Raw genomic sequence first — 99,059 nt, 5'->3', positions numbered from 1 at the left:
GGGGTAGGGGGGGAGGAGGGGGTCAGGAGGAGACGCGGGCGCCCTCGCGCAGGCCCTCCTCCTTGGCCTGCTGGACCAGGGCGGCGACGCGGCGGCGCGAGCGCGAGCGGCCGGCGAGCAGCGCCGCCAGGATCAGGGCCACGCCCAGCAGCACGAGCAGCTGCGGTACCGGCACGGCCGCGACGGTGATCGACTGGGTCACGGGAGCGGCGGACACCGGCTCCTGATCGGCCGCGGCGACGGTCGGCGCGATGGTCAGATCGGCGCCGACTCCGAAGAGGGGCCAGATGCCGTCGAGCTGCACCGAGACGCTGCGCCGGTCGCCGGGCAGCAGCTCCTGCTGGGGAGCATCGGCCGCGACGACGGGGGCGGTGGCGCCCTGAGCGCTCGCCGTGCCGTCGAGCAGGAGGCGCACGTTGCCCGTGTTCACCACGTCGGCGACGAGCGAGAGGGAGCCGGGCTGGAACGGGTTCCAGGAGAGGCGGTAGTCGCTGGCCAGGTCCTCGACGGAGAAGGAGGGGGTCACCTCGCCGGTCACGCGGGTCATCACGCGGAAGCCGATGCGGCTCTCCACTCCGACGTTCGCGCCTCCCGCCTCGGTGCCCTGCGAGAGGACGGAGGCGGCGATGCCGGCGGCGTGGTCGCCGGGGGTGGCGTTGTCGGGGACCGTCACGGTGAACGGCACCACGCCGCTGCCGCCCGGATCGACGGTCACGGTCTCGGGGGCGGAGATCCACAGTCCGGCGTCGACCGACTCCTGGTCGGAGTTGAGCATGTTGAAGCGGCCGGTATCGGTGAAGTAGCCGTCGGCGCTGGTGATGCTGAAGGTCACGGGCTGGTCGCTGAGGTTCCGCACGACCGCCTCGTCCGAGGCGCTGGCGCCGGGGGCGAGCTCGAGTTCGACCCACGCGCGCTTGTCGGGCACGCCGTCGGTGGAGGGGCTGACCGCCCAGGTGATCGCGCCGTCGGCCGCGACGGCCAGCGGGGCGGCGCCCACGCCGAGGAGGGCGACGACGAGCGCGAGCAGCGCGGGGAGGAGCGGGCGGCGGGGAGCGGCGGAGCGGCGCGGAGCAGTCATCAGAACCTCATGGTCGCACGGGGGAAGCACGACGCGGCCGGGCGGGCGGGCCCGGCCGCGTCGGCCGTGATGGGATCGCGGCCGAGGGAGTGCGTCCCCGGCCGCGACGGGTCACTCGAAGAGCGACAGGGTGATGGTGGACGAGTACGCGCCGGCGTCCACGTTCACGGGGGTGCGGAGGAAGAGGTCGGCGTCGGCGCTCCAGGAGCCCTCGGGGTTGACCTGCTGGGAGTTGCTGGCGACGATCGCGAGCAGCTCCTTGCCCTTCAGGCCGACGCCGTTGACGCCGCCGTCGATGACGGTGCCGACCTCGTCGCCCGCGGCGACCTCGCCGAGGTCTCCACCGTCGACCAGGTCCGGGGTCCAGCCCAGGTTCTCGGCGCCGATGGTCGAGCCGTCGGCCGACGTGAAGTCGCTCGCCGTGCCGATGACGTACCACGCGGAGTCGGGGGAGACGTCCGCGGCGTCACGGGTGTCGGTGACCGTGACGGTGGGCAGGGTGCCGGTGAACTGGCGGCGGACGTTGTCCGAGCCGGCCTCGGTGAGCGTCGTCGAGTCCGCGGCGACGGTCATCGAGAGGGCACCGGTCCCGGGCAGGTCGGCGATGTTGACGTTGACGTCGACGTCGTCGTTGCCGTAGTTGGCCTCGGCGGCGAAAGCCGTTCCGGCGACTCCGAGCAGGAGGACGCCTCCGGCCAGTCCGGCGGCTCCGCGGATCAGAAGGGATCGGGTGTTCATGTCGGGTGTTCTCCGTTCTTCGGCCGGCGTCGTCGCCGGCTCGATCTCAGTGGGGGTGGGTCGATGCCCGCGGGTCAGCTGCAGCTTGCCGCGGAGTAGGGGGCGGTCGTGGAGGCCGTGGCCGGCTTCCCGGCGACGAACGCGGTCGCCGTGGCGGTCGCGGATCCGTCGGTCACGCTGGTCGCCCGGGTGGTGAAGGCGGCCGAGACGGTGGCGCCGGGAGCGACGTCCGCGAAGCTCTTGGAGCCCCACGTCGTGCCGATCACGATCTTCGCGGCGAAGGCGTTCGGGTTCGTGGCCGTCGCGGTGACGACGATCTTCCCGGCGACGCAGCGCGTCGTGGAGGTCGCGGTCACGGCGAGGGCGGGAGCCGTGTCGGTCACGGGGCCGACGGAGGCGGAGGCCGTCGCCGGCGTCCACTGCGGCTTCGCGGCGGTCACGGCCACCGAGATCGTCGCTCCGCGGTCGGCGGCGGTGAGCGTGTAGCTCGACGCCGTCGCGCCGCTGATCGCGGTGCCGCCGCGCTTCCACTGGAAGCCGGTCGCGGTCCACGGGGAGGAGGCGGAGGCGGTCAGCGTGCTGCCCACGGTCGCCTTCCCCGAGATCGAGGCCGCGAGCGGTGCGGTGTCGACGACCGTCTGCGGCGCCACGCTCGTGAGGGTCGGCACGACCTTCTTCATCAGGCCGGTGGCCGGGTCGAAGAATACCCTGTCGATGGTGGTCTCGCGGTGCTGGCCGTCTCCGCCGGGGATGGCGAAGCGGTGGTACGCGATGTACCAGTCGTCCGTGCCGGGCACGTTGACGATCGAGTTGTGGCCCGTGGCGAGGATGCCCTGCGACGGGTCCTTCTCGAGGATCACACCGCGGTACGTCCACGGTCCGTCGACGCTCGTCGCGGTGGCGTAGCCGACCCTGTAGTTCTCGGAGCCGGTGTCGTCGATCGAGTAGGTCATGTGGTACAGACCGTCGCGGTAGTTCAGGAACGCGCCCTCGCGGAAGTCGGTCAGACCGCTGATCTTCTTGATGGTCCCGGGCTTGATCGAGACCATGTCGTCGGACAGCTCGCCGTAGAGCGGGTCGCCGTTGCCCCAGAAGAGGTAGCTCTTCCCGGTCTTCGGATCGGTGAACGCGGCCGGGTCGATCGCCTGACCGGACCGCACGGACTCGCCGTTGGTGATCATCGCGGTCGGCTGCGCCGTGAACGGGCCCATCGGGCTGTCCGCGACCGCGACTCCGATCGTCTTGCGGTTCAGCGAGGAGTTCTCTCCGGAGAAGTAGAAGTAGTACTTCCCGTTCTTCTCGGTGATCGTCGGCGCCCAGGCGTTGCCGGTCGCCCACGGCACGTTGCCGTTCGCGCCGTCGAGGGTGAGGAAGGGCTGCTCCGAGCGGGTCCAGTCGACGAGGTTCTTCGAGGACCAGGCGTAGAAGGTCTTCCCGCCCCAGCCGGCGAAGCCGTCCGAGGTGGCGTACAGGTAGTAGGTGTCGCCGAAGACCGCGATGTTCGGGTCCGCGTTCAGGCCGGCCAGGACGGGGGACTTCACGACGACGGCCTTCAGGGTCCAGGTGGTCGCGGTGCCGCCGGTGGCGGGCGTGAGCACGACCGTCTGCGGGGTGGAGAGGTCGCGGACGGTGCCGGAGGCGGGGCTCGCCGTGACTCCCGCCGCGGTGGAGAAGGTCGGGGTCAGCTTCGTCAGATCGGTCCCCGGCTTCACCGGGAAGGTCACCGTCCGGCTCGCCGAGTCGACGATCGGGGCCGTCTTCAGGACGTCTCCGCTGAGCGACAGGTCGACCAGGGCCGACGTGTTGCCGGAGGCGGCGAGCACCTCGGAGGCGCTGAGCGCCCGGTTGTAGACCGAGAACTCGCGGATCTGTCCGCGGAAGCGGTTGTCCGCGTCGTAGTTCGAGCGTCCGATGTAGTTCGCCGAGGTGGAGCCTCCGCCGATGTCCTTCGGGTCGGTCGTGACGGTGCCGCTGGCGACCTTCACTCCGTCGAGGTAGATCGTGCCGGTGGTGCCGGAGAGCGTGTACGTCAGGTGCGCCCAGGTGCCGCGGGGGAGGGCCGAGCCGCCGGCGACGGTCTGCTCGGTGGTGTAGTTCCCGGTCGCGATGCTGGTGCGGTAGTTGTTGCCCGAGGTGAAGAGGTAGCCGTCGCCGGCGCCGTTCGTGGTGTTGCCCAGGCCGTAGAGGAAGTAGTTGCCGCCCTGCGCGGGGTCGATCCAGACGTCGGACTGGATGGTGAGGTCGGTCACTCCGGCGAGCAGGTCGTTCGGCAGCTTGACGTAGTCGTCGGTGCCGTCGAGCTGCAGGGCGCCGTCCTTCCAGGTGCCGCCCGAGGGCAGCGTGCCGTTCTGGTTGTTGCCCGAGCTGTCGCGCACCGTGGTGCCCGAGCCGCCGTCGAAGGTGTAGCGGAGGATCTCGCCGGCCGCGTTGACCGGCTTCGCGGCGGGGCCGGTGCTGCTGGTGCCGTAGGCGGCCGTCAGGCGCGCCTCCTCGGCGCTCGAGAGGCGGAGCACCGAGCCGTGGCGGAAGGGCTTCGAGAACGAGTACGTGTTCGCGCCGGTGGTGCCGACGGGAAGCGCCGTGAACCGCATGTCCGCGAGGGTGTCGGTGACGTAGGCGGAGTAGCCGAACGAGTCGCCCATCACGACCCAGCGGCCGTCGGGCAGCTGGTAGACGGTGAGGCCCTCGAGGTGGTCGGAGAGGCCGCGGGACTTCTCCTCGCCGAAGCCGATCACGCGGGTCCACGGGCCGGCGAGGCTCGGGGCCTTGTCGACGACCGTGCGCCAGTCGGCGGTGGAGAAGCGGTAGTACGTGTCCCCCTCCTTCGCGATGGTCGTGTCGATGATGCTGCCGCGGCTCCCGCCGCCGGCGGCGGGGTTCTCGTCCAGCCAGACCTTCGGGGTGGAGAAGCTGACGAAGTCGCGCGTGGTCGAGACGTAGACGCGCTGGGCGGAGGCCCCGCCGGTCAGCGTCTTGTCGCGGGCGGCCCAGTAGACGTAGTACTGGCCGGTCGCGTCGTCCCAGATCGCCTCGGGAGCCCAGACGTTGCCCGCGTCGGGGAAACCGGCGAAGACGATGCTCTGATCGCTCCAGTTCACGAGGTCCGTCGAGCGCCAGACGACGAGGTTCTTGCTCGCGTTGGTCTGGTCCCAGGTGCCGCCGGGAGCGGTGCCCTCGGCGTGCAGGTCGGTGCCGATGATCCAGTACTCGTCGCCGGTGGGGGAGCGCACGAGGTGCGGGTCGCGGACGCCGAGCGTGCCGCCGAGGTTGGCGAGCACGGCCTTGTCGTTGTTGAGCTTCGACCAGTGCAGGCCGTCGGTGCTGGAGCCGAAGTAGATCTTCTCGTAGTCGGTCGAGGCGAAGTGGGTCCAGAGGTAGCCCGCGTCGTACTCGGTGTCGAGGTTCGCGGGAGCCGCGCTCACCGTGACGGGCAGCTGCCGGGTCGCGGTCGTGCCGGCGATCGTGGCGGTGAGCGTGACGGGCGTGGCAGCGGACTGGCGCTTCACGACGCCGGTCGTGCTGAGCACGGCCGTGTTCGAGGAGGACCAGGCGACGTCGTAGGAGCCGGCCTTCGCGGGCAGCGTGACGTTGCCGCGGACGTCGCCGGCGTTGACGATCGAGAGGGCGTCGAGCGCCTTCTGGGCGTCGGCGTTCACGTCCTTCGCGGGCACGGTGACGGTGAAGGTGCGGGTGGTCGAGGCCGAGCCGCGGGTGCTCGTGGCGGTCAGGGTGACCGAGGAGACGCCGGTCGCCGGCGGCGTGACGACTCCGCTCGTCGAGACGACCGCGGGGTTGCTGGAGCTCCACGTGATCGCGGAGCCGTTCGGGCCGCTGGTGGGCAGCGCGAGGTTCGCCTGCACCGAGGAGAGGTCGCCGAGGTTCAGGGCGGCGGAGTCGCGGGAGACGCGGGTGCTGTCCGTGGCCTGGAGGGTCGCGACGTCGGCCGCGCTGAGCGCGGTGCTGTAGACGCGGAAGTCGCGGACCGAACCGGCGAGGGTCTTGTCGGCGGTGTAGACGGAGCGGCCGATCGCGTTCGCGGTGGTGGTGCCGTTGCCGATCGCGGCGGGAGTGATGGTCACTCCGGTCTGCTGTGCGACCTGGGTGCCGTCGAGGTAGAGGCGGGCGGTGTCGCTCGCGTCGTCGAGCGTGTAGGTGAGGGTCTTCCAGACGCTGCGCGCGAGGTCCGCGTTGGAGTTGACGGTCTGCTCGGTGGTCCAGTTGCCGGTGGCGATCGAGGCCTTGTAGCCGTTGCCCGTCGTGTAGAGGTAGCCGTTCCCGGCGCCGTTCGTCGTGTTGCCGAGGCCCCAGATGAAGTAGGGCGTGCCCTGGTTCGCGTTGACCAGGACCTCGGTGCTGACCGTGATCGAGTTCAGGCCCGCGAGCAGATTGTCGGGCAGCTTGACGTAGTCGTCGGTCCCGTCGAGCACGACGCCCGCGGCTCCACGAGGAGCGGCTCCGTTGACGAGCGTGCCGGTGCGGCCCTTGCCCGAGCTGTCGGCGACGGTCGTGCCGCTCGTCTCGTCGAGCGCATAGCGCAGGACGAGACTGTCGGACGGAGCGGCGCTCGCCGACTGGGCCGTCAGAAGAGGGACGGTGAGGGCCACGGCCGTCACGAGGACGAGTGGTCGCAGGAAAGGCTTCATCGCGCTTTGCTCCAGGGTCGGCACCATTGCTGAGGGGAGGGAGTGTGCCGGCTTCGTACGCGGCAATGTTCACGGTAACACTATGGTGACGTCAACGTGAAGAGCCTAACCGGATCAATTCTGCGACACTCCCGGCGAAGGGTAGAACCGGTTCGACGCGCGCGCGTCCGCAGAGCGGTACCGGCCGCGTCCTTCGGGAGGGTCAGTCGCGGGGCAGAACGCGCGCGCGGCCCAGGGTGCGGTCCATGGACCGCAGGGTCGGGAAGCCCGCCTGCCTCGCGACGGCGGCTCGGGCCGCGGGTGAGGAGGAGGGGTGGGCGGCCAGCAGCGACGTGGCGAGGAACACGCGCCGGTCGCGGAGGGAGGCGGCCACGGTGGTCCCGCTCCGGCGGAACGCGCGGTCGAGGGTCGCCCGGGAGACCCCGAGCCTCGTCGCCAGTTCGACAGCCGTGAAGCCCGAGTCGCCCGCCTCGGCGTCGATGAGAGCGGTCGCCCGCAGGAACAGGGCGGCGAGTCCGCCCTGCGGATGCTCTGTGCGCAGACTCTGCTTCACGAGGGCGGCGGCCGTCGCCTCGAGTGCGCGGCGCAGCTCGGGGAGTCCGGGGTCCTCCGGCGAGAAGGCCGCGTTCAGGGTGGCGTTGACCAGTGAGACGAAGGCTCCGCTGTAGCCGTCGGCGGCGGGATGCTCGTGGGGCTCCTCCCCGGCGGGGGCGCCGGTGAGCCCGAGGCGCTGCCAGGGCGTCCGCAGGGCCAGCCAGGCCGAGTCCTCGTCCGCGCCGATCCGCATGCCGTCGTCGCTGCGGAGCAGTGCGAACCCGCCGGGCCTCACGCGCACGGCGGCGCGGTGGCCCTCGATCCGGACCTCTCCGGCGACCGGCACGACGAGGTCGACGGCGGCCCGGTCCTCGGGGCGGGCGGGTCGGTCCGTCAGGAGGGTCCCGGGCGTGTGCCAGAGGCGGCTCAGCCGGAAGCCGTCGATCGCGAGCACGTCGCCCGCGACCTGCAGGGGAGGCGCGCTCTGCTCGGACGCCCAGCCGACGCTCCTCAGCCAGGCGTGGGCTCGGGGACCGCTCAGGTGCAGCGACTCGACGAGGCCGCTCGTGGCGGCCGGCTGCTCGGAGGCGGTCACCGGGCTCCTTCACAGCGGGGACGGGGTGCGCGGGCGGGGTCCACGCTAAGTCGGGAGGAGAAGGCGCGGGCAGGGGACGGCGCGTTCCTCCGAGGAGGTGGCGCTCGGACCCGGGCGGGAGGAGCAGTGACGGCCCTCCTCGACCGATGCCCGCTAGGACTCGGGCGTGGAGGGCCGTCGGGAGCCGGTCAGGCGCAGGCGGTCGTCGTCTTGATCCAGTGGGCGGCGAGAGTGCCGTCGGCCTTCCGGGTGACCCCGGCGGTATTGGGCTCGGTGCTGGCACCGGTGCCGACCTTGGTCCACACGCGCGTCGCCAGGACGTAGTGCCAGACGTCGCCGTTGGACTTCACCGCGACGGCCCCATCGGCCACGAAGCCGTACGTGTGGACGAACCCGGAGTTCTCCTCTACGCTCGCGAGCCCGCTGCTGTACCGCAGGACGCCGTTCTTGATCCAGTGGAGGAAGGAGTCGCCGTTCTGCTGCTGCGTCAGCCCGACCGTGCTCGGTCCGGTGTCGGCGCCCGTCCCGACCTGGTTCCACGCATTCTTTCCGGGGTCGTACTGCCAGAGCTCGCCGTTCGACTTCACGGCGGCGGCGCCTCGCGAACCCAGACCGTAGACCCGGAGGAACTGGGAGTTGTTCGGCAGGGTGGCTGCTGCACCCTTGCCGAGCTGGACGACCCCGTTCTTGATCCAGACCACATCGACGACACCTGCCGCAGTCTTGCTGAGGCCCGCCGCGCTCGGCTCGGTGCTGGCGCCGGTGCCGATCATGGCCCACGCCTTCTTGCCGTTTCCGTTGACGAGGGTGAAGCTGTAGATGTCACCGTTCGACTTCACGGAGACGTTCCCGTCGGCGCCCTGGCCGTACGTGCGGACGAAGCCGGAGTTGTTCATGACCGAGGCCAGACCGGTGGAGTACTGCAGGACTCCGCCCTTGATCCAGTGGGCGTAGTACTTCCCGTCCGCCGACTGGCTCGCCAGGCCCGCGGCGCTCGGCTCGGTGGACGCACCCGTCCCGAGCTTCTTCCAGCCGTCGGCCCTGGTGTACTGCCAGACGTCGCCGTTCGCCTTGATGGAGACGTTGCCGTCCTCGCCCTGCGAATAGGTGTGCACCCAGCCCGAGTTGTCCTGGATCGGGTCGGGTACCCTTCCGTACTCCAGCACGCCGGTCTGCCGGACCGGGAGCGAGGTGCTGGCCTGCGCCGAGCCGGCGGCAGCGGAGGCGGTGCCGGCCGAGGGGCCGACGATGACGTCGCCGGCCGGGATGGTGGCGACTCCGCTCCCGTCGGTCACGTACGTGCCGGTCGCGCCCGACCGGAACCGGAAGCCGGCCGGGAGCGAGACCCGCACGGGGACGCCGGAGACGATGCCGCCGGTGAGCGTCATCGTGATCGGCGCCGTCGTCGCCGTGCAGGCGATGCTGTTCGCCGGCACCGGGCCGAAGGCGAGGGTCTGAGTGGTCGAGGCCGCTGCGGCGGGGGTGGCCGTCGCTGCGGCGATCACGGGCAGGGACCAGGTGGCGCCGGCGACGACGGTGCGTCGGCTCAGCGGACCCTGTCCAGCAGGGGTGGTGTCGGAAGTCACGGTGAAGCTCCTCGGGATCTCTTCTCGCCTGCGGGCCGAGCGGGAGACGGTCGTCCCTCGCTCGGCCCGCCGGCGGACACGGCGGTCGTCGTGCCGCTGGGGAGTCTTCCGTCGGCTCCTCGACCCGGCCAAGTGACGGAGGACAGGTGAGGAGGAAGTGGCGCCGGCCTGAGGCGGAAGTGACGCCGCGCCGGGTCGTCGAGTGAGGGCACGAAGAAGGGATCGGCGATCTGATCAGGGAAATCGTCGACACCTCGTCGTCGTCGGGGAGTCTCCGGAGCGGCCGGTGGCGCCGGGGGAGCGTGATGTCATCGATCCCGTGACAATCGGCGTCCCGCGGAGCTGCGAATGCTCCTGCGAAGAGGCCGATCCACGCGACGAGTGCTCGCGGATCGGACGCCTACAGGGGGAGGGAGAGCCGGATGGCATCGACGGCGGCGATGTACGAGTACATGCACGAGCGGTGGAACAACGCGGGAGCAGGTGCTCCCGGCGTGCGGATCGAGGGAGCGGGCGCGCCCGGGAACGGAGTCTCGAGGGTCTGGGCGCCGCTCGGGTGCCGCCTCGACCCGGCGGCCGCGCCGGAGTCCCGTCCGGCGTCCGGCGTCCACCTGATGCTGATCGTCGAGGGCGGCGGCGTCGTCCGGCAGGAGGGACGGGTGCTCGAGCCCTCCGGGAACCAGATGGTGATCCTCGAGGCCGAGCCGCAGACGCAGTTCCTCTTCCCCGGGCCCAGCGTGACCTACAGCTGGGCGTTCGACGACCGGGTCCTCGGGAGCCGGTGGATCAGGGAGCGGCTCGGCGAGGTGCTGCCGGTCGAGCCCGCGCTCTGGGCGCCCGCACGCGCTCTGACGAACGGCGTCGTCGACGGCGACCCGGCCCTCTCCGAGCGGCCGGCGGTCGCCCGGGCGGGCGAGATCCTTCTGCGATCAGTCGTCGAGAACGCGGCGCCGCGGACCCGTCGCGGCGGTGGCCACGTCTACGGAGAGGCGATGGCGCTGATCGAGGACCGGTACGGCGACCCCGCCTTCACCGCTCGGATCCTGGCCCGCGAGATGCTCGTGTCCGAGCGGTCCCTCGCGCGGGCGTTCTCGTTCCTGGGGCGCACGGTCCGCGAGGAGCTCGACCGGCGCCGAGCCGGAGAGCTGCGCCATCGGATCGGAGGCCGACCGCGGAACCCGGCCGAGTTCGTGCGCGAGGCGGAGGAGTCGGGCTTCGCCTCGATCGAGTCCGCGCAGCAGGCGCTGTGCGGGCTGGACAGCAGGCCGTGAGGACCGGGCGTGCGCCGGGCGTGTGCCCCGTCGTGTCCCCGTCGCCGGGACACCGTCCGGCCGCTGGGCGAACCGCCGGCCGAGCGCTCCTGTGAGAAGGCTCATATCCACGGCGGGTGGGCGTCCGTCGGAGAGGATTCCGGTCTGGACCACGGGGAGGGTGATGACGGGCCGGTCGGGAACAGAGGGAGAGCGGGTCGTCGCGGCCTGGAACGAGCTGGCCGCGGGTGCGTCGGGGCTGCGGGTCGATGTCGCGGGGGAGGCTCGACGTCGCCTGATGCGCGTGTGGGCGCCTCAGGGGGTCCGCCTCGAGCCGACGGGTGCCGAGCTCCACGACAGCACGCTGGGTCCGCGCGCGGTCCTCGTCACCGAGGGCGGAGCGTCGCTGGAGTACCAGGGGCGACGGCTCGAGGTCGGCTCGGACAGTGTCGTCCTCCTCGACGCGCGGGCGTCCGGACGGGTCGACTTCACCGCATCGACGCTCGCCTACGTGTGGCGTCTGGACGCGTCGGCGCGGCGCGGACCGTGGGTGCGCGACCGCCTCGGCGAGGTCGTGCCGGTGCCGGCACCGGTCTGGACGCCGCTGCGTGCCCTCGCCAACAGCCTCCTGGAGCCCGGCACTCCGCCCGGCGCGCTGCGGGCGGGCGAGCTGATGCTCGAAGCGGTGGTCGAGCGCAGCGCTCCGCTTCATCCGCGCCGCGATGCCGCCCGGGTCTACGCGGACGCGGTGGCGGTGATCGAGGTGCGCCATCGCGACCACCGCTTCACCGCGGGCGAGCTGGCCCGGGCGCTGGGGGTGTCCGACCGGGCGCTGGAGTCGGCCTTCGCCATCCTGGGCCGGACGCCCGCCGCCGAGATCGATCTGCGACGGACCGGGGCTCTGCGCCGACGGATCGGCTCCCGGCTGCGGGCCCGCGCCGACCTCGCGCAGCTGGCCGAGGAGTCGGGCTTCGCGTCGGCCGATCGCGCCGCGGAGGCCCTGGACGGTCTCGCGCGAGGCAGGTGAGCCTCCTCCGCGCCCGCGGGCGCACGACGGCGCCCCCTCGTCCGCGGGGACGAGGGGGCGCCGGTGGTGATCGGGCGTGAGCCCGGTCAGGTCTTGCTGCGGGCCATCACGGCGCGCTGGAGGAGGACGAAGACCAGGAGGATGCCTCCGGTGATGATCGTGGTCGCCTCCGGCGGGATGCCGCCGTCTCGGGTGATCAGGACGTTCATCAGGCCGAGGACCAGGGCGCCGACCACCGAGCCGAGCACGAAGCCGACGCCGCCGGTGAGCAGCGTGCCGCCGATGACGGTCGCCGCGATGGCGTCGAGCTCCCATCCGGTGCCGGTGATGTTCTGCGCGCTGCCGAGGCGCGCCGTGTAGACCACGCCGGCCAGACCGGCCAGGGTGCCGCTGATGATGTAGATGAACAGCTTGGTCCGCACGACCGGCAGGCCCATCAGGGCCGCCGACTGCTCGGAGCCGCCCATCGCGTAGACCGTGCGGCCCAGGCGGGTGCGGTGCAGCACGAAGAACGCGCCGGCCACGACGAGGATCGCGATGATCACGCCGGGGCTGATGACGAAGTCGTTGACCTTCGGGCCGTCGATCAGCTTGATCGGGGCGGCGAGGCTCAGCACAGGCGAGTCCTCGGGGAGGCGCTCCGGGACGGTGCTCAGCATCGAGGCGAGACCGCGGGCCAGGAACATCATCGCCAGCGTCGCGATGAACGGCTGGACGTTGAAGTACTGGATCAGCACTCCCGAGATCACGCCGAAGAGCCCGCCGATCACGACCATCAGGACCATCACGAGCCAGGGGTTCCAGCCGGCGTTGATCAGGAGCACGCCGCTGACGCTGCTGAACGCGATCACCGCACCGACCGAGAGGTCGATGCCGCCGGTGAGGATCACGAAGGTGAGGCCCACGGCGAGGATGATCAGGTGCGCGTTGTTGACCAGCAGGTTCGAGATCGTGCTCGCCTGCAGGATGCGGCCGTACGCCGCCTCGCCGTAGACGATCATCCCGAAGAAGATGATCAGTGCTGCCAGGGTGGGCAGCTTGTCCAGGTGCTGGCTCAGCCAGCCGCGCGCCCCGGAGGTGCGCTTCGTGCTCGCCGGAGGGGCGGAGCGGGTCATCACGGCACTCATGCGGGGATCGCCTCTTTCTGCGGGACGCTGCGGCGCGCCTCGCGACGGGACTTGAAGGCGGAGCGGACGCGCTCGGACTGCAGGAGGCAGAGCGCGACGATGACGATCGCCTTGAAGGCGGGCGTCGCGGAGGACGAGACTCCGAGGAACACGACGGTCTTGTCGAGGGTGGCGATCAGGATCGCGCCCACGGCGGCTCCGGTGATGTTGAACTTGCCGCCGGCGAGCGAGGTGCCGCCGATGACGACCGCGAGGATCGCGTCGAGCTCGAGCTGGTAGCCGGTGCGCGAGACGTCGACCGTCATCACGCTCGCGGTGGCGAAGACGCCCGCGACTCCGGCGAGGATGCCGCTGCCGATGTAGGCGGTCATCAGCAGGCCCCGGCGGTTGATGCCCGCCAGGCGGGCCGCCTTCGGGTCCATGCCGATGGCCTCGATCATCAGGCCGAGCGCGCTGCGGCGCACCAGGACTCCGACGACCACGACGATGGCGATGGCGAGGAGGAACACGACCGGGAGCCCGAAGACGTACCCGTTCGCGAGCCAGCGGAAGGGCTCGTTGGTGGCGGCGGTGTTCTGACCGCCCGTGATGACCTTCGCCAGGCCTCGGCCCGCGAGCATCACGACCAGAGTGCTGATGAAGGGCTGGAGGCCCACCACCGAGACGAGGATGCCGTTCACGGCTCCGAGCACCGCGGCCACCAGGAGGGCGATCGCGAAGGCTCCCGCTGCGGCGCCGAGCGACTCGGGCGCTCCCGCGGAGTTGAGGAACTCCATCGAGACGGCGCCGGCGACGACCATGATCGAGCCGACCGAGAGGTCGATGCCCCCGGTCGCGACGACCAGGCACATGCCGACGGCGATCATCAGGATCGGGGCGGAGGCGCGGGCGATGTCGATGACGTTGCCCACGAGGTAGCCGGTGGTCGGGCTGACCGAGACGGCCAGGTAGCCCGGGTCCTTGACGACGTTGATGAGGAGGAGCAGGGCGATCGCCACGACTCCCCAGAAGTACTGGCGGCGGATGATCCCGCCGAGGACGGAGCCCCGGGCGGGTCGGGTGTCGCTGCTCATGATGCGGCCTCCTGCGTGGCGCTCTCGAGGACGACGACGTCCTCGTCGACGACTCCCTCTGCGGCGATGGTAGTGACGATCGACTCCGCGGTGACAGAGGGACCGTTGAGGATCTCCGCGATCACGCGGTGGTCCTTCAGGACGATGATGCGGTCGCTGAGGCGGACGACCTCGTCGAGCTCGGACGAGATGAAGACCACGGCGACGCCTTCGCCGGCGAGGGCGACGACCTTCTCCTGGATCTCGGCCTTCGCTCCGACGTCGATGCCGCGGGTCGGCTCGTCGAGGATGAGGATCTCGGGGGCGGTGGCGAGCCAGCGGCCGAGGAGGACCTTCTGCTGGTTGCCGCCGGAGAGCTTGCTGATCGGGCGGTCGGGATCGGCGGGGCGCACGTTGAGCTCGACGAGGTACTTGCCGACGATCTCGTCCTTCTCCTTCTTGGAGAGGGGGCGGGCCCAGCCGCGCTTGGCCTGGACGCCGAGAATGAGGTTCTCGCGGACCGAGAGGTCGCGGATGATGCCCTCGTCGCGGCGGTTCTCGCTCGAGAACGCGATCTTGTGGGCGAGGCCGGCGGTCGGCGTCGGGACGTCGATCTTCTTGCCGTGCATCGTGATCTCGCCGGTGTCGGGCTTGTCGACGCCGTAGATCAGGCGCGCGAGCTCGGTGCGGCCGGAGCCGAGGAGTCCGGCGAAGCCGACGACCTCGCCGCGGTGCAGCGTCAGGTCGGTGCTCTCGATGGAGCCCTTCTTGCCGATGCCCTTCGCGGTGTAGAGCGGGGCGTCGCGGTAGAGGTGGTCCTGGCTCTCGCGCTCGGAGTCGAGGGAGCGCAGCGCTGCGATGTCCTTGCCGATCATCTTCGAGATCAGCGAGGTGCGGTCGAGCTCGTGGGTCAGGTACTCGCCGACGAAGGTGCCGTTGCGCAGCACCGTCAGGCGGTCGCTGATCGCGTAGACCTGGTCGAGGAAGTGCGAGACGAAGAGGATCGCGACGCCCTCCGCGCGGAGGCGGCGGATGACGACGAAGAGGTTCTCGACCTCGTTCGCGTCCAGGCTCGAGGTCGGCTCGTCGAGGATGAGCACCTTCGAGTCGCTCACCGTCGAGCGGCTGATGGCGACCAGCTGCTGCATCGCGATCGAGAGCGAGGCGAGCGACTGGCGCGTATTGAGGTGGCCGAGGCCGAGCTTCTCGAGCGCGACCTTCGCGGCCTGGTGGGTGGCCTTCCAGTTGATGCCGAAGGGTCCGCGGACCTCGTAGCCGAGCATCACGTTCTCTCCGATGGAGAGGTTCGTGACCAGGTTGACCTCCTGGTACACGGTGGAGATGCCTGCGGCCTGCGAGTCGGCGGTGCCGGTCAGGCGACGGGTCTCCCCGTCGATCACGATGTCTCCGCTGTCGATGCGGTAGACGCCGGTGAGGGCCTTGATGAGCGTGGACTTGCCGGCGCCGTTCTCACCCATGAGGGTGTGGACCTCGCCCGGGAACAGGCGGAAGTCGACGCCGTCGAGGGCTTTCACGCCGGGGAAGCTGATCGAGATGTTCTTCATCTCGACGATCGGAGGCGAACCTGTCATGTCGCGTCGTTCCGTTCTCGAGCGGGGCGCAGCCGAACAGGTGCGCCGAAGGATCGGAGCGACCGGGGCCGGCGGGAGGGCCGGCCCCGGTCGCTCCGGGTGGGTGGAGCCGCGTCGGGCGCGGCTACCGGTGGTGCTGAGCGACTAGAACTTGCGGTCGGGCAGCGCGGTGGTGGCGGCCTCGGGCGAGTCGAAGGTCTCGCTCGGGACGACGATCGAGGACTCGACCTTCTCGCCGGCCAGGGTCTTCTCGACCGCGTCGAGGGCGGTCTCGCCGAAGAGCGGGTTGTACTCGGCGACGAAGCTCAGCTCGCCGTCGGCCAGCGCCTGCAGGGCGTTCTTGGTGCCGTCGATCGTGGCGATCTTGACGTCGGTGCCGGGGGTGAGGCCGGCCTCCTGGACGGCCTGGACGGCGCCGAGGCCCATCTCGTCGTTCTGGGCGAAGACGAGCTGGACGTCGTTGTTGTTCGACTTCAGGACCGTCTCGAAGACGCTCTTGGCCTCTTCCGTGGACCAGTTCGCGGTCTGCGCGCCGATCTTGGTGAACTTCGAGTCGGCGCCGATGACCTCGTCCCAGCCCTCGTTGCGCTCGTTGACGACCGAGACGCCCGCGGGGCCCTCGAGCGTGAAGTACTTCGCGCCGTCGGGGAAGGTGGACTTGGCCCAGTCGGCGACCGAGGTGCTGACCGCGATGTTGTCGGGCGCGATGCGGGTCACGTAGAGGTCGGTGTTGTCCGGCTCGATGCCGCGGTCGATCAGGATGACCGGGATCTCGGCCTCCTGGGCGCGCTTGAGCGAGTCCTCCCAGCCCGAGCCCTCCGTGGCGGAGAGCAGGATGATGTCGACGCCCTCGTCCACGAAGGAGGTGAAGGAGTCGATCTGCGACTTCTGGTCTCCGTTGGTGGCGGGTGCGTACTTCAGGTCGAAGCCGGCGTCCTTGGTGAACGTGTCCTCGATGTTGGTCTCGTTCGCCTGGCGCCACGCGCCCTCGGGGCCGACGGCCACGAAGCCGACGGTGGTGAGGTCACCGCTCGAGCCGGAGCCCGAATCGGTGCCGGAACCGCCCGAGCAGCCCGCGAGACCGAGCGCGAGTGCGCCTGCTGCTGCGAAACCCAGGAACTGGCCGATACGCCTCGTCTTGGACATAGATCTCCTCCTTGAGATCGCGGGCGCGAAGAGAGCGCCCGAGATGATGGACCCCGAAGGGCCTCGAATGCGGGCCTAGCGGCCCGAGGTGCGGTGAGTGCAGGATGTGCAGTGGACGCCGGCCGAAGCAGCGCCGCGTCGAAATGTTACCGTGAACAATTCTTGTGACGCAACAGCGCGTCGGTGCGCTTCGGTAACGATCCGGTCGCGGGGTCCCGCAGGGCCCGATGGCAACCCTCTCCCCGGGGCTCAGGGCCGGGAGTAGCTTCCCTGGCCATGAAGCTCCCTCGATCGCGCTCCGTCCCCGCGACGGCCGCGGCGGCGGCCCTGGTGCTCGCGCTCTGCGGATGCTCCGCGGACGGCACGGCGGCCCGCCACGCGGCCGACGCCTTCCTCTCCGCGGTCGCCGACGGCGACGGCCGGGCGGCGTGCGCGCTGCTCACCGACTCCGCCCGCGAGGCCGTGCAGGACCGGGAGGGCGACTGCCCCGCCGGCGTGCTGGAGCTCGGGATCGCGGGAGACGGAGCCGGGGACGCCGAGGTCGACGGCCGGGCGGCGATCGTGCGCTCCGGCAGCACCGCGGTGTTCCTCACTCCGGGCGACGACGGCTGGCTGGTGAGGGCGGCCGGCTGCACGCCGGTGGCGGACGCGCCCTTCGAGTGCGTCCTGGACGGGAGCTGACGTGCGCACCGCCTCCGCCCTCTACTACGCCGTGATCGTGCTCGGCCTGATCGGGTTCTTCGCCGTCGGGATCCTGGGGAGATGAGCCGGATGCGCCGCTTCCTGCGCGAGAACGGGCTCTCGCTGTTCTTCCTCGCGATCTTCCTGCTCGCTCTCGCCGGGCAGTCGTTCGCCGGGCTCGCCGCCTACAACGACACCCAGACAGCGGAGGGGCTGCGGGAGGTCGGCTACTGGCGCTTCGTCACCTCCTCCGACTTCGCGATCGACGTCGCCGAGAACTGGCAGTCGGAGTACCTGCAGTTCTTCCTCTACATCGGAGCGACCGTCTGGCTCCTGCAGCGCGGCTCGCCCGAGTCGAAGCGGGTGGGCGAGGAGGGGCTGGAGACCGACGAGCAGCAGAAGGCGGGCGCGTCCGCGGAGGACGACTCGCCTCCCTCGGCCTCCGCCGGCGGCCTGAGGCAGGCGCTGTTCTCGCACTCGCTGCTGCTGGTGATGGGGGCGGTGTTCCTGCTGTCGTGGGCTGCGCAGTCGGTGACGGGCGTCGTGGCCTACAACGAGGAGCAGCTGACGAGCCTGGAGGCGCCCGTCGACTGGCTCGGCTACGTCTCCTCCGCCGACTTCTGGAACCGGACGCTCCAGAACTGGCAGTCGGAGTTCCTCGCGGTGGGCAGCATGGCGGCGCTCGCCGTGTTCCTGCGCGAGCGCGGGTCGAGCGAGTCGAAGAAGGTGGGGGACCCGCACGGGCGGACGGGTGTCTGAGCGCGGGTGCGCCTCCGGCCGGGCGGGAGCGGAGCGGGCGCGAGGCGAGCGGTCGGGATGTGAGCGGTCAGCGGGCGTCGGATCGGACCCGGATCTCGTCGCCCTCGAGGGCGAACCGCAGGGATGTGCCGATCGGGAACCGCTCGCGCAGGGCCTCCGGCGCTGCCGAGGTCACGGTGAACTGCGCGACCGCGGGGAACGCTCCGGCCGTGCAGCCCTGGAAGAACAGGCCGTCCTGCGGATCGGCGGTCCGCACGATGGAGAGGCACGAGCCGGCGCTCGCGGAGCGGCGCTGCCGGACGACGGTGAGCCCCGTGTCGGCGGGCAGGCTCTGCCGCACGACGGTGAGACCGCCGAAGTCCTCGGTGGTGACGGATCCGTCGAACCCCAGTCCCTCCCAGCCGGGGAGGTCGGTGCCGTTCGACAGGGGCAGCACGGCGACCTCGCGGCCGGGCTGCCCGTCCCCGGCGGTGGCGAGGAGGCTGGCCCCCACGGCGACGGCCGCCGTCGCGGCCAGCGCGGCGAGGAGGAGGAGGCTGCGCCGACGGGAGCGGCGGGGCGGGGCGTGGCCGAGGGGCTCGGACGCCTCGTCGGCGGAGGCGTCCGCGGGAGGTGCCGCGTCGTCGGGAGCGGCGTCCTCGGTGATCCCGTTCCCGGGAGCCGCCGCGTCCGGCCGTGCGGTGCCGGGGGCGGGACGGACGCGGGCCTCGAGCGCGGAGAGCCGTGCGAGCGCACCGGGGTCCCGCTCGATGTCGGAGCCGCGGCCGTACGCGCGCCGCTGCAGCTCCGCGAGCTCGTCCGGTCGCTGATCGTCCACCCCCGGATCCTCGCAGGCCCGGCGCCCGAGCGGGACCCGCGCGGCCCTCGAGGTCCTGGTGGTCGAGCGGTGTGCGGGGGTCCGGATACGCCGCGGTGCGGCAGCGCGACCAGCAGGGCTCGGCCCGCGATGCGGCCGGGGGAGGGTCAGTCGTCGTCGTCGAGGTCGTCGTCGCGGTCGGCGGCGATCATCTCGACGATGGTGTCGACGGTGAGCCAGGGGCCGTTGCTGACCTCGCCGATCTTCTCGCGGTCCTTGAAGACGACGATGCGGTCGCTGAGGCGCACCACCTCCTCCAGCTCGGACGAGATGTAGACGACGGTCACCCCCTCCTTCGCGAGCTGCGCGATGTGCGCCTGGATCTCGACCTTCGACGCCACGTCGATCCCGCGCGCCGGCTCGTCGAGCACGAGCAGCCGCGGACGGGTCGCGAGCCACCGCGCGAGGACCACCTTCTGCTGGTTGCCCCCGGAGAGGTACTTCACCGGGATGTCCGGGTCGGCCGGTGAGATGTTGAGCGCCTCGACGTAGGTGCGCACCAGCGTGTCCGTCTCGGCGGCCGAGAGCGGGTGCGCCCAGCCGCGCAGCGCCTGCAGGCCGAGCACGATGTTCTCGCGAAGGGAGAGGTCGCCGATGATCCCGTCCTCGCGCCGGTTCTCGCTCGAGTGGGCGATGCGGTGGCGCAGGCCCGACACCGGATCGGAGATGTGGGCGGGCTCGCCGTCGATCAGCACCTCGCCGGTGTCCGGCTTCTCCACTCCGCTCACCAGCGACGCCAGCTCGGTGCGCCCGGAGCCGCGCAGGCCCGCGAAGCCCACGATCTCGCCGCGGTGCAGCTCCAGATCCGTCGGGCCCACGGCGCCGCGGCGGCCGATACCGTGCGCGCGGTAGATCGCCGGGCCGACGGGCTGGCGCCGGTGCTCGCGGCGGTCGGAGCCGATCTGCCTCAGCGCGTCGATGTCCTTCCCGATCATCTTCGCGATCAGCTCGGCGCGGTCCATGGTGTGGGCCGGATACTCGCCCACGGTGCCGCCGTCGCGCAGAACGGTCAGCCGGTCGCTGAGGGTGAGGACCTGCTCGAGGAAGTGCGAGACGAACAGGATCGCCACACCCTGGTCGCGGAGCCTCCGCAGCACGGTGAAGAGGCGGGCCACGTCGCTGAGGTCGAGGCTCGAGGTGGGCTCGTCGAGCACCAGCACGCGCGGCCGGTCCACCATCGCCCGGCTGATCGCGACCAGCTGGCGGATCGCCGGGGAGAGCGAGCGCAGCGGCAGGTGGGAGTCGAGGTCCTCCAGGCCCAGCTCGGCGAGCATCTCGGCCGCCCGGTCGTGGGTGCGCGACCAGGAGATGCCGAAGCGGCCGCGGACCTCGTGGCCGAGCATCACGTTCTCGCCGATGCTGAGGTTGTCGGTGAGGCGCTCGTCCTGGAACACGGCCGTGATGCCGGCGGCCTTCGCCTCCGCGGGGCCGTTGAAGCGGCGGGCGACGCCGTCGACGAGGATCTCGCCCGCGTCGGGCTGGTGGATGCCGGTGAGGGTCTTGATCAGCGTGGACTTGCCCGCGCCGTTCTCGCCCATCAGCCCGTGGATCTCGCCCGGCACCAGCCGGAGGTTCCCGTCCTTCAGAGCGGGTCCGGAGGCGAAGGAGACGCGGATGCCGGTCATCTCGACGACGGGTGCCGCGGAGCTCCGGGTCGTCCTCGATGAGATCGCCACGTGCCGTCCTCGGTTCGTGTGCGGCGCGCCGTCAGGGTCCGGCGTGCCAGGGGCTGCCGCCGATGATACGCGAGCGCGTGCGGCGGGACGGGAACAGGAGGGTCACGATCGGGGAGCGGCCGTGGAGGAGCGGATCACCAGCTCCGTGGAGATCCGGGTGCGCTGCGGGATCTCCTGGCCGCGGATCCGCGCGTGGATCACCTCCGCGACCGTGGTCCCGAGCTTGTCGAAGTCCTGGCGGACCGTCGTCAGCGGCGGGAGGAAGTGGCGCGCGGTGGGCAGGTCGTCGAAGCCGACGATGCTCACGTCCTCGGGCACGCGGATCCCCTGCTCGACGAGGCCGTGGATCACTCCGAGCGCCATCTCGTCGTTCGCGACGACCATCGCGGTGAAGTCGGGGACCGACTGCAGGCTCGCGGCGAAGTCGTACCCGGAATCCGGGGTCCAGTCGCCGATGACGATCGGGCGCTCGTGCATCCCCCACGACTTCGCGCGGCTGTGGAACGCGCGCTCGCGGGCCCGTGCGTCGAGCCAGTCGAGGGGGCCGGAGAGATGCAGCACGTCGCGGTGGCCGAGGTTGCCCAGGTGGTCGACGGCCTGGAACATGCCGGCCTGCTGATCGACCGAGACGGTGAGGAAGCTCGGGTCCTTGTCGCTCTTCACCACGAGCGTCGGCACGCCGATCTCGACGGTGCGGAGGGTCGCCACCGAGGAGGAGCGCGGCGCGATCACGCAGAGCGCGTCGATCCCGAGGCCCATCAGGTGGCCGATCGCGTCGGTGGGGGTCATCTCGAGGTCCGGTCGCAGCGCGACGGAGGTGATCGAGTACCCCTTCTCGCGGGCGGCGCGCTCGATCGCGCGGAGGGTGCTCGACGGTCCGTACTCGGCGCCGCTCTCGATCATCACGCCGATGCGGTCGGTGCGCTGCGTGACGAGGGAGCGGGCGGCGATGTTCGGCCGGTAGTTGAGCTCGTCGACCGCCTCGAGGACCTTCTGGCGGGTCGACTCCTTGATGTTGGGGTGCCCGCTGAGCACACGCGACACGGTCATGTGCGAGACGCCCGCGACCGCCGCGACATGACGGAGGTTCGGCCGATCGGCCATGAGAGGACCTCCTCCGCTCCCCGGGCGGGTGAGCCGCGCCACCCCGGCACGGACGAGGCTCAGAGGGCTCGGCTGCCGGGGGTGGCACCAGCATAGTCAGGCGGGGCCGACCGCCCGGTGGGCGCCCCTGCGCGGGCGGGCATCGGGCGATCCGCTCCGGGATCCGCCGTGGTGCGGGGAGGGCGGGTACTCTCGGGAGCCTCATGGCACGCGACAACGAACCGACCGTCACCCTCACCGATCCGCTCGAGGAGCGCCTGCGGGCGCAGGTCGCCCGCGAGGGGGAGCGCACCGTCGCCCTGCGATCCGCGGCCCTGCTCACCGGCGGCTACGAGGGCGAGTCCTTCCTCCTCACCGTGGGCGGCGAGCACGCCGACGGGATCCTCAAGGGAGCGCCCTCCCTCTACTGGCCCGAGCTCTGGGGCGCCCGCGCGCTCCTCTACGTCTGGGACGACGACGCCGCCGACGCGGTGACCGCCGGACTCGCGAACCCCTCCTGGCGCGTCCGCGAGATGTGCGCCCGCGTCTGCGCCGAGCGCGTGCTGGGCGGGCAGAAGAAGCTGTCGCGGCTCACCACCGACGAGCACCCCCGCGTCCGCTCGGCCGGCGCGCGCGCTCTCGTCGCGGCCGCTCTGGCGGGGATCTCCTCCGGTCGCGACGCGAAGGGCGAGTTCGCGGCGAGCGTCGAGGCCGTCCTGACGGGCATGCTCCGCGACCCGGACCGCGACGTCCGCCGCGCCGCGCAGCAGTCGGCCGACGCGCTGCGGGACGCCCGCTCGGCCTGAGCGGACCGCCCGCGGTCGATGCGTCGCGAAGGGCTGCCTGCCGGCTCCGATGACGACCGTTCGTGACGCCTCGTGGCCCCGGGGGCTCAGCCGACCAGGTGCGTCGCGCGCTCGAAGGCGCGCTTGAGCTCGTCGCGCTTGCGGGGCTGGCTCATCGCCCGCTGACCGGGGCTCCACGAGTCGATGACGGTGGGGCCGTCGACCAGGTACGGCTCGATGTTCTTCTTCCAGCCGCTGGTCGGCGCGGTCCCGGCGTTGACGACGACCCGCAGGTCGGGGAGCAGCGGGAGGAGCCGACGCAGCTCCATCGCGCCCTGCCGCACCTCGTCCGCGTCGGCGACGCCGTCGAGCCGCCACGGCACGATGTTCCAGACCAGCGTGCGGGCGTGCAGTCCGACCTCGTCGCGGAGGGCCCAGGTCGCCGCGGCCGTCGCGTCGTCGTTGTCGACGGAGACGAAACCGGAGCCGCCGGGGCCCGCCGACATCGGTCCCGGGGCCTCCAGCACGAGGAGCGCGCGCGCCTCGACGCCCGCCTCGGCCGGGTCGAAGTCGGGCACGACGGCGTCGGGATGCCTGCGGGTACGCCGGGCGAGGAGCTCCTCGCGGAACGCCCGGAGGGGCTGCACCGAGGGCTCGTCCTCGAGCAGGGCCCGGCGCTCATCGAGGGCGGAGCGGTCGCGGAAGCCGTACGGCTCGGTCAGGAACACCCTCCGAGGTTAGTCGCGATCCGCGTCGCGGCGGTGTGCGGATGCGATCGACGAGGGCGCTCGTCGTCGTCGTCCCAGCGATCGCAGCACGACTGACAGGAGGCGCACGCCGGCCGACGGCCGGCGTGGAGGAGCGGACCTCGGCCGTGCTGCCGCGTGCACCGTGACGATCCCGTTCCGGCCGCCCGCCGCGTCCTCGCCGAGGATCCGCCGCGACAAGGACGGAAACCAGTTGACCGGTACCGCGTACAGCGCTTCCGTCGCCGAGGCGGCCGCCCGCGCCTCCGCCTACAACAGCGCCCTCCTCTCGGCCTGTGACGCCGCAGCGAACGACTGCATCTGGGACGGTGGAGCGATCACTCGGATGAGCGTTCCCCTGAGCACCATCGCGACCGACGTCGACTACTTCCATCCCAACGTGAGCGGACAGGCGAAGATCGCAGCGACCACCTGGAACGCCTGGGGTCTGCCGCTGGGCGGCACCACGCCGACCCCGACGCCGACCTCGACGCCGACCTCGACGCCCGCCGTCGACACGATCGCGCCCTCCGTCCGGATCACCTCGCCCGCGACGGGAACGACCGTCGGCTCCAGCGTGACCTTCGTCGCCTCCGCCACCGACAACGTCGGCACGACCCGCGTCAGCTTCTGGAGCGGCTCGACCAGGCTCGGCGACGCTACCAGGGCCACCGACGGATCCTGGCGCCTGACCGTCTCCACCTCCGCCTATCCCGCGGGCAGGTACAGCATCACCGCGCGTGCCCTCGACGCCGCCGGGAACGAGGGACGCAGCGCCGCCGTCTCCATCACGCGCTGATCCCGGAGTGAGGCACCGGGCTCCGCCGACCGGTTCGCGGAGCCCCGTCCACGCGCGAGCAGGGCCCAGGTGCCCGCCCTCCTGCGTGACCCCGGCAGGGCCTGGCTAGCGCCGATCCGGGCTCCTACCGTCGGGACTGCAGTCAGGAGCAGGCAACCGGAGGGGGTCATCGTGTCGGACGAGCCGTCAGTGAGCATCGACGTCGCGTACGTCGACGGGGGTTCCCCGCATCAGGTGCTGGACGTGTACAGCAGGGCGGTTTCCCCGGCCGAGGACGCCGCTCGGCCGGCCGTCGTGCTGATCCACGGGGGCGGGTGGTTCCGGGGGGACAAGAGCAAGGAGCGGGCGCTCGCGACGATGCTGGTCGACGCCGGCTACCTCGTGTTCGCGGCCGACTACCGCGAGGCTCCGGACTCGGTCTTCCCGGCCAGCAGGGACGACGTGCTCGCCGCGGAGCGGTGGGCGGTCGCGTCCGAGTGGGCGTTCGACCGCAGCAGGCTCGCGTTCTTCGGCGGATCGGCGGGCGGGAACCTGGTCGTGGAGGCCGCGATCGCCACCGGCCGGCCCGCCGTCAGCTGGTCGGGGATGTTCGATCTCCTCGGCATCGTCGAGGCGACCGACGACCTCCCGGCCACGCCGACCACGCAGGACCTCGACGCGATGAAGAGCGCCGACATCAACCAGACCGGCCGGAACGACGCCTTCCTGCGCTGGACGATCCTCAACGAGGTCGGAGGCGACCGCGGGCTGCTCACCGCCGCCTCCACAACGCGACACGCCTCCCCGGACGGCGGACCGGTGTTCCTGGCCAACTCGCTGGGCGAGTTCGTGCCTGTGAGCGACGCGCAGGCCATGCAGGCGGCGCTCTCCGCGGTCGGAGTCGCCAGCACGCTGCAGCTGATCCCGGGCACGCGTCACGCCGAGGGGTACACGGAGGCGGCCATCGGACCCTCGCTCGCCTTCCTCCGCGACGCCCTCCCTCCGGCCCGAGCATGACGACGACGGTGTTCGCCGGAGTCGGTGACGTCTTCTACTTCGTCGACGACCTCGACGCCGCGGTCGCCTGGTACTCGGCGCGGCTCGGGCGCGAGCCCGTCGTCCGCGGCGGTGCGCTCGTCGCCTTCGACCTGGACGGCACCCGCCTGACGCTTCACGAGCGGGACGAGCTGAACCGGCCCGGACCCGACGGCACGAGCCCGTACTGGACGGTGCCCGACGTCGACGCCGTCGTCGCCGACTGGACGGCGAACGGCGCCGTCGCCCACCGCGGCCCGAAGACGGTGTTCACGGGGGAGCGGCTGTGCCAGCTGCTGGACCCCTTCGGCAACCTCTTCTCGGTGCGGCAGGCCGTGCCCCGTGACTGAGGACGTCGCTCCCGCTCCCGCTCCCGCTCCCGCCCCTCCGGCGACACCGTCCGCACCGGCGCAGCCGTCCGCCTGGGCGCCCATGGCGATCACCGCCTTCCGGGTCCTGTGGTTCGCCCAGCTGGGCAGCAACATCGGCACCTGGATGCAGACCGTCGGAGCCCAGTGGTACCTGGTCGAGGCGGCCGCGGGCGCTGCGGTCGTCGCGCTCGTGCAGACGGCGAGTCTGGCGCCCTCGATCCTGGTCGCCCTCCCCGCGGGCGTGCTGGCCGACTCGCTCGACCGCCGGCGGCTGCTCATCTGGGGGTCGTCGGCGAGTGCGCTGCTGGCGGCCGCTCTGACGGTCGTGGCGGCGGTGGGCGCGCTGACGCCATGGACGATCCTGGCCTTCACCTTCCTCCTCGGCATCACCTCCACCCTGACCTCGCCCGCCTGGCAGGCGATCCAGCCGGAGCTCGTGCCCCGGAACCTGATCGCGGCGTCGTCGGCCCTCGGCGGCGTGACGGTGAACGGCGCCCGCGCGGTCGGCCCTGCCCTGGCGGGGGTCGTCCTCTCGGCGTTCGGCGCTCCGGTGGTCTTCGGCATCAACGCCCTGAGCTTCATCGGCGCCGTGCTCGCCCTGCTCTGGTGGAAGCGTCCGGCGCAGACCGGCCTCGACGACCGCGAGCAGTTCGGCGCGGCCCTGAGGGGAGGGATCCGGTACGTCGCCTCCGCGCACCTCGTCCGCCGGATCCTCCTCCGCTCCGCGCTCTTCGCCCTGCCGGCCAGCGCGCTCTGGGCGCTGCTGCCGCTCACCGCGAAGCGGCTCCAGCTCGACTCGAGCGGCTACGGCTTCCTCCTCGGGGCGCTGGGGGCCGGCGCCGTGCTCGGCGTCTTCGCCCTGCCGCTCGCCCGTCGGAAGCTCTCGGACGACGTCGTCATCGGGGCGAGCGCCGTGCTGTTCGCGGCGGGGACGCTCGCGGTGGCCTTCCTGCCTCTCGTCCCGGCGCTGGTTCTGCTGGTCCTCGCGGGGCTGGCGTGGATCGGGACCCTCACCGTGCTGAACGCGGCGCTCCAGCTCACGCTGCCGCAGTGGGTGCGGTCCCGGGGAGCCTCGATCTACATCCTGGTCTTCATGGGGACGATGGCGGTCGGCTCGATCGGCTGGGGCCTGGCGGCGCAGGTGCTCGGCACCGCGCCCGCGTACACCGCGGCGGCCGCTCTGCTCCTCCTCGTGGCGGCCAGCGTGCGGGTGCTGCCCCTCCTGCCGGGGACGGGGACCGTCGACCGCAGCATCTCGATGTCGTGGCCCACGCCCACGCTGGTGTTCGAGCCGGAGCCGACGGACGGGCCGGTGATGGTGCAGATCTCGTGGACGGTCCGCCCCGACTCCCTCGCCGACTTCCGGTCGGCCGTGCGGCTGCTGGAGAGCTCCCGCCGCCGGACCGGCGCCTCGCGGTGGGCGCTCTACCGGAGCGGGGAGGAGGCCGACGTGCAGCTGGAGACGTTCATGGTGCCCTCGTGGGGCGAGTTCCGACGGCAGGAGACCCAGCGGCTCACCGGCCGCGACCGCGAGATCCGCGCGGCGGCGCTGGCCCACGCCGACGGCGACCCCGTCGAGCGGCACTTCTTCCCGAGCGCGCCGCCCTCCTCCTGAGGGAGGGCGGCGGCGAGCCGTCCCCGTGACCGCCGGAGCGCCGCACGGCGAGCGGTGTCTCGGCGGCAGGCGGAGGCCTCGGAGCGACTCCAGCGCGGAAGGGGAGGAGCGCCGCGGTCAGCCGCCGACGGTGGACCCGAAGCCGGACTTGCCGGAGGAGCCGAAGCCGCCGGAGAGGGTGGCCTTCGAGCCGACGGTCGAGCCGGCCGGGGCGCGCTGCACGACGTCGGGCTGGGTCGCTCCGCGGGCCGCGAAGCCGCCCGACGCGACGGGCGCCCAGCTGGTCGCCCGCGTCGAGTTCCAGCGCGAGGACGCGAAGATCAGCGGGCCGAGCCAGAAGCCGCCGGCGTAGTGCCCGCGGTACTCGTCGGTCGCCTCGCACAGCTGCTCGGGGTCGTCGCCGACCTCCTCGCCCTGCGCCTGGAGCTGGGCGATCTGCTCCCGCACGTCGGCGAGGCAGTCCTCGCGGCTCGCGTAGACGGGGCGCTCGGCGTTCTCGGGGATGACGTAGTCCTGGCCGTCGGCTCCCGTCGCGACGACGCCGTCGGTCGAGGGGCCGCCGTTGGCGAGGGCGACGGCCAGGCCGACCGCGCCGACCGCGACCGCGCCGCCGATGAGCAGGCCGCGGCGGTTCTTCGCGATGCCGCTGATGCCGACGCTCCGGGAGCGGTGGGGAGCGGTGCGGGTGGGGCCGCCGCCGTCGCCGGAGCCGCGGCCCGCGCCGCCGGTCGGCGTGCCGGGGCCGGCCCCGGGCTCGCGGCTGCCCCAGTCGTTCCCGGAGCTCGGCGTCCCGGGATCGCCGGGGGTGCGGTCGTCGTCCGTCATCGGGTCTCCTCGTCCTGGGGGCGGGCCGCGCGGGTGTCCTGCGGCCGGTCGTGCTCGGGGGCGCCGTACGCGGGCGCGGGGGTGCCGGGCGCGGGAGCGCCGTAGGCGGGGGCGGCGCGGTGCTCGGGGCGGGAGGAGACCGACGCGGCGTCCGCGGCCGTCGCGGCCCCGTCGCTCCGTCCGCCCTCGATGTAGTGGGGGACGAACTCCGCCAGGTCGCCGGTGATCAGGCCGCTCGTCTCGCGCACGTCGATGCCGGCCGGGGTCTCGCCGACGATCCAGCTGCCGATGACGACGGTCCTCCCGTCGACCCGGGCCAGCTCGGCGCGCTCCTGGTGGATGAAGCCCTCCGCGCCGTAGCTGCCGCCGTTCTCGGCGACGACCGAGCCGTCGGCGTCGAGGACCGTCACGTTCGCACCCTCCCGGCCCAGGCGCGGCTTGCGCACCTGCGCGGTGCCGGGCAGCGGATGCACGGAGGCGGGCAGCAGGTTCGGGTGGCCGCGGAACATCTCCCACAGCACCACCAGCAGCTGCTTGTTGCTGAGCAGGAGCTTCCACGCCGGCTCGACCCAGCGGGTGCGCTCGCGCCGGTCGAGGAGCAGGCCGCCGAACTGCTCGCCGAGCATCCACTCCCACGGGTACAGCTTGAAGACGTGGCGGAGCGGCTCGCCGTCGCCGTCGAGGAAGCCGGCGCCGTCGAGCTCGTAGCGGATGTCCTCGACGAAGATCAGCTTGGGGTCGAAGCCGGCCTGCGCCGCGGTCTCGGCCATGTAGGCGACGGTGTCGGCGTCCTCGACGATCAGCTCGCCGTCTCCGGAGTCGTGCAGCGACGCGAGGTGCAGGCGCGCGCCCTCGTCGAGCGACCAGCGCTCGAGGCGGAGGTGGCGCCACTGCTCGACGAGCTGCTCGTGCAGGCTGTTGAACTGGTCGGCGTCGGGCCCCTTCGTCTCGACGAGCCACTGCCACTGGGCCGCGGCCGTCTCGACCAGCGAGGTCGGGGTGTCGGCGTTGAACTCGAGCAGCTTCACTGCGCCCGCGCCGTCGTAGGCGAGGTCGAAGCGGCCGTAGACCGTGGGGTCGTCCTCGTCCCACGAGGTGCGCACCAGGTCGTGGAAGCGGGGCGGGATGCCGAACTCGGCGAAGCGGCCCTTCCGCACGACGAGCTCGCACGCCTCCATGCAGAGGTCGAAGAGCTCCGAGGTCGTGCGCTCGAGCAGGTCGATCTCGGCGGGCTCGAAGGAGTAGGCCGCGGACTCGTTCCAGTAGGGGCGGCCGCCCTCGGAGGGGAGGTCGTAGAAGCTGAAGCCGATCTCGTCGCAGCGGGTTCGCCAGTCCGGTCGCGGAGTGAGGGTGTGTCTGCGCATGGTGTCCGGCAAGTGTAGGTCGGGTGTCCGCACGAGGGCAGGGGGTGGCGCCGTCCTCCGCGCTAGCCTCGACGGGAGCGAAAGGCCGTGCCATGACCGCACCCCTCCCGCTCGCGGGCGTCCGCGTCCTCGAGCTCGGCAACTTCATCGCGGCGCCCACGGCGGGCCGGCTCCTCGCCGACTTCGGCGCCGAGGTGATCAAGGTGGAGCGGCCCGGCACGGGGGACGAGCTGCGCCGCTGGCGGCTGCACGAGGGGTCCGAGACCTCGCTCCTCTTCCACACGATCAACCGCAACAAGCGCTCGATCGCGCTCGACCTGCGCACGGACGAGGGGCGCGACGCCGTCCGCCGCCTGGTCGCCGAGTGCGACGTGGTGCTCGAGAACTTCCGGCCCGGCACGCTCGAGCGCTGGGGGATCGGGCCGGACGTGCTCGACGAGGCCCGGCCCGGCATCGTGATCGGCCGGATCTCCGCGTTCGGGCAGACCGGCCCGCTGTCGGCCCGCCCCGGGTTCGCGGCCGTCGCGGAGGCGATGGGCGGGTTCCGCGAGCTCGTCGGCGACCCGGACCGGCCGCCTGTGCGCGTCGGCGTCTCGATCGGCGACTCGATCGCCGGGCTCTACGCGGGCTACGGAGTGATGATGGCGCTGTTCCAGCGCGAGACCCGCCGCTCCGCGGGGCTGGATCCGGCACCGCTGGCGGAGCGGGTCGTCGACGTCGCGCTGCACGAGGCGATGTTCTCGATGACGGAGTCGCTGATCCCCGACTACCAGGCGCACGGCATCGTCCGGGAGCGCGTCGGCGGGCGGATGGAGGGCATCGCCCCGACCAACGCCTACACGTGCGGCGACGGGGCGAGCATCGTGATCGCGGGGAACGCGGACGCGATCTTCCAGCGGCTGATGGCGGTGATCGGCCGCGCCGACCTGGGCGAGGATCCCGCGCTCGCCTCGAACGAGCAGCGCTGGGCCCGGCGCGACGAGCTGGACGCGGCGATCGGCGCGTGGACGGCGGGCCGCACCTCCGCAGAGGCGCTCGCGGTCCTCGACGACGAGGGCGTCCCCTCCGGGCCGATCTACACGGCGGCCGACATCAGCGCGAGCGAGCAGTACGCGGCGCGCGACATGATCCAGCCCTTCGACGTCGAGGACGCCGGCGGCACTCTGCGCGGCGTGGGCTTCCCGGGGATCGTGCCGGTGCTCGGCGGACGCTCCCTCCCCATCCGCTCGCTCGCGCCCGATCTGGGCCAGGACACCGAGGAGGTGCTGGGGATGCTCCGGCGCACCGATCCCGCTGCTGCTCCAGCCGCCGCTGCCGCTGCCGAGGAGGCCGGCCGGTGACCGCGCTCGCCTCCGCGCGCCTGCGCGACGTCACCCTCCGCGACGGCCTGCAGCTCACCGGCAAGCTCCTGACCACCGAGCGCAAGGTCGACCTCGCGCGCACGCTGCTCGCCGCGGGGGTGCCCGAGCTCGAGATCGGCTCGCTCGCGCGCGGCGACCTCGTCCCTCCGATGGCCGACACCCTCGACGTCATCGCCGCGCTCACCCCTGAGGAGCTGGAGCGGTGCTGGGTGTGGGTCGCGACTCCGCGCCACGTGGAGCGCGCGGCCGCTGCGGGGGCGCGCCGCTTCCAGTACTGCTTCTCCGCGTCGGACTCGCACAACCTCGCCAACGTCGGCCGACCGACCGAGGCGAGCCTGGCCGCGATGCCGGAGGCGGTCGCGCTCGCAGAGAGCGTCGGCGGGCGGATCCAGCTGTGCATCGCCACCTCGTTCACCTGCCCGTTCGAGGGTCCGGTCGCCCCGGAGCGCGTGCTCGCGATCGCGCGCGATCCGCGGGCGGAGGGAGCGGCGGACGTGGTCGTCTGCGACACGCTCGGGCAGGCGCACGCCGGCCAGGTGGCGTCGCTCGTCTCGCGCGTGGCCGCGGAGACCCCGCCCCGCGAGATCGTGTTCCACGGGCACGACACCTGGGGCTCGGGAGTCGCGAACGCGATCGCGGCCGTGCAGGCCGGAGCCGCGGTGGTCGACGGCGCGCTCGGCGGCCTCGGCGGCTGCCCCTTCGCGCCGGGCGCCAGCGGGAACACCGCCACCGAGGACCTCCTGTTCGCCCTGCGCCCGGAGTGGTTCACGCCCGGCGCGCTCGCGGTCCTCGTCGGCGAGTCGGAGTCGCTGCTCGCGGAGCTCGGCGAGCCCGGCCGCTCGAAGGCCTCGCAGGGCGCCCGCTCGAACGCGCCGGCCTTCCCCTGGGCGCTGCCCGCCTGAGCAGTGCCCTTTCGAGGCCGCCGGTCCGACGCGTCACGAACGGTCGCTCCGGGGCTCGGATGACGACCGTTCGCGACGCATCGCCCGAGCGCGGGGCGGAGGAGCGCGGCGGAGCGGCGCGTCAGCGCGCGAGCAGTGCGGTGAGGCGGGCGCGCTCGCCGCGGAGGACGTCGGCCAGGAGGACGGAGCCGGGGGCGGCGAGCCAGCGCTCGAGGGAGACGTCGAAGAGGGCGGAGGCGGTGAGCGCGGCGAGCGCGGCGTCCTCGGGCGAGACTCCGGCGTCGACGAGGGCGGAGCGCATGCTGTCGGCGAGGGCGGCCGACTTGAGGAGCTCGCGCTCGCGCAGCTGCGGCTCGGAGCGCACGACGGCGCGGCGCGCGGCGATCCCGGCGCGCCAGGTCTGGAGCTCGTCGGCGGCGGCCTCGAGGCCGTGCATCAGGAGCGCCATCGTGTCCAGGCCCGCGGGGGCGTCGGCGAGCAGGCGGCCGACGATCTCGGGGAACTCGCGCTCGCGGAGGAAGAGGACGTCGCGCTTGTCCGCGAAGTGGCGGAAGAAGGTGCGCGTGGTGAGTCCGGCGCGCTCCGCGATCGCGGGGACGGTGGTGCCCGCGTAGCCGTGCTCGGCGAAGAGCTCCATCGCCGCCTGCTCTAGGCGGAGGGCGGCGTCGGGGGCCCAGCGTGACATCCGCCCAGAATAGCTGACGACATGATGTGTCATCAGGAGTAGGGTGACGACACGTCCTGCCATCACTTCCGACTGGAGCCGCCCGTGCCCGAGAACACCGCCGCCCTGCTGACCGCCCCGCGGGCCGACCTCGTCGTCCGCCCCACTCCGATGCCCGTCGCCGGACCGGGGGAGGTCCTGCTGCGCAACCGCGCCCTGGCCGTGAACCCGGTCGACGAGATGAAGCAGTGGACGGGCGACCTGATGTTCCGGTGGGTGCCCTACCCGGCGGTGCTGGGGGAGGACGTGGCCGGAGTGGTCGAGGCGGTCGGTTCCGGAGTGACGCGCTTCGCCGTCGGCGACCGGGTCGTCGCGTACGCGGTCGGGATGGAGCGCGGGCGCCGGAACCGCGACGAGGGCGCCTTCCAGGAGTACACGGTCGTGCGCGAGGACCTGGCGGCGCCGATCCCCGACCGGATGGGCTTCGAGGAGGCGGCGGTGCTGCCGCTCGCGGTCTCGACGGCGGCGACGGCGCTGTTCCAGCGGGACCACCTCGCCCTGCCGCACCCGAGCGTCCCGGTCCGCCCGACGGGCAGGACGGTCGTGGTCTGGGGCGGGACGACGAGCGTGGGGAGTAACGCGATCCAGCTCGCCGTCGCCTCCGGGCACCGGGTGGCGACGACCGCGTCACCCCGCAACCACGAGCGGATGCGCGAGCTGGGCGCCGAGATCGTGCTCGACTACCGCAGCCCCACCGTCGTCGCCGACCTGGTCGCGGCGCTCGCGGGCCACGAGGTCGCGGGGGTGCTCGCGATCGGCACGGGCTCCGGTGCCCCGTCGGTCGCGGTCGCCGCGGCCACCGGAGCGCGACGCGTCGCCCTGGCCAGCCCCTCCGTCTCGTTCGGCTCGCTCCCGCGGCGGCGCGGTCTCAGCGCCGCGTTCGTGCGGACGATGCTGCGCGTGGTCGGCGGCACCGCGGCGCTGCAGATCGCGGCCCGGCGCCACGGCATCCGCGCCCGCTTCGTCTGGGGCGGCTCGCTGATGACGAACGAGGTGGGGCCGATGCTGTGGCGCGACCACCTGCCGACGGCGCTCGCCGAGGGCCGCCACGTCTGCGCCCCCGCACCCGAGGTGGTGGGCGAGGGGCTCGCCGCGCTGCAGCCCGCCCTCGACCGGCTGCACCGGGGCGTGTCGGCGGTGAAGCTGGTCGTCCGGCTCTGAGGTGGCGCTGTCGCCGCCCGCCCGAGCCGTGCCGCGGAGTGGCCGCTGCGCCGGGGCCTCGGTATCGTGGCGCGCTCCGACGCGACCCGAGGAGACCCCGTGATCCGCCGCACCGCCCCCGGAGCCGCCGCGCTCCTCCTGCTCGCCCTGACCGGCTGCTCCGCCGGGTCGTCGCCTGCGGCGTCTCCGGCCGCCACCCCGGAACCGGTCGGCGGCCTCGGGGTCGCCGTCTCCGCGCTCTGCGAGGCCGGCTCCGATCCTCAGTGCGTCCCGGTCGGCGGGCAGGACGTCCTCGTCGATCCCGAGGACTTCACCCGCGCGGGCGTCGCGGCGGTCGAGGCCGATCCGGGCGCAGGAGTCGTCGACGTCCGGTTCGACGAGGCGGGCGCCGCCCTCCTGCGCCGCGGCTCGCAGGCGGCGATCGGCGAGGGGGCCGACGCCCGGCTCCTCCTCCGCGCAGGCGACCGGGTCGAGTCGGCGCTCTCCGTGATGCAGCCGATCGAGGGAGACACCGTGCAGATCGTGCCGGCGGAGGGCGACGCGCAGGGGCTCGTCGACCGCATCCTCGCCGGCTGACGCGCCCCCTAGGATCGCCGCATGGCGAAGGGGATCCGCACGCAGCGCACGCAGGCGCTCCTCCTCGCCCAGCCCTGGGCCCTCTCGCTGGTGAGCGCCGTCTTCGTGGCGGGGATGCTCTGGCTGGCGGCGGATGCGGGCTGGGATCTCGGCGCCGTCGTCGGCGGCGGACGCCGGCACGCGCCGCTGTGGCTGGTGCTCCTGCTCGGCCTGCCGCTGTTCGGCGCCGGAGTGGTGCTCGGCGCGGTCCGGCAGGTGCGGCTCCTGCGGCGGCCGGCGGAGCCGCCGATCCCGAGTCCGGAGGCGGAGCGGCTGCGGCGCGAGGCCGCCGGCTGGCTCAGCCGGCGCGATGGCGAGCGGGCGGCGCCGGACGGGACCGGCGGCGCTGGGGGAGGCGCCGGCAGCACTCCGGACGGCATCCGCGGCGCTCCCGGTGGCACGGACGACCCGCGGGACGAGGACCGCTGACCGCGCCTCAGAGGTGCAGCATCCCCCAGTCGATGATCACGGCCAGCGCCGTGTAGGCCGCGGCCACTGCTCCGACCGCCTTGCCCGCGCGGTCCAGGTCGGCCTGCGGATCCGGTCCGGCGTCGGCGACGACCCGGAGCAGTGCTCCGACCAGCGCGATCAGCGTGATCGCCAGGATCCAGACCTTGAGCGACGCGTGCGGATCGACGTGCGCGAGCGTCAGCGCGACGACCGGCACCGCCACCACGAGCGCCGACGCCAGCACCAGGAGGCAGCCGCGCCGGGTGAGGCCGGTCGGTCCGAAGGAGCCGCCGCGCATCCAGGCGCGCACGCGCTGCCTCCGCGAGGGGGGCGGACCGCCGGCGGAGTCCGCGTCGGTCGAGGGACCCCAGTCCTGCGCCGTCGTCATCGCGCGGTGCCGGAGCGGTCGGGAGTCGGGCTGGGCCGCATCGGGTCCTCCAGGAGACGAGGGGGCGCGTCGGACGGCAGTGCCGACCCCTCAGTCTCGGGAGTGCATCCGGCAGCGGCAAGCGCCTCTTCCGGACATGTCCGGAAGAGGACGCTCAGGCCCGTCCCTGCAGGATCAGGTTCCAGTACACCCACGGGAGGACGCGGCGGTCGGCGAAGTAGGTGAGGCGACGCTCCTTCGCCAGGCCCGTCCAGAAGGGGACGGTCGGCTTCGGTCGGTAGCGGTCGTCGAACTCGGCGAACACCACGCTCGAGCGCGAGACCACGAAGGGGCAGACGGAGTAGCCGTTGTAGACGCGGGGGAGCGGGCGCCCCTTCTGCGCGGCGACGAGGTTCTTCGCGAGCGTGGTGGTCTGCTGGCGCAGCGCTCCTCCGGACTTCGAGTTGACCGTGGCCGCCGCGTCGCCGAGCGCCCAGACGTCGGGGAACCGCGGGTGCCGCAGGGTCAGCGGGTCGACCTCGACGAACCCGCCCTCGTCGCCCTCGGCGGCCAGTCCGGTGCCGGCCAGCCAGTCGGGGGCCGACTGCGGAGGCACGGCGTGCAGCACGTCGTAGGACAGCGTCTCGCGCGGGCCGTCGGTCGAGCGCCGTGCGCGGTCGGGGCCGGGGAGCGCGGTCGCGCGCTCGTCGACGGCGAGGACGACCCGCCGCTCGGCCGCGTCGACCTCGACCAGCTCGCGGCCGTAGCGGACCTCGATCCCGTACTCCGCCACCTTCCGCTCGAGCTCGGAGTCGATCAGCGGCATCCCGAACAGGGTGGGGGTGGGCACGACGAGCACGACGCGGATGCGGTCGAGGACGCCGGTCGCGCGCCAGTAGTCGCAGGCGAGGTACATCGGCTTCTGGGAGGCGCCGGAGCAGGTGCCCGGGCCGCCGGGCTGCGTGAAGACGACGGTGCCGGAGCGGACCTCGCGGAGCACCTGCGACGCCTTGCGGGCGTACTCGTACTCGTAGTTGGACACTCCGAACGGCGAGTCCATCGCCTCCTGGAGCCCGGGGACCGCCGCCCAGTCCTTCTGGATGCCGGGGCAGACGACGAGCTGCCCGTAGCCGACGCGGCGGCCGGAGAGGAGGGCGACCGTGTGCGCGACCGGGTCGATCGTCTCGACGCGGTCCTGGATCCAGACGACCCCCTTCGGCGTCACAGAGCCCTGGGGCCGGGTCGCCGCGGAGGCGGGTGCCGTGCCTCCCGCGACGTGGGAGAGCATCGGCTGGTAGACGTGGGTCGACCGGGGCTCGATCACCGCGACGTCGTGCACTCCGGAGCGCCGCAGCCGCCCCGCGGTCGAGAGCCCGGCGTTGCCGCCGCCGATGATGAGGACGTCGTGGCGGGCCGCGCCGGGATCGGTCATGGCCTCACCCTAGGGGCGCGCCGGGGTGCACGGACGGTCTTGCGCGGACCCGCGGAAGGGGGGTGCGCTCGGAGCGCCCCGGGACGGCGATCCCGCACGGCCGCCCGGCCGGCGTCAGGCCGCCTCGAGCGCCTGGATCGCGGTCCTCGCGGTCGCGCAGGGGTAGGAGTCGTACCCGTCGTGGGCGTCGAAGGCGCGGCACTCGGCGCAGCGCAGGCGCACTCCGGCGCCGCCCTCGAGGACGCGCTCGGGGCGGTGCCCGTGCAGGATGACGGCGAGGCTCGCGACGAGGGGGTCACTGCTCACCAGTGCGCTCCGCAGCGCCTCCGACCGGCGGCGGAGGTAGTCGTCCGCCACGGCGTCGATCGACTGCTCGGGGAGGTCCGGCTCGGGCCAGGAGGCCGGCCGCTCGACGGGCAGGTCGAGCTCGTCGAAGCCCATCGACCAGTCCGGGAAGCGGCGCTGCTCGTGCACGCTGGTCCAGACGGTGACCACGCCCTCGTGCCGCGGGTCGGCGAGGATCCGCGCGTAGAGCGAGCGCACGTCCGACTCCTCGCCCTCGAGCAGCTGCATCACGCGGCGGCCGCGGAAGACGAGCATCCCCGAGACGCCGTGCTCGACGTTGTTGCGGCGGCTCGTCTCGAGCAGCCGGCGGATCTCGCCGGAGCCCAGGTCGCGGTCGAGCGTGCTGACGTAGACGACGGTGAAGACGAGGGAGTCGCGCCGCGACGGGCGCTCGACGAGGTGGAGGGTCGCGGGGGAGTGGGCGCCGGTCTCGGGTTCCATCAGGGCCGCGACCTCCGGGAACTCGAGCCAGATCAGGTCCTCCGGGGCGCTCGGCTCCACGGCGGTGACCGCCGGGACGGCGTCCAGCCACTGCGTCCGCTGGCGGAGGTCGGCGGCGACGGCCTTCTCGTCGAGCCCGGGGAGGAGGCCGGCGGCGCCGGAGACGACGAGGCTGGTCGCGGAGTTGAGCAGCAGCGTCACGACCGTCGCGTGGCCGTCGCCGGCGAGGACGGGGAGCTCGACGCTGTCGGTGCGGCCGTGCGCGGCGAGCCCGGAGGCGTAGGAGACGAGTGCGTCGGCGACCGCGTCCCCCACCTGGAAGGTCGCGCCGGCGTACTGGATCTGCTTCATTCCTCCACGATGCGCCTGCGGCGGATCCACGGGTAGGGGTATCGGTGCCGGAGGGAGCGTGCAGGGGTCGCGGCTGCTCCGGCCGACGAGAACACGCGCATCCGCGGCCCGGATCGCGCATCCTCCCTGAATCGTGGACGGGACCGGCCGTCTCCCGGGCCCGGAAGGTACCGTTGAGCCGTGCCCCTGACCCTTCCTCCGCTGAGCCGCGCTCGCGCGCGCGCCGCCGCGGCGTACCCGACCCGGCTGCTGCTGACCAAGCGCGCCTCGGGGACGAACGGATGGCTCAGCTCGTGGGGGACGAACGCGCACGGCGAGATCGCCGGCTGCCCGCCGCCGCGCGGCTGACCCGCGACCGCCCCTCCTCCGGAGCCCGCGGCCGCGTCCCCGCGCTCACCCACTCCTCCGGACGGAACCCCTCATGCCGCACCAGCCCCTGCCCGCCGATCAGGCCCCCCACTCGATCTGGCGGGGTCTCCGCCAGACCCTCCAGAAGGACACGGTCGGCGGAGCGTTCCTGCTCACCGCGACCCTCCTGGCCCTGATCGTCGCCAACAGCCCCGCGTCCGCGCTCTACAGCGCGGTCCGCGACTTCCGCTTCGGCCCCGAGGCCCTGCACCTCGAGCTGAGCGTCGGGTCGTGGGCGGCCGACGGCCTGCTCGCGATCTTCTTCTTCGTCGTCGGACTGGAGCTCAAGGAGGAGTTCGTCGCCGGCAAGCTCCGCGACCCGAAGACCGCGCTGGTGCCGATCGTCGCAGCCGTCGGCGGCGTGGCCGTCCCCGCCCTGATCTTCACCGCGGTGAACCTGCCCCGCGGAGGAGCCGCGCTGGACGGCTGGGCGATCCCCGCCGCCACCGACATCGCCTTCGCGGTCGCGGTGATCGCCGTGGTCGGCCGCTTCCTCCCGTCGGCGCTGCGGACGTTCCTCCTCACGCTCGCCGTGGTGGACGACCTCATCGCGATCACGATCATCGCCGTGTTCTACACCGCCGGCATCGACGTGCTGATGCTCCTTCTCGCCCTCGTGCCGCTGACGGTCTTCGCGGTCTGCGTGCAGCGCGGCGTGCGCGCCTGGTGGGTGCTGATCCCGCTCGGAGTGGCGACCTGGGCGCTCGTGCACGCCTCGGGCATCCATGCCACCGTCGCGGGCGTGCTGCTCGGTTTCACCGTGCCGGTCGTCGCGTCGAGGCGCGCCCGGGTGCAGGTGGGGTCGGATGCGGAGGGGCGCCCCGTCTACGACGGCCTCGCCGCGCACTTCGCCGACCGCTGGAGCGTCCTCTCGACCGCGGTCGCGGTGCCGGTCTTCGCGTTCTTCTCGGCCGGAGTGACGGTCGGCGGAGTCGCGGGCCTGGTCGACTCGTTCCAGGACTCGATCGCCGTGGGCATCATCGCGGGCCTCGTGCTCGGCAAGCCGCTCGGCATCGCCGGGAGCACCTTCCTCCTGACCCGGTTCCGCGGCATCGGCCTGGATCCGTCGCTGCGCTGGGTGGACGTCATCGGCATGGCGTTCGTGGCCGGCATCGGATTCACGGTGTCGCTGCTCGTCGGCGAGCTGTCCTTCGGCGCGGGCAGCGAGTCCGACGACCACGTGAAGGTCGGCGTCCTGGCCGGGTCGTTCCTCGCGGCGGTCATCGGAGGCGCGATCCTCTCGGTCCGCAACCGCCACTACCGCCGCCTGCAGGGCTGACGGCCGCGGGATCTCGAGACGCCCGCTGCTCGATCGGCGTGCGCCTCCTGCTGGTCGAGCAGCCGCCGCAGGCGGCGTACCGAGACCCGCGCGGCTCAGCCGTGCATGCTGTGGACGACCGCGTGGCCTCGGCCGCGGGCGATGAGCAGGCGGTTCACCGGGGTCGTGACGACGAAGGCCAGGGCGAGGGCGCCGGCGAGCGAGCCCCAGAAGAGGCCGGACGAGAGGCCCGCGTCCATCGCTCCGGGGATCGCGAGCACCACCGTGTTGTCGACGACCTCCATCACGGCGATCGAGACGGTGTCGGCCGCCAGCGCGATGCCGACGGCAGCGCGCCACGTCACTCCGGAGCGGAGCACGCCCCGCAGCGTGAGCGCGTAGCCGAACACGAATGCGAGGACGATCGAGAGGGCGACCGTCGCCAGGGCGGGCAGCCCCAGGGCGGAGCCGATCACCATGCCGAGCACCTCGCCGATCGCGCAGCCGGTCAGGCAGTGCAGGGTCGCGAGGGCGGCGGCGCGCCAGGTGGTCGGGTGGTGGTGGGCGTGGTCGGTCATGGTGTCTCCTCCGGTTCGGTCCAGGGGAGTGCAACATACCCCCGGGGGGTATATTCCCGACCCGTTCGTCGGAGTCTCCTCCGGCTCCGCGGGCCCGCGGGCCGTTCGCCCGGGTCCGCTACCCTCGCCCCGTGCTCCTCCGAGCACCGCCCCCTCGACACCAGGAGCCCCGATGGCCGCCCCCACCGTCCTCTTCGTCTGCATCCACAACGCCGGCCGCTCGCAGATGGCCGCCGGCTACCTCCGCGCGCTCTCCGGCGGCGCCGTCGAGGTCCGCTCCGGCGGCTCCGAGCCCGGCGACAGCATCAATCCGATCGCGATCGAGGCGATGGCGGAGGAGGGCATCGACATCTCGCAGGCCGTCCCGCAGCTGATGACCACCGAGCAGGTCCAGGCCTCCGACGTCGTGATCACGATGGGCTGCGGCGACGTCTGCCCCGTCTTCCCCGGCAAGCGCTACGAGGACTGGGACCTCGCCGACCCGAAGGGCCGACCCCTCGAGGAGGTCCGCTCGATCCGCGACGACATCAGGGCCCGCGTGCAGGCGCTCGTCGCGGAGCTGCTGCCCGCCTGACCCGACCCGACGCGGTCCGGTCGCGTCAGCGTTCGGCGGGAGGCGGGAACGCCCGCCCGACCGGAGGAGGGCTCGCCGGGAGCGCCGCTCGCGCCCGGTGCAGGAAGACGGCGGTCATGACGACCCGGGCGCGGGCCGGCGACGAGTCGAGCGGGCCGATCAGCTCCTCGATCCGCGCGAGGCGGTCGTAGAGGGTCTGCCGGCCGATGCCGAGCGCGGCCGCCGTCGCCGTCTTGCTCCCCCACAGCGACGCGTAGGCCTCGAGAGTGGTGAGCAGCTCGCCGCGCTGGGCGCGCAGGGGCCCGAGCACCTCCTCGACGAGGTCGTCCGCCTCCCGATCGTCCTGCAGGGAGCTCGCGAACCGCTCCAGCCGGTACTGGCGCGAGTCGACGACTCCGCCCGCGGGCGCCCACTCGCGCGCGCCGCGCACCTCCGCCAGCTCCCGAGGCACCCGCTCCTGCCCGCCGAGCCCGCTGCCGACGCAGAGCAGCGCGTCCGAGTCGAGCGCCGCGCCGAGGCGCAGGAGCTCCGCGCGGCCGGCCTCCATCGCGGCGGCGGTGGCGAACGGCAGTAGCGCCAGCAACTCGGAGCCGACCACGCAGAGCACCGGGCCGGGATCCGCTCCCGCGCCCGTCAGGAGGCGGAGGAGAGCGCGGAGCCGCCGGTCGTCGTGACCGGTGTCGGCCCGGACGCCGAGGTAGCGCTCCCGGGATCCGGCGCCGAGGCGGCCGAGGAAGGCGTCGATCTGGAGGTCGGCCGCCGGGTCCGCGCGCGACCGATCGGCGGTGGCGATCGCGAAGAGCTGAGCGGTCAGCCGCTCGGTGACCGACGGCGGACGGTGCCGGAGCACGGCGATCGCGAGGACGTCCGGCGCCCGGTCGAGCGCGACGGCGACGGCGTGGAGGTCGGCGTCGGCGTGGGCCCGCAGGTGCAGGGTCCCCAGGAGGGACTCGCCCGCGTGCAGCACGTTCGAGAAGGTCCCGGCCGTCGGCTCCGTGTCGGCCTCCGGCCCGGGCGAGGCGCGGGCGATCTCCTCGCCCGTGAGCGAGACGAGCGAGGCGGAGGCGCCCGTCGCGGTGGCCACGACCTGCAGGAGCTCGTCGACGCCGGCGTCCCCGGAGGCGGCGTCGGCCAGCAGGCCGGACACTCTGTCCGCCAGCCGGATGCTCCGGAACTTCTGCTCGGTGAGGTGGGTGTTGATGCTCTCGCAGACCTGCACGAAGGGGACGCGCCGGGGCAGGGCGAGCACGGGCAGGCCGAGCTCGTCGGCCGCCGCGACGATCGGCGGCGGCACCGCGGGCAGGCGCGGCGAGAGCTCGAGAGCGAGGGCGCCGACTCCCGCGTCGACCAGCGACCGCACGTACTCGCGGCACTCCGCCGGGTCCTGGTCGGTCGAGAGGAGCGCGCCCTCCATCAGGAGCAGCTCGCCCCCGAGGAGGAGGGGCGCGATGTCGAGCTGCTCGCTCGTGTGCGCCCAGCGGATCACGGCGCGCTCGGCGGCCGCATGCCCCGCGGCCACCACCGGGAGCATGGCGGCGAGGCGCGGATCCCGCATCGCGTCCGACAGCAGGTAGGCCATACAGAACGTCCTCTCACGTCACGGCGAATTTACACGCGGACGCGCCGCCCGAAACGGGTCCGCACGAGAGTGGAGCCTCACCGGGCGCCCCGCCCTCCCCTTCATCCCCCTCCCCGAGAGGATCCGCCATGAGCACCGACACCCTGCACGGCACCGCCGACGCCGAGGACGCGCTGAGTCCCCTGCCCGACTCCCGACGCACCGCCCGGCTCGACGGGCAGTTCTGGATCTGGGCCGGCGCCAACATCGCCCCCATCAACTGGGTGCTCGGCGCCCTCGGCGTGAACATGGGCCTCGGCCTGGCGGACACCGTCACCGTCCTCGTGCTCGGCAACGTCGTCGGGATGGCGGTGTTCGGCTTCTTCGTCCTCCTCGGCCAGCGGACGGGGGCGACCGGGATGCTCGTGGGACGGGCGGTCTTCGGCCGGCGCGGCAACTACGTCCCGGCCGCGATCCAGGCCGTGGTCGTGATCGGCTGGTGCGCCATCAACACCTGGATCGTCCTCGACCTGGTCATCGCGCTCCTCGGCTCCGTCGGCGTCGTCGATCCGGAGCAGGCGAACGTCGGCTGGAAGATCGCGGTGGCGGCGGTGATCATGGCGGTGCAGGTCGCGATCTCCTTCCTCGGCTACCGCGCGATCGCCGCCTTCGAGCGCTGGACCGTCCCGCCGACCCTCCTGGTGCTGGCGATCATGTCGGTCGTCGCCTGGTTCTTCCTCGACATCGACTGGTCCTACGCCGGCCCCGCGGAGGGCGCGCTCACCGGAGGCGACCGCATCGCGGCCATGTCCATCGTGATGACCGCCATCGGCATCGGCTGGGGCCTCACCTGGCTCGCCTACGCCGGCGACTACTCCCGCTTCGTCGGGCCCCGCTCCTCGAAGCGCAGGCTCTACCTCGCCAGCGTCCTCGGCCAGTTCATCCCGGTGGTCTGGCTCGGCGTCCTCGGCGCGACCCTCGCGACGAAGAACGGCTCCGTGGACCCCGGGGAGCTGATCGTCGAGAACTTCGGCGCCCTCGCGATCCCCGTGCTGCTCCTGGTGGTGCACGGTCCGATCGCGACCAACGTCCTGAACATCTACTCGTTCGGCATGGCGACCCAGGCCCTCGACATCCGGCTCGGGCGCCGTGCGCTCAGCCTCATCGTCGGCGTGCTGGCCTTCGCGGCCGCGGTGTTCTTCGTCTTCCAGGACGACCTCGCCACCACGCTCGACGCGTGGCTGGTCGGCCTCGTCGGCTGGGTCGCCCCGTGGGGCGCGATCGTGCTGGTGCACTACACGGTGTTCGAGTCGCGCGTCCGCTCCTTCGGGCACCTGTTCGCGCCGGTCGGCTCGCCTCTGCTGCCGGACGTCCGCTGGCGGGCGCTGCTCTCCTTCGCGATCGGCGCGACCCTGACCTGGCTGTTCATGAACGGCTCGGTGCCCGCCCTGCAGGGTCCGGCCGCGACCGCCCTCGGCGGCGTCGACGTCTCGTGGCTCGCGGGCGGAGTCTCGGCCGGCATCGCCTATCTCCTGCTCGGCCGGGACGCTCCCGCCTGGGTCGAGCGCCGGGAGTCGGCCGCGCCGGTCGCCGCGCAGCCCGAGCCCGTCCGCGGCTGAGCCCGAGTCCCTCCGCGGGCCGGCCCCCGTCCGCGAGCCGGCCCGCCCCGTCCCACCCCGCACCACGAACGGAACCGCCATGCCCCTCTTCCTCTCCGACGCCGCCGTGATCACCATGGACCCGGTCTCGGGCGCCGTCCCGATCACGGCGAGCATCCGCATCGTCGACGAGCTGATCGTCGCGATCGGCCCGGGCCTCGTCCCCGAGCCGGGCGACGAGGTGATCGACGGGCGCGACCGCCTGGTCGTCCCCGGCTTCGTCAACGCCCACACCCACTCGTGGGAGTACCTCTACAAGGGCCGCTACGACAACCTGCCGCTCGAGCTGTGGATGCTGCTGTCGTATCCGATCCTCGGGAACAGCCGCGTCGCTCCGGATCTGGTGCGGCTGCGCTCGTCGCTCTTCGCCCTCGAATCGCTGAAGGCCGGGGTCACGACCCTGGTCGACGACGTGCTCGAGAACCCGGACCAGGACGCGGAGCAGCTCGCCGCCGTCTTCGACGCGTACGACGAGATCGGCGTCCGTGCCAACATCTCGGGCCACGTGATCAGCAGGCCCTTCCACGAGACCATGCCGTTCCTCGAGGAGTACGTGCCCGCGGAGATTCTCGACCAGGCGCGGTCGGCGTCGCGCCCGACGACGGAGGGCTACCTCGCCTTCAGCCGCGAGGCCTTCGCGACCCAGCACGGGAGGGGAGGCGGGCGGCTGCGCTACATGGTCGCCCCGTCCGCTCCTCAGCGCTGCGGGCCCGAGCTGCTGGTCGGTGCGACCGAGCTGGCGCTCGAGCACGGGGCGGAGTGCCACATCCACGTCCTCGAGACGAAGACGCAGCTGGTGACCGGCGAGCTGGCCTACGGCTCGACCCTGGTCGAGTACATGGAGCGGATCGGCGCGCTCTCCCCGAACACGACCTTCGCCCACGGGATCTGGCTCACCGACTCCGACATGGAGCGGATCGCGGCCGCGGGCACGTCCGTCTCCCACAACCCGATCTCGAACCTCAAGCTCGGCTCGGGCATCGCCCCGTGGCGCGCGCTGCACGACGCGGGCGTGAACCTCGGCCTCGGGACCGACGGCTGCTCGAGCAGCGACTCGCCGCGCATGCTCGACGTCGTGAAGGCCGCGGCGCTCCTGCACAAGGTCACGGATCCGGACATCGCCACCTGGCCGACCGTGTCCGAGGTCCTCACGGCCGGCACGATCGGAGGCGCGCGCAGCGCCGTGCTCGACGACGTCACCGGCAGCATCGAGGTCGGCAAGCAGGCCGACCTCGTCGTCTACGACCTGGAGACGCTGAACTTCACTCCGCGTCAGCGGCTCGAGAACCAGCTCGTCTACTCCGAGAACGGCTCGTCGATCGACACCGTGATCGTCGCGGGCCGGGTCGTCGTCTCGAAGGGTGTCTCGACGACCGTCGACGAGGCGGCCCTCCGCGCGGATCTCGCCGCGCAGCTGGGGGAGATCGTGGCGTGGCAGGACTCGCTGGACCGCACGAACGGCGTGCTCACGGCGCCGTTCCGGCGGATGTACGAGCGGGCGATGCGGCACGACGCCCCCGTCGACCGCTTCAGCGGCCGCCGACTGGCCTGAGGGCGCGCCGGCTCCCGGCGGACTCCCGGCTCGGCACGCGGACGGGCGGGGGCGCGGCTCCAGTAGGTTGCGCACATGAGGTGGCGAGCGGGAGCGGTGGCGGTGCTCGTCCTCGCGATCGCGGGGTGCACGCCGCAGCCCGGTCCCGGGCCGACCAGGGGGCCCTCGACCGCTCCTGTCTCCGGCCCGGTCGTCGGCGGCTACGGCGATCTGCACGTCGCGCCCGACGGCACGATGATGTTCTGCTACTCCGACCCCGACCCCGGATTCACGGGCATCTGGCGCGAGTGCCAGGACGGGATCCGCACCGAGGGCGTCGACCCGGCCGCGATCGACGCGACCCTCGGCGAGACGGCGACCGCCGATCCGGGCGGGCACCGGTGGGTCGGCGCCGCGGGCGGGAAGCGCACGACCGAGGACGGCACGGCTATCTACACCGTCTTCCTCGCGGGGACGCGCACCGACGACGCCTTCACCGTGGCCGCGGTCGGCGAGGGCTCCTCCCGCGTGCCGTCCGAGTACCAGGAGCTGCAGCCGGGCGTGCCGGGCGGGTTCCTGGTGCGGCTCGAGCCGATCGCGGCACCGGACGGCAGCGGTCCCGACGGCGGGTCGGAGGCGCCTGCCGCGTCGGAGTCGCCCGTTGCGTCGGAGTCGCCCGGCGCGTCCGATCCGGCGAAGGCGCCCGCCGCGCCCGGCACCACCGATCCGTCCGAGCCCGCCGGCTAGAGCGGTCGCGGCCGGTACCGCTCGATCAGCGCGTCGAAGAGGCCGTTCATCCGCTCGTCGACCACGCGGCGCGACTCGTCGGCGTCGTACCACTCCACGATCTCGCGGGCGCCGTCGCTGAAGCGCACCGAGGGGGAGTAGGCCGGGACGAGGCGGCGGATCTTCGCGTTGTCGAACACCATCGAGTGCGCCTTGTCGCCGATGATCCCGGCACCGAGCTCGGGGTCGGCCGCGGCGATCGCGTCGGAGGCGACGTGCACGAGGCGCGGCTCGACTCCGGCCGCCGCGGCGAGGCAGCGGTGGATCTCGTCCCAGGTCGGCGTCTCGTCGCCGGTGATGTGGAAGGCCTCGCCGATCGCGGCGGAGGCGCCGAGGAGCCCGACCAGGCCGACGGCGACGTCGTCGGCGTGCGTGAGCGTCCACAGCGAGGTGCCGTCGCCGAGGACGACCACCTCCTGGCCGCGGCGCATCCGGTCGACGACGGTCCAGCCTCCGTCGACGGGCAGCGCGGTGCGGTCGTAGGTGTGCGAGGGGCGGACGATCGTGACCGGGAAGCCGCTGCGGCGGTACTCGGCGACGAGGAGGTCCTCGCAGGCGATCTTGTCCTGCGAGTAGCCCCAGAAGGGATTCCGCAGCGGCGTCGACTCGGTGACGGGCAGGCTCCGCGGCGGCTTCTGGTAGGCCGAGGCCGAGCTGATGAAGACGTACTGGCCGGTGCGGCCGGTGAAGAGGTCGACGTCCTGCTGGACGTGGTCGGGGGTGAAGGCGACGAAGTCGATCACCGCGTCGAAGCTCCGGTCGCCGAGCGCGGTGGTGACGGAGTCGGGGTCGCGGCCGTCGGCCTGCACCTCGCGGACGCCCTCGGGCAGCGGGCGGAGCGACGTCCGCCCCCGGTTCAGCACGGTCACGTCGTGGCCGAGCCGCAGCGCCTCGCGGACGCAGGCGGCGCTGATGATGCCCGTCCCGCCGATGAACAGCACGCTGAGCGACATGGATCCTCCTCCGGCGGCGCCCGCGGCGGACGCCTCCCGACCCGATTCCCGCACATCGGGGCGCCGCGCGCGAGTCCCTTGACCCGGCTACCGCTCGACGGGACGGGGCCGCCCGTCCTCCGGCGTCCGCCCGAGGGGCGCCTGCCCGTCCTCCGGCGCCCGCACGAGGAGTGCTTCCGGGGCGGCGGCGACCGGCACCTCGGAGGCCGCCGCGGCCGACGTCCGCTGCTCGATCGAGCGGCCCCAGGCCGTGCCCGCCAGGATCAGCGCGATGCCGAGGAAGCCGATCGGCGCGATCGGGTCGCGGGCGAGCGCGACTCCGACGACCGCCGCCCACACGGGCTCGGTGCCCAGCAGCAGGCTGACCCGGGAGGGGGAGGTGCGGCGGACCGCCCAGGTCTGCACGAGGAAGCCGAACACGGTGCAGACCAGGACGAGGTAGAGGAACAGCCCGGCGCCCACGGGGTCGAGCCCCGCGACGTACTCGGGCATCGGCACGCCGACGACGAGCGACGCGGCGCTGAACACGACGGCGCAGGTGCCGAGCTGCACCGTGGTCAGGCGGAGGGAGTCCATCGGCGCCCGGGCCGAGAGGCGGTGCATCGACGTGACGTGCACGGCCCGCACGACGGCGGCGCCGAGGATCAGCAGATCGCCGGGGGAGAGCGGGCGGAGGGCGCCGTTGCCCGCGAGCAGCGCGACTCCGACGACCGCGACGAGGCACGCGAGCAGGAAGCGGCCCGGGAGCCGGCGCTTCGAGACGGCGGAGTCGAGGATCGGCGTGATCACGATCGTCAGGCTGATGATGAGGCCCGCGTTGGTGGCGGAGGTGCCGGCGATGCCGTAGGTCTCGAGCGCGAAGATCGTCGCGAGCAGGGCGCCGATGGTGACGCCGACCCGCCACTCCGCCGCGGTGATCCGGTGCCGCCGTGCCGCGACGATCACGGCCAGGCAGAGAGCGGCGAGGGTCATCCGGGAGCCGAGCAGCGCCATCACGCTCGATTCGGTGACGAGCTCTTTCGCCGCGAAGTACGTCGAGCCCCAGGAGGCGGCGACCACGAGCAGGAGGAGGTCGACCCGGAAGTGGGAGAGGAGAGCGCGCACGGCTCATGGTGGCGGCAGGGAGACCCGCAGGACAAGACGGCGTCTTCTTCGCCGACGCGTAAGTTGGAACTCATGGAACTCGGACAGCTCAGAGCGCTTCGGGAGCTCGGAGAGCGCGGGAGCATCGCCGCCGTGGCCGCCGCGATGAGAGTGTCGCCCTCCTCCGTCTCGCAGCAGATCAGCGCGCTGCAGCGCCGCACGCCGGCGGCGCTGACCTTCCGCGACGGGCGCCGGACCGCGCTGACCCCCGCCGGTCGCGCTCTCGCCGCGGCGGTGGTCGAGGTCGAGGTGGCGCTCGAGCGGGCGGCCCGCGCGGTCGCGGACTTCGAGGGGGAGCCGAGCGGGACGGTCTCGGTCGCCGCCTTCCACAGCGCGGGGCTGGCGATGTTCGGCCCGCTGCTGGAGGCGCTGCGAGCACCGGGCCGGCCGGGCGTCGCGCTCGCCGACTTCGACGTGGCGCAGAGCGCCTTCGCCGGGCTGACCGCGGACCACGACCTGGTGATCGCGCACCGGCTCGCCGGCAGCGCCGAGTGGCCAGGGACCGTGCGGTCGACGCCCCTCCTCTTCGAGCCGCTCGATCTCGCTCTCCGCCGCGACCATCCGCTCGCCGCGGCGGACGTCGTCCGCCCCGCCGATCTCCGCGACGAGGAGTGGGTGGCGGTGCACGAGGGCTTCCCCCTGGAGCGGGCCATCGACGCCATCGCGGTCCTCGCGGGCGGCGACGCGCGCATCCCGCACCGGATCAACGACTTCCTGGTCGCGGCCGCGGTGGTCGCGGCGAGCGACGGCGTCGCGCTGCTGCCGCGGTACACGACCGACCTGCGGCGCACGCCGGAGGTGGTCCTCCGGCCGCTCGGGATCCCGGGGCTCGGCCGCCACATCGACTGCCTCGCCCGGCCCGAGACGCTGGAGCGCTCGGCCGTGCGGGTCGTGCTGGAGCAGCTGACCGGGATCGGCGCGGGGCTCGCCGCCGCGCCGTAGCATCGTGCCGTGCACCGCCTGATCGAGACCACGGCCGGAGACCCGGCCGCCACGGCCCTCTTCGCCCTGCAGGAGGCCGACCTCCTCGCCCGCTACGGCGGCGACGACACCGGTCCGCGTCCTCCGGCGGACGCCCCGACCCTGCTGCTCGAGATCGACGGCGGGCTCGTCGGCTGCGTGGCGCTCGCGGTCGAGGACGGCATCGGCGAGATCAAGCGGATGTTCGTGGTGAGCCCCGCGCGGGGCCGCGGGCTCAGCCGGGTGCTGCTCGCCGGCGTCGAGCGGCTGGCGGCGCGCGAGCGCGTGGAGCTGCTCCGCCTGGTCACCGGCACGGAGCAGCCGGAGGCGATGGCCCTCTACGCGAGCGCCGGCTACGAGCCGATCGCGGGCTACGGCTACTGGGGCGACGAGCCGAACTCGCGCTGCTACGCGAAGACGCTCGGGACGCTGCCGGCCGACCCGGGCTGAGGTCGGCGGACGCCTCCAGCGGGCGTCGTCGTCCGCTGATGCGGGGTCCGCGTTGCGCGATCACGGGAGCCCGTCGTCGTCTGCTGCACGCCCTGCCCGTCCTCCTGATGTCCCTGCGCCATAGCAGTGAGACAGCACCGGAGCTGGAGCTCACGCCTCCTGCGGCTCCGCGCCGTCGTGCTGGAGGCGCACCAGGACGCGGCGGAGGTGCATCGCCGCGAGGACGCCGGGCCCGAGGGTCCGGGAGGTCGCGGCGGTCCGCTCGTCGACGACCTGCACGAGGTGCCGGATCGCGCGGGCCGCGCCTCCGATCGCCCGGTGCGCGGCGGGGGAGCCGGCGTCGTCGCGGTCGATCGCGTCGGCGACCGCTCGGCAGGCCTCGCTCAGCGGTGGGCCGAGCGCCGGATCGAACGGGAGCGCGCCCGGGCGCTCCCAGATGGTGTCCGCGAGGGCGCCGCTGAGGTCGCGGACGTGGAAGAGGATCGCGTCGAGCGTCGCGAGGCGGAGGTGGTCGGGCCGGGAGTCGCGGCGGTGCAGCAGCGCGCGCGGGTTGCCCTTGCGGCTCTCGTCCGCGTCCGCGAGGGCCGCGCGGACCTCCTCCGCCGTCCGGGCCAGCTCCTCGCCGTTGCGCGCCCACGCCTCGTGCTCGGGCGGCCACGTCTCCTCGAGCGCGGCGGCCAGTTGGCGCAGGTGCTCCGCGAGCTCGCGCTGGAACGCGTCGATCCGGGCGGACGCCGCCTCGACGGTGAGCCCGGGGGCGACGACCACGTTCACCAGCAGCCCCACCACCACGCCCACGGCCATCTGCACGAGGTAGCCGAGGGAGTAGTCCTCGGCGTCGGCTCCGCCGATGATCAGGACGAACAGCGCCGCCATCGGCACGTACTCGCGGCCCGCGCCGAACCAGCCCGTCCCCGAGAGGACCACGCCGATCCCGACCACGAGTGGGATCGTCCACCAGGTCGGGCCGACGGTGACGATCACGAGAGCCGCGAGGCCGATGCCGGCCGCGAGTCCGAGCAGGGTCTGCAGCCCGGTGCGGACCGAGCCCATCAGCGTCGGGTACATGCTGACGAGGGCGCCGAGCGGCGCGTAGTACGGGTACTGCTCCGCGACTCCGGGAGCGAGCGGCGCGACGGCCCAGGCGATGCCGACCGCCAGCGCCGTCTTGAGCGCGAGCATCAGGCGCGAGCCGGTGACCGCCTCCCGCCAGGCGAGGGCGGCGCGGGGCGTCCGGGTGCGGGGCATCCCGGCACCTTAGGCGAGCGGTGCGGTTCGTCTCTCCCCTCTTGACACCGGCGGCGGGGGTGCGGGGCGGCGGCTCGAGGCGGCGGTGCTGTTCATGAAGGAGGAAGAACGTCCGATCCGGCTCTCCCAGCCCGCGCCGTTCCGCGGGGCGCCGCGAATCGTTCCTGAGTTGTGAACGCGACCGGGGGTCCGCGGGCGGCGTGAGGCGATGTCACCCCCGCTCACGGGGACCGTTGAGTTTGCACAAACGCCCTGTTACCGTGAACAAATCGTGTAGCGGGCGGCGTCGGAGATCTCGAAGTGGAGGTCGCGCCGGATCCTGCGAGGCACGGCCAGTCCTTCTCCGAGGTCCACCGGGCTTCTCTCCGTGGCGTCCTCCGGCGCCTCTCCGGAGCCCCTTCGCCCCCGGGGGCGCGCCGCTCACGGTGCGCCTCCGGGCCCCACGCCGCCCCCTGACGATGGAGTCACGATGACGACCGCACCGACGCTCGCCGACGTAGAGCGCCCCCGACCCGCGGGGCTCCGGCGCCGGCTCACGGCCGGACTGCTGATCCTGCTCGCCGCGGTCGTGGCCCTGCCCTTCACCGCTGCCTCGCCGGCCGTCGCCCTCGGCGAGCCGACCTTCACGAACCCGATCGCGCCGGACACCGCCGACCCGACGATCGAGTTCCACGACGGCAACTACTACATGGTCGCGACGACCTGGGACAACCGCGTCGTGATGCGGAAGGCGCCCACTCTCGCGGGGCTCGGCACCACTGCCCCGACCACCGTGTACACCGACACGAACCCCGGCCGGAACGCCAACATGTGGGCGCCCGAGCTGCAGCGGCTCCAGGGTCCGAACGGCTGGCGCTGGTACCTCATGTACACGATGGGGACCGCGGGGAACTTCGACGGCCAGCACCTGCAGGTGATCGAGAGTGCCGGGGACGACCCGATGGGCCCGTACACCTACAAGGGGCGCCCGGTGCCGACCGACCGGTGGAACATCGACGGCGCGTACCTGGAGCTGAACGGCGAGCTCTTCATGACCTGGTCGGAGTTCCAGCCCGGGAACGGCCTCCAGAGCAACTACATCGCCCGGATGTCGGACCCGTGGACCGCGACCAGCACCGGCAACGTCCTCTCGGAGCCGGTCGAGCCGTGGGAGACCATCGGCATGCCCGTCAACGAGGGCCCGATCCCGCTGCAGAAGGACGGCCGCACCTGGATCGTCTACTCGGCGAGCTTCTGCGGCACCGAGGACTACCAGCTGGGCACCCTCGAGTACGACGGCACCGGCGACCCGGTGCTCGCCTCCTCCTGGACCAAGAGCGACGGACCCGTCTTCTCGAAGGCGAACGGCGAGTACGGCACCGGCCACAACGACTTCTTCGACTCGCCCGACGGCACCGAGATCTGGAACCTGTACCACGCGAACCCCGGCCCGAACGACGGCTGCGGCCGTCAGCGCTCGGCCCGCGCGCACCTCGTCGAGTGGACCGCGACCGGCGAGCCCGACTTCGGCGCTCCGCTCGGCACCGCGGCCCGCATCCCCGTCCCCAGCGGCGAGAACGCCCCGATCACCGCTCGCGTCGAGGGCGCCCCGTGGCAGCTCGTCAGCCGCAGCACCGGCCTCTGCGCCACCGTCTCCTCCGCGCAGAGCGGCGACGGCGCGGGCGTCGTGCAGGGCTCCTGCTCGACTCCGCGCGCGAACTGGATGCTCGACGCGACCGGCGAGGGCACCCTCCGCGTGATGAACGCGTCGAGCGGCAAGGCGCTCGGACCGGTCGGCTGCGCCACCGGCACCGCCGGTCTCCAGCAGTCCGCGTGGCTCACCACGAGCTGCCAGCAGTGGACGGTCGCCCCGGCCACCGGCGGCTACTCGACCCTGACGAACCGCACCAGCGGCAAGCTGCTGGAGGCGTCCGGCTCGACCGTCCGCCAGGCGGCCGCCACCTCCGCCGCGGCTCAGGAGTGGGTGCTGCGTCCCGCCGGGCCTGTCGCCGTCACGTCCTTTGTGACCGGCAAGTCCTTCGACCTGCCGAACTGCTCCACGGCCGACGGCGCCCTGCTCCAGCAGCAGGACTGGCTCGGCTCGCCCTGCCAGCGCGTCACCTTCGGCTCCGCCGCCGACGGAGCGCTCGAGATGCACCCCGTCTCGGCCGCCGCCGAGTGCCTCGCGGTCACCGGAGGCTCCACCGCCGACGGCGCGACCGTCGCCCAGGGCGCGTGCGGCGTCACGGGCAGCAGCTGGCGCCTCCGCCCGGGCAACGACGGCACCGTCGAACTGCGGGCCGCGCACAGCGGCAAGGCGCTCGACCTCTCGAACTGCTCGGCGCAGAACGGCACGCGGATCGGGCAGTGGAGCGTCCTGAACAACGACTGCCAGCGCTTCCGCCTCTCGCTCGGCGCCCCGGCGTCGACGGTTCCGCTGCAGCCGGTGGCGACCTCGGCCGCGCGCTGCGTCGCCGGCAAGGTCGTCGTCACCACGGTCGTGAGGAACGCGGACGACCTGCCCGTCGACGTCACGGTCGGCACCGGCACGACGGCGAAGCGGGCGACCGCGGTCGCCGGCGGAGCGAGCACCTCGAGCGCCGTGACGATCCGTCGGACGAGCGTGCCGGCCGGATCCACGACGGTCGCCGTCGCGGGCACCGACGACGCCGGCCGCACCGCGACCGTCACCGCGACCCACCCCGCCCTCACCTGTGACTGACCCCCTCCATGCCGGTCGAGCAGCCGCGCAGCGGCGTATCGAGACCCCTGCGTTCCGCGCACAGGTCTCGACCCGCCCCTGACGGCGCTGCTCGACCAGCACGGCACCGCACCCCGAGCCCCTCCCCCCGAACCGCACCACTCCACTGAAGGAGCACCATGCCCCCCACCACCACACCCGCGCGGCGAGCGCCGCTGCGCGCAGCGCTCGCCGCGCTCGGCCTCGGAGCAGTGCTGCTCTCGGGCCTCGTCGCACCGGCTCCGGCCGCGCAGGCGGCCGACGCCGTCATCCCGCAGCAGGGCCTCCTCGCCGACTACCGGTTCACGCAGACCACCGGCAGCACGGTCCCGAACACCGTGAGCGGAGGCGTGGGAGCCGCCACCGTCCGCAACGCGACCGACGCGCTCTGGACCGGCACGTCGCTCCGCCTCACCGGCGGCCCCAAGAGCAGCACCACCGCCCCCTGGGTGCAGCTGCCCGCGAATCTGCTGACCGGCCGCTCGTCGGCCACCGTGACGATCGAGACCCGCGCCGACGCGTCGATGCTCTCGAACTTCCACTTCCTGTGGAACATCGGCAGTGACAGCACGAACCAGTACTGGTTCGCGTCCGTCCGCGACCGGGTGCGCACCGCGATCACGACCAGTGGAGGGAACGGCGAGAACAACGCCCGCAGCGCCTCCGCTCTCACCGCCGACCGCTGGTACAGCCTCACCTCGGTGATCGACGGGAGCGCCGGCACGATCTCGTTCTTCGTCGACGGCGTCCAGGTCGCCTCGGCGCCCACGGCGCTCCGCCCCTCGTCGGTGGCCGACCAGTCGCTGAACACGATCGGCCGCGCACCGTACCCCGACCCGTTCTACACCGGCGAGGTCTCGGCGTTCCGCGTCTACGACCGCGCGCTCTCCGGGGCGGAGGTGGTGGCCGTGTCGAGTGTCGACGCGAAGCCGCACGCCTCCACCTTCTCCCCGATCGCCGCCGCCGTGCTGGCCGGGGTCGCCCCGCTCACCGTCGACGACTCGACCACGAACCTGCCCGACTACGGGGGAGCGGTGACCTGGTCCTCCAGTGACCCGACCCTGCGCGTCTCGGCCGACGGCCGCACCCTCAGCGCCGACCGCCCCGCCGTGGGCCAGGCCGCGCGTACCTCGACGCTCACCGCGACGGCCTCGATCCGCGGAATCGTGCAGACCCGCTCGATCGCCGTGACCGTCGAGCCGCAGGTCGGCGTCGACACCCCCTACGGCTACATGATGGTCCACTTCGTCGAGGACTCCGAGGGCTACGCCGAGAAGATCTACCTCGACGTCTCCCGCGGCGACGACCCGGAGAAGTGGGACCCTCTCAACGGCGCGAAGCCGATCCTGGCCTCCGACCTCGGCACCACCGGCGTGCGCGACCCGTACCTGACCTACAACCCCGACACGAAGAAGTACTACATCATCGCCACGGACCTCCGCGTCTTCGGCGGCGACCGGGGCCCGAGCGGCTGCGACACCTGGTGCTACTGGACCACCAAGGGCAGCACGAAGATGAACGTCTGGGAGTCGAGCGACCTCGTGTCGTGGAGCGACGTCCGCCAGTTCGACGTAGCGCTCGACGCTGCGGGGACGAAGAAGCTCGAAGCCGGCATGATGTGGGCTCCCGAGGCCACCTGGGTGCCGGACTACGCGGGACCCGGCAAGGGCGCCTTCGTCGTCTACTGGTCCTCGACGGTCTACCCGAACGCGGCGCACACGCCGGGCACCGGATCCTCCCGCGTGCTCTGGGGAGCGACCACGGACTTCACACAGGCCACCTACTCGTACGGCGGCACCTTCATCGACACCGGGGCCGACACGATCGACACCACGCTGATCCAGGACTCCGGCACGACCTACCGGATCTCGAAGGACAACGGCACCGGCAAGGGCATCTACATGGAGTCGACCACCTCGGCGACCTGGTGGCTGCCGACGACCGCGTGGACGCAGATCCAGTCGCGGATCGGCGCGGTCTGGTCGGGCGGCAACGCCGGAGGGGTCGAGGGGCCCGCTGTGTTCAAGGACCACGGCGAGGACACCTGGTACCTCTACGTCGACGTGATCCCCGCGACCGGCTACAAGCCGATGGTGACGAACGACCTCGACGCAGGCTGGACCCAGCTCACCGATCCGGGCTTCTCGCTCGCCTCGTCGACCAAGCACGGCGGCATCGTCTCGCTGACCGCGGGGCAGTACGCCGAGGTCCGGTCGGCCGACGCCGCCTCCGCGGTCCGCTCGGACCTCGGCGAGGTGACGGTCGCCTCCGGCGCCGACGCCGCGGCGGCTCTGCCCGCCCGCGCCGACGTCGTGCTGGCCTACAACCGCGGCACGGCCTCGCAGCCGGTCACCTGGAACACCTCCGCGGTGGCGACGACGCCCGGCCGCTACTCCGTCACCGGAGTCGTCCGCACGATCGGTGCGAACGACAACCAGTGGGTGGGCGCGAACGGATCGACGGCCTACAACGCCGCCGACCGCCGGCTCTCGAGCTCCACGGCCGTCACGGTCACCGCGACCGTGGTGGTGACGGCACCGACCTCGACGCTCACCGCTTCCACCCGCTGCGTCGCCGGCAAGGTGGTCCTCACCGGAGTGGTGAAGAACACGGGCACGACGCCCCTCTCGGTCGTCATCCGCTCGCCGTTCGGCGCCTCGCAGACCCTGACCGCCGCCCCCGGCGCCAGCGCCTCGGCCGCCTTCACCACCCGTCAGACCTCGATCCCGGCCGCCTCGCTCACCGCGGGCGCCCTGACCGCGGCCTACCCGGCGCGCACCTGCTGACGCGCTCGCGCCGCTGACGCGGGCGCCGCTGACGCGCGCGCCGCTGACGCGCTCGCGCCGCTGACACCGAGACGGCCCGCCCCTGCCGAGACACCGCCCTGACGGCGGCGCCTCGGCGGGGAGCGGGCCGTCTCGGCGTCAGGCGCGGAGCGCGCTCGCAGGCTCCTGCCGCCCCGCCGCCCACGCGGGCACGATCGCGCTCACGACTCCGGTCACGGCTCCGAGCGCGATGCTCAGCGGAGTGAGAGCGGGCGGCAGCAGCGGCGACCATCCCTGCACCGCGGCGGTGGCCAGCGTCGCGGCGGTACCGAGGACGGCGCCCGTCACACCGCCGATGACTCCGACCACAAGCCCCTCGCCGACGAACAGTCGTGCGACCGCACCGCGGCTCGCTCCGATCGCTCGCCTCAAAGCGATCTCGGCCGCTCGAGCCTGGACGGACACGTACATCGTCGTCGAGGCGCTGATGGTCGCCAAGACGAGGAGCACGACCCCGATCAAGCCGATGAGCGCGCCGAGGTCGGTCGCGACGCCGTAGCGGAGGGCCCGCAGATCGGCGACCGTCTCGACGGTGAAGCGCCCTGGATCGCCCGGGTCGAGCGCCAGGGGAAGCGCCTCGGCGAGCGGAGCGGGGAAGCCGGGATCGGTCCGGACGAGGATGGTGACGGCGACGGACGGTGCTCGCGCCAGGATGTCCCGGGAGACGACGACCGATCCGTCGATTCCGGGCGCCCGCTCGCCCGCGATGAGGGTGCCCGCTACGGCGGCCCGGATGCCGAGGACCTCGACGGTGGAGCCGGGTCCCGGGGCGGCGGCGGCAAGGGTCGAGGCCGCGCCCGACCCGAGCAGCGCAACGGCGTCGGCTCCGGGGGTCGCGAGAAGACCCCGGGTGTCGGGTCCGACGGCAGAGGCGCCGACCAGGCGGAGGTACGTGGGGTCCGCGCTGATCAGCTGCAGCGGTGCGGCCGGCTCCGGGTCGGTCGAGGCGAGGCGCCGGATGCGCGCGGCCTCCGCTCCGGTCTGCGCGACGAAGCCGGCGTCGACCACATGAGGCAGCGCTCTGGTCGCGGCGAGCCAGGAATCGAGGCGCCCGTCCTCAGCAGCCAGGAGTTCCGCGCCGCCCGGCACGGTGACGCGGACCTCGTCCAGCGCGGCAGCTGTGAGCCGCTCCGAGACCTGCGCCGAGGCGCTCTCGCTGACTCCGAGCGCGGCGATGAGACCACCGACTCCGAGCGCGAACGCGAGGACGAGGAGGGCTGTGCGGAGCGGGCGAGCGGCGAGGGCGCCGAGGGAGTCGCCGAGCACGTCCGCCGCGGATGTGATGAAGGAGCGGCGCGGGGCCGTCTCCGGTCGAGGAGGCGGGGAGGGCAGCGCGCTGGTCGGTCTCGCTCCCGTGTCCTCGATGACGCGACCGTCGGCGATCCGGATGCGGCGCTCCGCTCTGGCTGCGATGGTCGGATCGTGGGTGATGAGTACCACGGTGGTCCCGGTCGCGTTCAGGTCCAGCAGCTGATCGAGCACGCTCTCGCCGTTGGCCGAGTCGAGGTTGCCCGTCGGCTCGTCGGCGAGGATGAGGTCAGGTCTCGTCGCGACGGCCCGGGCGATAGCCAGCCGCTGGCGCTCGCCACCGGAGAGAAGACGCGCGTCGAGGTCCGCACGGTGGCCGATGCCGACCGAAGCGAGCGCGTTCGAGGTCAAACGACGGCGGTCTTTCAGCGGACGGCCCTGGATCCGCAGCCCGGTCGCCGCGTTCTCTCCCACGCTCTGATGACCGAGGACGAACGACGACTGGAAGACGAATCCGATGAGACGGGAGCGGAGGATGTTGCGACGCCCCTCGCGGAGTTCGTTCGTGGCGACGCCATCGATCAGGTAGCTGCCGTCGGTGGGACGATCGAGGAGACCCAGGATGTCGAGGAGCGTGCTCTTGCCTGCCCCCGATGGGCCGACGACGGCGACGAACTCGCCGCGGCGGACGTCGAAGGTGATCCCGCGCACGCCTCCTGTCGAAGATCTGCCGAAGGTGCGAGAGACGTCGCGCAGGCTGAGCAGGGGAACCGGATCACTCACGACAGCAGCACGGGGTCGCCGACCTCGAGCTCCCCGTCCGCCACAGCAGCCCAGCCGCCGCCGGAGCGCTGCACCGTGATCGGCACGCGTTCCGGAGCAGGGGCGCCGTCGGAGCGGCGTTGCACGTAGTCGCCCTCTGCATCGCGCCGGACAGCGATCAGCGGCACGGCCAATGCTTCCTCATCGACGCCGCCGCTGAGCACGGAGACCGAGGTCCCCGGGCCGAGATCGGCGAGAGCCGGTTCGGTGCAGGCCAGGACGACATCACGTCCAGCCAGCCTGCCTTCGCCGGCATCACTGAACGCGCCGATGGACGCTACTGTCACCGGAAGGTCCTGGATACCAGCTCGAGCCGTCATCGAGGCGCCGACGGTGAATCGCGCCGCAGTCGCGACGTCGGCGCGGAGATTGATCGTCTTCGGTCCGGTGCGGATGCTGATGAGCGGCGTGTCTGAACCGAGCACCGTTCCCACCCCGGCTGCCGACACGACAGTGCCCTCAGCGGAACCGGTGCCGAGGATCTGGTTCGCGGGAATGAACGACGTCTTCTTCCCATCCGAAGCGACGGCCTCCGGGAGGACGAGGTCGTGTTCGTCGAAGAGGCCACTCACAGCGTCGAGCGTGGCCCAGTCGATCGATCCGCTCTCCTCGATATCGGCGCCCGTCGTGTTCAGGGCGCGCTGCAGAGCAATGACGTCGTCCCCTCGGTCGTCGGCGCGAAGATCCCGGTAGAGCGGCAGCGGCCCGGTCAGAACGAAGTAGGGCACGCCGGCGACGAGCGCGACCAGGTCGCCCGAGGACACAGGCTCGCCCGTGGTCAGTGCCTGGCGAGTGACGACAGGAACACCGGGCAGTGATCGGGCGATGACCGGAACCGCAGGGCTCTCGACGATCGTTCCCGGGAAGGAGGAGCGGGAGTCGACGACCCGCCGCTCGACCATCGCCGTCACCTCGATCCGCTCCTGTGTCGAGACAAGGGCGTCCCGCTCGGGCGCGTGAACGGACAGTCCAGCAGCGAACGACGCGCCTGATGCGAGGGTCAGTACTGCTGCGAGGACGGCGATCCGCCAGGGATGCCGGAACCGTCGGAGTGTTGTCGTCGCGTCAGCCATGTGCGGCTACGTAGGCTCGAAGCCCGGCGAGCCGGTCCTGGTTCCGTGTCTTGATCCGGTTCAGTGCGGCCTGGTTCTGCTTGATGAGTGGCGCCTGGTACGACGCCTCGAGATCGCTGAGGATCTGCGAGAGTCCGGTTTCGGTGTTGCACTGCGCCTCAAGCGATGCGACGCGTATCTCCTCCTCTCTGTCAGGAGAAGAGCCGTCCGGTCTTATGCTGATGACGAGTCCCTCACCCTGTTCCGAGTTCCAGCCGCCGCCACTCGTACGCGGAGACAGGCCGAGGCTTCGAAGGCACTGCGACCATTCGTCCCGAGCATTCTGCCATCCGGCATCCGATGCGGCCGCGTTGTACGAATCGGTCCGGATGCGGGCGACGAGCGAATCGACCGACTCCTCGTTCGTCGGGATCAGTGCAGCGAGTTCGTCGTCTTCGTCGGTCGAGCAGTCATCGACCGCCGACTCCCAGCCGGGTCCTCCGGCCTGCGCGTCGGCTTTCTTCGCAGCGTCGACTATGGAGGGTGCGTAGCCGTAGCAGTATGCGCGAGCTCGGTCCTCGTCCCACAGTCCGTACGTTCGATCACCGGTCCCGTGCTGGGGGTCCTCTTCGACGGCAGCAGCCGTGTACTGCAGACCTCGTCGACTCATGCACTTCGCTGTGCTGATGTCGAAAGCGCGGTCGACGAGGAGCCCCACGCTGTCCGAGTCGAAAGGGTCGTACTCATCGAGAGGCAGCACGATCTCGCCGGTCGTGTGGTCGAGGAGTGCCCGGGCGGTCACGTCCTGCTCCCGCTCCACCGGCATCGATGAACAGGAACCCAGGGCGAGCGCCAGACCGAGACCGAGGAAGGAGGAGGGGGCGAGATGCCCCCGTGACTTCATACCGTTCCGTGCTTCGGTGTCGGGTTGAATCATGAGGAGTCCTTCTTTCGTTCTCTTATGTGATTCGGAGTTCCGCTTTCCGCCGAGAGTGGTCGGACGCGGTCGACGCGAGGAGGATCACTGCTGCGGGCGTCGCGACTCTCCGGGCTGCTGAAGCCTCCGGAGGGTGAGGGGTCCGTCAGCCATGCGCGGCCACGTAGTCGCGGAGTGCGGCGAGTCGCTCCTGGTTGCGGGTCTTGATCTCGTTGAGTGCGGCCTGGTTCTGCGCGATGAGGGGCGCCTGGTACGACGCCTCGAGGTCGCCTAGGGTCTGCGAGAGACCGGTCTCGGTGTTGCAGTGCGCCTCGACCGTCGCGAGGCGGATCTCCTCCTCCGAGTTCGAGGAGGCGCCGTCGGCACCCGTCCGCACCGCGTCCTCCTGCTCCACACCCCACTCGGACGAGCCGGAGCGAGGTGTCAGTCCGGCGTCCCGAACGCAGCTCGCCCAGGCGTCGCGGGCCGTCTGCCAGAGCGGATCCGCCCGGGCGGCACTGTAAGCCTCGGTCGCGATCCGAGAGACGGAGGAGTCGGTGCTCTCATCGTTCCCGGGCAGGATCGCCATGAGCGCCGGGTCGGTCTCCTCCTCGCACCTGCCGACCGCCGTCGTCCACGCCTCCCCGCCAGCGGCCGCGTCCGCCGCCTTCGCGGCGCTGACCCGGGACGGTGCGAAGCCGAATCCCCACCGGCGGGCGCGTTCCTCGTCCCACAGACCGTAGGTCCGGTCGCCGCCGCTGTGCTCCGGATCCTCTTCGACCGACGCCGCTGAATAGGCGAAGCCCTGCCCCGCCATGCAGCGTGCAGTCACGGTGTCGAGGGCGCGGTTCCCGATCGCCGCGTTCGCGTCGTCACCGTAGTAGTCGTACTCCTCCAGGGGCAGAACGATCCGGCCGGTGGTGCTGTCGAGCAGAGCGTGAGCCGTCGAGTCCTTGTCCAGCGGAGCACTCGTGCATCCACCGAGCAGGACGAGAGCGGGGGTGATGGCCGCGAGAGCCGCGATCCCACGGGTCGTGGAGCGATGGCTGGAGTGTCGTCGGGTCATGTCCGAAGCCGTTTCTGTGAGGGATGGGGAGCTCGTGGCCGGGGGCTCGGGCGGGTCCGAGCGAGGAGAGCCGTCGCGGTGCAGGTGCGTCGACCGTGGTCTGCTACTCCCAGCTGCTGATCCTGTCGTTCCAGCTCTCGTTCCAGCCGAGGTCCGTGGAGATCGACTGGAGGTCGTTGTAGTCGCCCATCAGGCGAACCGACCGTCCGCGACGATCGGCATGCTCGTAGTAGCGACGAGAGTCGCGGTTCCTGATGGAGGACGCCATGTCGTTGGCACCTTCTCCGACGTAGGCCGTGTCGTACCCACCGTCATGCGCCCGACCCTCGTAGTTCCTGTGCTCGTAGATCGTCGCCGCGCTCGCAGCCTGAGCGCCGCTCAGCGCGACCACTCCTGCGGCGGCGAGTGCGAGGACGGTCGTGGTGGTCCTCCTCATGGTTCTGTCCTTCCCTGCTGTCCCGTCGCCGGGACATCTCCGTCTCGACGGCGTGCACTTTTCTCCTTGGAAGAGCTCTGCGCGCTGGACCATCATGAGGGAAGCACGCTTTTCCGTCGCGGCGCTGGCGCGCCGGGTCGACTCCATCACGGTGCTGCCTCCCCGATGCTCACTGAAACGTCCCGGTCACCGGCCTTTTCGCGGACCGGGTGGTGCTGGTGAGGGTGGCGCGGGCCGTCGGCGATCACCGATCGCGCCTCGCCGGACGGCCGTCGTCGTCGCCCTGGTCGGTGCGGGCGCCTCGCTCGCCGTGCACGCTGCGACCGGGGCGGGCGGGATCGCGGCCGCGACCATCGGTGCGCTCGTCGTGGGCTTGGCCGGCTCGTGGGCCGGCTCCTGCGGGTGACCCGCGTCCGCTCGATCCTTCTCCTCGAGCGGCGGGTGCCGGAGGACGGGCTCGCCGACGCGGACCGCGAGCTCGCCGACGCCTCCGAGCGGGCGCGCATCGCCCGGGACGTGCACGACGTGATGGCGCAATCGCTCTCGATCGTCCTGGCCCAGGCGAACGGTGCCGAGCGGCTCGTGCGCGCCGAGCCCGACCGGGCGCAGGAGTCGCTGCGGGCGATCGCGGAGGTGGCCCGCACGTCGCTGGTCGAGGTGCGCCTCGTGATCGAATCGCTCGGCACCGGCCCCGACGCGGTCGATCAGCCCGGCCTCGACTCCCTCCCGCAGCTCGTCGGCCGATTCCGCTCCGCCGGGCTCGCCGCGGCGCTCGACGAGCAGGGCGATCGTGCCGTGCTCTCGCCGGCTCAGCAGCTCGCGGTGTACCGGATCCTGCAGGAGGCGCTCACCAATGCGCTCCGCCACAGCGGCGCCGCCCCGAATGCGGAGGTGCGCCTCGTCTGGGAGGAGTGCGCGCTGCTGCTCGAGGTCGCGTCGCACGGTCGCTCCGGAGCGGAGTCGAGCGGGTCGGGCCGCGGGGTCGTCGGCATGCGGGAGCGGGCCGAGCTCGCCGGCGGCTGGCTGACCGCGGAGGAGGACGGCGGCGGATTCCGCGTCACCGCGTCGATCCCGGCGCGCGTGCTCGAGGGTGCAGCGTGATCCGCGTCGCTGTCGCGGACGACCACGTCCTGTTCTGCTCCGGGCTCTGGATGCTCCTCGACGCGGAGCCGGGGCTCGAGTTCGCCGGAGCCGCGCACGACGGCGAGGCGGCCGTCGAGCTCGTGCGGCGCGAGGCTCCCGACGTGCTCCTGCTCGACGTGCGCATGCCGCTGCTCGACGGCATCTCGGCGATGCGGAGGATCGCCCGCGATCCCGACGTCGCTACGAGGGTGATCATCCTGACCACGCATCAGCACGACAGCGCCGTCGCCGAGTCGCTGGCGGCCGGAGCGGCGGGTTTCCTGATGAAGGACGCGACGACCGAGCTGCTGCTGAGCACCGTGCGCGCGGTCGCCGCGGGGCGGACGGTGGTGGCCGGCGGTGGCCGGCACGCCCCGCTCCGCGACTACACGGCGTCGGCGGTGCCCGCCCGTCCGGAGGTGCTCGACGTGCTCTCGGCTCGCGAGAAGGAGGTGTTCACCTCGGCAGCGCAGGGGCGGAGCATCGCCGAGATCGCGGCCGCGGCCCACCTCAGCGAGTCCACCGTCAAGAGCCCTGTCTCGAGCATCCTCGCGAAGCTCGGTCTCGCCTCCAGACTGCAGCTCGTCGCCTTCGCGCACCGCCACGGCCTGGCCTGAACCGCGGCGCCTCCTCCGCTGAGGTGCCCGGGGTCGAGGCGCCTCCGCCCTGTGGTGTTTCGCTGAAGGCAGGGCTGTCTCGATCCGCCGCCGGTTCGTCCTGGCGTCGAGGCGCCGCCCCCTCCGCCGGGACGCCGCTGACACGGAGGTGTCTCGGCGGATACGGGGCTGTCTCGCCGGCCGCCGGTGCGCGGCTCCGTCGAGACGCCCCCGCGGCGCCGACCCGCCCGGGCCGTCCCACATCCGGGGCACGGCAGGCTGTACGGATGAGCGCGCCTGGAACCACCGACCCCCTCGACCGCGTCCGCGTGCGCGGCGCCCGCGAGAACAACCTCCGGAGCATCGATGTCGACGTGCCGCGCGACGCCCTCGTCGCCTTCACGGGCGTCTCCGGATCGGGCAAGAGCTCGCTCGCCTTCGGCACGCTCTACGCGGAGGCGCAGCGCCGCTACTTCGAGTCTGTCGCCCCTTACGCGCGGCGGCTGATCGACCAGGTCGGCGTGCCGGACGTCGACTCGATCGAGGGCCTGCCTCCGGCCGTCGCCCTCCCGCAGCGGCGCTCCGGCGGCTCGGCCCGCTCCACGGTCGGCAGCGCGACGACGCTCTCGAGCGTGGTGCGGATGGTGTTCTCGCGCATCGGCGCCTACCCCGAGGGCGCGCCGATGCTGCTCGCGGAGGACTTCTCCGCCAACACCGTGCAGGGCGCGTGCCCGAGCTGCCACGGCATCGGCCGGGTCTACGACGTCCCCGACGAGCTGATGGTGCCGGACGACTCCCTCTCGATCCGCGACGGAGCGCTCGCCGCCTGGCCGACCGCCTGGCACGGCAAGCAGCTGCGCGACAGCCTGATCTCGCTCGGCCACGACATCGACGCTCCGTGGCGCGACCTGCCCGCCGAGGACCGCGACTGGATCCTGCACACGCCCGACTCCCCGCAGGTGCCCGTCTGGACCGACCGCTCGCCCGCGGAGGTGCGCGCCTCCGTCGCCGCCGGGGACGAGCCGCGCTACATGAGCACGTTCCTCGGGGTGCGCCGCTACGTGCTCGACACCTTCGCCGGCTCGAAGAGCGCCCGGATGCGCGAGCGGGCGGCCTCGTTCGTCGTCAGCGTCGCCTGCCCGGTGTGCGGCGGGCGGAGGCTGAAGCCCGACGCGCTCGCCGTCACGTTCGAGGGGCTCGACATCACGGAGCTGTCGGCCCTGCCCCTCGAGGAGCTGGTCGTGCTCGCCCGGCGCGTGCTCGAGCCCGGGTGGACCCCGGCCGACGGCGCTCCGCAGACCCGCCTGGCCGCGCAGCGGCTGGTCGAGGACCTCGTCGGCCGCCTCGCTCCGATCGTCGACCTGGGCCTCGGCCACCTCTCGCTCGACCGCTCCACGCCGACGCTCTCCTCGGGGGAGCTCCAGCGGATGCGACTCGCGACGCAGGTGCTCTCGCGCCTCTTCGGCGTCGTCTTCGTGCTCGACGAGCCGTCGACGGGCCTGCACCCCGCCGACACGGAGGCGCTGCTGGGCATCCTGCGGACCCTGCGGGCGACCGGCAACACCGTCTTCTTCGTCGAGCACTCCCTCGACGTCATCCGCGAGGCCGACTGGATCGTCGACATCGGCCCGGGCGCGGGGTCCGGCGGCGGCACCGTCGTCTACTCCGGCCCGCTCGACGGCCTGCCGAGCGCCCGCGGCTCCGTCACCCGCCGCTACCTCTTCCCCGAGGGCGACCCGGCGCCGCTGCGCTCCCGCCGCACCGCGGAGCAGTGGATCGACCTCGCCGGAGTCTCGCGGCACACCCTCGACGACCTCTCCGTCGCGTTCCCGGTCGGGGTGCTCACCGCGGTCACCGGCGTCTCCGGATCGGGCAAGTCGACGCTCGTGAACCAGGCGCTGCCCGATCTGCTGCGCGCCTCGCTCCGCGCCGACGTCGCCGAGGACGCGCCGGCCGAGGAGGGCGGGGAGGCGGACCCGCTGCTCGACGCGGCCGCGGCGGCGACTCGCGGCACCGCCTCCGGGCCCGCGGACCGCCTGCGCCGGGTGGTGCAGGTGACCCAGACCCCGATCGGCCGGACCTCGCGCTCGAACGTCGCGACCTACACGGGGCTGTTCGACCGGGTGCGGACGCTGTTCGCGGCCACCCCGGAGGCCAAGCGCCGCCGCTTCTCGGCGAGCCGCTTCTCCTTCAACCTGCCCAGCGGGCGCTGCCCCGTCTGCAAGGGCGAGGGCTCCGTGGAGGTGGAGCTGCTGTTCCTCCCGACCGTCGAGGCGCCCTGCACGGCGTGCGGCGGGACGCGGTACAACGACGAGACCCTCGAGGTCACCCTGGGCGGCCGGACGATCGCCGACGTCCTCGCGCTGAGCGTCGCCGATGCGCGCGAGGCCTTCGCCGAGGACCGCGAGGTCGCCCGCCACCTCGACGCGCTGGTGGACGTGGGGCTCGGCTACGTCTCGCTCGGCCAGCCGGCGCCCGAGCTGTCCGGGGGAGAGGCGCAGCGGGTGAAGCTCGCCTCGGAGCTGCGCCGCGCCCAGCGCGGGGACACGCTGTACCTGCTCGACGAGCCGACCTCGGGCCTGCATCCTGCTGACGCCGACCGCCTGCTCGAGCACCTGCAGCACCTGGTCGACGCGGGCAACACGGTGATCGTGGTCGAGCACGACATGCGCGTCGTCGCCGACGCGGACTGGGTCGTGGACCTCGGCCCGGGGGCGGGCCGGGCCGGCGGCTCGGTGGTCGCGACGGGCACTCCGGAGGAGGTCGCGGAGGCCGCGGGAAGCCGGACCGCTCCGTACCTCCGGGCGGCTCTGGACCGGCGCCGCTGAGAGCTCGAGAGCCTGTCGGTCCTCTCACCGAAACCTCACCGAAAGCTCTTGTTAACGGTAACATTCGAGGCGGCCCGCCCCCCTGGGCCGGATTTCTCAACGACGAGAGGCCTCACGAATGAGACGACGACTCCCCCTGGCCACCGTGGCGGTGATGGCGCTGACGGCGGGTCTCCTGTCGGTCGGCCCCACGGCCCAGGCCGCCCCCACCACCTCCCTCGACGGCGCGAAGGTGCTCGAGCTCCCGTTCGACGGCTCGCTCGCCGACACCAGCGGGCGCGGGACCGCTCTCGGGATGCAGAAGGGCACCGCCTCCTACGGCACCGGCCTGAACGGCGGGGCGTTCGAGTTCACGGGATCGAACGCGATCTCGCTCGGCACCGCGGCGGCGCTGCAGCCCGCCGATCTCACCGTCTCGTTCTGGTACAAGCCGACCAGCGCGATGACCGGTGAGCAGGTCTTCACCTGGAACAAGACCGCCTACAACTCCGACGGCTGGTACCTCACGTCCGAGGGCGACGGCACTCCGCTCGCCCTCTCGATCGGCCCGTCCGGCGGGCAGCCGTACAAGGTCGCCGTCGAGACCGCCCGCTCCGGCTTCTTCCCCGCCGGCGAGTGGACGCACGTGGTCGCCACGTACGACAAGAGCACCAAGGCCGTCGCCTTCTACCGCAACGGAGTGAAGCAGACCGCCGTCGTCAAGACCGCGCCGTCCTCCTCCGCGTCCGGCGTCCTCGGCTCCGAGAGCACCTCGACGAAGACCCTCGGCTTCAACGGCCCCCAGTACAACGGCGCGCACCTGCGCGGCCTGCTCGACGACTACGCGCTCTACAACGGCGTCGCGACCACCACCGACGTCGTCGCGCTGACGAAGGCCGGGAACCCCTCCTTCGATCCGGCGAGCATCGCCCGGGCCGACCTCGAGCTGGTCGCCCCGCCCACGAGCACCAGCACCGGCTTCACCCTGCCCACCGTCGGCGCGAAGGGGTCCGCCCTCAGCTGGAGCTCCTCCGACCCGGCGACCGTCGCGATCAGCGGAGGCACGGCCGCGGTCACGCCGCCCACCGGCTCCGCGAAGACGGTCGTGCTCACCGGCTCCGCCACCTACGGCGGCAGCGCGGCTGTCACGAAGACCTACACTCTCCAGGTGCAGCCCCGGGGAGTGAAGACGTCGAACTACCTGCTGGAGGCAGGCCTGTCCGACGTCTCCGTGCAGGACCCCTACCTCGAGAACGGGGAGCAGCAGACCGTCGAGTACCTGCTGAGCCTCGACCCCGAGATGTTCCTCTACTCCTTCTACCGCGAGGCCGGGCTCACCCCGACCACCAGCGGCGGATACGGGGGCTGGGAGCGCGAGAACGGCACCCGGTTCCAGGGCCACTTCTTCGGCCACTACCTCTCGGCGCTCTCGCAGGCCTACGCGACCGAGGAGGACGCGGCCACCAAGGCGGCTCTGCTCGCGAAGCTGACCGCCTCCGTCGACGGCCTGAAGAAGGTCCAGGACGCCTACGCGCTGAAGGACCCGGCGAACGCCGGCTACGTCTCGCCGTTCCCGACCCGCTACCTCCCCTCGGGCGGCGACGGCCTGCTCGTCCCCTTCTACAACCTGCACAAGGTGCTCGCGGGCCTCCTCGACGCCCACGACCAGGCGCCCGACGCCGTCTCGCAGAAGGCGCTCACCGTCGCCGGCGGCTTCGGCAGCTGGATCACCACCTGGGCGGGCCGCCAGGCGAACCCCGGTCAGCTCCTGAACACGGAGTACGGCGGAATGAACGAGGCGCTCTACCGCCTGTACGAGACCACGCACGACCCGGCGCACAAGCGCGCGGCCGAGTACTTCGACGAGACCGCGCTGTTCCAGAAGCTCGCGAACAACGAGGACATCCTCAACGGGCTCCACGCGAACACGACCATCCCGAAGCTGATCGGCGCGCTGAAGCGCTACCGCGTCTTCACCGACGACCCGGCGCTCTACGCCACGCTCACCGCCACGGAGAAGTCGGACCTGGACATGTACCGCCGTGCCGCCGAGAACTTCTGGCGCATGGTCGACGAGACCCACACCTACGCCAACGGCGGCAACAGCCAGTCCGAGCACTTCCACGCACCCGGCACCCTGTACGAGTACGCCACGAACGGCCAGACCACCGGCTACGGCGAGAACTCGACCTCCGAGGGCTGCAACATCTACAACATGCTCAAGCTCACCCGGGCGCTGTTCCAGGTGACCGAGGACGTGAAGTACGCCGACTTCTACGAGGAGACGTTCATCAACGGCGTCCTCTCGGTGCAGAACCCGGACACCGGCATGGTGACCTACTTCCAGCCGCAGACCGCGGGCTACGCCAAGGTCTTCGGGCACGAGCTCGACGAGTTCTGGTGCGACCACGGCTCGGGCATCGAGAGCTTCACCAAGCTCGGCGACTCGATCTACTTCGAGAAGCCGAAGACCGTCTTCGTGAACCAGTTCCGCTCCTCGGTCCTCCGCTCCTCCGCGAACAACCTCCGGCTGACCCAGACGGCGGACATCCCGAGCACGGACACGGCGACCCTGAGGGTCGAAGCGCTGGCCGGAGGAGCCGTGTCCGCGGACACGACCCTGAAGCTGCGCGTGCCGTCCTGGATCGACGGAGCGCCGACGCTCACCGTGAACGGTGCCGTCCGTGCCGTCACGGCCCAGGCCGGATACGTCTCGGTCGCCGTCGCCGCCGGTGACGTGCTGACCTGGAAGCTGCCCGCCGCGGTCAGCGCGGTCGCGGACACGGAGAACCCCGACTGGACCGCGTTCCGCTACGGACCGGTGCTGCTGGCGACCGAGCTCAACCGCTCGAACGTCGAGGCGTCCTACGTCGCCGGCGTCCTGGTGCGCATGGGCACGGCCGACAAGTCCGTGAACTCGAACGTCGTCGTCGCGGACTCCGCGGCCTGGAAGTCCGCGGTCCGCGGCAACCTGGTCCGCCTGCCCGACGGCGCGGACGGCAACGGCCGCACGACGATGCGCTTCGGCATGAAGAACGTCGACGCCGCGTCCGCCGCCCGGGTGTTCACTCCGTACTACAGCCTGTACAACGCCCGCTACGCGACCTACATGACCCTGATCGAGCCCGACTCGGCCGCGGCCCAGGCGCTGATCCGGACGCAGAAGGAGCAGCTGCGCGTCGACGAGACGACGATCGACTCCCTCACCTCCTTCGACAACAACAACAGCGAGGCCGACAAGAACTACAAGACCGCGCGGTCCTCGGTGGGGACCTGGCGCGGCGAGGGGTACCGCGACGGCGAGCGCTCGGCGGAGGCGTACTTCCAGTACGACATGATCGTCGACCCGGCTCTGCCGGCGAACTACCTCGGGGTCCGCTACTACGGCGGCGACGCGGGACGCACCTTCGACGTCTACCTCAACGACGTGAAGCTCAAGACCGAGGTGGTCTCGGGAGCGGGCGGAGCGACGAGCTGGTACGTCCAGTACGACCGGATCCCGGCGTCGATCCTCAGCGGTCTCGCCGCGAAGGACAGCTACAAGCGCGACCAGAGCGGGAAGTACGTGCTCGACGCGAAGGGGCAGAAGATCCCCGTCGTCACGGTGCGCTTCCAGGGCACCGGATCCAGCTACGTCGGCGGTGTCTTCGGGGTCTACACGACCGAGTCGACCACCTACGCCGCGGACCCGGAGCTGACGAAGCTCTCCTCCGACGTCGGGACGCTCTCGCCGGCTCTCGCCGCCGGGGTCAGGGACCACACGCTCACGGTGCCGGCCGGCACGACGAGCGTCTCGCTCGACCTCGACCCGGCCGTGCCCAGCGGCCTGGTGAAGGTCGACGGCGTGCTGATCGACGACACCGTCCGCCGCACCGTGCCGCTCGCGGCCTCGGGGACGACGAGCGTGGTCGTCGAGTCGTCGGCGCAGGACCACACGACGACAGCGACCTACCGCCTCTCCATCGTCCGCGCCTCCGCGGCGACGGTACCGACGACCGTGGCGGCCATCAGCCGCTGCGTGGCGGGCAAGGTCGTGGTGACGGTCACCGCTCGGAACGATGCGAAGGTCCCGGCGGGGATCACCCTCGGCTCCGCCTGGGGCTCGAAGGCGTTCACCGGGATCGCTCCCGGGTCGAGCGCCTCGCACGCCTTCACCACCCGCGCCGCCTCGGTGGCCGCGGGCTCGGCGACGGTGACCGCGACGGCGACCGTGGACGGAGCATCGGTGACCACCACGAAGCAGGCCGCGTACTCCGCTCTCACCTGCAGGTGACGTGACGACGACGGCCGCCGGGGCTCGCCCCCGGCGGCCGTCGTCGTCAGTCGGAGGCGCGGTAGAGGCCCCGGAGCAGCCCGATGACCTGGCGCAGGGCGGGCGGCGGGTCGCTCCGGATCCACGCGACGTGCACGGGGACCGGCGGGGCGTCGCGGACGACCCGGTACGCGAGGCCCTGCCGCCGGTACTGGCTCACTGTCGACTCCGCGGTCACTCCGCGGGCGGAGCCGCTGCTGATCACCGTGAGCCAGTCGTCGACGTCGGTCGTCGGGACGGTGCTCCGCGGCCGGTCGTGCTCGGGCCAGAGGTCGAGCCGGGTGCTCCCGGTCCGGTCGTCGAGCGCCAGCGGAGCGGTCGCCACCTGGGCGAGGGTGACCGTGCGCTTCGCGGCGAGCGGGTCGTCGACGGACAGGGCGCAGTAGCGCTTCTCGGTGCCGATCAGAGCCGATTCGACGTCCGCAGGAGCGGATCCGCGCCGCAGGATCGCCAGATCGCTGAGGCCCTCCGCGAGCCCCGCGGTGGGCGTGTTGGAGCGGATCAGCCGCAGCTCGTGGTGGGGGAGCGCGGTCGCCCAGCGGCGCTGGAACTCCTGCGTGTGCTCGCCGAGAGCCGACCAGGCGTAGCCGATCCGGATCGTGTCCGTCCCGGCCGCCGCCTCCTCGCGCAGATCGTCGACGACGGCCAGGACGCGGCGGGCGTGCCGCAGCACCCGCTCACCCGCCGGCGCGAGCTCGACGCTGCGGGTCGTCCGGTGGAGGAGCCTCCGGCCGAGGACGGACTCGAGCGCCGCGACGTTGCGGGAGACCGCCGTCTGGGAGATGCCGAGGTCGATCCCCGCGTCGGTGAAGGTCCCGGCGTCCACGACGCCGACGAACGACCGGAGGTGGCGCAGTTCCAGATCCATGCCCGCATCCTATTCATGCGGATCGCGCATCGATCGGGCCGATGGCGCATTGTGAGCCGGGACCGGACCGCTCGCAGACTTCCGGCATGACGAAGCAGCTCCCCGGAGACGGCCGGACCGTCGGCGCCGCGACCGCCCTCGCGAGCGCCCTCTCGAACCAGCTCGGAGCGGCCTCCGGAACGCTGGCCTTCCCGGTCCTGGGATCCGTCGGGGTGGTCGCCGTCCGGCAGATCGTCGCCGCGCTGATCCTCCTCCCGGTCGTGCGGCCGCGGATCCGCGACCTGACCCGCGCGCAGTGGTGGCCCGTCCTGCTCCTCGCCGTGGTGTTCGGGGCGATGAACCTCACGCTCTACGCGGCCATCGACCGCATCGGGCTCGGGCTGGCGGTCACACTGGAGTTCTGCGGGCCGCTGGCGGTCGCGCTGCTCGGCTCCCGGAGCAGGACCAGCGCGCTCTGCGCCCTCGTCGCGGGAGCGGGCGTCGTCGCGATCGCGGGGCCGAGGCCCTCGTCCGACCAGCTCGGCATCGCGCTCGGTCTCGCGGCCGCCTGCTGCTGGGCCGCGTACATCCTGCTCAACCGGATCATCGGACTCCGTCTGCCCGGAGCGCAGGGGACCGCCACGGCGACCGGGGTCTCCGCCGCCGTCTTCCTGCCCGTCGCCGTCTGGACGCTCGCCACGACGCACCCGGACGCGGGCACCGTGCTCCTGGCGGTCGGCGCCGGCGTCCTGGCGACGGCGGTCCCGTTCGTGGCGGACGTGATCGCGCTCCGGAGGCTCCCGACGAGCGTCTTCGGGATGCTCATGAGCGTCAATCCCGTCCTGGCCGCCCTCATCGGCGCGGTCGTGCTCGGGCAGGACGTCGGCGCGGCGGGATGGATCGGCATCGCCCTCATCGTTACCGCGAACGCCGCGGTCCTCCGGCGGGGTCGTCGCGCGCGGTGACGTCGGCGGTGGGTAGAGCGAGACGCGATCCCGTCGAAGCGCTGCCGCTGTGCGTTACCTGTTCGTTATGAAAAAGGCGCCTACACGACCAAACCAGGGACACCCTGGGAAACGGCAGGTCGCGGGAGAAAACTCTCCTCCATGAACCAGACAGCGGCACCCGTGCGCGAGCATCGAGCTCTCTACTTCCTGCTCGCCGCCCTCGCGGGCGTCGTCACGGGCGGAGTCCTCCTCGCCGTCGCCGAGCTCATCGCCCTCGCGGTCGCCCGCACCGCGAGCCCCGTGCTCGCCCTCGGTGCCTTCATCGTCGACATCGTCCCGCGCCCGCTCAAGGAGTTCGCGATCGAGACGTTCGGCGAGAACGACAAGACCTTCCTGCTCGGCAGCGTGGGCGCCGCGGTCGTCGTCGCCGCCGCGATCGCCGGAGTACTCCAGCTGGTCCGCCCGCCGCTCGGCCAGGTGCTGCTCGTGATCGCCGGCGGTCTCTCGATCGCCGCCATCGTGACCCGCACGGGAGCGTCGCCGCTCGCCGCGGTGCCCACGCTGGTCGGACTCGTCGTCGCCGTCGTCGTCATGCACCTCCTCTTCACGCGCCTCCGCGGCTGGCGTGCGGCCCGGGCCTCGGAGGCCCGGGGAACATCCTCCGAGGCCCGTCCGGGCGCCCTCGAGCGCCGCGGCTTCTTCCGCATCGCACTGATCTCCGCCGTCGGCGCGGCCGTCGTCGGCACCGGTGCCCGACTGGTCAACGCGGCGACGTCCTCCCTCGCCGGCGTCCGCGACGCCCTGCGTCTGCCGTCCCCGCGCAGCACCGTCTCGGTCCCCGCGGGCGCCGAGCTGGACATCGAGGGCATCACCCCGCTCTACACGCCGAACGCCGACTTCTACCGCGTCGACACCGCCCTCACCCTCCCCAACCTGGACCCGTCGGCGTGGTCGCTGAAGATCACCGGCATGGTCGACCGCGAGGTGACGCTGAACCTCCAGCAGATCTTCGACATGGGCCTCGACGAGTACGGCATCACCCTCACCTGCGTCTCGAACCAGGTCGGCGGCAACCTCGTCGGCAACGCCAAGTGGCTCGGCGTCCCCCTGCGCGACGTGCTCGCGATGGCCGGCGTGCAGAGCGGTGCCGACATGCTCCTCTCCACCAGCAGCGACGGCTACACGGCGTCCACCCCGATCTCCGCGGTCACCGACGAGAACCTCGACGCGATCCTCGCCGTCGGCATGAACGGCGAGCCCCTCCCGTTCGAGCACGGCTTCCCGGTGCGGATGATCGTGCCCGGCCTCTACGGCTACGTCTCGGCCACCAAGTGGCTCACCGAGCTCAAGGTCACCACCTTCGAGGCCGACCAGGCCTACTGGACCCCGCGCGGCTACTCCGCCGAGGCCCCCATCAAGATGTCCTCGCGGATCGACACCCCGCGGATCGGCGTCCCCGTCACGTCGGGCGCGCTCAAGATCGCGGGCGTCGCCTGGGCGCAGAGCATCGGCATCGACAAGGTCGAGGTGAGCATCGACAACGGCGACTGGCAGGAGGCGACGCTCTCGACCCCGGTCAACCTCGACACCTGGGTGCAGTGGTTCGTCGACTGGGACGCCCAGCCGGGCTCGCACTACGTCGCGGTCCGCGCGGTCGACAAGAACGGCATGGTCCAGATCGAGGACCGCGCGCCGGTCGCGCCCGACGGCTCCTCCGGCTGGCAGCGCACGCTCATCAACGTCACCTGACGCCCACCGGAGGCGCCGATCCCCGCCGGGTCGGCGCCTCCGGTGCGTCCGGGGGGCGTTGCCGGGGGCGACGCGCGAGGCTCGGCGGCACGACCCGGCCCGGAGCGCAAGCCTCCGCGGCGGCGCGGCCCGCGAGGAGGCGCCGCTCTAGCCTTCGAGGATGCGCTCCCGGCTCCTCCACCTCCGCGAATCCTTCTGGTTCCTCCCGGCCCTGTTCGGCGTCCTCGCCGTCGGGCTGGCGCTGGGACTGGTCGAGGTCGACCACCTGCTGGTCCGCGCCGGCGTCAGCGACATCCCGCTGATCGAGGACCTGTCGCCGACCGGCGGCCGGGCGATCCTCTCGGCGATCGGCGGGACGATGCTCGGCGTCGCCGCGACCTCGTTCTCGATCACGATCTCGGTGCTGGCGACCACGTCCTCCGCCTACGGGCCCCGGCTGGTCCGCAACTTCATGGCCGATCGCGGCAACCAGGTCGTCCTGGCGGTGCTCACCTCGACGTTCCTCTACTCGCTGATCGTGCTGCGCGCGGTGCACACGGAGGAGGACGCGTCGCTGACGTTCGTGCCGGTGGTGGCCGTCTCGTTCTCGGTGCTGCTCGCGGTGGGCGACGTCGCGGTGCTCGTCTACTTCATCCACCACATCGCGCTGTCGGTGCAGGTGACGACGCTGCAGCAGCGGGTCCTCGGCGAGCTCGTCGACGTGATCGAGCGGCTGCATCCGGAGGACGGGGAGGAGCCGGTGGACGCGGACGAGGCCTCGCTCGCGGAGGAGGCCCAGCCGCCGGGGCGCGAGACGGTCGTGCTGCGAGCGGTGCGGGGCGGCTACGTCGAGCAGCTCGAGATCGAGCGGCTGGTCGCCCTGGCCCGCCGCGGCGACACGCGGCTCCAGGTGCTCGCGCTGCCCGGCGACCACGTCCTCGTCGGCGACCCGGTGCTCGAGGTCCTCGAGGGGTCGGTCGCCCAGGAGGAGGCGGTCGCCGCGGTCGTCGTCGCCGACGCGCGCACCCCGCACCAGGACCTCCGCTACGCCGTCCAGCAGGTGGTCGAGATCGGAGTCCGCGGGCTCGCGACCGGCACGAACGACCCGTACACCGCGGTCGGCGCCGTCGAGGCCCTGACCAGCGCGCTGGTCGACCTCTGCGGCCGGCCGGAGGCGCGGGGCCGCTACTCCGACGCCGACGGAGTCGTGCGGCTGCTCGTCCCGTGGCCCCGTGCGGGCGAGCTGCTGGCCGACGTGTTCCTCGCCCTGCGCTCCTACGCGATGGAGCAGCCGCTCGTCGTCCGCGCCGGCGTGCGCCTCGCCGAGCGGCTCGCGGTCGTCGCCCGCGGCGGGACCCGCGTCGAGCTGCACCGCCAGGTCCGGGCGTTCGCGGACGCCCACGCCGCCGCCGACGGCGACGCCCTCGAGGCGCCGGCCCTGCGCGCGTCGCTCGCCGCGCTCGAGGCGCGCCTCGCGGCCTGACGCGCCGGCGGTCCGGTGCTCCGGGAGGACACGTCGGCCGTGGAGTGCTCGAATCGATTCGAGTAGGCTCGGCGCATGACAGAGAACACCACTGAGCTGCGTGTGGGGGTCGTCGGCCTCGGCTTCGCCGGCACCACCCACCTCGACGCCTTCCAGTCCCTGCCCGGCGCCCGCGTCGTCGCGCTCGCCGGCCAGGAGGAGGCGCGCCTGCACGAACTCGGCGCGACCCGCGGCGTCCCCGACCTCTCCGCCGACTGGGAGGACCTGGTCGCCCGCGACGACCTCGACGTCGTCTCCATCGGAGTCCCGAACCACCTGCACCACCCGATCGCCGTGGCCGCGCTCGCGAGCGGCAAGCACGTCTTCTGCGAGAAGCCGCTCGCCACCACCGCCGAGCTGGCGGCCGAGATGGTCGAGGCCGCCCGCGCGAACGACCGCGTGCTCGAGATCGCCTACAACCACCGCCGCCGCGCCGACGTCGCCTTCCTCCGCGACTACCTCGACGACGCGCCGCTCGGCGACGTCTACCACGCCCGCGCGAGCTGGCAGCGGCGCACCGGCATCCCCGGCATCGGCTCCTGGTTCACCAGCAAGGAGCTCGCCGGCGGCGGCCCGCTGATCGACCTCGGCTCCCACGTGCTCGACATCGCGCTGCACCTGCTCGACGAGCCGCGCGTCACCAGTGTCTCGGCCGTCGCGTACGGCGAGATCGGCCGCTCCGGCCGCGGCGGGCGCCCCCACGGCGTCGCCGCCACCGGCACGCACACGTTCGAGGTGGAGGACTTCTCCAGTGCCCTGCTGCGCCTCGACAACGGACGCTCGCTCCAGCTCGACGCGTCCTGGGCGAGCTACTCGAAGGTCCACGAGGACATCGAGGTCGAGCTGCTCGGCTCGGCCGGAGGCGCGCGCCTCCACATCGCCGACTACGCCACGGAGGGGACGCTCACCCTCTACTCCGAGGTCGCCGGAGCGCCGACCGTCTCGCACCCCGACGTGAAGGTCCCCGCCGGGCACCACCGCTCCGTCATCGCCGAGTTCCTGGAGGCGATCGCCTCGGGAGCCGACGCGCCCGCGGGCGGCCCCCGCTACTCCGGCCACTACGGCGAGTACGCGCTGCACCGCAGCCGGGTGGTCGACGCGATCTACCGCTCCGCCGCCGAGAAGAAGGAGGTGGCGGTCGCATGAGCGCCCCGATCGAGGTCCTCGTCTGGAACGAGTTCCGCCACGAGACCCGCGGCGACGAGACCGTGCTGCGCCACTACCCCGACGGCATCCACCGCGTGATCGCGGACGGGCTCGCGGAGTCGCTCGGCGACGCCGTCTCGGTGCGCACCGCGACGCTCCCCGAGCCCGAGCACGGTCTCACCGAGGAGGCGCTCGCGAAGACGGACGTGCTGCTGTGGTGGGGGCACATCGCGCACGAGGAGGTGTCGGACGAGGTCGTCCAGCGCGTGCTGCGGCACGTGCAGGAGGGGATGGGGATCCTGGTCCTGCACTCGGGCCACTACTCGTCGATCTTCAGGGCGCTGATGGGCACGACCTGCTCGCTGAAGTGGCGCAATGACCGCGACCGCGAGCTGGTCTGGACGATCGCGCCCACGCATCCGATCGCCGAGGGCGTGCCCAGCCCGCTGATCATCCCCGAGCAGGAGATGTACGGCGAGTACTTCGACATCCCGGTGCCGGAGGAGACGGTGTTCCTGTCGACGTTCACCGGCGGCGAGGTGTTCCGCTCCGGAGTGACCTACACCCGCGGCCTCGGCAAGGTCTTCTACTTCTCGCCCGGCGATCAGGACTACCCCGTCTACCACCACCCGGACATCCGGCGCGTGCTGGCGAACGCCGTCCGCTGGGCCCGGCCGACCCGCCCGCGCACGCCCCTCACGGCCGACCACCACCCCCGGGGCTGGTTCGAGTCCTGACGCCCCTCCGCGAGATGCCACCTGTGACGGCGACACGCCGCGTCCGGGCGTCGTAGGTGGCATCTCGCGGGAGGTACTGGGGGGATGCAGGAGGCGGAGGGGCGCGAGCCGGACGAGGTGCGGCGGTACGGGGAGGCACCCGAGCAGCTCGTGGAGGTGTTCCGGGCAGCGGCCCGTGCAGGCGGTACTGCGCGCGGGCCGGTCGTGCTCCTGCACGGCGGATTCTGGCGCGCGCGGTGGGACCGGTTGCACGCCCGACCGCTCGCTGCGGCGCTGGCCGACCGCGGGCACGACGTGCTCCTCCCCGAGTACCGGCGGGTCGGCGACGAGGGCGGAGGCTGGCCGGGCACCGGCGAGGACGTCCTGACCGTGCTCGCGGCGCTCCCGGCACTGCTGCCCGACGCCGGACCGGTCACCCTCATCGGCCACTCCGCCGGCGGGCACCTCGCCGTCTGGTCGCAGGCCGCCCGTCCGTCCCCGCACGTCGCGGCCGTGGTGGCGCTGGCGGGCGTGCTCGACCTGGCCGCCGCCTCCGCCGACCGCCTGAGCGATGACGCCGTCGGGGAGCTCCTCGGCGGCGACCTCAGGCTGCTCCCGGGCGCCGACCCCGCGCAGCTGCCCCCGCCGCCGCAGCCGACCACGCTGATCCACGGCACCCTCGACGAGGACGTCCCCGTCGAGTACAGCCGCCGCTACTCCGCCCGGCACCGCTCGGTGAGCCTGCACGAGCTCGCCGACGCCGGTCACCTCGACCTCGTCGACCCGGCCGGCCCCGCCTTCACCGCCCTCGTCGCCGCCCTCGCGTGAGTCCCCGAGCGCTCACCGCTCGCGAGATGCCACCTGTGACGGCGACACGCCGCGCAGGGCCGTCACAGGTGGCATCTCGCGGAGGGGAGGGGAGGGGGCGGGAACAGGCGCGCTAGAGGACCGGCGGGTACAGGAAGAGCGGGACCTGCGCGGTGGGGAAGGTGCGGGTCACGTAGCTGTGCTTGCCGCCGTAGTTGTACTCCTCCAGGAGCACGGTGCCGTCGTCGTTCACCTTCTGCACGTACGAGACGTGGTTGTAGGTCCACCACGCGACGCAGCCGACGATCGGGACGCTGCTGGTCGCCCAGCCCTTCGCGGCCCAGTTGTCGGGCCACTCGTAGGCGCTGCCGCCCAGGGGAGTGATATTGCCCCAGGTGTACTTCCACGGGGCGGAGGTGCGGCCGGCGTCGCGGTTGAGGCGCCAGGCCACGAAGTCGACGCACTCGCGGTAGTAGTAGCCGAGCGGCGAGAGTCCGCCGCCGTCGTCGTCGATGGTCTCGTAGGGCCACGGGTAGTCGTCGCCGACCGCGCGGGTCTGCACGGTCGAGAACTCGCCGCCGTTCGACCCGGAGAGCACGGCCGCCTGGCGGCTGGCCTCGTCGAGCTGCGCCTGGGTCGGTGCGGCGAAGGCGTCGCGGACGGCGGTCTGGCCGGTGGCGTCGGAGGAGACGGTGAGGTTCTGGAGGCCGACCCGGTTCGCGGCGGCGCGGCCGGTCGCGGTGGCGGAGGAGCTGCGGGCGCCGTACGCGGGGATCGCAGCGGTGGCGAAGAGGCCGCCGACCACCGAGAAGGTGCCGAAGGCCAGGGCGCGGCGGCTGAGGCCGCGGGCCCGGGCGGGCTCGGCGGCGCGGGGAGCGACGGGGCGGGAGGCGGACGCGCGGCGCGGTGAGGCCGGGATCGATCGTGAGGCGGGGGAGGCGGCGGGGACCTCGACGGAGACGGTCGGAGCGGTCGCCACGGGGGCCGCAGCGTCGACGGCGGAGTCGTCAGCGCCGGCGGAGTCGTCAGCGCCCGCGGAGTCGTCGGTGCCCGCGGAAGGGGTGGAGTCGTCCGATCCGCTGCCCTCGACCGCAGTGCCGGCGGTCGCCGCGCCCGCGCCCGTCTCCGCCCGGGCCGCACGGCGCTCGGCCTCGCGGGCCTCGCGCCGGGTCAGGGGTGCAGTGGTCGGGGTGCCGGCACTCTCCTCAGGGGTGGGAATGCCTGGCTTCGACACGCGTGCGTTCTCCTCGGGTGACGGTGGTGACGGGGGTCGGGGCCGGTGGGGGATCCGGCGACGAGCCACTCTAGCCCGAGGCCCGCGGATAACGGAACGATCACGACGGATCCGGCACGGATGCTCCGACCGCTCGCGCCCGTGCGGTGCCAGGATGGGGCGAAACCGGGAAGGAGCTCCTCATGACCGCACCCACCCCCACCGGACCCGTCCTCGTCGGCATCGTCGACGGCCAGCGACCCGAGGTCCTGCGCACCGCCGCCCGCGTCGCCGCCGACGCCGGAGCCGCTCTGCTGCTCGTGTCGGTCTCGGCCGATCCGTACCTCGTCGGCGAGTACGTCGATCCGATGACCGGCGGCATCCCGCTCGGCTTCGTCGGAGCCGCGGCCGACCGCGGCGAGGGCCCGACCCTCCCGCCCGGGCTCCGCGAGACGGTCGAGCACGAGCTGGACGGCAGCACCGTGCAGTGGTCGCTGCGCGCCGCGCGGGGCGAGCCCGCCCTGGCGCTCGCCGAGGTCGCCGAGGAGGTCGACGCTCGGATGATCGTGGTCGGCACCCGCGACGCGGGCGTGCTCGCGAGCATCGCCGAGTTCCTCAGCGGGAGCGTCGCCGCCCACCTCGCGCACCGCCAGCACCGCCCCGTGCTCGTCGTCCCGCGCGCCGACCGCGACCCGTCGCGCCCGGCGCCCTGGGACCTCGCGGAGTGACGCGACCCCTCCACCTGCGCCCCTCCGCGATCCTCCTGGTCGCGGCGGGCGGTGCCGTCGGCACGGCTGCCCGCGCCGCGATCGGTGCCGCACTGTCTCCGCTGGGCGTCGTGCCGGTCGCGACGCTCGCCGTGAACCTGCCGGGCGCGTTCCTCCTGGGCCTCCTGCTCGAGGCGCTGGCGCGGCGCGGGCCGGACGACGGCGGGCGCCGCACCCTGCGCCTCCTGCTCGGCACCGGCGTGCTGGGCGGATTCACCACCTACAGCACCTTCTCGCTCGACACGGTCGCGCTGCTCGAGGGCGGCCACGTCGCCGAGTACCTGCTCTACACCGGCGGCACGCTCGTGCTGGGCGTGCTCGCCGCCGCTCTGGGCATCGCGGTCGCGGGGCGGCGGAGGACGGCGGCGTGACGCCCGGCCTGCTGCTCGCGGTCGCGCTCGCGGGCGGCGTCGGAGCGGCCGCACGGCTCGTCGTCGACGGGGTCGCGCGGTCGCTCGTGCCGACGCGCTGGCCGGTCGGCACCGCGCTGATCAACGTGAGCGGGTCGCTGCTGCTCGGAGTCGTCACCGGGCTCGTGCTGGCCGGCGTCCTCGACCCGGTGTGGCGGGCCGTGCTCGGGACGGGCGTGCTCGGCGGCTTCACCACGTTCAGCACGGCGAGCGTCGAGACCGCGCGGCTGCTGCTCGACCGGCGCTGGGCGGCCGGGCTGGGGTACGGCGTCGGCACGGCGGCGCTCGCCGTCGCAGCGGCGGCCGCGGGTCTCGCGCTGACGGGCGTCCGCTTCTCCTGAGCCGCGCCGGGCGGCCGGTCGGCGCTCGGCCGCTCGCCGACCGGCCCCGCAGCCCGCTCGCGCCCGCCCCGTCGACCCGGCCCCGTCACTCCGGATCCCCCCGCTCACGGGGCAGGCGCCCGTCGCCGCCCGCGAGCTGACACGGATCCCCGCGCGACGCCCCCCGGTCGAGGGACGGCTCGACCTCCGGCGCATGGGTGAAGATGGGCGGATGACATCCGCGGGGGGCGTTCCGGAGCTCAGGCTGGCCGTCGTCGACGACCAGCCCCTCTACCGGCACATGCTGTCGTCGCTGCTGCGCTCGGTGCCGGGCGTGCGGAGCGTCGTGGAGGCCGGATCGGCCACGGAGGCGCGGTCGGTGCTGCGGCCCGCGGAGCTCGACGTGGCGATCCTCGACATCGAGCTCGGCGACGGGGACGGCATCGAGCTCGGGCGCCGGCTGCGGTCCACCGCGCCCGAGCTGGGCGTCGTCCTGCTCTCGGCCGTCGACGCGATGCACCGCTTCCTCCGCCTCGACCGCGCCGAGGCCCGCGGCTGGAGCTACCTCTCGAAGACCTCCTCCCTCTCCGCCCCCGCCCTGCTCGCCTCCGTCCGCGCCACGGCCGACGGCCGCACCGTGCTCGACCCGGCACTGGTCGCCGCCCGCGCCGCCCGCCGCGACTCCCCGGTCGCCGCGCTGAGTCCGCGCCAGTACGAGGTGCTCTCCGGTCTCGCGTCGGGACTGACCAACGCCGCGATCGGCGAGAGCCTGGGCATCGCGGTCCGCTCGGTCGACAACCACGTCAACGCCGTCTACGCGGCCCTCGGAGTCCGCTCGGACGGCGAGCGCAACCCGCGGGTCGACGCGACGCTCCTCTTCCTCGAGCACACCGGATGAGCACCGGCCCGAGCGACGCGCACGAGGACAACCGCATCGTCCTCGGAGCGATGGCCCTCCTCGGCGGCGTCCTCTCGCTGCTGGCTGCGCTCCAGGCCGTCTTCGCGCTCGGGATGCTGTCGCGGACGCTGCGGGGCGTCGATCCGGGCCCGCTGCTCGACGTCACGACGCGCGTGCTGGTCAACGTGTCGACGATCGGGCTCGCGATCGCGCTGGTCGCGGTGCTGCGCCCCGAGCGCTCGTCGGGCGGCGCTCGCGTGGCCCGGACGGCGGTGATCGCGGTGGGGATGGGACTCGTCCGCTGCTGCCTCCAGGTGCTGACCGGCGTCTACCCGGTCTCGGCCCTCCCCGCTCTCGCGGTCGAGCTGGTCGTCGGATCCACGGTGATCGCGCTGATCACCGCCTACGGCTACCTGCTCGTGCGCTCGGCGCGGCGGGTGCGCGAGAAGGAGCGGGAGCACGCCCGCGCCTCCGTGCAGGCGCTCGAGGCGGTGCAGGCCCTGCAGCGGGAGGAGCTGCGGGTGCGGCGCGACGTCGCGCAGAGCCTGCACGGCGGCCTCCAGAACGGCCTCGTGGTGCTGACCGCCGAGCTGCACGCGGTCGCGAGCACGGCGGACGAGGCGGCGTCGGACCGGCTGCTCGCCATCGCCGCGCGGCTCGACCGGCTCCGCGAGGACGAGGTGCGCGCGGTCGGCCACGCCCTCTACCCGGTCGAGATCGACCACGGCCTGGTCCCCGCCGTCCGCGACCTCGTCGCGCGCCTCCCTCCCGAGATCGCGGTCGACCTCGACCTCGGGCGCATCGCGGCGCTCGCCGCGGAGGGCGCCGAGCCGCCGCTCGAGCAGCGGATGCTCCTGGTCCGGTTCCTGGAGGAGGCGGTCACCAACGCGCTGAAGCACGGCGGCGCCTCCTCGCTGCGGGTGCGCGGCGCCGAGGAGGCGGGCGTCGTGGTGCTCACCCTCGACGACGACGGCCGCGGAATCGCCGAGGACGCGACGCGCTCGGGCCTGGCGCGGCTGGAGCGGCAGCTCGCGGTCTACGGGGGCTCGCTGGAGCTCTCGGACTCGCCCGTGCTCGCGGGGGCGCGGCTGCGGGCGCGGCTCCCGCTGTCCGGCGCGGCGCCCGGCGGGAACGTCGGTCGGGCGGAGTAGCGCGACGGGCGCTCGGGCCGTCCCTCGCGTCGAGCACCGGGCGGCCCGAGGGACGGATCCACGCCGGACAGCGAGCCGTCTCCTCGGGCCCGCCCCTCACGCCGGGTAGACCAGCAGGTCCTCCGGGGCGACGGTGAAGCCCGCCTCGCGGCCGGGCGCGAGGTCGAGCCGGGCCGCGTCGGCCGCCGGGACGTCGGCGGTCAGGAGCGCGCTGCGCACCCGCACCGCGTCGCCCCGCTGCTCCACGTCGGTGATCACGGACCGGAGGCCCCCGTCGCCGACGGAGACGGCGGAGGGACGGACCGCGGCGAGCACCGCGGCGCCGACCGCGACCGGCTCGGCCGCGACTCCGGACAGCTCGCGCCCGTCGGCGGTGCGCAGACCCGACCCGGTGCGGACGCCCTCGAGCAGCTCGAGCCCGGCGAGCTCGGCGGTGAACGCGGTGCGCGGGCGCCTGAGGACGCGGGCGGTCGGCCCCTCCTCCACCACGCGGCCGCCGTGCAGCACCAGCACCCGGTCGGCGAGGGTCCAGGCGTCGAGCACGTCGTGGGTGACCACGATCGCCGAGCGGTCGGCGAGCACCTCGCGGAGCATCCGGCGGAGGACGGGGGCGGTCCGGGCGTCGACCGCGGCCAGCGGCTCGTCGAGCAGCAGGAGGCGCGGGTCGGTCGCGAGGGCCCGGGCGAGGGCGACCCGCTGAGCCTGGCCGCCGGAGAGGCTCCCCGGGCGCCGGTCGGCCAGGTCGGCCACGCCCGCGGCGGCCAGCTCGCGCTCCGCCCGCTCGCGGGACCGCGCCCGCCCGGCGCCGGCGCTGCGCGGACCGAACGCCGCGTTCTCGCGCACGCTGAGGTGCGGGAACAGCAGCGGATCCTGCGCCAGCAGGGCGACGGGGCGCCGGTGCGGAGGAGTCCACCGGCGGTCGTCGAAGAGCAGCTCGCCGCCGGCGGTCGCCCGCCCGGAGTCGGCGCGGACGAGGCCGGCGATCAGCTCGAGCACGGTCGACTTGCCCGCGCCGTTGGGCCCGAGCAGCGCGATCGTCTCGCCCTCGGCCACGTCGATCCGCACGTCGATCCCGCGCGCCGCGAGCCGCGCCTCCAGCAGCAGGCTCACCGCGGCACCCCCCGGGCGGAGCGGCCGTGCGCGAGACCGATCACGAGCACCGCGACCACCACGAGCACCAGCGCGAGGGCGACCGCCGCGTCCGGATCGCTCTCCCGCTGCAGGTAGATCTCGAGCGGGAGGGTGCGCGTCGTGCCCTCGAGGCTCCCGGCGAAGGTCAGCGTCGCTCCGAACTCGCCGAGCGCCCGCGCGAACGAGAGGATCGCGCCCGAGGCGAGGCCCGGCAGGATCAGCGGCAGCGTGATCCGCCGGAGCACCGTCCCGGGGGAGGCGCCCAGCGTCGCGGCGACCGACTCGTACCGCGCGCCGGCGCTGCGCAGCGCGCCCTCGAGCGTCAGCACCAGGAACGGCAGGGCCACGAAGGTCTGCGCGATCACGACGGCGGTGGTCGAGAACGCGATGCGGACGCCGAGGGCCTCCAGCGCGCCGCCGAGCAGGCCCATCCGCCCGAAGGTGAAGAGCAGCGCCAGCCCGCCGACCACCGGCGGCAGCACCAGCGGCAGCAGCACCAGCGAGCGGAGCAGGCGCTGGCCGGGGAACGCCGTGCGGGCGAGCACCAGGGCCATCGGGGTCCCGAGCAGCAGGCACAGCAGGGTCGCGACGGCGGAGGTGCGCAGGCTCAGCAGGAGCGCGGCGACGGAGGAGTCGGAGGTGATCAGCGGCAGGAACTGCGGCCAGTCGACGCGGGCGAGGATCGCGACGAGCGGGAGCAGCACCAGCAGGGCGCCGAGCGCGGCGACCGCCACGACCCAGCGCGGCAGGCCGGACCCGGTGCGCATCAGCCGCGGGCGAGCGGCGTCTCGACGATGACCGTGGTCGCCTTGACCACCGCCACCGCGGGAGACCCGGGCTCGAGCCCGAGCTCGCGGACCGCCTCGCTGCTCATCAGCGAGACCACGCGGTGCGGACCGCACTGCAGCTCGACCTGCGCCATCACGGTGTCCATCACGATGCCGGTGACGATCCCGACGAAGCGGTTGCGGGCCGAGCGCGCGACCGGGGAGGGATCCTCCGGCAGCACGGCGTTCGCGCGGGCGAGCCGGGCGACCTCGAGGCCGTCGACGACGCGCCTCCCGGACGCGTCCTTCGCGCTCTCGAGCGTCCCGTTCTCGATCCAGCGCCGCAGCGTGTCGTCGCTCACGCCGAGCGCGGCGGCGGCGTCCCTGATCCGTATCTGCGGCATGCCGTCGATCCTACGTCCGCGCCTGCGCTCGCGCCCTGCCTGCGAGATGCCACTTCGGTACGCCTTGTGCGGCGTGTCGCGTACCGAAGCGGCATCTCGCGGAGGGGGGAGAGCGCGGCGCGGAGGCACGGACGCTGGGGAGCCCGGGCCTCGCGCGCAACCCCCTGGAGGGACGGCGGGAGCGCGACGCACGCTGGGGGGACGACGACACAGGAGGCGGCATGCGCGCGATGGTCTACCGGGGCCCCTACAAGGTCCGCGTGGAGGAGAAGGACCGGCCGAGGATCGAGCACCCGAACGACGCGATCGTCCGGGTGACGATGGCGGCGATCTGCGGATCCGACCTGCACCTCTACCACGGGCTGCTCCCGGACACCCGGATCGGCCACACCTTCGGCCACGAGTTCATCGGCGTGGTCGACGAGGTCGGCTCGTCGGTGCAGAACCTCAGCGTCGGCGACACCGTGATGGTCCCGTTCACCATCTACTGCGGCTCCTGCTGGTTCTGCTCCCGCGGCCTCTACTCCAACTGCCACAACGTGAATCCGAACGCCACCGCGATCGGCGGCATCTACGGCTACTCGCATTCGGCGGGCGGCTACGACGGCGGGCAGGCCGAGTACGTGCGCGTCCCGTTCGCCGACGTGGGCCCGACGAAGATCCCCGAGTGGCTGCCGCACGAGGACGCCCTGATGCTCACCGACGCCTTCTCGACCGGCTACTTCGGCGCGCAGCTCGGCGACATCGTCGAGGGCGACACGGTCGTGGTGCTCGGAGCCGGACCGGTCGGCCTGGCCGCCGCGCGCTCCGCCTGGCTGATGGGCGCCGGCCGCGTCATCGTCGTCGACCAGATCGACTACCGCCTCGCCAAGGCCCGCGACTTCGCCTTCGCCGAGACCATCGACTACACCGAGGAGGACGACCTGATCGTCACCCTCAAGAAGACCACCGGCGGGCTCGGCGCCGACGTCGTGATCGACGCGGTCGGTGCGGAGGCCGACGGGAACCTCCTCCAGCACGTCACCGGCGCGACGCTCAAGCTGCAGGGCGGCTCGCCGATCGCGCTGAACTGGGCGATCGACGGCGTCCGCAAGGGCGGCACCGTCTCGGTGATGGGCGCCTACGGTCCGCTCGCGAGCGCCGTCAAGTTCGGCGACGCCGTCAACAAGGGCCTCACGCTGCGGATGAACCAGGCCCCCGTCACCCGGCAGTGGCCGCGCCTGTTCGAGCACATCCGGGCCGGGCACATCGCGCCCAGCGGCCTGATCACGCACCGCATCCCGCTCGAGCACATCGCCGAGGGGTACCACCTGTTCTCGTCCAAGCTCGACGGCTGCATCAAGACCGTCGTCGTCCCGTAGGAGGATCCCGTGCCGTACACCGCCGACCGCCCCGTCCGCGTGCCGACCGCCGAGGAGCTGCGCGCCCGCATCCCGGGCTGGGGCGCCGACCTCGACCCCGCCGACCGGCCCGCGTTCCCGCGCGAGCGCACCGACCTGGTCTCGGGCGCGCACTGGGAGCGTCCGGAGAGGATGCGGACGCACGGCCGTCGCGAGAAGAGCATCGAGCACCTCGAGCTGCCCGCCGTCTTCGGCACGGCGCAGCCCCTCCACGGGATCTCGGGCGCGATCCGCCGCTACGCCTACGACCGGTTCAGCGAGGGGCGCCACGCGCACTGGCTGCTGCTCGTGCTGGGCGACCGGGTGGAGTCGACGGGGGCCCACCTCCGCTCGCTGCTCACGGCCCGGCCGGACGATCCGATCACCGAGTCCGGCGTGCCGGCAGAGGCGCACGCGCATCCGATCGCCTCGCGCCGCGGCCGGACCGACGTGCGCCACCAGGTCCTCGACCCGCTGCTCGTCGGCGGTCCCTGGGTCCTCGCGGCCCTCGGCGCCGTGGCCGCCGCCCGCCGCCTCCTCCGCTGACGCCCGATCCCCCTCCTCGGGAGAGGCCGCTTCGGTACGCCTCCGTGGGGGTGTCGCGTCCCGGAGCGGCGTCTCGCGGAGGGGACGGGGGTCAGCGGCTGCGGGGCGCGGCGCCGGCCGTCGGCGCGGTGCGGGTGTCGACGCTCGCCGTGAGTGCCGCGGAGTAGCCGGACGCCGGGCTGCCGGACATCGTCGCGAGCTGCAGGGTCCCGCCGTCGTCGCCGAAGACGGAGTCGGACTCCAGGCGGACCCGGGCGAGGTTCGCGGCCGAGCCCGCGTAGGCGTCGAGGGCGTAGACCGCGGTGCACGCCTCCTCCTGCAGGGCGACCTGCGAGGTCGCGATCGCGTTCGCCGCGTCGGTGATCGAGTCGACTCCCGGGTACACCTCGAAGTGGATGTGCGGCCAGCGGCCGGAGTAGCAGGCCGGGACGATCGAGGCGAAGGAGACGACGCCCGACGCGTCGGCGATCTGCACGCCGCGGAGGTACGTCTCGTCCTCGACGCCGCTGGAGTACATCGAGTAGTCGCCGTTCGCGTCGCAGTGCCAGACGTACACGGCGGCTCCGGCGAACGGCACGCCCCCGTCCGCCGCGTCGAGGATCGTCAGAGTGAGCGCGAGGGGGACTCCGTCGGCCGTCGCGCCGCCGCCGATGCTGGTGCGCAGGTCGCTGCGGACGATCCCGGAGCGCTCGAGGACGTCGACCCCGTTCGAGCCGTCGCCCGGGTAGGGGCCGGCCGTCTCGTCGGGGATCTCGTCGGCGACCGCGGTGGCGGTCCCGGCCGGGGCGGTCGCTGCGGCGGAGGAGGAGGAGGAGGCCGAGGAGGCGGAGGCGGATCCCGAGCCTCCGGTGGCGCACGCCGCGAGCCCGAGGGTCGCCGCCCCCGCGCCGACCAGCGTCAGCACGCCGCGCCGCGAGAAGAGGGTCCCCACGTCGAACGGGAGGCCCTGGTCGACCACCTCCTCCTCGGGGCGGTCGAGCCGGCGGCCCTCGTAGGCCGGTCCGTCGGGTGTGCTGCGGGGCTCCGGAATGCGGGTCATGGTCGTGCTCCTCGTCGATCGTGGTGTCCGTCGCGAGCGACTCTGGCGGCCGAGGCTCTGCGCCTCCGATGACCGTCCTACGACCCTCCTCTGAGGCTCCTACGACCGTCCTACGACCCTCCTCCGACCGACCTGCCGAGCGTCCTGCGGCCGTCCTCCGATGCCGCGACGCCTCTCAGGGCGCCCCGAACCCGGCCGCCGCGAGCACCGCGCGCCCGGCGTCGGAGGCGACGTACGCGACGAAGGCCGCCGCCGTGGCCGGGTCGCCCGCTCCGGTCAGTGCCGCGATCGGGTAGGTGTTCACCGCCTCCGAGGACTCGGCGAACGGGATGCCGGTGACCGAGCCCGCGGCCCCGCGCACGTCCGTCGCGTAGACGAGCCCGGCGTCCGCCTCGCCCGAGGACACCTTGCCGAGCACGTCGGTGACCGACGACTCCTCGCTCACAGGGGAGAGGTCGATCCCGGCGGCCTGCTCGACCGCGACGGCCGCTGCTCCGCACGGCACCTGCGGCGCGCAGACGACGGTGGCGGTCGCGGGCCGGGCGAGATCGGCGAGCGAGGCGACCTGCGCCGGGTTGCCGGGGGGCACGGCGATCTCGAGCGTGTTCGAGGCGATGTCGACCGGGTCCCCGTCGACGAGCCCCGCCTCGGCGACGGTCGACATCGTGCGCTCGTCGGCGGAGGCGAAGACGTCGGCCGGGGCGCCGTTGACGATCTGCGTCGCGAGGTCGGAGGAGCCGGCGAAGGAGAGCTCGACCTCGGCGCCGGGCTCGGCGGCCTCGAACCCCGTGGCGAGCTCGGTGAACGCGCCCTTCAGCGAGGCGGCGGCGAAGACGGTGATGGAGCCGCCGGTCGAGGACGTCGCGTCGCCGGTGGCCGCACCGCCGGCAGGGGACGAAGGAGCGGAGCAGCCCGCGAGCAGGAGGAGCGCGGCGGCGGCGGGGACGAGGGTGAGCAGGCGACGACGCACGGGGACCTCCGGATCAGGAGTCCGCAGATGCGGCGGACAGCTGATCCTAGATCCTCAAGTGCGGTGGACGGCCGGGCGACGCACCTGCGCGGAACGACCGGTCCCGCGACGCACAGCGGCGGGCTGACCGCAGCCCTCCGGCTCCGGCCCGCCCGCCGCTCGTCGCGGCCGCCTCGACGGCGGCCCTCCGCTCAGCGCTGCGGCGGCGAGTAGAACTGGAGGTCGTTGCCCTCCGAGTCCTTGAAGGGGAGGATGCGGCCCCACTCGTGGTCGCTGATCTCGCCCTCGATCGACGCGCCGCGCGCCGTGAGGCGCTCCAGCTCGTCCTCGATCGAGCCCTCGGGCTGGAACGAGACGACCGCCCCGCCCTGCTCCGCGACCGTGGCCGACTCGCGGGCGTTCAGGCCGATCATCAGCCCGCCGGCGTCCAGCTCCGACCAGTCGTCCGAGGTGTCCTTGACCTCGAGGCCGAGCGTGTCGCGGTAGAACGCGACCGCCCGCTCCATGTCCGTGACGGGGACCCAGACCGTTGCGACTCCTGATGCCATGTCGTGCTCCTTCGCTCGATGATGCCGTTCCTCCGACGCTAGGTCGGGGACGCCCGGAGCGGGGGCCCTTGCGCCGACGCGCGGAGGCTGCTCTCGCGCGGCGCCTCTCCGCCGGGACACCCTCGCGCGAACGCCCCGCGCTCCCGCCTCAGCGCTCGGCGACGAAGCGGTGCACCACCGCGAGGTCCTCGTCGCCGAGGCCCGCGTCGACGAGGTCGCGGAACACGGTGCGGAGCGTGCCGAGCAGCGGAGCGGAGGTGCCCGTCGCCTCCGCCTCGTCGGCCGCGGCCCGCAGGTCCTTGTCCATGAAGGAGGCGACGCCGGTCGGCGTGTAGTCGCGGGCGACCAGGGCGGCGCGCTTGGTCTCGAGCACCCGGCTGCCCGCGTAGCCGCCCTGCAGCAGGGCGAGCAGCGTGTCGAGGTCGAGGCCGGAGCGCTCGGCGATGACGGCGGCCTCCGCGATCGCGGTCATGGTCGCGGCGACGACGAGCTGATTGCAGGCCTTCGCCACCTCGCCGGCGCCGAGCGGTCCGAGGCGGACGGCGGTCCCGCAGGCGGACAGGACGGGCAGCACGCGGGCGACGTCCTCCTCCGCCCCGCCGACCATGATCGAGAGGGTCCCCGCCTCGGCGCCCTCGGTGCCGCCGCTGACGGGAGCGTCCACGAGGCGGAGCCGAGGGTGGCGGCCCGCCAGCTCGCGCAGGCCGGAGGCGGACACGCTGGAGCAGACGGCCAGCACGAGGTCCGCCCGGGCCGCGAGCACGCCCTCCTCTCCCTCGAGCACCTCCTCGAGCTGCGGCAGGTCCGGCACCATCGCGATCAGCACGTCCGAGGCGGCGGCGAGCGAGCGGGCGGAGTCGTGCCACTGCGCCTCGGGGACGGCACGGCGGGCGCGGTCGGCGGAGGCGGGGCGCGCGGTGATCCCGAGCGGGACGCCGGCGGCGACGAGGCGACGGGCCATCGGGGCGCCCATGCTCCCGAGCCCGACGAAGCCGGTGCGGACGGGCGGGAGGGCGGCGGTCGAGGTGTCCGGCATGCGCCCAGCATATCGAACACGGTTCACAGGAGTGAAGTAGGGTGGGCGCGGGCCGATCCGGGGGAGAGCCTCCCGCACCGTCCCGCGAAGGGACATCCGTGACCGATCGCCTCCGCGTCGTCGTCGCCTCGCCGCTCAGCCCCGAGCTGATCGCCCGCATCGTCGAGCTCGAGCCGCGCCTCGACGTCGTCGCCGACCAGAGCCTCCTCCCTCCGATGCGCCACCCCGGCGACCACGGCGGAGACCCCTCCTTCCGGCGCACCCCGGAGCAGCAGCACGCCTTCGACGAGCTGGTCGACTCCGCCGACGTCCTCTACGGCGTGCCGGACGAGACCCCCGCCGCCCTCGCGCGCACAGCCGCCGCGAATCCGCGCCTCCGCTGGGTGCAGACGATGCCCGCCGGCGGAGGCGCGCAGGTGCGGGCCGCGGGGCTCGACGACGCGCAGCTGGAGCGCATCGCGTTCTCGACCTCGGCGGGAGTCCACTCCGAGCCGCTGGCCGAGTTCGGGGTCTTCGGACTCCTGGCCGGTGCCAAGTCCCTCCCGCGCCTCCAGTCCCTCCAGCGCGAGCGTGTCTGGGGCGGCCGGTGGACGATGGGGCTGATCTCGGAGCAGACGGTCCTGATCGTCGGGCTGGGCACGATCGGGCGAGCGACGGCCCGCACGCTCCAGCAGCTCGGCGCCCGCGTGATCGGCACGAGCCGCCACGAGACCGAGGTCGAGCACGTCGACGAGATCGTCGCCCCCGACGCGATCGCGGAGGTGGCGGGCCGGATCGACGGGGTCGTCGTCACCCTCCCCGGCACCGCCGCCACCGAGAAGCTGGTCGGCTCCGAGTTCTTCGCCGCGCTGCGCCCCGGCGCCTCGTTCGTCAGCGTCGGCCGCGGGACGGTCGTCGACGAGGAGGCACTTCTCGCCGCGCTCGACGACGGCCGCGTCGGCTTCGCCGCGCTCGACGTGGTGGCGGAGGAGCCGCTCGAGCAGGGCAGCCCGCTCTGGAGCCACCCGAGCGTCCTGATCAGCCCCCACACCGCGGCGCTGAACGTCGCCGAGGACCGCCTGATCGCCGAGCTCTTCGCGCGCAACGCCACCCGCTTCCTCGACGGGGAGCCCCTGATCAACCGAGTCGATACGGTGGAGTTCTACTGACACCGCCCCCGCGAGAGGACGACATGGCCCGCCCCGATGCGCCCCCGACGACGGCCGACTCCGACAGGGGCTCGGGCGCCCCGGCCGTGTCGCGCGCTCTGCGGATCCTCGATCTCCTCGCCGACGCGGGCGGCCCGCGCACGCTGACCGACATCGCCCGCGAGCTCGGGATCGCCAAGTCGTCGACCTCGAACCTCTGCGCCGCGCTGGAGGAGGGGCGGCTGATCCGCCGCGCCGGCTCCGGCTTCCTCCTCGGCCGGCGCACCGTCGAGCTCGGCAGCCACTACCTCGCCGGCTTCGACCCGGTGCGCGAGTTCTACCGGCTCTGCGAGGAGTCGCCGGTGCTCTCGCGTCAGCTGGTGCAGATCGCGCTGCTCGACGGCACCCGCGTCCTCTACCTGGCGGTGCACGAGGGGCGGGAGCGGTTCGCGCTCTCCGCGAGCGTCGGCGACAGGTATCCCGCCTCCGCCACCGCCGTCGGGACCGCGCTGCTGGCCGAGCTCGACGACGCCGAGATCGCCGAGCGCTTCGCCGACGACCGCGACATCGTCGTCTTCACCGACCGGTCCACGTCCTCGACCCGCGAGCTGCTCCGCAAGGTTGGCGCGGCGCGCCTGCGCGGCTACGCGATCGACGACGGCGAGCTGCACCCCAGCGTCCTGGGCGTCGCCGTCGCGGTCCCGGCCGCGACCCGCTCCGATCTCTCGGTCGCGGTCGGCGTCTCGCTGGTCCGGCCGGTCGCCGACGATCAGGAGGAGGTCGTCGCGGCACTCCGCGAGGCCGCCGCGGCGCTCGGCCGCCCGCCCCTCGTGGCAGCGACGCCCGCCTGACGCCTCAGCGTCCATTCTGTTGAATGGCGTTCACTGGGCTGTTACGCTCGGCCCATCCCGCCTCTGCGGGCCGGAGTGAGCGAGGCACCGTGGCGAGCAGCAGCACCAGCACGACCGGCGTCGATCCGAGAGGCGTCCGCTGATGCGCCTCGCGCGGATCCGTGCCGAGGGCGGCCCGGCCGTCGTCCTCCAGGTCGCGGGGGAGTGGTGCGAGATCGAGGACGCCTTCGCCGCGGAGCCGGTCGAGACGGGCCGCCGCTGGCCCGTCGAGGGCGCGCACCTGCTGGCCCCGGTGGAGCCCCGCGTCATCCTCGGCATGGCGCACAACGGCTCCGCGGCCGACCGGCAGCTGCCTCCGCAGGCCTTCCACAAGACGGCGCACACCCTGGCCGGGCCCGGCGATCCGATCGTGCTCGACGAGGGCATCGGCCCGGTGGTCGTCGAGGGCGAGCTCGCCCTGGTCATCGGCCGCACCGCGCGGCACCTCACCCCCGAGGACGCGCTCGCGCACGTGCTCGGAGCGACGGTCGCGAACGACGTCACCGCTCCCGGGATGATCGCCGCCGACGGCCTCTTCCTCCAGGGGAAGAACGGCGACGGCTGGACGCCGCTCGGTCCGTGGATCGAGACCGGGGTCGACGTCGACGCGGTCGGCATCACGGTGAGCGTCGACGGGGAGGTGCGGGCCGTCTCCTCGACCGATCGCCTCGGCTGGCGCGCCGCGGAGATCCTGGTGCACCTCACCTCCCACCTCACGCTCCACCCGGGTGACGTGGTCCTCACCGGCTCGCCCGGCACGGCCGTCGAGGTCGGGCCCGGCCAGGAGGTGCTGATCGCCCTCGACGGGATCGGCGCGCTCGCGAGCCGCACCGTCGCGGGCCCTCCGCGCGCGGCGCCTCCGCAGCCCTGACATCCGCCCTGACCCTCTGGAGGAACCGTGCTCTTCGACCTGACCGACCGCGTGGCGCTCGTCACCGGATCCAGCCGCGGCATCGGCCGCGCCGTCGCCACCGGCCTCGCCGAGGCGGGCGCCACCGTCGTCCTGAACGGCCTCGACCCCGAGCGCCTCGAGGCCGCCCGCGCCGAGCTCGCGGAGCGGTTCCCCGGCACGGACGACCGCCCGCGGATCCACGCCCGCGCCTTCGACGTCACCGACGACGCGGCCGCCGAGGCGGGCGTCGCCTGGATCGAGGAGGCGGTGGGACCCCTGCGCATCCTGGTCAACAACGCCGGCGTCCAGCACCGCGTGCCCCTGCTCGAGCTCGAGGTCGCCGATTGGGAGCGGGTGCTGCGCACGAACCTCACCAGCGCCTTCCTGGTCGGCAGGGCGGCGGCGAAGCGGATGATCCCGCGCGGCGCCGGGAAGATCGTCAACGTCGCCTCGGTGCAGGCCGATCTCGCGCGGCCGACGATCGCGCCCTACACGGCCTCGAAGGGCGGGATCCGCAACCTCACCCGCGCGATGACGGCGGAGTGGGCGCAGCACGGCATCCAGGTCAACGCGATCGCTCCGGGCTACATCCACACCGAGATGACGCAGGGCCTCGTCGACGACGAGGCGTTCGACAGCTGGATCCGCGGCCGCACGCCCGCCGCGCGCTGGGGCCGCGTCGAGGACCTGATCGGCCCCGCCGTCTGGCTCGCCTCCGACGGCTCCGACTACGTCAACGGGCAGGTCGTCTTCATCGACGGCGGCATGACCGTCGTCGTCTGAGACACCCCTCGACCCACGAACGGAACCCGCATGACCGCGCTCGTCCCCGACTCCACCACCCGCGTCGTCGTCCACGCCGCCGGCGACCTCCGAGTCGAGGAGGCGCCGCTCGAGCCGCGCGGCCCCGGCGAGGCCCTCGTCGCCGTCGCGTACGGCGGGATCTGCGGCTCCGATCTGCACTACTGGACGCACGGCGCCGCGGGGGAGTCGATCCTCCGCGAGCCGCTGACGCTCGGACACGAGGTGGTCGGCACGGTCGTCGAGTCCGCGGCGGACGGCTCCGGCCCCCCGGTCGGCGCGGCCGTCGCCGTTCACCCCGCGACCGCCCGCGGCGACTGGCCCGACGGGCGCCCGAACCTCGCGACCGAGGGCACCTACCTCGGCAGTGCCGCGCGGATGCCGCACACCCAGGGCGCGTTCGCCCGCCACGCGGTGCTGCCGGCGCGCATGCTCCGCGAGCTGCCGGCCGGCCTCGGGCTCCGGGAGGCGGCGCTCGCGGAGCCGGCGAGCGTCGCCTGGCACGCCGTGTCGCGCGCCGGGGAGGTGGCGGGACGGCGTGCGCTGGTCATCGGCAGCGGCCCGATCGGAGCGTTGATCGTCGCGGTGCTGAAGCGGGCGGGGGCGGCCGAGATCGTCGCGGTCGACCTGGCCGAGGAGCCGCTCGCGATCGCCCGCGCGGTCGGCGCGACCCGGACGATCCGCGCGACCGACGCCGACGCGATCGCCGAGGTCGCCGCCGACGTCGTCTTCGAGTCCTCGGGCAGCCCGCGCGGCCTCGCCTCGGCCGTCCGGGGCGCCGCTCGCGGGGGCACCGTCGTGATGGTGGGACTCCTCCCCTCGGGAGAGCAGCCGGCCCTGATCTCGCTCGCGATCACCCGGGAGCTGCACCTGATCGGCTCCTTCCGCTTCGTCGACGAGCTCGACGAGGTGCTGGCGGCGCTCGCCGACGGCAGCCTCGTGGTGGCGCCCGTGGTCACGCAGGTGCTGCCGCTGGTGCGCGCGCTCGAGGCCTTCGAACTCGCCCGCGACGCCTCCCGCTCGAGCAAGGTGCTGCTCGACTTCACCCCGTGACGGGCGCTCGAGGCGCCTCCGGAGGGTCGGGATCGCCCGAGCGTTCGGGGTTCCCTCGGACGGCGGCGCCGCCGGAGCACTACCGTTGCACCATGGCGTCCACCGATACCCCCGATTCCGCCCCCGAAGCCGACACCGCTTCCGAGAGCGCCCCCACGCTCACCTTCTCCGACCTCGGTCTCTCCGACCCGGTCCTCAAGGCCCTCAAGGAGGTCGGCTACGAGACGCCCTCGGCCATCCAGGCCGCGACGATCCCGTCCCTCCTCTCCGGCCGCGACGTCCTCGGCGTCGCCCAGACCGGCACCGGCAAGACCGCGGCGTTCGCGCTGCCGATCCTCTCGCGCCTCGACGTCTCGCAGAAGACGCCGCAGGCCCTCGTGCTGGCCCCGACCCGCGAGCTCGCCCTGCAGGTCTGCGAGGCGTTCGAGCGCTACGCGTCCGGCCTCCGCGGCGTCCACGTCCTCCCCGTCTACGGCGGCCAGGGCTACGGCACCCAGCTCTCCGCGCTCCGCCGCGGCGTCCACGTCGTCGTCGGCACGCCCGGCCGCATCATGGACCACCTCGAGAAGGGCACCCTCGACCTCTCGCAGCTGAAGTTCCTGGTCCTCGACGAGGCCGACGAGATGCTCAAGATGGGCTTCGCGGAGGACGTCGAGACGATCCTCGCGGACACCCCCGTCGAGAAGCAGATCGCGCTGTTCTCGGCGACGATGCCCGCGCAGATCCGCCGCATCTCCGGCAAGTACCTGAAGGAGCCGGAGGAGATCACGGTCAAGAACAAGACCACGACCTCCGTCAACACCACCCAGCGCTACCTGATGGTGTCGTACCCGCAGAAGGTCGACGCCCTCACCCGCATCCTCGAGGTCGAGAACTTCGAGGGCATGATCGTGTTCGTCCGCACGAAGAGCGAGACGGAGACGCTGGCCGAGAAGCTGCGCGCCCGCGGCTACACCGCGGCGGCGATCAGCGGAGACGTCGCCCAGGCCCAGCGCGAGCGCACCGTCGAGCAGCTGAAGTCGGGCAAGCTCGACATCCTCGTCGCCACCGACGTCGCCGCCCGCGGCCTCGACGTCGAGCGCATCAGCCACGTCGTCAACTACGACATCCCGATCGACACCGAGTCGTACGTGCACCGCATCGGCCGCACCGGCCGCGCGGGGCGCAGCGGAGCGGCGATCAGCTTCGTCACGCCGCGCGAGCGCCGCCTCCTCGCCGCCATCGAGAAGGCCACCCGCCAGCCGCTCACCGAGATGCGGATGCCGAGCGTCGAGGACGTCAACGTCACCCGCCTCTCGCGCTTCGACGATGCCATCACCGCGGCGCTCGCCGACACCGAGCGCCTGCAGCGCTTCCGCGACATCATCGGCCACTACGTCGAGCACCACGACGTGGTCGAGTCGGACGTCGCCGCCGCGCTGGCCATCGTCGCGCAGGGCGAGGAGCCGCTGCTGCTCTCGCCCGACGACCCCCGCTTCGCCCGTCGCGAGCGCGAGGACCGCGACTCCCGGCCCGACCGCGGCGACCGCCCCGAGCGCGGCGACCGCTTCGACCGCGGCGGCGACCGGGGCGAGCGTCCCGAGCGCCGTCAGCGCCCGGCGAACAGCAACCTCGCCTCCTACCGGATCGAGGTCGGCCGCCGCCAGCGCGTCGAGCCCCGCCAGATCGTGGGCGCGCTCGCGAACGAGGGCGGCCTCAACCGCGGCGACTTCGGGCACATCGACATCCGCCCGGACTTCTCGATCGTCGAGCTGCCGGCCGACCTGCCCCAGGACGTCCTCGACCGCCTCGCCGACACCCGCATCAGCGGCCAGCTGATCGAGCTGAAGCCCGACCGCCGTCCGAGCCGAGCAGGTGCCGACCGCGGCGCACGCCCCAGCGGCCCGAGCCGCTCGAGCGAGCGCCCGGAGCGCAAGCCGCGCTACTGACGGCTCCGTCCCAGGCGGACGGCCCCCCTCCGCGAGATGCCACTCCGGTACAGCGACACCCGCGTGTCGCGTACCGAAGTGGCATCTTGCGTTCGTGCGGGTGCGGGGGCGTCCTCAACGGCGCAGGACGCGCCGGGCCAGCACGTTGCCGAGCAGCTGCACCAGCTGCACGATCACGATGATCACCAGCACCGCCGCCCAGGTGACGACCGGCTCGAACTGCCGGTAGCCGTACTGGATCGCGAAGTTGCCGAGCCCGCCGGCACCGATGTAGCCGGCCACCGCCGACATGTCGATGACGGCGACGAACACGAACGTGTAGCCGAGGATCAGCGGACCGAGCGCCTCCGGCAGCAGCACCGTGCGGACGATCCGGAACCGGCTCGCTCCGACCGAGCGCGCCGCCTCGATCACGCCGGGCTGCACGGTCAGCAGGTTCTGCTCCACGATCCGCCCGATGCCGAAGGCGGCGCCGAGCGAGAGGGTGAAGACGATCGCGTCCGTGCCGATGCCGGAGCCGACCACCAGCCGGGCCAGCGGCTGGGCCGCGGCGATGAAGATGATGAACGGGATCGGCCGGAACACGTTCACGATCACGTTCAGCAGTCCGTGGACCGCCCGGTTCGCGTAGAGGGCGCCGCCGCGGGTGAGCGCGAGGCCCAGGCCGATCAGCAGTCCGCCGAGCCCGCCGAAGAGGAGGCTCAGCGCGACGATGTACAGCGTCTCGCCGGTCGCCTGGACGAGCTTGGGCAGGAGCGGGATCAGCTCGTTCATCGGGGCACCTCCGTGAGGGCGACGTGTCCGCCGAGGCGGGCGAGGAGGGGGTCGACGACGTCGTCCGGAGCGTCGAGGGCGACCGTGAGGTGGCCGAAGGCCCGTCCGCGGACGTCGGTGATACCGCCGTAGACGAGCTCGAGCGGCACGCCGGCGGCCGCGACCTCGGCGAAGACGTCGCCCTGCGAGGCGGAGTCGTCCGAGAACGAGAGCGTGACCAGGCGGCCGCGGTGGCGCGCGCGCAGCACGGCCGCCTCCGCGGGCGAGGGCACCGATCGGACGACGGTGGAGACGAAGCGGCGGGTGACCGGCTCGCGCGGGGCCGAGAACACGTCGAAGACGGGCCCGCGCTCGACGATGCGGCCCGACTCCATCACCGCGACCTTCGTCGCGAGCTGCTGGACCACGTCCATCTCGTGCGTGATCACGACGATCGTGACGCCCAGCTCCTCGTTGATGCGGCGGAGGAGGGCCAGCACCTCGCCGGTGGTGTCCGGGTCGAGGGCGCTGGTGGCCTCGTCCGCCAGCAGGATGCGCGGGGAGGCGGCGAGGGCGCGGGCGATGCCGACGCGCTGCTTCTGCCCGCCCGAGAGCTGCTCCGGGTGGCTGCGGGCCTTGTCGCTCAGGCCGACGAAGCGGAGCATCTCGTCGACGCGGGCGCGCTGCTCCGCCCGCGGGACGCCCGCGACCTGCAGCGGGTAGGCGACGTTCTGCTGCACGGTCTTCGAGCCGAAGAGGTTGAACTGCTGGAAGATCATCCCGATCCCCAGGCGCAGCCGGCGCAGCTCGCGCTCGGGCAGGCCGACTGTCTCGCGGCCGTCGATCTCGATGCTGCCGCTGGTCGCGGGCTCGAGGGCGTTGACGAGGCGCGCGAGCGTGCTCTTGCCGGCGCCGGAGTAGCCGATCACGCCGTAGACGTCGCCCGCCTCGATCTCGAGGCTCACGCCGTCGACGGCCGCGGTCGGGGCGGCGCCGCGCCCCGCGCCGGGGTACACCTTGCGCACGTCGGTCATGCGGATGAGCGGCACGGGGCGCCCTTTCTGTCGCGGGGGAGGCGCGGGACCGCGCCGGTGGGGAGCTCCGCGGGCGGAGGACCCGACCAGCACCGTGCCGCGGGGGTCAGGAGGCGGCGGAGATGTCGGTCTCGGCCGACTCGAGCGAGGTCTCGAGCTCGGAGGCGGGTGT

88 protein-coding genes (1 of these 88 only partly in view) are annotated in these 99,059 nt (G+C 73.1%); 47 read left to right on the top strand and 41 right to left on the bottom strand.

The features are described 5' to 3' along the window. Nucleotides 1–22: 22 nt before the first annotated feature. The 5 genes from C5D08_RS04170 to C5D08_RS04150 all read right to left on the bottom strand — a co-directional run bounded on the left by C5D08_RS04170 (nucleotide 23) and on the right by C5D08_RS04150 (nucleotide 9,174). A complete protein-coding gene (locus C5D08_RS04170; RefSeq protein WP_104275964.1) occupies nucleotides 23–1,078 on the bottom strand; it encodes a WxL protein peptidoglycan domain-containing protein in 1,056 nt (351 codons plus the stop codon). A 111-nt stretch (nucleotides 1,079–1,189) separates the two neighbouring features. Continuing rightward, the gene (locus tag C5D08_RS04165) at nucleotides 1,190–1,816 is read right to left on the bottom strand and encodes a hypothetical protein (protein WP_104275963.1); all 627 of its coding nucleotides are present in this window, start codon (nucleotides 1,814–1,816) and stop codon (nucleotides 1,190–1,192) included. A 74-nt stretch (nucleotides 1,817–1,890) separates the two neighbouring features. Beyond that, nucleotides 1,891–6,459, bottom strand: coding sequence for a family 43 glycosylhydrolase (locus tag C5D08_RS04160; protein WP_181110185.1), 4,569 nt, complete (start codon nucleotides 6,457–6,459; stop codon nucleotides 1,891–1,893). Nucleotides 6,460–6,661: 202 nt separating this feature from the next. Beyond that, the gene (locus C5D08_RS04155) at nucleotides 6,662–7,588 is read right to left on the bottom strand and encodes an AraC family transcriptional regulator (RefSeq protein ID WP_104275961.1); all 927 of its coding nucleotides are present in this window, start codon (nucleotides 7,586–7,588) and stop codon (nucleotides 6,662–6,664) included. 188 nt (nucleotides 7,589–7,776) lie between these two features. Further along, entirely contained in the window at nucleotides 7,777–9,174 is a 1,398-nt protein-coding gene (locus C5D08_RS04150) for a hypothetical protein (RefSeq protein ID WP_104275960.1), read from the bottom strand. Between the two features lie 422 nt (nucleotides 9,175–9,596). Here C5D08_RS04150 and C5D08_RS04145 point away from each other — a divergent pair, with 422 nt between their 5' ends. Both C5D08_RS04145 and C5D08_RS04140 read left to right on the top strand, forming a co-directional pair. Beyond that, the gene (locus C5D08_RS04145) at nucleotides 9,597–10,445 is read left to right on the top strand and encodes a hypothetical protein (protein WP_104275959.1); all 849 of its coding nucleotides are present in this window, start codon (nucleotides 9,597–9,599) and stop codon (nucleotides 10,443–10,445) included. A 163-nt stretch (nucleotides 10,446–10,608) separates the two neighbouring features. Next, nucleotides 10,609–11,451, top strand: a complete 843-nt coding sequence (locus tag C5D08_RS04140; protein ID WP_104355577.1) for an AraC family transcriptional regulator — start codon at nucleotides 10,609–10,611, stop codon at nucleotides 11,449–11,451. A gap of 86 nt (nucleotides 11,452–11,537) precedes the next feature. Here the strand turns inward: C5D08_RS04140 and C5D08_RS04135 are convergent, their stop codons facing one another. The 4 genes from C5D08_RS04135 to C5D08_RS04120 form a co-directional block, all read right to left on the bottom strand. Then, on the bottom strand, nucleotides 11,538–12,578 hold the full coding sequence (locus C5D08_RS04135; RefSeq protein ID WP_104275957.1) for a sugar ABC transporter permease: 1,041 nt from the start codon (nucleotides 12,576–12,578) through the stop codon (nucleotides 11,538–11,540). Beyond that, complete coding sequence (locus C5D08_RS04130; RefSeq protein WP_104275956.1) at nucleotides 12,575–13,651, bottom strand: ABC transporter permease; 1,077 nt, start codon at nucleotides 13,649–13,651, stop codon at nucleotides 12,575–12,577. The genes C5D08_RS04135 and C5D08_RS04130 overlap by 4 nt, the downstream gene beginning before the upstream one ends. Continuing rightward, a complete protein-coding gene (locus tag C5D08_RS04125) occupies nucleotides 13,648–15,222 on the bottom strand; it encodes a sugar ABC transporter ATP-binding protein (RefSeq protein ID WP_104275955.1) in 1,575 nt (524 codons plus the stop codon). Before C5D08_RS04125 ends, C5D08_RS04130 begins: the two co-directional genes overlap by 4 nt. A 144-nt stretch (nucleotides 15,223–15,366) precedes the next feature. Beyond that, the gene (locus tag C5D08_RS04120; protein WP_104275954.1) at nucleotides 15,367–16,368 is read right to left on the bottom strand and encodes an ABC transporter substrate-binding protein; all 1,002 of its coding nucleotides are present in this window, start codon (nucleotides 16,366–16,368) and stop codon (nucleotides 15,367–15,369) included. Nucleotides 16,369–16,644: 276 nt separating this feature from the next. Here C5D08_RS04120 and C5D08_RS04115 point away from each other — a divergent pair, with 276 nt between their 5' ends. Both C5D08_RS04115 and C5D08_RS04110 read left to right on the top strand, forming a co-directional pair. After that, nucleotides 16,645–17,049 (top strand): hypothetical protein, encoded by a 405-nt coding sequence (locus tag C5D08_RS04115; RefSeq protein WP_104275953.1) that lies wholly within the window; start codon nucleotides 16,645–16,647, stop codon nucleotides 17,047–17,049. 81 nt (nucleotides 17,050–17,130) lie between these two features. Further along, on the top strand, nucleotides 17,131–17,808 hold the full coding sequence (locus C5D08_RS04110; RefSeq protein WP_308471625.1) for a DUF6766 family protein: 678 nt from the start codon (nucleotides 17,131–17,133) through the stop codon (nucleotides 17,806–17,808). Between the two features lie 67 nt (nucleotides 17,809–17,875). On the opposite strand, the gene C5D08_RS04105 is transcribed toward C5D08_RS04110, so the two are convergent. From C5D08_RS04105 to C5D08_RS04095, 3 genes are all read right to left on the bottom strand, one after another. After that, nucleotides 17,876–18,625, bottom strand: a complete 750-nt coding sequence (locus C5D08_RS04105; protein WP_104275951.1) for a hypothetical protein — start codon at nucleotides 18,623–18,625, stop codon at nucleotides 17,876–17,878. Nucleotides 18,626–18,771: 146 nt separating this feature from the next. Next, the gene (locus tag C5D08_RS04100; RefSeq protein ID WP_308471624.1) at nucleotides 18,772–20,340 is read right to left on the bottom strand and encodes a sugar ABC transporter ATP-binding protein; all 1,569 of its coding nucleotides are present in this window, start codon (nucleotides 20,338–20,340) and stop codon (nucleotides 18,772–18,774) included. Between the two features lie 102 nt (nucleotides 20,341–20,442). Beyond that, nucleotides 20,443–21,444 (bottom strand): LacI family DNA-binding transcriptional regulator, encoded by a 1,002-nt coding sequence (locus C5D08_RS04095; RefSeq protein WP_104275950.1) that lies wholly within the window; start codon nucleotides 21,442–21,444, stop codon nucleotides 20,443–20,445. A gap of 203 nt (nucleotides 21,445–21,647) precedes the next feature. Between C5D08_RS04095 and C5D08_RS04090 the strand changes: the two genes are divergently transcribed. Then, entirely contained in the window at nucleotides 21,648–22,229 is a 582-nt protein-coding gene (locus C5D08_RS04090) for a HEAT repeat domain-containing protein (RefSeq protein WP_258065295.1), read from the top strand. Between the two features lie 86 nt (nucleotides 22,230–22,315). On the opposite strand, the gene C5D08_RS04085 is transcribed toward C5D08_RS04090, so the two are convergent. Beyond that, nucleotides 22,316–22,936, bottom strand: a complete 621-nt coding sequence (locus C5D08_RS04085) for a hypothetical protein (protein WP_104275949.1) — start codon at nucleotides 22,934–22,936, stop codon at nucleotides 22,316–22,318. A gap of 232 nt (nucleotides 22,937–23,168) precedes the next feature. On the opposite strand from C5D08_RS04085, the gene C5D08_RS04080 reads away from it, so the two are divergent. The 4 genes from C5D08_RS04080 to C5D08_RS04065 all read left to right on the top strand — a co-directional run bounded on the left by C5D08_RS04080 (nucleotide 23,169) and on the right by C5D08_RS04065 (nucleotide 26,753). Next, nucleotides 23,169–23,753, top strand: a complete 585-nt coding sequence (locus C5D08_RS04080; protein ID WP_146086113.1) for an Ig-like domain-containing protein — start codon at nucleotides 23,169–23,171, stop codon at nucleotides 23,751–23,753. A gap of 189 nt (nucleotides 23,754–23,942) precedes the next feature. After that, on the top strand, nucleotides 23,943–24,749 hold the full coding sequence (locus tag C5D08_RS04075) for an alpha/beta hydrolase (RefSeq protein ID WP_181110183.1): 807 nt from the start codon (nucleotides 23,943–23,945) through the stop codon (nucleotides 24,747–24,749). Further along, complete coding sequence (locus C5D08_RS04070) at nucleotides 24,746–25,117, top strand: VOC family protein (RefSeq protein ID WP_104275946.1); 372 nt, start codon at nucleotides 24,746–24,748, stop codon at nucleotides 25,115–25,117. Before C5D08_RS04075 ends, C5D08_RS04070 begins: the two co-directional genes overlap by 4 nt. Next, complete coding sequence (locus C5D08_RS04065; RefSeq protein WP_258067281.1) at nucleotides 25,110–26,753, top strand: MFS transporter; 1,644 nt, start codon at nucleotides 25,110–25,112, stop codon at nucleotides 26,751–26,753. The genes C5D08_RS04070 and C5D08_RS04065 overlap by 8 nt, the downstream gene beginning before the upstream one ends. 117 nt (nucleotides 26,754–26,870) lie before the next feature. Here the strand turns inward: C5D08_RS04065 and C5D08_RS04060 are convergent, their stop codons facing one another. Continuing rightward, nucleotides 26,871–27,578, bottom strand: coding sequence for a hypothetical protein (locus C5D08_RS04060; RefSeq protein ID WP_104275944.1), 708 nt, complete (start codon nucleotides 27,576–27,578; stop codon nucleotides 26,871–26,873). Then, a complete protein-coding gene (locus C5D08_RS04055; RefSeq protein WP_104275943.1) occupies nucleotides 27,575–28,942 on the bottom strand; it encodes a glutathionylspermidine synthase family protein in 1,368 nt (455 codons plus the stop codon). The genes C5D08_RS04060 and C5D08_RS04055 overlap by 4 nt, the downstream gene beginning before the upstream one ends. 92 nt (nucleotides 28,943–29,034) lie before the next feature. Between C5D08_RS04055 and C5D08_RS04050 the strand changes: the two genes are divergently transcribed. Together C5D08_RS04050 and C5D08_RS04045 are read left to right on the top strand one after the other, a co-directional pair. After that, nucleotides 29,035–30,282 carry a CaiB/BaiF CoA-transferase family protein gene (locus C5D08_RS04050; RefSeq protein WP_104275942.1) on the top strand — a complete coding sequence of 416 codons (1,248 nt, stop codon included), beginning with the start codon at nucleotides 29,035–29,037 and terminating at the stop codon, nucleotides 30,280–30,282. Then, nucleotides 30,279–31,205 (top strand): hydroxymethylglutaryl-CoA lyase, encoded by a 927-nt coding sequence (locus tag C5D08_RS04045; protein ID WP_181110181.1) that lies wholly within the window; start codon nucleotides 30,279–30,281, stop codon nucleotides 31,203–31,205. Before C5D08_RS04050 ends, C5D08_RS04045 begins: the two co-directional genes overlap by 4 nt. A gap of 121 nt (nucleotides 31,206–31,326) precedes the next feature. Here C5D08_RS04045 and C5D08_RS04040 read toward each other — a convergent pair whose 3' ends face one another. Continuing rightward, nucleotides 31,327–31,890 (bottom strand): TetR/AcrR family transcriptional regulator, encoded by a 564-nt coding sequence (locus C5D08_RS04040; protein ID WP_181110179.1) that lies wholly within the window; start codon nucleotides 31,888–31,890, stop codon nucleotides 31,327–31,329. A gap of 84 nt (nucleotides 31,891–31,974) precedes the next feature. Between C5D08_RS04040 and C5D08_RS04035 the strand changes: the two genes are divergently transcribed. From C5D08_RS04035 to C5D08_RS04025, 3 genes are all read left to right on the top strand, one after another. After that, a complete protein-coding gene (locus C5D08_RS04035; protein ID WP_104275940.1) occupies nucleotides 31,975–33,090 on the top strand; it encodes a zinc-binding alcohol dehydrogenase family protein in 1,116 nt (371 codons plus the stop codon). A gap of 99 nt (nucleotides 33,091–33,189) precedes the next feature. After that, on the top strand, nucleotides 33,190–33,666 hold the full coding sequence (locus C5D08_RS04030) for a hypothetical protein (protein ID WP_104275939.1): 477 nt from the start codon (nucleotides 33,190–33,192) through the stop codon (nucleotides 33,664–33,666). Between the two features lie 21 nt (nucleotides 33,667–33,687). After that, nucleotides 33,688–34,134: a hypothetical protein gene (locus C5D08_RS04025; RefSeq protein WP_104275938.1), complete on the top strand. Its 447-nt coding sequence runs from the start codon at nucleotides 33,688–33,690 to the stop codon at nucleotides 34,132–34,134. A 7-nt stretch (nucleotides 34,135–34,141) separates the two neighbouring features. On the opposite strand, the gene C5D08_RS04020 is transcribed toward C5D08_RS04025, so the two are convergent. The 3 genes from C5D08_RS04020 to C5D08_RS04010 all read right to left on the bottom strand — a co-directional run bounded on the left by C5D08_RS04020 (nucleotide 34,142) and on the right by C5D08_RS04010 (nucleotide 37,091). Next, complete coding sequence (locus tag C5D08_RS04020; RefSeq protein ID WP_104275937.1) at nucleotides 34,142–34,543, bottom strand: hypothetical protein; 402 nt, start codon at nucleotides 34,541–34,543, stop codon at nucleotides 34,142–34,144. Between the two features lie 154 nt (nucleotides 34,544–34,697). Next, the gene (locus tag C5D08_RS04015; RefSeq protein WP_104275936.1) at nucleotides 34,698–35,954 is read right to left on the bottom strand and encodes an NAD(P)/FAD-dependent oxidoreductase; all 1,257 of its coding nucleotides are present in this window, start codon (nucleotides 35,952–35,954) and stop codon (nucleotides 34,698–34,700) included. A gap of 114 nt (nucleotides 35,955–36,068) precedes the next feature. Continuing rightward, nucleotides 36,069–37,091, bottom strand: coding sequence for a BLUF domain-containing protein (locus C5D08_RS04010; RefSeq protein ID WP_104275935.1), 1,023 nt, complete (start codon nucleotides 37,089–37,091; stop codon nucleotides 36,069–36,071). Nucleotides 37,092–37,271: 180 nt separating this feature from the next. Here C5D08_RS04010 and C5D08_RS16910 point away from each other — a divergent pair, with 180 nt between their 5' ends. Both C5D08_RS16910 and nhaA read left to right on the top strand, forming a co-directional pair. Further along, nucleotides 37,272–37,439: a hypothetical protein gene (locus C5D08_RS16910; protein WP_159940701.1), complete on the top strand. Its 168-nt coding sequence runs from the start codon at nucleotides 37,272–37,274 to the stop codon at nucleotides 37,437–37,439. Nucleotides 37,440–37,512: 73 nt separating this feature from the next. Next, entirely contained in the window at nucleotides 37,513–38,778 is a 1,266-nt protein-coding gene (gene nhaA, locus C5D08_RS04005) for a Na+/H+ antiporter NhaA (protein ID WP_104275934.1), read from the top strand. Between the two features lie 95 nt (nucleotides 38,779–38,873). On the opposite strand, the gene C5D08_RS04000 is transcribed toward nhaA, so the two are convergent. Beyond that, nucleotides 38,874–39,335, bottom strand: a complete 462-nt coding sequence (locus tag C5D08_RS04000; protein WP_104275933.1) for a DUF4396 domain-containing protein — start codon at nucleotides 39,333–39,335, stop codon at nucleotides 38,874–38,876. A 172-nt stretch (nucleotides 39,336–39,507) separates the two neighbouring features. Between C5D08_RS04000 and C5D08_RS03995 the strand changes: the two genes are divergently transcribed. Next, nucleotides 39,508–39,909 carry an arsenate reductase ArsC gene (locus C5D08_RS03995; RefSeq protein WP_104222419.1) on the top strand — a complete coding sequence of 134 codons (402 nt, stop codon included), beginning with the start codon at nucleotides 39,508–39,510 and terminating at the stop codon, nucleotides 39,907–39,909. Nucleotides 39,910–39,934: 25 nt separating this feature from the next. Here the strand turns inward: C5D08_RS03995 and C5D08_RS03990 are convergent, their stop codons facing one another. Further along, nucleotides 39,935–41,488: a PucR family transcriptional regulator gene (locus tag C5D08_RS03990; RefSeq protein ID WP_104275932.1), complete on the bottom strand. Its 1,554-nt coding sequence runs from the start codon at nucleotides 41,486–41,488 to the stop codon at nucleotides 39,935–39,937. A 128-nt stretch (nucleotides 41,489–41,616) separates the two neighbouring features. Here C5D08_RS03990 and C5D08_RS03985 point away from each other — a divergent pair, with 128 nt between their 5' ends. The 3 genes from C5D08_RS03985 to C5D08_RS03975 all read left to right on the top strand — a co-directional run bounded on the left by C5D08_RS03985 (nucleotide 41,617) and on the right by C5D08_RS03975 (nucleotide 45,403). Then, nucleotides 41,617–43,086 carry a cytosine permease gene (locus C5D08_RS03985; protein ID WP_104275931.1) on the top strand — a complete coding sequence of 490 codons (1,470 nt, stop codon included), beginning with the start codon at nucleotides 41,617–41,619 and terminating at the stop codon, nucleotides 43,084–43,086. Between the two features lie 79 nt (nucleotides 43,087–43,165). After that, entirely contained in the window at nucleotides 43,166–44,677 is a 1,512-nt protein-coding gene (locus C5D08_RS03980; protein ID WP_104275930.1) for an amidohydrolase family protein, read from the top strand. A 75-nt stretch (nucleotides 44,678–44,752) separates the two neighbouring features. Then, a complete protein-coding gene (locus C5D08_RS03975) occupies nucleotides 44,753–45,403 on the top strand; it encodes a hypothetical protein (RefSeq protein ID WP_146086135.1) in 651 nt (216 codons plus the stop codon). Here the strand turns inward: C5D08_RS03975 and C5D08_RS03970 are convergent. Both C5D08_RS03970 and C5D08_RS03965 read right to left on the bottom strand, forming a co-directional pair. Beyond that, on the bottom strand, nucleotides 45,400–46,395 hold the full coding sequence (locus C5D08_RS03970; protein ID WP_104275928.1) for an SDR family oxidoreductase: 996 nt from the start codon (nucleotides 46,393–46,395) through the stop codon (nucleotides 45,400–45,402). The two genes, C5D08_RS03975 and C5D08_RS03970, sit on opposite strands and share 4 nt — an antisense overlap. Nucleotides 46,396–46,482: 87 nt before the next feature. After that, nucleotides 46,483–47,499, bottom strand: coding sequence for a DMT family transporter (locus tag C5D08_RS03965; protein ID WP_219815148.1), 1,017 nt, complete (start codon nucleotides 47,497–47,499; stop codon nucleotides 46,483–46,485). Nucleotides 47,500–47,571: 72 nt separating this feature from the next. Here C5D08_RS03965 and C5D08_RS03960 point away from each other — a divergent pair, with 72 nt between their 5' ends. Together C5D08_RS03960 and C5D08_RS03955 are read left to right on the top strand one after the other, a co-directional pair. Continuing rightward, nucleotides 47,572–48,480, top strand: a complete 909-nt coding sequence (locus C5D08_RS03960; protein ID WP_104275927.1) for a LysR family transcriptional regulator — start codon at nucleotides 47,572–47,574, stop codon at nucleotides 48,478–48,480. Nucleotides 48,481–48,489: 9 nt separating this feature from the next. After that, nucleotides 48,490–48,948, top strand: coding sequence for a GNAT family N-acetyltransferase (locus C5D08_RS03955; RefSeq protein WP_104275926.1), 459 nt, complete (start codon nucleotides 48,490–48,492; stop codon nucleotides 48,946–48,948). 150 nt (nucleotides 48,949–49,098) lie between these two features. Here the strand turns inward: C5D08_RS03955 and C5D08_RS03950 are convergent, their stop codons facing one another. Then, nucleotides 49,099–50,196 carry an aromatic acid exporter family protein gene (locus C5D08_RS03950; protein WP_104275925.1) on the bottom strand — a complete coding sequence of 366 codons (1,098 nt, stop codon included), beginning with the start codon at nucleotides 50,194–50,196 and terminating at the stop codon, nucleotides 49,099–49,101. A 469-nt stretch (nucleotides 50,197–50,665) separates the two neighbouring features. Here C5D08_RS03950 and C5D08_RS03945 point away from each other — a divergent pair, with 469 nt between their 5' ends. Both C5D08_RS03945 and C5D08_RS03940 read left to right on the top strand, forming a co-directional pair. After that, on the top strand, nucleotides 50,666–52,897 hold the full coding sequence (locus tag C5D08_RS03945) for a family 43 glycosylhydrolase (RefSeq protein ID WP_104275924.1): 2,232 nt from the start codon (nucleotides 50,666–50,668) through the stop codon (nucleotides 52,895–52,897). A 158-nt stretch (nucleotides 52,898–53,055) separates the two neighbouring features. Continuing rightward, complete coding sequence (locus C5D08_RS03940) at nucleotides 53,056–55,701, top strand: LamG-like jellyroll fold domain-containing protein (RefSeq protein ID WP_104275923.1); 2,646 nt, start codon at nucleotides 53,056–53,058, stop codon at nucleotides 55,699–55,701. A 138-nt stretch (nucleotides 55,702–55,839) separates the two neighbouring features. Here C5D08_RS03940 and C5D08_RS03935 read toward each other — a convergent pair whose 3' ends face one another. The 5 genes from C5D08_RS03935 to C5D08_RS03915 all read right to left on the bottom strand — a co-directional run bounded on the left by C5D08_RS03935 (nucleotide 55,840) and on the right by C5D08_RS03915 (nucleotide 61,280). Continuing rightward, entirely contained in the window at nucleotides 55,840–57,699 is a 1,860-nt protein-coding gene (locus C5D08_RS03935) for an ATP-binding cassette domain-containing protein (RefSeq protein ID WP_146082503.1), read from the bottom strand. 68 nt (nucleotides 57,700–57,767) lie between these two features. Next, nucleotides 57,768–58,883: a hypothetical protein gene (locus C5D08_RS03930; protein ID WP_146086136.1), complete on the bottom strand. Its 1,116-nt coding sequence runs from the start codon at nucleotides 58,881–58,883 to the stop codon at nucleotides 57,768–57,770. Further along, nucleotides 58,876–59,799, bottom strand: a complete 924-nt coding sequence (locus tag C5D08_RS03925; RefSeq protein ID WP_146086137.1) for a hypothetical protein — start codon at nucleotides 59,797–59,799, stop codon at nucleotides 58,876–58,878. The genes C5D08_RS03930 and C5D08_RS03925 overlap by 8 nt, the downstream gene beginning before the upstream one ends. 145 nt (nucleotides 59,800–59,944) lie before the next feature. Beyond that, the gene (locus C5D08_RS03920; RefSeq protein ID WP_104275919.1) at nucleotides 59,945–60,844 is read right to left on the bottom strand and encodes a hypothetical protein; all 900 of its coding nucleotides are present in this window, start codon (nucleotides 60,842–60,844) and stop codon (nucleotides 59,945–59,947) included. Between the two features lie 103 nt (nucleotides 60,845–60,947). Then, nucleotides 60,948–61,280, bottom strand: coding sequence for a peptidase inhibitor family I36 protein (locus tag C5D08_RS03915; RefSeq protein WP_104275918.1), 333 nt, complete (start codon nucleotides 61,278–61,280; stop codon nucleotides 60,948–60,950). A gap of 402 nt (nucleotides 61,281–61,682) precedes the next feature. On the opposite strand from C5D08_RS03915, the gene C5D08_RS03910 reads away from it, so the two are divergent. From C5D08_RS03910 to C5D08_RS03895, 4 genes are all read left to right on the top strand, one after another. Beyond that, a complete protein-coding gene (locus C5D08_RS03910; protein WP_146086138.1) occupies nucleotides 61,683–62,381 on the top strand; it encodes a sensor histidine kinase in 699 nt (232 codons plus the stop codon). Next, complete coding sequence (locus C5D08_RS03905; protein ID WP_104275916.1) at nucleotides 62,378–63,019, top strand: response regulator transcription factor; 642 nt, start codon at nucleotides 62,378–62,380, stop codon at nucleotides 63,017–63,019. The genes C5D08_RS03910 and C5D08_RS03905 overlap by 4 nt, the downstream gene beginning before the upstream one ends. A 266-nt stretch (nucleotides 63,020–63,285) precedes the next feature. Next, entirely contained in the window at nucleotides 63,286–65,826 is a 2,541-nt protein-coding gene (locus C5D08_RS03900; RefSeq protein ID WP_104275915.1) for an excinuclease ABC subunit UvrA, read from the top strand. A gap of 118 nt (nucleotides 65,827–65,944) precedes the next feature. Beyond that, on the top strand, nucleotides 65,945–70,078 hold the full coding sequence (locus C5D08_RS03895; protein WP_104275914.1) for a beta-L-arabinofuranosidase domain-containing protein: 4,134 nt from the start codon (nucleotides 65,945–65,947) through the stop codon (nucleotides 70,076–70,078). Nucleotides 70,079–70,124: 46 nt separating this feature from the next. Here C5D08_RS03895 and C5D08_RS03890 read toward each other — a convergent pair whose 3' ends face one another. Then, the gene (locus C5D08_RS03890) at nucleotides 70,125–70,985 is read right to left on the bottom strand and encodes a LysR family transcriptional regulator (protein ID WP_104275913.1); all 861 of its coding nucleotides are present in this window, start codon (nucleotides 70,983–70,985) and stop codon (nucleotides 70,125–70,127) included. 86 nt (nucleotides 70,986–71,071) lie between these two features. Here C5D08_RS03890 and C5D08_RS03885 point away from each other — a divergent pair, with 86 nt between their 5' ends. From C5D08_RS03885 to C5D08_RS03860, 6 genes are all read left to right on the top strand, one after another. Next, nucleotides 71,072–71,929 (top strand): DMT family transporter, encoded by an 858-nt coding sequence (locus tag C5D08_RS03885; protein WP_104275912.1) that lies wholly within the window; start codon nucleotides 71,072–71,074, stop codon nucleotides 71,927–71,929. A gap of 141 nt (nucleotides 71,930–72,070) precedes the next feature. After that, nucleotides 72,071–73,660 carry a molybdopterin-dependent oxidoreductase gene (locus tag C5D08_RS03880; protein ID WP_104275911.1) on the top strand — a complete coding sequence of 530 codons (1,590 nt, stop codon included), beginning with the start codon at nucleotides 72,071–72,073 and terminating at the stop codon, nucleotides 73,658–73,660. A gap of 160 nt (nucleotides 73,661–73,820) precedes the next feature. Then, nucleotides 73,821–75,122, top strand: coding sequence for a DUF2254 domain-containing protein (locus tag C5D08_RS03875; RefSeq protein ID WP_104275910.1), 1,302 nt, complete (start codon nucleotides 73,821–73,823; stop codon nucleotides 75,120–75,122). 75 nt (nucleotides 75,123–75,197) lie between these two features. Further along, nucleotides 75,198–76,307 carry a Gfo/Idh/MocA family protein gene (locus C5D08_RS03870; protein WP_104275909.1) on the top strand — a complete coding sequence of 370 codons (1,110 nt, stop codon included), beginning with the start codon at nucleotides 75,198–75,200 and terminating at the stop codon, nucleotides 76,305–76,307. Continuing rightward, nucleotides 76,304–77,044, top strand: coding sequence for a ThuA domain-containing protein (locus C5D08_RS03865; RefSeq protein ID WP_104275908.1), 741 nt, complete (start codon nucleotides 76,304–76,306; stop codon nucleotides 77,042–77,044). Before C5D08_RS03870 ends, C5D08_RS03865 begins: the two co-directional genes overlap by 4 nt. Nucleotides 77,045–77,128: 84 nt before the next feature. After that, on the top strand, nucleotides 77,129–77,851 hold the full coding sequence (locus C5D08_RS03860) for a S9 family peptidase (protein ID WP_104275907.1): 723 nt from the start codon (nucleotides 77,129–77,131) through the stop codon (nucleotides 77,849–77,851). A 112-nt stretch (nucleotides 77,852–77,963) separates the two neighbouring features. Here C5D08_RS03860 and C5D08_RS03855 read toward each other — a convergent pair whose 3' ends face one another. Continuing rightward, a complete protein-coding gene (locus C5D08_RS03855) occupies nucleotides 77,964–79,064 on the bottom strand; it encodes a CHAP domain-containing protein (protein ID WP_104275906.1) in 1,101 nt (366 codons plus the stop codon). A 182-nt stretch (nucleotides 79,065–79,246) separates the two neighbouring features. Between C5D08_RS03855 and C5D08_RS03850 the strand changes: the two genes are divergently transcribed. The 5 genes from C5D08_RS03850 to C5D08_RS03830 all read left to right on the top strand — a co-directional run bounded on the left by C5D08_RS03850 (nucleotide 79,247) and on the right by C5D08_RS03830 (nucleotide 82,589). After that, nucleotides 79,247–79,771: a universal stress protein gene (locus C5D08_RS03850; protein ID WP_104275905.1), complete on the top strand. Its 525-nt coding sequence runs from the start codon at nucleotides 79,247–79,249 to the stop codon at nucleotides 79,769–79,771. Further along, complete coding sequence (locus C5D08_RS03845; protein WP_104275904.1) at nucleotides 79,768–80,181, top strand: CrcB family protein; 414 nt, start codon at nucleotides 79,768–79,770, stop codon at nucleotides 80,179–80,181. The genes C5D08_RS03850 and C5D08_RS03845 overlap by 4 nt, the downstream gene beginning before the upstream one ends. Then, nucleotides 80,178–80,561, top strand: a complete 384-nt coding sequence (locus C5D08_RS03840; protein ID WP_104275903.1) for a CrcB family protein — start codon at nucleotides 80,178–80,180, stop codon at nucleotides 80,559–80,561. The genes C5D08_RS03845 and C5D08_RS03840 overlap by 4 nt, the downstream gene beginning before the upstream one ends. 211 nt (nucleotides 80,562–80,772) lie before the next feature. Further along, nucleotides 80,773–81,438 (top strand): response regulator transcription factor, encoded by a 666-nt coding sequence (locus tag C5D08_RS03835; RefSeq protein ID WP_104275902.1) that lies wholly within the window; start codon nucleotides 80,773–80,775, stop codon nucleotides 81,436–81,438. After that, entirely contained in the window at nucleotides 81,435–82,589 is a 1,155-nt protein-coding gene (locus C5D08_RS03830; RefSeq protein ID WP_104275901.1) for a sensor histidine kinase, read from the top strand. The genes C5D08_RS03835 and C5D08_RS03830 overlap by 4 nt, the downstream gene beginning before the upstream one ends. Nucleotides 82,590–82,685: 96 nt before the next feature. On the opposite strand, the gene C5D08_RS03825 is transcribed toward C5D08_RS03830, so the two are convergent. From C5D08_RS03825 to C5D08_RS03815, 3 genes are read right to left on the bottom strand one after another with little or no spacing between them, the layout of a single operon-like run. Then, nucleotides 82,686–83,699 (bottom strand): sulfate/molybdate ABC transporter ATP-binding protein, encoded by a 1,014-nt coding sequence (locus C5D08_RS03825; protein WP_104275900.1) that lies wholly within the window; start codon nucleotides 83,697–83,699, stop codon nucleotides 82,686–82,688. After that, the gene (locus C5D08_RS03820; protein WP_104260651.1) at nucleotides 83,696–84,487 is read right to left on the bottom strand and encodes an ABC transporter permease; all 792 of its coding nucleotides are present in this window, start codon (nucleotides 84,485–84,487) and stop codon (nucleotides 83,696–83,698) included. Before C5D08_RS03820 ends, C5D08_RS03825 begins: the two co-directional genes overlap by 4 nt. Then, the gene (locus tag C5D08_RS03815) at nucleotides 84,487–84,891 is read right to left on the bottom strand and encodes a molybdopterin-binding protein (RefSeq protein WP_104222447.1); all 405 of its coding nucleotides are present in this window, start codon (nucleotides 84,889–84,891) and stop codon (nucleotides 84,487–84,489) included. Before C5D08_RS03815 ends, C5D08_RS03820 begins: the two co-directional genes overlap by 1 nt. Nucleotides 84,892–85,112: 221 nt before the next feature. Between C5D08_RS03815 and C5D08_RS03810 the strand changes: the two genes are divergently transcribed. Together C5D08_RS03810 and C5D08_RS03805 are read left to right on the top strand one after the other, a co-directional pair. After that, complete coding sequence (locus tag C5D08_RS03810) at nucleotides 85,113–86,252, top strand: zinc-dependent alcohol dehydrogenase (protein WP_104275899.1); 1,140 nt, start codon at nucleotides 85,113–85,115, stop codon at nucleotides 86,250–86,252. Nucleotides 86,253–86,261: 9 nt separating this feature from the next. Then, on the top strand, nucleotides 86,262–86,816 hold the full coding sequence (locus C5D08_RS03805; RefSeq protein WP_104275898.1) for a hypothetical protein: 555 nt from the start codon (nucleotides 86,262–86,264) through the stop codon (nucleotides 86,814–86,816). Between the two features lie 91 nt (nucleotides 86,817–86,907). On the opposite strand, the gene C5D08_RS03800 is transcribed toward C5D08_RS03805, so the two are convergent. From C5D08_RS03800 to C5D08_RS03785, 4 genes are all read right to left on the bottom strand, one after another. Next, nucleotides 86,908–87,855, bottom strand: a complete 948-nt coding sequence (locus tag C5D08_RS03800; protein ID WP_104275897.1) for an intradiol ring-cleavage dioxygenase — start codon at nucleotides 87,853–87,855, stop codon at nucleotides 86,908–86,910. 175 nt (nucleotides 87,856–88,030) lie between these two features. Then, nucleotides 88,031–88,825 carry a molybdate ABC transporter substrate-binding protein gene (gene modA, locus C5D08_RS03795; protein WP_104275896.1) on the bottom strand — a complete coding sequence of 265 codons (795 nt, stop codon included), beginning with the start codon at nucleotides 88,823–88,825 and terminating at the stop codon, nucleotides 88,031–88,033. 191 nt (nucleotides 88,826–89,016) lie between these two features. Continuing rightward, entirely contained in the window at nucleotides 89,017–89,373 is a 357-nt protein-coding gene (locus C5D08_RS03790) for a VOC family protein (protein ID WP_104275895.1), read from the bottom strand. Nucleotides 89,374–89,521: 148 nt separating this feature from the next. Beyond that, complete coding sequence (locus tag C5D08_RS03785; RefSeq protein ID WP_104275894.1) at nucleotides 89,522–90,409, bottom strand: NAD(P)-dependent oxidoreductase; 888 nt, start codon at nucleotides 90,407–90,409, stop codon at nucleotides 89,522–89,524. A 98-nt stretch (nucleotides 90,410–90,507) separates the two neighbouring features. Here C5D08_RS03785 and C5D08_RS03780 point away from each other — a divergent pair, with 98 nt between their 5' ends. The 6 genes from C5D08_RS03780 (at nucleotide 90,508) to C5D08_RS03755 (ending at nucleotide 97,100) form a co-directional block, all read left to right on the top strand. Continuing rightward, the gene (locus C5D08_RS03780; RefSeq protein WP_104275893.1) at nucleotides 90,508–91,557 is read left to right on the top strand and encodes a D-2-hydroxyacid dehydrogenase; all 1,050 of its coding nucleotides are present in this window, start codon (nucleotides 90,508–90,510) and stop codon (nucleotides 91,555–91,557) included. A 23-nt stretch (nucleotides 91,558–91,580) separates the two neighbouring features. Next, nucleotides 91,581–92,387 (top strand): IclR family transcriptional regulator, encoded by an 807-nt coding sequence (locus C5D08_RS03775; protein ID WP_104275892.1) that lies wholly within the window; start codon nucleotides 91,581–91,583, stop codon nucleotides 92,385–92,387. A gap of 142 nt (nucleotides 92,388–92,529) precedes the next feature. Beyond that, nucleotides 92,530–93,297 (top strand): fumarylacetoacetate hydrolase family protein, encoded by a 768-nt coding sequence (locus tag C5D08_RS03770; protein ID WP_104275891.1) that lies wholly within the window; start codon nucleotides 92,530–92,532, stop codon nucleotides 93,295–93,297. A gap of 27 nt (nucleotides 93,298–93,324) precedes the next feature. Beyond that, on the top strand, nucleotides 93,325–94,101 hold the full coding sequence (locus C5D08_RS03765) for an SDR family oxidoreductase (protein WP_104275890.1): 777 nt from the start codon (nucleotides 93,325–93,327) through the stop codon (nucleotides 94,099–94,101). Between the two features lie 30 nt (nucleotides 94,102–94,131). Then, the gene (locus tag C5D08_RS03760; RefSeq protein WP_104275889.1) at nucleotides 94,132–95,172 is read left to right on the top strand and encodes an L-idonate 5-dehydrogenase; all 1,041 of its coding nucleotides are present in this window, start codon (nucleotides 94,132–94,134) and stop codon (nucleotides 95,170–95,172) included. A 92-nt stretch (nucleotides 95,173–95,264) separates the two neighbouring features. Beyond that, entirely contained in the window at nucleotides 95,265–97,100 is a 1,836-nt protein-coding gene (locus C5D08_RS03755; protein ID WP_104237941.1) for a DEAD/DEAH box helicase, read from the top strand. A 114-nt stretch (nucleotides 97,101–97,214) separates the two neighbouring features. Here C5D08_RS03755 and C5D08_RS03750 read toward each other — a convergent pair whose 3' ends face one another. The 3 genes from C5D08_RS03750 to C5D08_RS03740 form a co-directional block, all read right to left on the bottom strand. After that, nucleotides 97,215–97,874: a methionine ABC transporter permease gene (locus C5D08_RS03750; protein ID WP_104275888.1), complete on the bottom strand. Its 660-nt coding sequence runs from the start codon at nucleotides 97,872–97,874 to the stop codon at nucleotides 97,215–97,217. Next, nucleotides 97,871–98,902, bottom strand: a complete 1,032-nt coding sequence (locus C5D08_RS03745) for a methionine ABC transporter ATP-binding protein (RefSeq protein WP_258067269.1) — start codon at nucleotides 98,900–98,902, stop codon at nucleotides 97,871–97,873. Before C5D08_RS03745 ends, C5D08_RS03750 begins: the two co-directional genes overlap by 4 nt. Nucleotides 98,903–98,993: 91 nt before the next feature. Then, a protein-coding gene (locus tag C5D08_RS03740; RefSeq protein ID WP_104275887.1) for a MetQ/NlpA family ABC transporter substrate-binding protein crosses the window boundary here: on the bottom strand, nucleotides 98,994–99,059 show its final stretch. 813 nt of this gene lie beyond the right edge of the window; the window shows 66 of its 879 coding nt (coding positions 814–879); its start codon lies beyond the right edge, outside the window; its stop codon occupies nucleotides 98,994–98,996.

It is taken from the genome of Rathayibacter sp. AY1B6, from assembly GCF_002932755.1.
Taxonomy (GTDB): Bacteria; Actinomycetota; Actinomycetes; order Actinomycetales; family Microbacteriaceae; genus Rathayibacter.
Note: the sequence above shows the minus strand (reverse complement) of the source record. Positions and strands in the feature narration are given on the sequence as shown.

Excerpts from the sequence above, each read along its gene's own strand:
- C5D08_RS04170 (WP_104275964.1), bottom strand. The coding sequence starts at position 1,078 with ATGACTGCTCCGCGCCGCTCCGCCGCTCCCCGCCGCCCGCTCCTCCCC.
- C5D08_RS04165 (WP_104275963.1), bottom strand. The coding sequence starts at position 1,816 with ATGAACACCCGATCCCTTCTGATCCGCGGAGCCGCCGGACTGGCCGGA.
- C5D08_RS04160 (WP_181110185.1), bottom strand. The coding sequence starts at position 6,459 with ATGAAGCCTTTCCTGCGACCACTCGTCCTCGTGACGGCCGTGGCCCTC.
- C5D08_RS04145 (WP_104275959.1), top strand. The coding sequence starts at position 9,597 with ATGGCATCGACGGCGGCGATGTACGAGTACATGCACGAGCGGTGGAAC.
- C5D08_RS04140 (WP_104355577.1), top strand. The coding sequence starts at position 10,609 with ATGACGGGCCGGTCGGGAACAGAGGGAGAGCGGGTCGTCGCGGCCTGG.
- C5D08_RS04135 (WP_104275957.1), bottom strand. The coding sequence starts at position 12,578 with ATGAGTGCCGTGATGACCCGCTCCGCCCCTCCGGCGAGCACGAAGCGC.
- C5D08_RS04130 (WP_104275956.1), bottom strand. The coding sequence starts at position 13,651 with ATGAGCAGCGACACCCGACCCGCCCGGGGCTCCGTCCTCGGCGGGATC.
- C5D08_RS04125 (WP_104275955.1), bottom strand. The coding sequence starts at position 15,222 with ATGACAGGTTCGCCTCCGATCGTCGAGATGAAGAACATCTCGATCAGC.
- C5D08_RS04120 (WP_104275954.1), bottom strand. The coding sequence starts at position 16,368 with ATGTCCAAGACGAGGCGTATCGGCCAGTTCCTGGGTTTCGCAGCAGCA.
- C5D08_RS04115 (WP_104275953.1), top strand. The coding sequence starts at position 16,645 with ATGAAGCTCCCTCGATCGCGCTCCGTCCCCGCGACGGCCGCGGCGGCG.
- C5D08_RS04110 (WP_308471625.1), top strand. The coding sequence starts at position 17,131 with ATGAGCCGGATGCGCCGCTTCCTGCGCGAGAACGGGCTCTCGCTGTTC.
- C5D08_RS04095 (WP_104275950.1), bottom strand. The coding sequence starts at position 21,444 with ATGGCCGATCGGCCGAACCTCCGTCATGTCGCGGCGGTCGCGGGCGTC.
- C5D08_RS04090 (WP_258065295.1), top strand. The coding sequence starts at position 21,648 with ATGGCACGCGACAACGAACCGACCGTCACCCTCACCGATCCGCTCGAG.
- C5D08_RS04070 (WP_104275946.1), top strand. The coding sequence starts at position 24,746 with ATGACGACGACGGTGTTCGCCGGAGTCGGTGACGTCTTCTACTTCGTC.
- C5D08_RS04060 (WP_104275944.1), bottom strand. The coding sequence starts at position 27,578 with ATGACGGACGACGACCGCACCCCCGGCGATCCCGGGACGCCGAGCTCC.
- C5D08_RS04055 (WP_104275943.1), bottom strand. The coding sequence starts at position 28,942 with ATGCGCAGACACACCCTCACTCCGCGACCGGACTGGCGAACCCGCTGC.
- C5D08_RS04050 (WP_104275942.1), top strand. The coding sequence starts at position 29,035 with ATGACCGCACCCCTCCCGCTCGCGGGCGTCCGCGTCCTCGAGCTCGGC.
- C5D08_RS04040 (WP_181110179.1), bottom strand. The coding sequence starts at position 31,890 with ATGTCACGCTGGGCCCCCGACGCCGCCCTCCGCCTAGAGCAGGCGGCG.
- C5D08_RS04025 (WP_104275938.1), top strand. The coding sequence starts at position 33,688 with ATGGCGAAGGGGATCCGCACGCAGCGCACGCAGGCGCTCCTCCTCGCC.
- C5D08_RS04020 (WP_104275937.1), bottom strand. The coding sequence starts at position 34,543 with ATGACGACGGCGCAGGACTGGGGTCCCTCGACCGACGCGGACTCCGCC.
- C5D08_RS04015 (WP_104275936.1), bottom strand. The coding sequence starts at position 35,954 with ATGACCGATCCCGGCGCGGCCCGCCACGACGTCCTCATCATCGGCGGC.
- C5D08_RS04010 (WP_104275935.1), bottom strand. The coding sequence starts at position 37,091 with ATGAAGCAGATCCAGTACGCCGGCGCGACCTTCCAGGTGGGGGACGCG.
- nhaA (WP_104275934.1), top strand. The coding sequence starts at position 37,513 with ATGCCGCACCAGCCCCTGCCCGCCGATCAGGCCCCCCACTCGATCTGG.
- C5D08_RS04000 (WP_104275933.1), bottom strand. The coding sequence starts at position 39,335 with ATGACCGACCACGCCCACCACCACCCGACCACCTGGCGCGCCGCCGCC.
- C5D08_RS03995 (WP_104222419.1), top strand. The coding sequence starts at position 39,508 with ATGGCCGCCCCCACCGTCCTCTTCGTCTGCATCCACAACGCCGGCCGC.
- C5D08_RS03990 (WP_104275932.1), bottom strand. The coding sequence starts at position 41,488 with ATGGCCTACCTGCTGTCGGACGCGATGCGGGATCCGCGCCTCGCCGCC.
- C5D08_RS03985 (WP_104275931.1), top strand. The coding sequence starts at position 41,617 with ATGAGCACCGACACCCTGCACGGCACCGCCGACGCCGAGGACGCGCTG.
- C5D08_RS03980 (WP_104275930.1), top strand. The coding sequence starts at position 43,166 with ATGCCCCTCTTCCTCTCCGACGCCGCCGTGATCACCATGGACCCGGTC.
- C5D08_RS03975 (WP_146086135.1), top strand. The coding sequence starts at position 44,753 with ATGAGGTGGCGAGCGGGAGCGGTGGCGGTGCTCGTCCTCGCGATCGCG.
- C5D08_RS03970 (WP_104275928.1), bottom strand. The coding sequence starts at position 46,395 with ATGTCGCTCAGCGTGCTGTTCATCGGCGGGACGGGCATCATCAGCGCC.
- C5D08_RS03960 (WP_104275927.1), top strand. The coding sequence starts at position 47,572 with ATGGAACTCGGACAGCTCAGAGCGCTTCGGGAGCTCGGAGAGCGCGGG.
- C5D08_RS03950 (WP_104275925.1), bottom strand. The coding sequence starts at position 50,196 with ATGCCCCGCACCCGGACGCCCCGCGCCGCCCTCGCCTGGCGGGAGGCG.
- C5D08_RS03945 (WP_104275924.1), top strand. The coding sequence starts at position 50,666 with ATGACGACCGCACCGACGCTCGCCGACGTAGAGCGCCCCCGACCCGCG.
- C5D08_RS03940 (WP_104275923.1), top strand. The coding sequence starts at position 53,056 with ATGCCCCCCACCACCACACCCGCGCGGCGAGCGCCGCTGCGCGCAGCG.
- C5D08_RS03930 (WP_146086136.1), bottom strand. The coding sequence starts at position 58,883 with ATGGCTGACGCGACGACAACACTCCGACGGTTCCGGCATCCCTGGCGG.
- C5D08_RS03925 (WP_146086137.1), bottom strand. The coding sequence starts at position 59,799 with ATGATTCAACCCGACACCGAAGCACGGAACGGTATGAAGTCACGGGGG.
- C5D08_RS03920 (WP_104275919.1), bottom strand. The coding sequence starts at position 60,844 with ATGACCCGACGACACTCCAGCCATCGCTCCACGACCCGTGGGATCGCG.
- C5D08_RS03915 (WP_104275918.1), bottom strand. The coding sequence starts at position 61,280 with ATGAGGAGGACCACCACGACCGTCCTCGCACTCGCCGCCGCAGGAGTG.
- C5D08_RS03900 (WP_104275915.1), top strand. The coding sequence starts at position 63,286 with ATGAGCGCGCCTGGAACCACCGACCCCCTCGACCGCGTCCGCGTGCGC.
- C5D08_RS03895 (WP_104275914.1), top strand. The coding sequence starts at position 65,945 with ATGAGACGACGACTCCCCCTGGCCACCGTGGCGGTGATGGCGCTGACG.
- C5D08_RS03890 (WP_104275913.1), bottom strand. The coding sequence starts at position 70,985 with ATGGATCTGGAACTGCGCCACCTCCGGTCGTTCGTCGGCGTCGTGGAC.
- C5D08_RS03885 (WP_104275912.1), top strand. The coding sequence starts at position 71,072 with ATGACGAAGCAGCTCCCCGGAGACGGCCGGACCGTCGGCGCCGCGACC.
- C5D08_RS03880 (WP_104275911.1), top strand. The coding sequence starts at position 72,071 with ATGAACCAGACAGCGGCACCCGTGCGCGAGCATCGAGCTCTCTACTTC.
- C5D08_RS03875 (WP_104275910.1), top strand. The coding sequence starts at position 73,821 with ATGCGCTCCCGGCTCCTCCACCTCCGCGAATCCTTCTGGTTCCTCCCG.
- C5D08_RS03870 (WP_104275909.1), top strand. The coding sequence starts at position 75,198 with ATGACAGAGAACACCACTGAGCTGCGTGTGGGGGTCGTCGGCCTCGGC.
- C5D08_RS03865 (WP_104275908.1), top strand. The coding sequence starts at position 76,304 with ATGAGCGCCCCGATCGAGGTCCTCGTCTGGAACGAGTTCCGCCACGAG.
- C5D08_RS03860 (WP_104275907.1), top strand. The coding sequence starts at position 77,129 with ATGCAGGAGGCGGAGGGGCGCGAGCCGGACGAGGTGCGGCGGTACGGG.
- C5D08_RS03850 (WP_104275905.1), top strand. The coding sequence starts at position 79,247 with ATGACCGCACCCACCCCCACCGGACCCGTCCTCGTCGGCATCGTCGAC.
- C5D08_RS03835 (WP_104275902.1), top strand. The coding sequence starts at position 80,773 with ATGACATCCGCGGGGGGCGTTCCGGAGCTCAGGCTGGCCGTCGTCGAC.
- C5D08_RS03830 (WP_104275901.1), top strand. The coding sequence starts at position 81,435 with ATGAGCACCGGCCCGAGCGACGCGCACGAGGACAACCGCATCGTCCTC.
- C5D08_RS03820 (WP_104260651.1), bottom strand. The coding sequence starts at position 84,487 with ATGCGCACCGGGTCCGGCCTGCCGCGCTGGGTCGTGGCGGTCGCCGCG.
- C5D08_RS03815 (WP_104222447.1), bottom strand. The coding sequence starts at position 84,891 with ATGCCGCAGATACGGATCAGGGACGCCGCCGCCGCGCTCGGCGTGAGC.
- C5D08_RS03810 (WP_104275899.1), top strand. The coding sequence starts at position 85,113 with ATGCGCGCGATGGTCTACCGGGGCCCCTACAAGGTCCGCGTGGAGGAG.
- C5D08_RS03800 (WP_104275897.1), bottom strand. The coding sequence starts at position 87,855 with ATGACCCGCATTCCGGAGCCCCGCAGCACACCCGACGGACCGGCCTAC.
- C5D08_RS03790 (WP_104275895.1), bottom strand. The coding sequence starts at position 89,373 with ATGGCATCAGGAGTCGCAACGGTCTGGGTCCCCGTCACGGACATGGAG.
- C5D08_RS03785 (WP_104275894.1), bottom strand. The coding sequence starts at position 90,409 with ATGCCGGACACCTCGACCGCCGCCCTCCCGCCCGTCCGCACCGGCTTC.
- C5D08_RS03775 (WP_104275892.1), top strand. The coding sequence starts at position 91,581 with ATGGCCCGCCCCGATGCGCCCCCGACGACGGCCGACTCCGACAGGGGC.
- C5D08_RS03770 (WP_104275891.1), top strand. The coding sequence starts at position 92,530 with ATGCGCCTCGCGCGGATCCGTGCCGAGGGCGGCCCGGCCGTCGTCCTC.
- C5D08_RS03760 (WP_104275889.1), top strand. The coding sequence starts at position 94,132 with ATGACCGCGCTCGTCCCCGACTCCACCACCCGCGTCGTCGTCCACGCC.
- C5D08_RS03755 (WP_104237941.1), top strand. The coding sequence starts at position 95,265 with ATGGCGTCCACCGATACCCCCGATTCCGCCCCCGAAGCCGACACCGCT.
- C5D08_RS03750 (WP_104275888.1), bottom strand. The coding sequence starts at position 97,874 with ATGAACGAGCTGATCCCGCTCCTGCCCAAGCTCGTCCAGGCGACCGGC.